Origin of the sequence: Candidatus Ruminimicrobiellum ovillum, assembly GCF_002392975.1 — a bacterium.
GTDB lineage: Bacteria > Elusimicrobiota > Endomicrobiia > Endomicrobiales > Endomicrobiaceae > Ruminimicrobiellum > Ruminimicrobiellum ovillum.
This window is the reverse complement of the sequence record NZ_DGIC01000011.1, coordinates 1-115,343: the sequence shown is the minus strand read 5'-3', so window position 1 is coordinate 115,343 and position 115,343 is coordinate 1. Positions and strand designations below refer to the sequence as shown.

Genomic DNA, 115,343 nt, shown 5'->3' with positions numbered 1-115,343 from the left:
GTTGCACAGATTCTTCTTACAAGATACGATTTTGATGACAGGCAAAGATACATAAATATAAGAAATTCAATAAACGAATTACTTTTAAGAAAAGATGTTATTCCCATAATAAACGAAAACGACAGTATTGCGGTTGATGAAATAAATTTCGGTGATAACGACACGTTAAGCGCGATAGTTGCGGCATCCGTTCAAGCGGATATGCTTTTTATTTTAACCGATGTTGACGGACTTTATGACGGTATACCCAAAAAATCAAAAATAATAGGAACAATAACAAAAATTACCGATGATTTGTTGGAAATAGCAAGTCCGGATTCGAGCAGCGGTAAAGGTACCGGTGGTATGAAAACAAAACTTATTGCCGCAAAAATAGCCGCAAGTTCCGGCACAACAACATTTATTACAAACGGTTCCAAACTTGATTTAATAGAAGATGCCGTTAACGGTAAAGATATAGGAACAAAAATTTTGCCCAACAAAAAACTTCAATCAAGAAAATCCTGGATAGCATTCGGGAAAAAAGCAAAAGGTTTTGTCCTTATAGATGCAAATGCAACCGTTGCAATAAGAAATAAAGAGAAAAGTCTTTTGTCTTCCGGAATAATAACGGTAGGCGGCTCTTTCAACAGAGGCGATACGATAAGTGTTGTGGTGTTAAACCCTATAGAACAAAACAATATAGAAGTCGCAAGAGGACTCTCAAATTATAACTCTATTGACTTGTTAAAAATAGCAGGTAAATCTTCCGCTGAAATAAAAAAAGAGTTTCCTAACATGATATGTGAAGAAGTAATACATAAAGATAATTTGGTTGTAATAAAATAGAAGGTACAAAATGAAATTAAAAGAAAAAGTTTATAAAAAGAATAAAATATATAACGGTAAAGCAATAAACTTTTGTAAAGATGACATTATTTTGCCTAACGGGAACAAAGCAATAAGAGAATATATCGACCATCCCGGAGCAGTGGCAATCGTTCCTTTTATAAACAAAACCGATATTATTATGGTTAAACAATACAGATATCCGGTAGACAAAATAACTTACGAAATTCCCGCGGGAAAACTCGATAAAAAAGAATCGTTACTGAAATGTGCCAAAAGAGAATTGAAAGAAGAGACCGGATATACGGCAAAGAGTATAAAAAAACTTATATCCTTTTATCCTTCAACTGCTTTTTCAAACGAAGAACTTATTATTTATACAGCAAAAGATTTGGTTTCGGGAAAGCAACATCCCGATGATGATGAATTTATAGAAAGAGTAACAGTGCCTTTCAAACAAGCTTTACGAATGATAAAACAAGGTAAAATAAAGGATGCAAAAACGGTAATAGCATTACTTTATGCAGCATCCGAAATATAGTATGGAAACAAAAGAAACATCCGTAGGTGCATTTATATATAAAATAGAAAAAGGTGAGATATTGTTCCTTTTAATTTATTCCGAAAGAAACAAAGAGTGGGGGTTCCCTAAAGGACACGTTGAATCTGATGAAACGGAACTTGAAACCGCCAAAAGAGAAATCAAAGAAGAAACGGGTATAACCGATATAGAATTTATTAATAATTTTCGTTGTATTGATACATACAAAATAAAAGGTACATTAAGCACCACAAAAAATAGGATAATTGATAAAAATGTTATATACTATTTAGCAAGTACAAGAGAAGATTTTAAATGTTCTTGCGATAACGAAATAGGGCAGGGTAAATGGTTAAATTGCAGTAAAGCAATTGAATATTTAAAACACGATAACCAAAAGAAATTATTAAAATCGGCATATATGTTTATTAAGGAGGCAAAAGATGAATCCGGTATTAAATAAGAAAACATTTCAAACCGTATCTTACGGCGATGATGTAATGACAATAAACGGTGTTATAAATAAAAGCTTTATATTGTGGCTGTTCTTGGCTGCAGGTGCTTATTTTGGGTGGACAAATGCAGCATCAATAATGAATATTTATTTTTGGTTGATAACTGCAGGTGCATTAGCTTTATGTGTCATAATATCATTTAATGTAAGAACAGCTCCATATTTTTCTCCGATATATGCTTTCGGTGAGGGGTTGGTATTAGGTGCAATAACATTGTTTGCTGAAAAGGATTATCCCGGTATAGCTGTTAATGCCATATTTTTAACGATATGTGATTTATTTTTGATGTTGGCTGCATTTAAATCGGGAAAAATAAGAGCGACAAAAAAATTTGTAAAAATTGTAGCTTTATCGACAGCTGCAATTTGTTTGGTTTATTTTTTAGATATTATATTGCTTGTGTGTCATACTCCGGGAATTGCTTTTATACATTCTTCCGGCGCTCTCGGAATACTTGTTAGTGTTTTTGTTGTAATAATCGCTTCTTTAAATTTAGTAGTGGATTTTGAATTTATACAGAACGGAGTTGAAGGTCATGCACCGAAATATATGGAATGGTACGGTGCGTTTGCACTTATGGTTACGATAGTATGGTTATACTTAGAGATATTGAGATTATTAAGTAAAGTAAGAGATTAAAAATGGCATTAGATTTATCCAAATCGGTATTTTTTATATCCGAAACAAAACCCGAGCTTTTACCGCAAAGTATATCGGAAGTTGCATTTGTAGGCAGGTCTAATGTGGGTAAAAGTTCTGTAATTAATGCCGTATGCAAAACTAAAAATTTGGCAAGAACTTCAAAAACTCCTGGAAGAACAAGAGCAATAAACATTTTTACACCGGCCAAAGGCAGATGGATAGTGGATTTGCCGGGATACGGTTTTGCAAGAGTTACCGAAGAAGAAAAAAAAGTTTGGCAAAAGATGATAGAAACATATATTACTTCAAGAAAAACGTTGAAAATGATATATATTCTTATAGATTCTTTTGTGGGACCTACCGAACTTGATTTTGTTATGATGGATTGGGTTCGGAAATTAAATATACCGTTCAAAATAGTTTCGAATAAAACCGATAAGGTCAGCAACTTGAATTTGGAAAAATTAAAAGATACAATCTGTGAGATGTGTGAAGTGGAGAGAGAAGATATATATTGTGTAAGTGCAAAAAAACAAACAGGTTTCGGAAAATTAATAAACGATATAGGAAATTTGTTGTTAAAATAAAACAGGAGGAAGTAAAATGAAAAAAGTAGTATTAAGTTTGGTTGCAGTAGTTATGTTGTGTGCAGCAGCTCAAGCAGCACAACCTATCAAGTTATCTTTGTGGGGACCTATTTGTGTTCCTAACGGAGATACAACAACAGGTTTGGAAATTGCTATCGGAACACAAACACAAGAAGTTAAAGGTGTTCAACTTGCATTGATCTATGCACAAGCAGACAAATTCACAGGTGCACAATTGGGTTTTGTAAACAACACAAACGATGGTTTGGGTGTTCAGTATGGTTGTGTTAATTTAGCACAAGAAATGAAAGGTCTTCAATTCGGTTTTGTTAACTGGACAAAAGGTAAAACAACAGGTGCACAATTAGGTTTAGTAAACTATACCGAATCAATGAAAGGTCTTCAACTCGGTTTGGTTAACATAATCAAGAACAATACACAGTTCTTGCCTGTATTTGTATTCTTCAATTTCTGCTTTGCTTAATAATAAGTGAAGAATATTATAGTAACCGTAATAGTAGGTTTTATTACGGGGTTAGTTATATCGGGAATTTTATTTGATGTAATTAAATATGTCGGAAAATCTTTCAACAGAGTGTCCGTTTCTTGGAACATTTCAAAAGCGGAAAAAGCTTACTCTAACGGAAGATTTTCCGACTCTGTTTTAATATACAAAAAAACACTACCCAAAATCGATTTTGACAACAAAACATTAATTGCAAAAACAAAAAATAATTTGGCTTTAAGTTTATACAAAAATTATCTTACAACAAACAACAACGAAGAACTGAACGAAGCATTAACTTTATTTAAAGAAGCCGAAACAATTTATATGGAAATCGGTAACAACGAACTTGCGGAACAAACCGCAAAAAATATCCTCGTTGCAACACCTCAACCATAATTATAAATTGCCGGTATTTTTGTCATTCTGAACTTGATTCAGAATCTATAAGAAATAAACATTCCTTATTTCTTCTATTTTTCCAATCTTCTAATCTTCTAAAATCGCTTTGCGATTTTCTTGACATCCTAAAAAAAATTTGGTAAATTATACTCCGTCAGTTAGAGAGTGTGGGCAGTTAGCTCAGCTAGGGAGAGCATCTCCCTTACAAGGAGGAGGTCGCAGGTTCAATCCCTGCACTGCCCATTTTCTCAATTCCTTCCAAAGAAAAAAATCAAAAAAAACAGAGAGGTTTTATATTTATGAAACACAGGCTATATTTATCAGTTTTAACGATGTCCTTGATAGTTTTTTTCGGTTCCTTTGTTGTTGCTTCGGGCAAAAAAGTAGAAAAACTTCCTGAAAAAAAAGCACCTGAATATTTTGAAATACATACTCCCGGAACAGAAGATGTTGTTGATTATGCAAAATACGGTGAGTTTAAAAATGTAGGTACAAATAAGTATAAATATGTTCCATCCGATTACAAAGGTTTGAAAGAAGCTTCCGGTGAAGGAATTTGGCCCAATCAAGAATCAGTTTTTAAAAGTCCGAGATATAAAGAATTAATGAGAGAAAAGAAACTTGAAGGAGATAAGTGGACTTATGTTAATACAAGAAATACCGAACTGAATTATTATAAATGGGCAACAGCTCAAGAAGATCCCGGTGTAAGACAGTATTATATTGCACTTGCACTTGAAAATGCCGGTAATTACGAAAGGGCAATAAAAGCGTACTATTCCATTGTAGTATTTTTTCCTAAAGCAATCGGTTACACATTTTGGAAAACTCCTTGGTATGTGGCACCCGTAGCAATAGAAAAAATAAAATATCTTACAAGAGAACATCCCGAAATAGGTTTGAAGTTGGTAGATGCTTATGTCGATGTTATAAACAGATTCGATGATGAAAAATCTAACGATGATTTTATAGCGGATCCCGGAAAACTTGTTAGAGCAACAAGTAAAGATTGGATAGTAAAACCTGTGGATTTGAAAAAAGTAGGTATCAAAAAAACCGTAGGTAAAGGTAAAGTTAAACTCGTAGAATATAATAACAAACATTATCAGTTGTTTGTTGATAATAAACCTTTCATAGTAAGGGGAATATGTTATTCTCCCAACCCGGTGGGAACATCTCCCGATAACGGAACATTGAACGCTTCAAGAGATTGGATGTTTGCCGACTATAATGACAATGCAATTATAGACGGACCTTACGAATCTTGGGTAGACGAAAACAGAAACGAAAGAAAAGACGAAAATGAGCAGGTTGTAGGTGATTTTAAACTTATGAAGGATATGGGAATAAATACATTGAGATTGTATCATTATCCCGACTTCAATAAAGAGTTGCTTATGGACGGATACAAAAATTACGGATTTATGTATATGATAGGTAACTTTTTAGGTATGTATTGTACGGATTCCGGTGCCGAATGGTTTGAAGGTACCGATTACACTAACGAAGAACAGTGCCAAAGAATGTTGGCAAGTGTTGAAAAAATGGTTAACGAATATAAAGATGAACCTTACGTTTTAATGTGGGTTTTAGGTAACGAAAACAATTACGGAACTGTAGGTGTTGTGGGTGTTGCTGCCGGTACAGGTTGTAACGTAAGAAAAGATGTTCCCGCATATTACAGATTTATAAACAGATGTGCAAAAAGAATAAAAGAGTTGGATCCGCAACAAAGACCTGTAGCAATATGTAACGGTGATACTTTGTTTATGGACCAATGTGCAAAATATGCACCGGAACTTGATATATACGGCGCAAATGCATACAGAGGTAAAGAAGGTTTTGCCACATTGTGGAAAGATGTAATGAAACTATATGAAAGGCCGGTAGTAGTTACCGAATACGGTTGCCCTGCCTTCAGTAAAATACACAATCAGATAGAAGCCGAAGAACAACAGGCAATTTATCATGAAGGAAGCATAAAAAATATTCAGGAAAATGTTGCCGGTTACGGTGTGGGAAATGCATTGGGCGGAATAATATTCGAATGGACGGATGAATGGTGGAAAGCAGGTCCTCCTCCGGAATATGATTTTAATGCTCACGATGAAACGGCACAATGGGAAGGACCTTTTATTGACGGCGGAGGATACGAAGAGTGGTTCGGGCTTGTGTCTATAGGTGACGGTAAAGATTGTCCTTTCAAAAGACAGTTAAGAAAAGCATATTATTCTATACAAAGTTTATGGAAAAAATATAAAATGTAAAATATATGATATTTAACAAAAAAATATTTACCACTTTAATAGTGTTTATTACATGCCTGTCTTTTACGGTCAATTGTTTTGCTGCCGTTAAAGTTATTAAAAATAAAGTCGGGGTGTGGAAACTTTTGGTTGACCACAAACCGTACTTTGTAAAAGGTATTGCATATTCCTGCGACAGAGTAGGTTCCAGTACTACAAACACAAATGAGTGGATGTGGGCGGATGTAAATAACAACGGAGTAATAGACGGTCCTTACGAATCCTGGGTTGATTTAAACAGAGATAATTACAGAGACAATTATGAAGATAATATCGGTGATTTTGCATTACTTAAAGCAATGGGTTGTAACACTATAAGAATTTATCACAGTGATAATATAAACAAGGAATTGTTAAGAGATTTATATTATAACTACGGCATAATGGTTATTATGGGAAACTTTTTCGGTGCATACACAAAAGGCAGCAGCGCCGCTTGGTCTTCCGGAACAAATTATTTAAATGAAACTCAAAGACAGTCAATGCTTGAAAGTGTTAAAAGAATGGTTGAAGAACATAAAGATGAGCCGTATGTGTTAATGTGGATGTTGGGAAACGAAAATGATGTTTCCGGAAATTCTTCAAACTCTACGGCAACAAATACCAATGCTTGGAAATATCCCGAAGTTTATGCAAAGTTTGTGGAAGAAGCTTGTAAACTAATAAAAAAATTAGATGATAATAAACATCCTGTAGGTGTATGTAATGCAACCACAAGGTTTGTTAAATATTATGCAAAACATACCCCAAGTATAGATGTGTTGGGTTTTAACCAATATTCCGGACCTTACGGTTTCGGTACATTGTGGAACAGAATAAAACAAGAGTTTGACAGACCCGTTCTTATTACCGAGTATGGATGCGATTCTTGGAACGAAAAAAAGAAATCAACTTGTGAAGTTTATCAGGCAAAATATCATTATGGTGCATGGAAAAATATAGAAAACAATAGTTTTTGGGGCGACGGTGTAGGCAATTCTATAGGCGGTGTGGCTTATTCTTGGGTAGACAGATGGTGGCTTGTCGGTTCACCTAAAGTACACGATACGCATTTGGGAGCTTGGTCCGGTTCAACAATAGACGGTGAGTTCAACGATGAGTGGCTTGGAATTTGTTCTCAAGGTAAAGGTAAACACAGCCCTTTCCAAAGAATATTAAAAAATGTTTATTATACTTATCAGGAAGAACTTTGGGATTGGGATCCTGCCACATATTAGTAATAAGCGAAATCATCTCACGATAAAAATTTAAAATTCTAGTTACAATTTCGTATTTTTAAAGTTTATGTACCGCTTCACTTACGTACACTGCACTTTAAAAATACTTCATTTCACTAACGAATTTTAAATTTTTCTCTTGCCTGCTACATTCATAGGTAAACTTAAAATAGAAATGGTTATAATTTAAAATATTGGAAGTCTTAGAAAGTAACCAATGACAAGAAGTCTGTCATCCCGCACTTGATGCGGGATCTCGTATTGAATAAAAATTATGAAGTAATTTTTTATAAAAAGGGGGAAGTAAAATGAAAAAGTTGTTAGTAGTAATATTGTTGGCAGTAGCAATGGTAGTACCTGTATTTGCAGCAGACCAAGGTGCTATGGAATTGGACATTAAAGCAGGTTTTAATCTTATGTCTAAAGTAGAAATTGATGATTATTATGATGATTCTAACGATGTTGATTCTGCATTTACAACAGGGGTAGATTTTTTTTATTATGTAATGCCACAGTTAGCAATCGGTGCAGGTGTAGAGTATGTTTTTAATTCCAAAGTAAAAGATACACCTGTAAAAGCTGGTTGGACAAATCTTTATGCACAGGCAAAATATATGTTCGATTTAGGTGATGATTTGTTTAACAATATTTATCCTTTGATTCAAGTTGGTTATGGTATTATGAGAACAGATCCTGATACCCATGAAGATTCAAACGGATTGTATTGGGCAATCGGTGCAGGAACAACAATAAAAGAAAATTTTGTTTTTGAAATTCTTTATTCAAACAGCAATGCATCTATAAAAGTAAATCCTACTGTTGCACTTGATTTAAAATATTCAACATTACAATTGAAAGTAGGTTATAAATTTTCTTTTTAATAAGCTAACTTTAATATAAAAAACAGAAAAATTTTAGTTGCAACTTCAAATTTCCGAGCCTTATGTACCGTTTCACTTGTGTACACTGCGGCTCGGAAAATTTTTTGTTTCACTTACAAATATTTCTGTTTTTTCTAATGTTCTTAAATTCTAATAATAATCTTAAATAATAAAAAATTAATTCTTCCGAAATTATAAATTGTAAATTATAAATTATAAATTGCCGTTCTGCCGTTTCCATCCCTTCCATACCTCTATCCTTCCGTTTCTCAAATTATTGTTTAAACTTAAATAGTAAAAATGGTATAATAATTAGATATGAAAAATGATAAAGAACAATTTATCAATAAGGTTATTGAACTTGCACAAAAAAATGTTTTGGCGGGTAAAGGCGGGCCGTTTGCCGCAATAGTAGTAAAAGATAACAAAATTATAAGTTACGGATATAATCAGGTAACATCAAAAAAAGATCCTACTTTGCATGCCGAAATTGATGCTATAAGAAAAGCGGCAAAAAAGTTAAAAACTTTTGATTTGTCCGGATGTGAAATCTTTTCATCATGTTATCCTTGCCCTATGTGTTTTTCGGCTATATATTGGGCAAATATAAAAAAAGTTTATTATTCCGCAGCAAAAGAAGTTGCGACAAAATACGGATTTAAAGACGGTAAAATCTATAATGAACTTAAAAATAAAATAAAGTCGGTAAATTTTATGGAAATAAAAACAAAAGGTTCTAATTTGCCTTTTACGGAATGGAAAAATAAAAAAGATAAAATAAAATATTGATATGAAAAAAATATTAAAGATACTTATTGCTCCGTTGGGAATTATCATATTTGTTGTTGCCATAATGTTGTTAAGTAATGAAATGAAAAGTTACAGCTATCAACAAATACTTGAAACCTTAAGAGCAATACCTTCCTTTAAAATAGTCTGTGCTTTAATATTGGCATTATCCTATTATTTGATTTTGGGCGGTTATGATGTTGTTGCTTTTAAGTTTATAAATGTTCCGTTAAAGTTTAAAAATGTGGTATTCACATGTTTTATAAGTAATGCTTTGGGAAACAATACCGGCTATTCAATGCTTTTCGGCGGCTCGATAAGATACAGGCTTTACTCCTTATACAATGTTTCAATGTTGAATGTTACAAAAGTGTTGTTCTTCTCTTCGGCAACAATATGGTTCGGGTTACTTATTATCGGCGGAATAGTTTTTACTTTCTTTCCTGTGGAATTTACCGACAGTAAATTCATTTTTCATTCATCGTTTCCTTTGGGAGTTTTGTTTTTAACATTAGTTACTTCATACACGTTGTTAAGTTTATTTAAATCGAAACCGATAAAAATTTTTAATAAATGGACAATAACTTTTCCTAACATAAAAATTACTTTGTGGCAGATGTTGCTTGCTACAGCCGATTGGGTTATAGCATCTTGTACATTGTTTGTTTTGCTCCCTCCCGGAGAAATTCCTTACATAACATTGTTGCAGATATTTTTGGTTGCACAAATGCTCGGTATATTAAGTCAGGTTCCGGGAGGTATGGGTGTATTTGAAACGGCTATAGTTATGATGTTGCCGGAAGCTACACAGAGTTCTTATGTTATGGGAGCACTTCTTGCATACAGAGCTATATTTTATTTCTTCCCGTTGGGAGTTGCTTTGTTACTTCTCGCAAGCCACGAATTTTTCAGAGCAAAAAGAAGATTCAAAGTTCTTGCAAGATTTTACGGCGGAAGAATGGCATCTCTTGTGCCTCAGGCACTGTCAGTAAGTATTTTTATCGGCGGTGCATTTATATTGTTTTCCGGAGTAACGGATGTATCTTCATCTATAATTCACAGATTGGATAATTATATTTCTCCCGTAATACTCGACTCTCTGCATTTTGCTATAAGTGTTATAGGTATAATGCTTTTATTTATTTCAAGAGGTATTGTGTTAAGAATAAAAAGAGCATACACCATGGCTGTTGTTTTGTTATCTTTATTGGTCCCGTTGGCTTTAATTAACGGATACGGATACGAAAAAATGGTATTTCTGCTTATACTTCTTTCTCTTATAATTCCGGCAAAAAAATATTTTTACAGAAATTTAAGTTTGATAGCGGTTAAAATGAACACATTGTGGTTATCTTTTATATCGGCAGTGTTTATTGCGTCAACATGGTTATGCTTTTTTGTATATAGACCGGACTTTTATTCTTGGAATAAATTTATAACCGTTATATTCGGTGCAAGCGATGCCGGAAGAGCATTGAGAATTTGTATAGGTATGATTGTTACCATTGCCATAATAGTAATATCCGAAATGTGGAAAAGATACAGATATAAACAGTCTAATATAGATTTAAATAATATTAAAAAAATATCCGCTTCTTCGAATTTCGTATATGCAAATTATGCTTTTGAAAACAGAAACCTTTTTGATATGAATACAAGTTCTTTTATGATGTATTCGCAAATAAACAATAATGCAATAGTCTTCGGTGATCCCGTAGGAGATAATAAGTCGGGTAAAGAATTAATTTGGGATTTTAAAGAAATGACCGATTCGAAAAGCATAATTCCTACATTTGTTTATTTAGGTTATAAAAATCTAAAAATTTATGATGATATCGGTCTTGATATTGCATCGTTCGGTGTTGATGCAAATGTTTCTTTAAAATATTTTTCAAAAGATGATAAAAAACTTGAAGATATAAAAAATTATTGTGATAAACTTAATAGTAACGGATATACCTTTGAAATAGCGGACAGAGAACAATTTTTAGAAAATAAAAAATATATAGGTTTTATAGATTATCAGTGGGAAAAAGATTTCGGTAATGTTAAAAACAAAATGTTTGATGTTTCCGTAAATGCGGCAAACAAGTATGTAATTATAAAAAAAGATAAGTTTATTTCGGGTTATGCATACCTTTTACTTTCAAATAACAAATATGAAGCATTTGTTTCCAATGTAAGATACACAACGGATTGTGATGAAAAAATTGTTCAGTATATTTTATTTAATTGCGTAAACTGGGCAAAAGAAAACGAATATAAATGGTTTAATTTAGGATTAACACCGAGTGATGAAGTAATGATAGATGACGAATTTAATTCAAAAGCAAAAATATTTGTTTTTGCGGAACATTTTAAGTATGACATGAATGCTTTGAAAGAATTTAAATCTAAATTTGATCCCGTATGGAAGAAAAAATATGTTGCTTTCTATACGGGTAAACAGATGATAAATTTCTTAAGAGATTTTTTGTATGTTTATTCGTAATTTATATATTAAAATATTTATTAAAAAGTAGTATAATAAAAAACTAATAAAATTCATAAGGAGTTTTGTCATGGCACAAAAATGTAGTGTTTCGGAATTGCATCAGGAAAGATTAAATTTTAAACCTGTTTTACCGTCGGTATTAAAAAAAGGTGTAGCAAATGTAAAACCGGTATTAGGTAAAGCAACAAAATCGGTAGCTGATTTCGCTAAAATAAAAGCTATTTTCGAAAAAACTTACGGTATGCCCGTTGTAAGTTTTCAAGCAGGTAAAAATGCGGTTGTAGCAAAGAAAGCTATAAAAGTAGGAGTAGTTCTTTCGGGCGGACAAGCTCCCGGCGGACATAATGTTATTTATGGTTTATTGGATGGTTTAAAATCCGCAAACAAGAAAAATAAATTGGTGGGATTCTTGGGCGGACCTTCCGGAATATTAGATAACAAAACAATGGAAATAAACGATAAAGTTATCGCAAATTATAAAAATACCGGCGGATTCGATATGATTCAGTCCGGCAGAACAAAAATCGAAACACCGGAACAATTCGCGCAAGCCAAAGCAACAATATTGAAAAATAAAATGGACGCTTTGGTATTTATCGGCGGTGATGATTCAAACACAAATGCGGCACTTCTTGCGGAATATTTGAAAAAAGAAAATGCTAACGTTTGTGTTATAGGTGTTCCGAAAACCATAGACGGCGACTTGAAAAACGAACATATCGAAGCTTCTTTCGGTTTCGATACTGCAACAAAAATTTATGCCGAACTTGTAGGAAATATTGAAAGAGATGTTAACTCGGCAAGAAAATATTGGCACTTTATAAGACTTATGGGCAGAAGTGCTTCTCATATTACTTTGGAAGTCGGTTTTAAAGTTCAACCTAACGTAGTTTTAATAGGTGAAGAAGTGTTAGCCAAGAAAATGACACTTAAACAAATAGTAGACAATTTAGCCGATTTGGTAGTTAAAAGATCCAAACTCGGTAAAAATTACGGAGTAGTTTTGGTTCCGGAAGGATTGATTGAGTTTATTCCTGAAATGAAAGCTCTTATTGCCGAACTTAACGATTTATTGGCGGAAAACGAAGATAAAGTTGCCAAGTTGAATACGGTTGATGAAAAAATAAAATTCATTTCATCAAAATTACCTAAAAACTTATCGGCACTTTTGTTGTCTTTACCGAAAAACATTGCTGCTCAATTGATGTTGGACAGAGATCCTCACGGTAATGTTCAAGTTTCTTTAATCGAAACCGAAAAGTTGCTTATTGAAATGGTTTCAAAAAAATTGAAAGATTTGAAAAAAGCGGGAAAATATAACGGAAAATTCTCTACAATCAACCATTTCTTCGGATATGAAGGAAGATGCGGAGTTCCTTCAAACTTTGATGCAAACTATACATATGCTTTAGGTTACAATGCGGCAGCATTGGTATTGAACAATATGTCAGGTTATTTGTCATCGGTTAAAAACCTTGTTAAAAAATCTTCCGAATGGAAATGCGGAGGAATACCTTTAACAATGATGATGAACATAGAAAGAAGAAAAGGTAAAGAAAAACCCGTTATACAGAAAGCTTTGGTAAAACTTAACGGTGCACCGTTTAAAGCTTTTGCTAAAGTCAGACAAGATTGGGCAATGAACGACAGATATATGTTCCCGGGCCCTATCCAATTCTTCGGTCCTGCTTCGGTAACGGATATTACGACAAAAACATTGCAGTATGAACAGAAGAAAAAATAGTTTTTAAATGCAAAAAAGCAACCATTTCTATCGGTAATTCGGTAGAAATGGTTGTTTATATTTAAAGGGTTAAAAATGATAAAGCAATTTATAAAAAGAATTATTACGCTAAATATAATATTTGCTCTTATAATGACGATTTACAGAATAATATTTACATTTTATTATTCTGATTGGGCTGAATTATCACAATATTTCGGTGATTTAGTCCAAGCATTTGTTTTGGGTGTAAGATACGATTGTGCCGTTCTTGCATATATAAATTCTTTAGTAACATTGTTTTTTATATTGTTTTGGTTTATAGGCAGTCAAAAACTTTTTGTAAAGTTTGTTAAAAGTTTAAAATATTATTACACAATATTTTTCGGTTGTATCGTAACTTTGCTTTGCATAGATTTCGGGTTTTATTCTTATTTTCAAAACCATATGAACATTTTAATGTTCGGTGTTTTTGAAGATGACACAAAAGCTTTATTTTCAACAATAGCGGAAAATTATCCCGTTGTTTGGGTAGGTATAGGTTTTATACTAATTTTTGTGTTTGTGTATGTTTTAACCAAACTTGTACTGGAAAAAAAAGTTATCGGTTATTACATTGAAAAAACAAAGATTCATATAAAAATTATACTTGCACTTGTTTTATTATGTGCCAATTTTATAATAGCAAGGGGTTCGTTCGGTCTTTTCCCGTTAGGTGTAGATAATGCGGAAATATCAACAAATACATTTATAAATAAAGTTGCCATAAACGGCATATACACTTTGCAAGCCGCAATAGAAGCAAGATCTAAACAAAAAGACAGAGATTATATTGCAAAAATGGGTTACTCTAAAGATAATATGGCAAAAACTTTTGCCGATTTTTTAAATGTTGATGTTTCTTCCATAGATAAACAAGAACCTGAAAATTCTTTAAAGAGAACAACAAAGTACAATAAAAATATAGAAGAAATAAAACCTAATGTTGTATTTATAATGATGGAAGCATTGGGTACCGATTTAATGCATTATAACAGTGAAAGTTTTAATGTGTTGGGCGAATTCAAAAAACATTTGGATGAAGATATTGTATTTTATAAGTTTTTACCTGCGAACATGGGAACGATAGGCTCTTTGGAATCTGCAATGACAAACATTGCAAGATTACCGTTATCACAGTTCTTATGCCAATCTAAATATGCATATAACAAATATTTTTATACGGGACCTGTGCCTTATAAAAATAAAGGATACGAAACAATATTTATGTATGGCGGAAATGCAGGTTGGAGAAATTGTACCGCATATATGCCCAATGTAGGTTTTGATAAAGTTATAGGTGAAGGTTCGATGCCGAAGGAATACGAAAGAAATCAGTGGGGTGTTTACGATGAATATTTGTTTGATTATATACTTAAAACATTAGGAGAAAACGATAACAGCAAATTTGTTTATATTATGACAACATCAAACCATCCGCCGTATTCGTTACCGAGCAATTATAAACAACCGTACCCGTTGGAAATAAACGAAGAACTGAAAAAAGATATTACGGGGGACAAAACTCTTTCGAAAATGAGATTTGCAACTTATCAATATTCTTGTCAAAAAGTAGGCGAATTTTTAACAAAATTAAAAAATTCAAAGTTTGCCGATAACACAATTGTTGCAATAACCGGTGACCACAATTTTTGGAATACTTTCAGTTATTCCGTAGAAAGAAAATTAGATGAAATGAGTGTACCTTTTTATCTTTACATACCTAAAAAATTAAGACCTGATAGTAAAGCAGATACCGATAACATTGTAGGCTCGCATACCGATATTTTGCCTACACTTTACAATTTATCGCTGTCAAATACTGACTATTGGGCTACCGGAACGGATTTGTTGTCCGATGAAGCGGAACAAAATATTGCTTCAAATTGTTTAGGTTCCATAATGACAAAGGATAATTTTGTTATTTACGATTTTGCCTCCGGTAAAGAAAAATATTATACATGGAACAAAGAAAAACCGAGAGAAATAGTTCCTGCGGAACAAAACGAGGAACATAAAAATATGGTTAAGCATTACAAATCAAGTGTTGCTATTGCATACTATATGTTGCAAAAACCTGAAAAGGAGACAGAAAAATGAAAATTTTAGTTACCGGCGGTGCGGGATTTATAGGCTCAAACATTGTTGATGCCTTGATAGAAAAAAAACATAAAGTTGTAATTGTGGATAATCTTGCTACGGGAAACATAAAAAACGTGAACAAGAAAGCGAAATTTTATAAAGTTTCCGTATGTGACAAGAAAAAAATAGACGAAATATTTAAAAAAGAAAAAATAGATATTGTTATACATCACGCGGCACAACTCGATGTAAGAAAATCCGTTGCGGATCCTTGTTTTGATGCCGATGTAAACATAAAAGGGACGCTAAATGTTTTGGAAGCATGCAAAAATACAAAAGTTAAAAAAATAATATTTGCGTCTTCGGGCGGAACAATTTACGGTGAATGCGGCTCAAAAGCTCCCGATGAAAAAGCTTTTGCCAACCCTTTATCACCATACGGAGTGGCAAAGCTTTCCGTAGAACATTATATAAAAGCATACAGTACTTTATACGGTTTAAAATATACCGTATTAAGATATGCAAATGTTTACGGACCGAGACAAGATGCTAACGGTGAAGCCGGTGTTGTTGCCATATTTATAGGAAAAATGGAACAGAACAAAGATATATTTATTTTCGGTGACGGTAAACAGTTAAGAGATTATGTTTATGTTAAAGATGTCGTTTCGGCAAATATAAAATCTTTAACGAAAGGTAATAACGAAGTTATAAATATAGGTACAAACAAAACAACATCCGTAACAAAATTGGCTGCCGAGTTGTCTAAAATTATAGGTTATAAGAAAAAACCGGTATTTAAACCTAAAAGAAACGGGGAACTGTTTAAAAGTTTCTTAAATATTTCCAAAGCTAAAAAAGTGTTGGGGTGGCAACCTAAAGTGGGTATTATAGAAGGTTTAAAAAATACGGTAGAATATTTTAAAAATACAAAATAAACAGGAGCAAAATTATGAGAAAAAAAACTGTTTTAACTTTTATAGTTATGTTAGGTTTATCTTTTTATTGTATAAGTAATGTGCAAGCAAGAGATAAATTTTCAAACGAACCTATGGTGGAAGAACAAACATTACAAGAGTTGTGTGAGTTTGCTTCTTTTTCCGAAGTAAAAGATGCAATTATTGCGGGTGAAAATGTAAACGGTCAAGATGCGGACGGAAGAACAGCTTTAATGGCAGCTTGCCAAGGAAATTCCAGTGTTGAAATGATGCAGTTGTTATTATCTTACGGCGCAAAAGTAAATTTGACCGATAATGCGGGAAAAACAGCATTTATGTATGCCGCTCAATATGATACTTACGAAAAAGTTTTCATGGAACTTTTAAAAGCCGGTGCGCTCGTCAATGTTAAAGCGAACGACGGAACTACGGCTTTAATGTTGGCATGTGAAAATAATAAACCGGAAATAGTATCATTAATTATAAGTGCCGGTGCGGATGTAAATGCAAAAGATTATGACGGTTATAAAGCTGTCGATTATGCAAAGAACAATAAACAGTATGCCGAAGAAATAAAAGATATTCTTAATAAGAAAAAGTAATGGATAATGAACAATTATCTGTAATTTCTCTTAATACAATTGCGGATTTAGTTCCTAAAAAGTTTATATCTTTAGCAGATTATTTCGGCGGTGCGAATAATATTATAAATGCCGATATAAAAGAACTTGAATCCTTAGGTTTGTCGAACAAAGTTGCAAAATCAATAAAGAGTTTGGCAAACTTCGAAGTTGCAACCAAAGAGCTTACTTTAGCCGAAAAAAATAATATAAAAGTATTAACATACTTGGATGAAGAGTATCCTTATCAGCTGAAAAATATATGTGATTATCCGCCCGTTATATATGTAAAAGGTAACTTTGATAAAAACGATAACCTTTCCGTTTCGGTAGTAGGTTCAAGAAGACCTACAAATTACGGCTTGATGGTAACGGAAAAATTCTGTAAATATTTCGCACAAAATTCAATAACAACAATATCCGGCTTGGCAGGCGGTATAGATACGCAGGCTCACAGTTCTACCATTAAAAATTCGGGTAGAACCATTGCCGTTTTAGGTAACGGTCTGTTGGAATGTTATCCTTCCGAAAACAGAAAACTTCAAAATGAAATCGGTGAAAAAGGTGTTGTTATAAGCGAATTTCCTTTAACAAGGAAAGCATTGCCTATGAATTTCCCGAGAAGAAACAGAATAGTTGCCGCACTGTCACTTGCAACAATAGTAATAGAGGCAGCGGAAAAAAGCGGTTCCTTAATAACCGCAAACCTTGCTTGTGATTACGGTAAAGATGTTTTTGCCGTTCCAGGCCCTGTATTTTCAAAATATTCGCAGGGACCTAACAGCTTAATAAAGCAAGGTGCATTTGTTGCTTTAAGTCCGGAAGATGTCAGCGAACAGGTTCCTTTATTGAGTGATTGGGTAAGAAAAAATATAAAGAAAAAGAAAAAGGAAATTGTAAAAAATTTGCCTTTAATTTCACAAAGTAGTATAAATATTCTAAAAATGATACAATCTTCTGCCACCGGAATGTCTTTGGATGAAATAAGTTTGAAGGCAAATGTTAATGTTTCGGAAGTTTCTGCGATTTTGTTGGACTTGGAACTTAACGGTTTAATAAAAGCTATGCCGGGACAGATATACATAAGAAACACATAAACGACAATTGATAATGTACAATTTACAATGTCCAATGTCGGTAAAAATTACGGAGTAATTTTTGTTGAACAAATTGTTTTTGCATTGCAAAAACACATTAATTATAAATTGTAAATTATAAATTAAAAAATACGAAGTATTTTTATATGAGGTAAAGATGAAAAGTTTAGTAATAGTGGAATCTCCTGCAAAATCAAAAACAATATCCAAAATGTTGGGTAGCGATTATATAGTAAAAAGTTCGTTCGGACATATCAGAGATTTGCCCGAAAAAGAAATAGGTGTAGATATAGAAAAGAATTTTAAACCTACATATGTCGCAATGCCGAAATCCAAGAAAATAATAGCCGATTTGAAAAAGGCAGTTTCGGAAGTGGGGCATGTTTATCTTGCAACCGATTTGGATAGAGAAGGAGAAGCTATTGCCTGGCATTTAAAAGAATTGTTAAAACTTTCGGATGATACTACAGATAGAATCACGTTCCACGAAATAACGGAATCTGCAATAAAAGAAGCCGTAAAAAATCCCAGAAAGTTGGATATGGCTTTGGTTGACAGTCAACAGGCAAGAAGAATTTTGGACAGACTTGTAGGTTATAAACTTTCACCCATATTATGGAAAAAAGTTAGAAAAGGTTTATCGGCGGGTAGAGTTCAGTCTGTTGCCGTTATGATGATATGCGACAGAGAAGAAGAAATAGAAAAGTTTGTTCCCGTGGAATATTGGTCAATAGAGGCAGAACTTCAAAAAGATAATGATATTTCTTTTACCGCAAACCTTATTTCCAAAGACGGTAAAAAATTCGAAAAGCTTGAAATACAAAATAAAGAACAGGCAGATAATATATTAAAAGAACTTGAAAGTGCACAATACAAAGTTGCTTCGGTGGAAAAGAAGGAAAGAAAAAGAAGTCCGTATCCTCCTTATACAACATCTACAATGCAACAGGATGTTTCAAGAAGAATAGGCTTTTCTTCTTCGAAAACAATGTCTGTTGCACAAAAATTGTATGAAGGTATCGCAATAGGAAATCAAGGGGTTGTCGGTCTTATAACATATATGAGAACTGACTCTTTAAATATTGCTTCAATTGCACAAAAAGAAGCATTAAATTTTATAGAAACAAGTTACGGTAAAGGTTTTGTTCCTTCAAAACCGAGATTTTATAAAACAAAATCTAAAGGTGCTCAGGAAGCTCACGAAGCTATAAGGCCTACATCGGTTAAAAGAACGCCCGAAATGATGAAACCGTATCTTACGGCAGATGAATATAAACTTTATAAAGCAATTTGGAACAGATTCGTTGCAAGCCAAATGGCAGATGCGGTATACGATACCGTTACAATAGATATACAAGCAAACAATTATATGTTCAGAGCAACCGGTTCAACATTAAAGTTTGACGGTTTTATGAAAGTTTATTCCATACAAGATGAAGATACAAAAGAACCTAAGTTGCCGGTATTATCCGAAAACGATATATTAAATTTAATAAAAATCGTTCCGGAACAACATTTTACCGAACCGCCGGCAAGATACAACGAAGCAAGTTTGATTAAAACATTGGAAGAATATGGCATAGGCAGACCTTCTACATATGCACCTACAATAAAAACTATTTTGGACAGAATGTATGTCAGACTTGAAAATAAAAAGTTTTATCCTACGGATTTGGGAATAGTAGTAAATAAATTTTTAAAAGAAAACTTTAAAGATGTTATAAATTATAAGTTTACTGCAGATATAGAAGAAGAGTTTGATGATATAGCAGAAAACAAACTTAAATGGCAGGATGTATTAAAGAAATTTTATACACCTTTCGAAAGTCACTTAACAAAAGCCGAAAGTGCAACAAGACAAAAAATCGCTCCTAAAGCTACAAACGAAGTTTGCCCGAAATGCGGTAAACCTATGGTTATAAGAGAAAGCAGAAGAGGACCGTTTATGGCTTGTTCGGGTTATCCCGAATGTAAAACAACTTTTTCCGTAGATAAAGACGGTAACAAAATTTCCAACGAACCGGAAAAAACGGAAGAAAAGTGTCCTAAATGCGGCGGAATAATGTTAAAGAAAATGGGTTTCAGAGGTCCGTATCTCGCTTGCGAACATTATCCGGAATGTAAAACTACATATTCTTTAGATAAAAACGGTAACAAAGTTATAAAACCGGAACCTGAGAAAACAGATATAAAGTGCGAAAAGTGCGGAAGTCCCATGCTTAAAAGAATAGGTAAAAGAGGGCCTTTCTTAACTTGTTCGGCTTTCCCGAAATGCAGAAACCTGCAATGGGTAAAAACCGATTCCGAAGGTAACATAATAATAGAAAAAAAAGAAAAAGCTGCCGAAAAGAAAACAAAAACCAAAACCAAAAAAACAAAGAAATAGTCAAATAAAGTATATAAAGGCAGAAAGGATTTACTCCTTTCTGTCTTTTTTTTGTATAATTATCCGTATGGAACAAACAGACCAAATAAAAGAAATAGAACAATTCATTCAGTATCTAACGGCAGAACGAAATTATTCGGCAAACACCGCAAAAGCTTATAGTGTAGATATGTATGAGTTTGCCGATTTCGTTAAAAAGAACAAAAATATCGATTTGGTTAAATGTGACAAAAACATAATAAGAGATTATCTTGCCGGTTTATATAATAAAAACTTAAAAAAATCGTCTATTATAAGAAAGCTTGCGGTACTGAAATCTTTTTATAAGTTTTTGGTTATTACATCTGTTATAGAAGTTAATCCCACTGTATCTATGGCAACACCTAAAAAAGATAAAAGAATTCCGGTATTTATTACCGAACAGGAAATATCAAATTTGTTCGATTTGCCCGATATTGATTTAAGAGACAGAGCAATGATAGAATTGTTATATTCTTCCGGTATAAGAATAGAAGAACTTGTAAGCAGAAACTTAAAAGATATAGATTTATTATCGGGAACATTAAAAGTGTTCGGTAAAGGTTCTGCCGAAAGAATTGTTCCCGTAGGTGATAAATGTTTGGTTGCCATAAAAAATTATATTGATCAAAGAAGAGCTGACGGACTGGACTGTTCCATAAATTCGCCTATGTTTTTAAATGTGTACGGTAAAAGGATAACTTCAAGAGGTGCAAGGAAGGTTTTACATAACTGGTTTATTAAAGCGGGAATTGTAAAAAAAGTTTCACCGCACACATTAAGACACACTTTTGCCACACATCTTTTAGATCACGGTTGCGATATAAGAAGTGTTCAACAAATGTTGGGACACAAGAATTTGTCCACTACACAAATTTATACGCATGTAACATTGGAAAGTTTAAGAAAAGTTTACAATAGTGCACATCCGAGGGTAAAATAGAAAATGAATATTACATTGGAAAAAATAAAAGCTTTAATGGATGATACGGGTTGTGAAGAATCGGAAGCAAAAACCGCATTGGAACTTGCCGAAGGAAATTTTTATAAAGCAATTTCTTATGTAGGTGCAATGCTTAAATATATTACCGCATATAAAGCCAAAGTAATTTTAAAGAACGATAATATTTTCGGGCTTATTCACATAATAACAAACAATAAAAATCTCGACTTGTTAAGATTCAGTGTCGTTATGACATTTAATCCTATAGTCTACGAACAAAATGTGGATGTAGATTGGTTTTCTTTTGAAAAACAAATATATTCATATCGTTGGGTGGAAGGTGTTATAGAAAACTATACAAAAACAATAGATAAAAATCTTAAAGAATACGTTAATTCAAATTTAAAAAGTAACAAAATTATAAGTTGTAAAGATATGAAAATGGTACTGGAATCTTATTTTGCCGAAAATAATGTTCAAATAGAAATTGTTGCCGAAGAATTAACTTTAAGAGATTTTAAAAAATTACCGAAATATTTTCCGGACAATATTCCAAAAGAAACAATGCCTTCCGAATACTCATCGGTAATAGAACTTGAAGCGATTATTTTTGAAGATTCTTTAGGTAAAAAAGTGGAAAATTTGGCTTTAGGCGATAAAGTTCTCGCAAAAATAATAGATACAAGAGACATCGCTCATTACATAGGACATCTGATCGGTGCAAAAAAAGAACAGGCAATGATTCCTATACCCGCGGAAGTTCAATCCGTTGAAGAAATCGGTAACGAATATATTGTATGTTTAAAATATTCCGATTTGATTTTCGGAATATCTCATGTTGAAAGAGGCAGAACTTTAAAAGTTTTGGAAACGAAAGATACTACAACTTGGCAAACAAGGTTTTTGCCTTATTTATCGAACGAGATTGAAAAAGATAAAATATAAAATGTGCCGAGGACGAGATTTGAACTCGCACAGTCTTGCGACTACAGGCTTCTGAGACCTGTGTGTCTGCCGTTCCACCACCTCGGCAAGAGGTTAAGAAAAATATATCATTTTGTAGAAATTTTAACAAGGAATTTATAATGAACAAACAAGAACAAGCGAACAAATTTTTTAAGTTGGTAGATATCTTGGAACAGTTAAGAGGGGAACACGGGTGCCCTTGGGACAAAAAACAAACTCATAAAACTTTAATGAAATATTTGTTCGAAGAGTCCAACGAATATAACGAGGCGGTAGAAAAAGAAGATTATAATAACATGAAAGAAGAGTTGGGTGATGTTTTGTTGCAGGTGATTTTTCATGCACAAATAGCAAAAGAAAATAATAAGTTTGATATATACGATGTTTTAGATACAATAAACGAAAAGATGATAAGAAGACACCCGCATGTGTTCGGCAATTCAAAAGCAACAACCGAAGAAGAAATAAGAAAAGAGTGGGAAAAAATCAAAGCCGAAGAGAAGAAACAGAAGGATAGAGGGATAGAAGGATAGAAGGATAGAAAATTCCAAATTTGAAATTATTGACAATAATTGTTCATATAAATATAATAGTTGTATGTGTAAATAATAAAAATTAAGAAAAAAAATTATAAACGGGGGAAGTAAATGAAAAAAATTTTAGTAGCAATGTTTTTGGCAGTAGCCATGGTAGCACCTGCATTTGCAGTAATGGAATTAGATATAAAGGCAGGATACATAATTGAACCTACAGTAACGGAAACAGGACCAAACGAATATAAATGCACTTATTCACAAGATCCGTCATATTCTGTCGGAGCAGATTTGTATTTTTATGTATTGGATAATCTCGGTATAGGTGTAGGCGGAAGTTATATTTTTGATACTGATTTTGATGGAAAAAAATGGAAAGGAATTGTTGAAGATGTAAAATCCGGATCAACAAATATATATGCTGCCGTAAAACCTATATTGGCAGAAAACGGAATGGTAGATAAAGTTTATTTGTTAGGTCAAATAGGTATGGGTATTACAAAATTCAGTTCCGATTATAAAGATTATGATTTTTCAGAAAACGGTTTATATTGGGGAGCAGGACTCGGTATAGAAAAAGCTAATATAATTGTTGAACTTTTGTATTCCGTAAACTATTGGGAACATAACGACGACTCTGCTTGGAATGAAGGTTGGTCTTATACAACAAGAAGAATAGCAGTTAATTTAGGTTACAGATTTGGTTTCTAATAAACAAGTTAGGTTATAAAATTGTAAGGTTATAGGGTTATGAGTTCAATGATAAAGCAACTGGTAACCTTATAACCTGAATTTTTTTTAATTTGGAAGAGGTAAAAATAATGAAAAAAAGTTTGTTTTCAGCATTGCTTACATTTGCACTTGTAGTACCTGTGTTTGCAGCAGAGCAGGGAACGATGGAGGCCGGTGTAAAAGCAGGCATTCCTCTTGCACAACAAACAACATTGGATGGCGATGGTTCTGCTGATTACGATATGAAAACAACAATGTCTGTCGGTGCTGACTTTTTCTATTATGTTGATTACAATATCGCTGTAGGTGTCGGAGCAGAACATATTTTCAACAGTAAACTGAAATATGCACCAGGTGAACCAAAAGATAAAATCGGATATACCAACATTTATTTTCAAGTAAAATATAACTTTGATTTTGATGATGACGGTTATAATAATATTTATCCTATATTCCAATTAGGTTACGGTATATTACATGCCGATTGGGATCTTAGAAATGACCTCCAAGTGCAAGTGTGGAAAATTATAACGGTGTATATTGGGGAATCGGTGTGGGAACGACAATCGCAAGATATTTTATAATGGAATTGATATACAGTTTTAACTACGGAAGTGCGGAATTTTCAGGTTATGAACCTGATTTTGAATATGATGTGTCAACTTACAGATTTAAACTTAATGTAGGTTTCAAATTTGATTTCTATTAAGATTTAACTAAGTTACATTAATACAAAAAAACAGAAATATTTTAGTTACAACTTCAAATTTCCGAGCCTCATGTACCGTTTCACTTACGTACACTACGGCTCGGAAATTTTTTGTTTCACTTACAAATATCTCCGTTTTTTTTCTGTCCTTATATTCTATTGGTAACCATAGTTTGTCTAAATTCAAAATATTTAGTCGGTTTAAAATTTATAGTTTTTAAGTCGTTTTTTCCTGTCCTTACATTCTATTGGTGAAACTGCAAAAGAGGTGTGTCATTCCGGACTTGATGCGGGATCTCACCGTTGCCGTTGTTGACTTTCAAAGGATTAAAGATTTTAAATTATAACGAAGTATTTGGTGAATGAAGTGTACATAAATGGAAGCGATAGCATATGGTACATAAGGGAGACAAATGCGAAATTATAAGCGAAAAATAAAACTCGCTTAGCTGCTTACATTTTTTTTGATTTTATATATAAAAAAATGATATCATAACTGGATAAATTTATACTGTAACAAAGGATAAAAAAATGGCAGAAAATCAAGAACAAAAAAACGAAACTTCACAAGCTACTATAGATACAATAATAGCACAAAGAAAAAATAAAGCAGATACGATGAGAGCTGCAAAAATAGATCCGTATCCCGCAAGAATAAAAATAGACAATAAAATTGCTCAAGTCAGAGAAAAATACGATTCTTTACAAAAAGAAGAAATGTCTAAAGACCAGGTTACCGTTGCGGGCAGAATGATGTCCAGAAGAGATATGGGTAAAGCTTCTTTTATAGATATTGCCGACGGTACCGGAAGAATACAGGTTTATGTCAGAAAAGATCAAATCGGGGAACAGGATTTTAAAATATTTAAAGAAATGTCGGACTTATCCGACTTTGTTTTAATAACAGGTGTTCCTTTCAGAACAAGAACAGGGGAACTCAGTTTAAAAGCAGACAAATTTTCTATAGCAACGAAAGCTTTCAGACCGTTACCGGAAAAGTGGCACGGTTTAAAAGATACCGAAACGAGATACAGACAAAGATATTTGGATTTGATTGCAAACCCCGACGTAAAAGAAGTATTTAAGAAAAGAAGTACTATAATTTCTTCCATAAGAAAAAAACTTGAAGAGTTAGGTTTTATCGAAGTTGAAACTCCTATATTACAAACTCTTGCAGGCGGAGCAAACGCAAAACCTTTTATTACTCACCACAATGCACTCGATATGGATTTGTATATGAGAATCGCTCCCGAACTTTTCTTAAAAAGATTGGTTGTCGGCGGAATAGAAAGAGTATTTGAAATCGGCAGAAATTTCAGAAACGAAGGTATCGACAGAAACCATAATCCCGAATTTACAATGATGGAACTTTATCAGGCTTATGCCGACTATAACGATATGATGGACTTAACCGAAGTGTTAATAAAAAACGCGGCGGCTTCCATAGGTGCAACGGATTTAAATCTTAATTTCAGAAGAGCGAAACTTTTTGATTTAATAAAAGAATATACAAATCTTGATTTGCTCCAATATGTCGGAACAGGCAAAATGTATGAACAGGTAAAACATTTAAATCTTGATGTTGCACCGGATGCAGGAGACCAAAAAGTGTTGGATGCAGTGTTAGACGAAAAAGTTATACCTAACTTGCAACAACCTACATTTGTTATGGATTATCCTGCAATCTATTCACCTTTAACAAAAGTTAATTTCGAGCAACCTGAAATTGCCGAAAGATTCGAACTTTATATAAACGGTATGGAAATATGTAATGCTTACTCCGAAATGAACGATCCGCACTTACAGAAAATAAGATTCCAACAACAAATGGAAGCAAAAGTCAAAGGTGACGAAGAAGCTCAACCTTATGATGCTGATTATATAAATGCTTTGGAACAAGGTCTTCCTCCTACGGGCGGACTTGGTATAGGTATAGACAGACTTGTTATGATTTTAACCAAATCTGAATCTATCAGAGAAGTAATATTTTTCCCTACAATGAGACCGGAATGTTAGGATCAGTCGAACTTTTTATCGCTTACAGATACATTAAAGCGAGAAAAAAAGGTTTCTTTGCTTTTTTAACCACTCTTATTGCCATAGGCGGAACAACGCTCGGTGTATGTGCTTTGGTTATAACTTTATCCGTAATGACGGGATTTCAACAAGATATCAGAACAAAAATTTTGGGAATCCAACCGCACATTTATTTAACAAGAACGGACGGCGTTTTGTTCGATAATTACAGAGAAGTAATGGACCGAATATCAGGTTACGATTATATAAAAGCATCTTCTCCTTACATATTCGGACAGTCCATAATAAAAAAACAAGGATACACTCAGGGAACGGGTGCTTTGGTAAAAGGTATAGATTTTCAGTCCGAAAATAAGTTGATGGATTTAAAATCTAAACTCGGTAAAGATAGTATTTTGTTGGATAACGAAATAAGCGAAGACGGAATTCTTTTAGGTAACGAACTTGCTGATTCTATTCGTGCGAAAGTCGGTGATTATGTTATAGTAATGTTTCCAAGTCAAATGTCTTCCGTTCCTAAAATGAAGAAATTAAAAATAGAAGCAATTTTCCATTCGGGGATGTATGAATACGATACAACTCTTGCTTATGTTGATTTAAAATCCGCGGATGAAATGTTTTCTTTTGACGGCGGTGTAAGCGGTATAGCAATAAAAACTTCAAGTTTTGATAAAGCAACAAAATTTGCAAAAGATTTGCAGGAAAAATTAGCATATCCTTACAGAGCAAGATCTTGGATAGAAATGAACAAAAATCTTTTTTCGGCACTGAAACTCGAAAAGATTATGATGTTTATAATTCTTGCTTTAATTATTATAGTTGCATCGTTTAATATAATTTCTAATATTCTTTTGCTCAGTGTAGAAAAAGCAAAAGAAATAGGGATATTGTCAGCTATGGGGTTTTCAAAGTTCGCAATATCAAAAATATTTTTTTATGAAGGAATTATTGTAGGATCAGTAGGAACCGTGTTAGGGTTGGCTTTGGGAATATTTATAAGTTACGGACTTAAAAATTTTGAAATATTTAAACTTCCGAAAGGTGTATATTATGTTGACAGATTACCTGTTATGATAATACCTGCGGACATTTGTTTGGTTGCGATATGTGCCTTTGCAATAACGATAATCGCGGGGTTGTATCCGGCATATCAGGTATCAAAGTTGGAACCTTTGGAAGCGATAAGATACAACTAAAATGAAACTTGAAACGAAAAATTTAACTAAAAACTATATCGTGCCTAAATCCGGAGAAGTAAATGTTCTCAAAGGAATAGATTTGTTAATCAATTCCGGCGAAAAAGTTGCTTTGACGGGACCGTCCGGTGCCGGTAAAAGTACCCTTATTCATATTTTGGGGCTTATGGATAAACCTACATCCGGAAAAGTTTTAATTGATGATAAAGATATAACATCTTTTACACCGACCAAACTTGCGAAAATGAGAAAAGAAAATATCGGTTTTGTTTTTCAATTTCATTATTTGTTGGCTGATTTTACCGTTATGGAAAATATTTTAATGCCGGTGTGGAACGAAAGGAAAACAAAAAAAGAGTATGCTTTAAATATGCTTGAAACGATGGGTTTAACCGACAGAGCAAACCATATGCCTAACGAGTTGTCCGGCGGGGAACAACAACGAGTGGCCCTTGCAAGGGCATTGATTAATAATCCTAAAATACTTTTTGCCGATGAGCCTACCGGCAATTTAGACAGGAAAACAGGCGAAAAAATAGAAACTTTGATGTTTGAAATGTGTAATAAGTTAAAAACGACTTTGTTGGTTGTTACTCACAGCCGTGAACTTGCAAACTTGGCAGACAGGCAAATAAAAATCATAGATGGAAAAATTTGCTAAAAATTGCAAAGATATTCCAAAAGATATATTATTATATAAATATATATAAATAATAAATATTAATACTAAAACAATAGGAGAGTGGGCAAATGAAGATTTATTTAAACGGAAAATTTGTAAACAAAGAAGATGCTGTAGTATCAGTTTTCGATCACGGTGTTCTTTACGGAGACGGAGTATTTGAAGGTATAAGAGCATATAACGGAAGAGTGTTCAGATGCAAACAACATATCGACAGACTTTATGACAGTGCAAAAGCTATAGCACTTGATATCGGTATGACAAAAAAAGAAATGACAAATGCATTGTTGGATACATTGGCAATAAACAAGTTGGACGATGCTTATATAAGACTTGTTGTTACAAGAGGAGCCGGTGATTTGGGATTAGATCCTGCAAACTGCGGAAAAGCAACAGTATTTATTATCGCAGACAAAATTTCTTTGTATCCTGATTCATTGTATAAAAACGGTCTTGAAGTTATTACGGTATGCACAAGAAGAAATTCACCGGATGCATTAAGCCCGAACATTAAATCGTTGAACTATTTGAACAACATAATGGCAAAAATGGAAGCAAAAAGAGCAGGAGTTTTGGAAGCAATTATGCTTAACAGAGAAGGATATGTCGTTGAATGCAGCGGTGATAACATTTTCATAGTTAAAAACGGAATAGTTTTCACACCGCCGGCATCGGCAGGAGCATTAAAAGGTGTTACAAGAAATACATCAATGGAACTTTTAAAAAACAAATTGAAATTGGATGTAAGAGAAGCAATGATTGCTCCTTACGATTTGTATACGGCAGATGAATGTTTCTTAACCGGAACGGCAGCGGAAGCAATTCCTGTTGTTAAAGTTGACGGCAGAGTAATAGGTGACGGAAAACCGGGTAAAGTATTCCCTAAACTTTTGAAAGAGTTTAAGGCATTAACAAGATCAACCGGTGAGCCCATAAAAAGAAAAAAATAAAATTAAAATTTGAATGTGGAAGACTATAAGATATGTTTTATATTTTACTGTTTTAATTTTAGTATTTTCTGTTACATATAAGTTCAGAGAATATTATTATGTTCCATACATTCAAAAAGCAATTAGCAAAGTAGATTCAAGAATAAAGTTTAGAAACTTCTCTATAAAATTACCGTTTGGTTTAATGCTGCACGATGTAGAGTTCGATAACAAAATTTTTATAGATAATGCGGAATTGAGATTTGAGCCGGACATATTCTTTCAGAATATAAAGTCTCCGCTCAAATCTCTTTCTTCTTTAAAAATAGATAAATTAAGTTATATAAACGAAAAAAAAGAAATAGAACTCCCTTCCGAGCAGGAACAGCCGAAAACCGCATTTGAAAAAATAAAAATCAATCTTTTAACAAAAATAATTTCTTCGTTTAATGTAAATTGCGAAATAAACAAAATTAATATTCTTATAAAAAATAAACTTATTAAAATACAAAAAATGAGTTTTACGTTAAATAAAGAAATGGATATCGGCGGTGAAATATTTTATTCCAAACATAAGATACACACCAGGGGAAATTTAAAGTTGGACGGAAATTTTGTTACGAGTGATTTTTATACGGAAACAGACGGGTTGATAAAATCCAAGTTTGACTTGTTCGGAAATTATAATTTGTATGACGGCTGTTTTGAATATGATATCGATATGAAAGATTTGTTTGTCAACAGACTTGAATTAGGAACATTAACAACGAGCATAAAAAAAGATACAAGCACTTTTACGGTATGTTCCGAGGGTGAAAATGTAAATGCTTATTTTAAATCCGAAAATTTACCTTTTAAAGTTTGGAATTCTACCGGTACGCTGACTATAAGAGATATTAACGACGTAATAAATACAAAATTAAATTATATTGCGGGATATAATAACAAAAAATTAGACTTAAAAATCAATGCAACCGATCTTACCATATTCGGTAATAATTTCGGAAATTTAACTTTTAATGCAAATAACAATGACGATATTTTAAAAGCTCATTGTTATCATACTTCCGGTAACAGTTTTGAATCTGTAATAAAAGATGACGGCAGTTATCATACCGATGTTTATAATAATAAAAAGAAATTCGGTTATATGTCGGGAAATTATAAAAGAGGAGAAATCAGTGTCGATATTAAAAATATACCGATAAAGCAACTTCCTTTTATAGAAAAATTTAAAAATGTGAAAGGAAGTTTATCTCTGTATGGCAATATATACAGTGATAAAGGCACGATATATTTAACGGGTAAACAAATTGCTTCAAAAAAATTAAAGAATTTTGATATATCTGGTAAATTGTATAAGCAAGATTATAAATGGTTTTCCGAAATCAGTACGAAAGACAAAAAAATCGATATGACTGCTTTTTACGAAACGAAAAAAAATAATGAATTGATAATAAATTATAACGGTGTTGATAGTAATAATGTTTTACAAATTTTAGGTTTAAAAGATCCTCAATTATCCGGAAAAGTTACCGGAACAATAAAATATTCCACAAACGACAACGCAACATCCGTCAACATGAACTTAAAAAAAGGCGAACTGTTCGGTAATAAATTCAATATATGGAATATTGCGGGACATTATTCCAACAAACAGGTAAATATTTCAACATTTTCTTTCAACGGTCCTCAAACAAAAATAGATACCAAAGCTTTTATCGATTTTGCGGATAAAACTTCCGATTCGTTTTTTAATACATCAATCAAAAATTTTAAATTTAAAGGTATAAATATAAATTACGATTTAACCATTAACGGTAAACTTGTTGAAGATAACAAAATAATAGGCAGAATATCGGCGGATAAATTTGAAGTAGGTAAAATAAATCTTGCGCATAAAGCTTTTATGGAATTATCCACGGAAAAATTAAATTTGAAACATTTTAATAACGGTAACGGATTATCCGGAAATTTTGAATATGTTTTTTCAACGGGCAATATTTCTTCCGTAATTAAACATACACAATCAAAGTTGTCTAAATATTATTCAAATATAAAGGGAAGATTAACATCCGAAATAAGAACTTCCGGTGATATAAACAACCCAACGGTTCTTGTAAATGCGAATATAGATAACGGTCTTTATAATGATTTATCTTTCGATTTTAATACAAATATTTCTTACAGAAATAATAAAATGAACTTGAACAAATTTACCGTAAATGCGGGGGATAAAGAAAAAGCCAAAATAACAGGTTCGGGTGTTTTGGATGCAATAAACAGCAACTTGCAAATAGAGTTTAAAAATGTGTCGGAAAATATAATAAACAGATATTTCGGTTTTAGAACTCCTTTAAAAGGAACTTTTTACGGTAACGGAACGGTTACGGGAAAAATAAGAAATTTAAAATATGCACTGAATTTATATGCCGACACGATGTTTGTAAAATCGCTGAAATTCAATTCTTTTGTTTCAAAACTTACCGCACAAAACAAAATAATATCCATAGAAGATGCCAAAGTAAAAATATCAGACAGCGAAATGAAAATATTGTCTGCAAATTTTGATGCAAATACAATGAAATATAATTCGGAACTTAAATTTGTTAATACACATTTAGGTCCGTTTGATGTTTTCGGTAATGTAAAAATAGACGGTAAAATGACAAGAAAGAAGCAAAGCTATATGTATAAAGGGAACATAAACTTTATAAATTTGTGGCTTAACGACGAAAGAGTAGATTCTTTACTGTTGAATTATACCGTTTTGGATAGAAACTTTGAATTCAAAACGGACAACGGCAACATTTTAAAAATGTCCGGAAAAGTGTTATTTGATAACTATCCTAAAGTCGCGTTTAAGGATGTTTTATTTAATTACGGGAAACAATACTATAATTTAAACGGTTTTATTTTGTCTGATAATATAGACATAAATATGACGGGTAAAAAACTTGATTTATCCGAACTGACGGATTTGTTTGCTTTGCCTGTAAATTTAACCGGTGCAGTGGATTTTAATTTAAAAACAAAAGGGAAAATTGCAGATCCTACAATAAACTTAACTATAAATTCGTCAAACGGTTCGGTTTACAATGTTCCTTTTGATTTGTGCGATATAGCTATAGATGTTAAAAATAATAATCTTAATATAGACAAATTTAATATAAAAAAGTCAGGGAAATATAATGTGGTTATAGACGGATTTTTCCCTTTTTGGTTAGATTCGAAATTAAAAAAGCAATTAATGAATAAAGAAGTAAATGTTAATTATAAATTAAATGATGACAGCTTATATATACTTAAAAATTTGGCAAACAATACAATTACCGCAAAAAAAGGAAATTTGAAAATAGACGGTAATCTTACCGGAATAAGAAAAAATATTTCCAATGTCGGTAAAATGACTATGACGGGAACAAACATAAAAACGGAATCTTATGTAAGCAAAATAAAAGATTTGGATATTGATATTGTGTGGGATAATAACTTGTTTACCATACAAACGGCAAAAGCTAAAGCCGGTTCCGGAACAGTGGAAGCAAAAGGCTCGGTAAAATTGCAAGGTATAAATCCCGTAGTTTACGATTTAAGTTTGTTTTCCTCAAAGAAAGGTGTTCCTGTTGTTGTTAAACAGTTGCCTATACCTACATCGGGTGTTCTTAAAATGGAATCGAGCGGTTTTGCAAATTATACGAAAGGTGTTCCGATATTTGATTTTAAGTTGAAGGGCACTCCCGCAGACTTAAAACTTACAGGTTGGGCTGAACTTGAAAGCACGAACCTTTGTTTTCCTCCGCCGGTAAAAAGTAATACTGAAATTCCGGATTTTATTGCCGAATTGTTTAAGAACTTGTATATAGATATAGATTTGAAAAACGGTACAGATACAAATTTTGAAAATTCCGTGTTAAATGTAGCCTTGAAAGGTTTGGTAAATTTGAAAGGTCCCATAGATGAAATATCCGCTAACGGTGTTGCAACATCCGATAGAGGTTTGTTTTCTATCATAGGTAACGATTTCGATGTTGTAAGCGCTAAAATAGAAATAATAAATAATGATGTTTTTATTACCGCAGAAGGTGAAGCCGAAGTATATACCGCCGGTGATAGTGCTGCGGAAGTTTTCAAAGTTTATATAGACAGGTCTAACATAAAAGATATAAAAACAAGGTTCGCTTCTAAAAATGATCCTACAATGGATTCTAAAAAAGCACTTTCAAGACTTACTAAAACAGATCCTTCACAAACAACCGCACTTGATACCAGTACGGACTTTTTGGTTAAACAGCAGGCAATAAGATTGTTTAGTTCAAGTGTCGCTACTCCTCTTGCAAATACAGTTCTTAAAAAAACGGGACTTATTGATAATGTTCGACTTGGTTTTATAAATCAAGATACATTGCAAATCGATCCCGATGAACAAGCCACAATGGCGGAACTTCTTTACGGAATGAAATATTCCGTTGAAAAAAACGTTAACAGGTTATTACAAATAGGATATTCGGTAACTTTCGATAAAGTTCAAAGAGAAATTGATTTGAAACAAGCACTTGAAATGTCGTTTAAATTAAACAGAAATTTGTTCTTGAAAGGCAGTTACGGGTTACATTCCGATAATCCTAACTATGAGCCCGAAAAAAAGTTTATGATAGAACAAAGGTTAAGGTTTTAGTTATGTTAGGTCTATATGTTCACATACCGTTTTGTACAAAAAAATGTTTTTATTGTGATTTTGTTTCAGTGCCATACGTTGAAGAATTGGCGGACAATTATTTAAAAGCGTTGGAAATAGAAGCACAAAAATATAAAGATGCAACAATAGATACAATCTACATAGGCGGGGGAACGCCGTCGACTTTATCAATTCCTCAACAAAAAAAATTGGCGGAAATCATAAATGCAAATTTTAATGTTTCGTTTTGTAAAGAATTAACCGTGGAAATGAACCCGGAATCAACAACAAAAGAAAAATTAAAACTTTTATTTGATGCTCGGGTAACAAGATTAAGTTTAGGTTTGCAAAGTATATACGATCAAAGTTTAACGGTTTTGGGGAGATTACATAACTACGAAAAATTTAAACAAGTTTACTGTTCGGCAAGAGAAACGGGTTTCGAAAATATCAATATTGACTTGATGTACGGAATACCGAATCAAACATTGAGTAGTTGGAAAAAGACGTTAAAAGAGGTATTAAAACTTGAATCTCAACATATATCTTTGTATCCCTTGACGGTGGAACCAAATACTCCTTTTTATAAAAAGAAGGTTGAACCGAATACGGAACTGCAAGCGGAAATGTATGATTTTGCATGTTCTTTTTTGAAAGAAAACGGTTTTGAACATTATGAAATTTCAAATTGGGCTAAAGAAAAAAAATATTCATTACACAACAAATTGTATTGGAGAAATAAATCCTATATTGGTCTTGGCACAAGTGCTTCATCTTACTACAAAAGGTACAGATATAAAAATAATACCAATGTAATAAAATATATCGAGAATATTCTAAGCGGTAAAAATATTGTTATAGAAAAAGAATATATAAACGACGAATTATACAAGAAGGAAAAAATAATGTTGGGGCTAAGATTAGCCGAAGGGGTTGATATAAAATATTTTGAAGACAGTAAAGATGTCTTGAATAAGTATGTTGCCGACGGAATGTTGGTAATTGAAAATAACAGAGTTTGTTTTACGCAAAAGGCGTTGTTTGTTTCAAATTCCATCCTTTCGGATTTCATTTGATTATGCATAAATATCTAAAAAGTTTTTTTATTGTTTTAGGTTTAATCATAGTTGTTTACGGATTATTTTTTGCCGATACTTGGATAAAAGGTAATTTCCATGTTGTAACGAAAAACGAAGCATACCGTTCCGGACAACTTGATAAGAATTTGTTGAAATATTATGTAAAAAAATACGGTATAAAATCTGTTATAAATCTTAGGGGAGCAGAACCCGGTAAAGATTGGTATGACGACGAAATTGAAGTATGTTCGAAATATGGTATAAATCATTACGATTTGGATATGGCTATGGATAAAGAACCTACAGACGAACAGATTAAAATTTTGATAGGATTTTTTAAAACAGCACCAAGACCTGTATTTATACATTGTTTGGGCGGTTCGGACAGAACGGGACTTGCTTCGACTTTATGGAAAATAGTTATAGATAAACAAGATAAGAAAACAGCGGCAAAACATATGTTGTTTTATTACGGGCATATACCTTTCGGTAAAGCCGGAGTTTTAGATAAATGGCTTTGGTCAACGGAAATAAGCTTGGACGGTAAAATAATAAAAAAAGAAACAACGGAGTACAAATTGGCAAGTTAAAATTTGACTATAAATTTCACTTTTGGTATAATCTTTAGCTATTAAGGGTGTCTCCGTAGCTCAATTGGATAGAGCAACTGCCTTCTAAGCAGTAGGTTACGTGTTCAACTCACGTCGGAGACGCTTTAATAATTTAAAAATTTATAATTTATAATTTATAATGCAGGTAAAATTTTGCAAAGCAAAATTTTGATTATATTTAGTATAATTTGTGCTTTTTGTCGTAGTTTTGTCGTTAATTATAAATTGTAAATTATACATTATACATTGTCTTAGGTGGTGGATGTAGCTCAGCTGGTTAGAGCGTCGCTCTGTGGAAGCGAAGGTCGCGGGTTCAAATCTCGTCATCCACCCTTTTCCGAGAAGCCTAAACCATTACTGGTATTAATATTCCCAAATTTATTTTTTGCTGAAGCAAACATATTGAAAGGTAGTCTGTAGGTTGGTATTATCTCATTATCTTTTGTTAATGTTGCTTTATGTATCAATGCTTTAACAATTTCACCCTTATCAAAATAATCACCCTTTTCATACCACTTACTTAAGTTCTTCATTATTTGAATAGAGTAATCAAGCTCTTGTTTGACTTGTTTAGAGTCCTTTCCTATTTTTTGTAAATCTTTATTTATCTTTTTTAATTTTTCTTCTAACTCAGATTCTTTTTTTCTATAGAAATCTTTTTTTATATCACTTAAGTTGTCTTCTTCTAATTCTCTTTGATATGTTCTTTCTAATATTTTTTTTGTTTGGCTTAATTCTAATAACAAATTTTCTCTTATATTCTTATCTGATTTTTCTTTCCTTTCAACATAAAGCATAATTCCTTTTTCTAACCAATCGGCTATATTATCAGGTATTATTACATCTGAAACAATTTTCTTAAGTCTTTCACTCATTTCTTGTTCTGAAATGAAAGGGCTTTTATGTTGTTCTTTAGATTGACTGCAATGATAATAAGTATATTTGTTTTTCTTATATTTCCCGCCAGAAATTGTGCACCCACAAACACCACACCTTAAAATTCCATTAAAAGCAAATTTTTGTCCTGTAATATAAGGCTTATCAGACCTTAAAATTTCATTTGCTTTTTCCCAAAGTTCTTTAGAAACTAACGGTTGATGAGTTCCTTTATACAATTCACCTTTCCAATTAAAATAACCATAATAGAAAGGATTGTTTACCGTATTATAAAGAGTGCTTTTACTAACTATACCACCTGTTTTTTTACTCCTTAAACCTTGTGTGGCTAACTCTTTTGTTATTGCTCTCATACTATAATTGCCACTGGCAACCTTTTGAAATAATTCTTGTATATAGTGGGCTCTTTTTTCATCAACCGCTATTGTTTTATCTATCTTATTGTTTAAATATCCTATAGGAGCAGTTCCAGGATAAACTCCAGTTTTAGCTTTTTCTTTCATTGCTGGTGCTGTTTTTTCTGAAATAAAGTCAGAAAAAAACTCATCAAAGTTTTCTTTCATTCTTCCAAACATTTTTTTATCGGAAGTTAGTTTTCCAACTTGTTTGTCGCCTGTTTGACTAAAATGAACGGTTAAACCTCGTATCTCTCTTAAACTTTCAATTGTTGTATAGTCGTGTATATTACGAGTCATTCTATCTTGAGAATAAAATATTATATGATTTATCTCTTTATGTTTGTTTACATATTCGACCATTTCATTAAATATTTTTCTCTCTTTAGCTTTTCCGTCAGATTTTTTCCATGCGGATTCACTACCGCTCCATTGTTTAACTATTTTTAAATTGTTATCTTGTGCATATTTTAATGTTTTTGCTTCTTGGTTTTCCAAAGAATAACCTTCATCTTCTTGTTGTTTTGTAGAAACTCTAAAATATGCTACAGCTAATTCTTCTTTTAAATTTTCCATATTACTTTTTACCTAACAATTTCTTTATTTGATATTCTTGTATTTGGTTCGGTTTAGTTTTTCCATTGAACCATCTGTTGACAGTAGAAAAAGCAACCCCCAACATTTCAGCCAATTTCTCTTGTGGTATTTTATGCTCTAATCTGTAGTTTTGTAATTCTTCTATAATATCCATGTTGCATATTATAGCATTATAAAGCACAAGAAATCAATACTTTTTTTATGTTATAATAGATAAAAGTTTATAATCTTTATAAATCAAATAAAGGTTTATATTCTTTTAATTCTTCTAATAACTTTAATAATATAAATTGAAGCTTGGTATCATTAACTAATACACATTTGTGATTTTCAACAAAATTCTCACCATAATATTTTATTGCTTTTTGAATACCCTCTTTATAACTTCCACAATCCTTTTGGCATTTTAAAATTGCTATTTCTTTAGCAATTTTATTTACTTTATTACCATACATCTCTTTCAATTCTTCTTCTTCGTTTCCTTCAAGTATTATATCGGGCATATTTTCATTTAATTTTCTTAAACAATGATTAAAAACAATTTTCATCATATTTTCGTTAAATATTTCTTTGAATCTAATAGAATGTTTTCCTTTTCTAATGATTTTTGCTAATCTTTCTTTTACTCCATATGTGTTTCTAAATTGAATTTCTGTTCTAAAAATACGGTTTTTCATTGATGAATTTATTTTAGAAAAATTAGGAATTATTCCACCATGTTGTGTCATTTCTTTTAATTTATCATAAAATAAAATAGATAAAGATTTTGAGTGAAATTTTATATATGGATATTTTGAAGTAAATAATTTCATACGACTATACTTTGAAAGTTTTAATACATCAAGAACTTCATCTGTCGTTAAATTTGGTGATAAAATAAAGTTTTTTGAATAATCCACACCTCTTATATCAGCGTATCTTATCGCATCGGCTGATACAGTTATTCCTAATTTATTAAGTTCTGTTACCAATTTGTTTACCACATCTTCAAATTGTGATTCTTTTACTTCTTGTAAATTATTACCAAACAAAAATTTTGGAATAGAAAATCTTACATACAAATAACTAAAAAAATCTGGTTCAAAATATAATAAACTTGGTCTGTATATTCCATCGTTTATTGGTTTCAAATATCCAAATCTATATCCAGTTTTTTCATCTGTCTTGTATACAAACAAATCCTTGTTTCTAATTTCGGGGGCTGTTAACATTAATTTTACAGTATCTATCATGTTAAATCACCTCCTTCATTTCTTTTATACTTCTTGTTTGGCACTCTGCATTCAACATGTTGTTAATAATCTCAATACATTCTCCATCAGTTAAAGTTCTGTTGTAGAATGGACTGAATAATTCTCTTGTTTCTTCCAAATACTTCTCGTCAACATTGTTGATAGTAATAACAACGAATGTTGTCCTTGATACTTCTTCCTTCTGCACTGCATTTACTACCTCTAAATCTTTCCTTTTTCTTTCCATGACCATTTCCTCCCTTTTGGGTTATTTGAATTGCGGTTTGTTTACAGCAAACTCACACTTCCTAACCCTGTTATACCGTCGAGAGCTGGGTGGTTTTTAGTCCGAAAAAAGGAAGGTTTTATATATAAAAAAGGTGGGAAAATAGGTGGTTTTTATCTTTTCCCAAAAAAATATTTTTTTATAAAGATGAATTGATTTATCGTGAATAAAAGCAAAAAAAACGACTAATGTTTTTTCAACATTAATCGTTTTATATGTATTTTTTTAAAAAAGTTTTTTTTAGTGATTAAATTTTTGCTATTTTATGAAGTATAAATCCAGGTTTTGATTGGCTTATTTGGATGGTTCTTTCTTTGTCATCTGTTATTCCAAGTTTTTTTTGAATATCATTTTTACATACTTTGATTTTTTCCATATAGAAATCCAGTTCTTCAAGAATCTTTGCTTCAATTTCTTTAGATGGTCTACCAGCTTTTCTATATCCTTTAAAATCTTTATTTGATTTTGTTATTTCTATTAGTTTTTTAACATGAATAACCTTATTTGGATGTTCTATTAAATAACATAAAACTTTAAACTCGTTTGAAGCTTTATTTAATTTTTTAATAGGATTATCCTTGTATTGAGCAAGTCCTAAATCTTTATCTACTTTTAAATCTCCATATTCTATCCATCTGTAATGTTTTTTTTCTAATGTTTCTATTTCGTTTAATATCGCTTTAGGATTCTTCAAAAAAGTTATTAAAATGTTTAAATTTTCATCTTTATAAAAGAATTTATTAATTTTTATATATCCTTGTTGTTGTAAAGCTAATAAACATTCAATTAATCTAAATTTTTTATCTTTGTTTTTATATTCTTCACAATCTATTGTTAACTTTTTACCACAATCCTCATATTCTTTTTGAAAGAATTCAACTGCTTTTTTCAAATGTGTTTTATAGTTGTATATATTTGTGTTTTCTTTATTTATTAATTTATCTTCTATGAAAAAATCGATATATCTTTTCAAACATTTTTCTAATTCTTCTCTATCTTTAATCGTTATATAAAAACCTTTTGTATTTAATAAAGTGTAAAAATCTAAGCGATAAGTTATATATTTTTCAAGAGCTTCTTCTTTTACAATATCGTTCCTATATCTTTCATAATCAAAAAATCTTGCACCAGCGGTTCTCAAATCAAGATGATACCCTATACCCATACCCATATCGTTACAAAAATCCAAAAAGGAATATTTTTTATCTTTAGATAAAAGCTTGTAATTAAAAAATCTTTTGATATATGAATCTTCTGCTTCTTCAGCTTCGGCATCAAAATCGGATTGTTCGTCTTTTTTTTCTGAAAACGGTATTGTATATTTTATAATAGTTTGTCCCATTTTTTTATTAATATAATCTCCAGTAATTTCATCAATGGTAGTATCTATATCTTCTCTTGGGCAATCTTTATCACAGTTATACAAAACGGACATTATAAGTTCCATCGTTGTTGTTTTTGGTATATACAGTTTTATATTGTCTGCTTTTTTTTCTGTTGTTTCGTCTGTCTTTTTGGTTGGTTTTGTTTCCTTTTCTTTTGTTTTCATTGACTCTCCAAAAATTTAAAGTTTCCTTATTATACCAAATTCGTTCTCGATGTGTGAAGTAATAAATAGGTGGGGTTCTTAGCCCATATTTCCCAAAATGCGAGATTTACGCCTACCCCCTTAAATTTTGTTGGTCAAGGTAATATATTAGGTTTATATACCTTTCTGGCAACAATAAAATTTTTATTAAAAATTTCAATCAAATTAAAAGTGCTCCTACTGAAATACCCTATCCGACAAAACAAAAGATTTTTCATAGAAAACAATCCATTAAAAAAATAATCAGAAAAGGAGGTAATACCTATGACATTTTATTCCTGTAGTCCTTAGTCATTTTTATGTTGGTAGTAAGAAGTAAAAATCTAAGTAAAAGGAGAAAACCAATGGAATTAAAAGAAATTAACGAAAAGGAAGTTTTAACCAAACTGTTAAACTTCACTAAGACAAAAGGTAAGTCAGTAATTGCCGAACTTTTATTAAACAAGTTCGGTAGCTTAAAACAGGTAGTTGATGCACCCAAAGACGATTTATACCCTATCATATCAGAACGGGAAGTATCTTTAATCAGTTTTGTTAAAGAATTTACGGCTATCTATAACCATCTAAAGATTAAAGAAACCGAAAAGATAGATTGTCCGCAGGCAGTAGTAGATTATCTCAAGGCAGAAATGAACGGATTGAAAGTAGAAAAGATTTATGCAATTCTTCTAAACTCAAGAAATCGTCTTATTAAAGTTTTTGAAGTTGACGAAGGAACGGAAAGCCGTTCAGCAGTATATCCAAGAAAGATAGCAAGGTTATGTCTTCAACATTATGCCGTATCTGTGATACTTGTTCACAATCATCCAGGTGGAAGTGTAAAGCCAAGTCAGAATGATATACTTGCTACGGAAGCACTTACAAAGGCATTAAAGACAATAGAAAGTTATTTGTTAGACCATATCATAATAGCAGATAACGACTATTATTCCTTTAAAGATAGTGGATTACTCTAATAAAGCAAAGAAAACAAAGTGGTAAGTTTATAACGACATTCTGTTAATTGAAACAGAGTGTTTTTTTAGTCCAAAAAAAGGGAGAAAACAATAACGATGAACGCTGAACCTCATCATACATTCTCTTTTGCAAGAGTGGCGGACAGCGACTTTCCGCACCTGTTATTGTTTCCTCGATAGTAATATAGGACAAAAAAGAGAAAAAGTCAAGTAAAAGACCGTATTACAAGCATTTAAAATCATAAAATAACAACCATAATCACCGCACCGACACACGAAAAACTTCACAGGTTTCATTCCGTATATTAGTTATTCATTCTCATTACAAGCTCCCAACACACAAACAACTTAGCTTACATTCTCTCGGCTAAAGGGTTTAGTTTATCTTCTCGCTCCCAATACACGAACATCTTTACTTACATTCTCCCGTCTAAAGAGTATAATTCAGTTGGTTAGCTTACATATTATCCCATCCGTCACTCTCTACGGAATTCTCGGGGTTCCTCCGAGAGTGTGTGTTTCTACGGGGTTAAATTGTTTCTTCCTTGCCTTCATTCTCCTGGCTCCTGTTTTTTAGTCCTACGGCTAAAGGGTTAAGGTATTTACTTTAGCTTATATTCAACTGCTCCTGCACACACATCCTTTTGCCGAATTTACAGGCATTATGCCGAACTCAAATCTTTTCCAGTATAAGTTTTTTTCTTCTGGTTATGCTCTATGTTTCCTTATTCCGAACCTAATTTCTTCCCGTAAAATGTTTCATTCCGTCTGTTAAATATTACCTAATGTTTAACTGCCTGCCTTTAATATAATTGTTCGAGTTATTAGTTGCTATTTTTGTTTTTTTGTGTTATACTTCTCTTGCCCTGATAAAAGAGTAATGAGCAGACTTCATTACCGTAAGTTTGGCAAGGAAAACGGTTCTGTCAAATCTTTTTTTGGGGCTTTTTATTTGTTGACATTTTTTGTTTTTTATCCTATATTATCAATGTCAGGTAAGCGAACTTTGATTTAGGTCTAACGACCTTTAAGCTTACCTGATTTTTTTATTTACATTTTTTCATTGATGTTTTTTATACGGTTTTTTTGTGACAACCCGTTGTCCTAAATGTTTAATATAATAATTCATATATGAATTTAATTTTATCACTTAAATAAGCTATTTTTTTCTTTGACTTAGCAATTAAATTTGGTAAAATATCAAGAATAATAGTTTTGTTATTTTTTATAAACATCGTAATCCAATAGTATTTAGAAAGTATTTCTTACAGAAATAATAAAGAGAGTTAGGTGAATTTTAAATCAAATATTTATTTTATCAATTAAAAGTATTAGTTAGGAAAAATATCATAAAGCAGGAAACAAATGTTTAGTATATCAGCACATGAATACATGAATAGAAGTAATATTTTTGAGAATTCCATAGAAGAGGAATATAAAAAAAATAATGGAATTTATTATACTGATATAAATTTATCTAAGTTAATTATAGATTATTTAAATATTGATACATCAAAAACAGTATTAGACCCATGCTGTGGAACAGGAAGTTTCTTATATTCTGCTTTATCTAAAGGATGTAATAATATTTTTGGAATAGATAAAGATTTAAAAACAATAAGATTAGTAAGAGAATTACTCCCAAATATACATGTAAGAAAATATGATTCTATTGCAAATAATGCAACCAATACACTAAAATCTGTTGGATTAGAAGAAAAAGTTGATTATTTAATTGGAAATCCACCTTACTGCAATCTTGAAAAAGATATTATTATTGATACAAAAGACTATCATTTTTTAAGAAAAGTAAAAGACTCTGGTAGTAATTTATTTATTGCTGCTATGTATAGAGCTTTTGAACTAACAAAAGATACTGGAATTATTTCATATATCATACCTAAAAATTTTTTACATATTAGCACATATAGTAAGTTAAGAAAAGATATTTTACATAATAAATCCATAATATCTATTATTGACATTGGAGCATATTTTAATTGTGTTAGAGGAGAACAAATAATTATTACAATAAAAAACAAATATTGTGATAATAATGTAATAGATATAAAAAGACTTGTGAACAATAATTTTGTTGACTGTTGTAAAGTTGAACAAAAATTTTTTAAAGATGAAATTTTGTTATTCAAGAACAATTCTGAATATTCCATTTATTGTAAATTAGAAAATACTTATGAAAAATTTGGAGACTTGTGCACGGGATATGTTGGAAGAGGTAGGTCTATATCTTGTAATGCAATCAATGGAAAAGAAATAAAAAAATTTGGATTTAAAAATCATAAAGTTCCGCAGAAGGGGAATCAATTATTTATTCAAAACATTTATAGTGCAGAGTCAGGAATTATTGCAAGTTTTGCAGGTAAATGTTTTGAAGCTACTCAGACGGTTACTGTTTTTACCGATGGAGATGAAAAAATGTGTAGATATATATTAGGTATTCTTCATTCAAGACTTTGTAACTTTTATCTTTTAAAGTTTTGTTATAATGGTTCAAAATTAACAATGCATACAGATGCTAAATATTTAAAGAAAATACCTTTAGTAAGAGAATATACCGATTTATTTGACCAGGTTGTGAATTTAGTAAAAGCAATAGAAAAATGCGAATATATGTCAAAGATGTGGTTTGAATTATTAGAAGCTTTAAATGAATTAGTTTATAAAATTTATGGAATTTCGGATGAGGAAAAGAATTTTATTGATTCCGAAATGTTTTCATTACAATCCAATAGGTGGAATAATGATAAATGAATGTAAGAAATGTAATGATTTAACAGGAAAAGAATGGTTGCAAAATTCTTTTAGTATATGGAGAAATTTGAATAAAACAAGCGATGAAAAAATATTAAAACATCCTGCTTCATATTCTGTGGCACTATGCGAAAAAATACTACATACTTTTTCTAAAAAAGGAAGAAATGTTTTAGACCCCTTTGATGGAATAGGAACTACAATGGTTGCTACACATAATTTAAAGTCAAAAGGAACAGGTATAGATTTATCTAAAGATTTTTCTCAAATAGCAAGAACCCGTATAAATAATGATAAAAATATAAATATTATTACAGGTGATAGTTTTATAGAATTAGAAAAATTAAAAGAAAATTACTTTGATATTTGTTTAACATCTCCTCCTTATTGGGATATTCTTAATATGAGGAGGACTGCAGATATAAAAAAAAATGTAAACTATTCTGATAATAAAAAAGATTTAGGAAATATATCTAATTACAAAGAGTTTATTACTTTGTTAGGCGAGTTATTTGCAAAAGTTCATAAGTGTTTAAAAAAAGATGCCTATTGTATTGTTAATGTTATGGATATAAGAAAGAAGAGCAATTTTTATCCTTTACATTGTGATATTATAATGGAACTTCAGCAAAAAGGTTATATCCTTGATGATATAGTTATATGGGATAGACAAACAGAATATAATAATATGAAACCTCTTGGATATCCATATAAATTTAGAATTAATAAGGTGCATGAATATATATTAATTTTTATTAAAAAATAAAAATGGAAGTGATAAATATGAATAATGAAATGGCATATTTGCTCGGTATGATTTCTGGGAATGGGGAAATTAAAAGAGATAGCATTAATACAACAATATCAATTGAAATACCTCATAAAGTTATTAAAACCGATGAGTTTCACGATATTCCGCTATATGTAAGGGCAAGTATTTCTAATATTCGTAATATTCTCGAACCTTTAATTGGAAATGGTATTTCTTTTTCGCAAGAAGAAAGAGCTACAATCTTGTTTTTTTCAAAGCCTAATACGGAATATTTAATTAGAGAAATTTTAAGATATACTGGTTCTGCCACTACTCATGCAAACATGAGAATTCATGAAGATATTTTTAATTTTACATATGATGAAAGAAAACAATTTATAAAAGGGTTTTGTGATACTACTGCATATATTAGAAGAAGTAATACTGAAAGAGGAATTGAGTATATGCATAGAGTTTATATTGAAATACCACAAAATTGGTATATGGTTGTTGATATATGTAATTTATTAAAAAGTATTGATGTTCCTGTTCAAAATATTGATTGGGCTCATCCTAATATTAGAGATGGTAATTTAACAAAATATAATCAAGGTTATCATAATTTTTGGAAGAAAGAACACCAAATAAAGATATATGCAAATGAATTTAAAATTATTGGTTTTGGTATAGAACATAAAAATATTGCTCTTGAAAACTATGTAAAAGAAATGGAAACAGCTTTTTTAAGTGAAGGAAAAGATATAAAAGAAAAAACTCATAAATATTTTTGGGATACTCGCATTATAAATAGAAATAAACCTTCACATCCTGGAGAAAATGATAACTTTATTCCTGAGGAAATCAGGGGTAATCATTATAATTCTTGGAAACAAATAGCAAAGGATTTGGGTTATGATAAATAAGAAAAATGTATCAAAAGAAGTTGAATTGTATGAACCAATGTGTATATGGCTTAAACACTATTTGGAAGATAAATATAGAAGTTATAGCATTACAACTATTGATACTCATAACGAAAGGTTGGATAAAGTTTTAGAAAAAATAGGTATAATAAATGACCTTGCAGTTGGTGTAGATATTCAAATTGATGTTCTTGGTATTGCAAAGAAAAATAACAATATAAAATTATTTTTTATTGAAGCAAAAAAAACAAAATTAACTCTTAGAGATTTAGGACAATTATGGGCATATTGTAAATTAATAAATCCTGAAGAGGCTTTTTTAATAACATCTGCTGATATTGGTAGTTTGAATAAACTTTTGAATGTTCATAAAAGAGAAGATTTGCTTGATTTTGGAGATGGTAAAAGAATAAAAAAGATGAAAGTTGGAGTATGGAATCTTTCAACAATGTCTCCTGAACTATCAATGTTTGTTCCAAAATTATAAAAATATATTAATAATTATTTAAAAGTAAAACAATCAAAATTAAAATTTTAAAGTATTTTTTTTTGTTTAATGTATAATTTACTTACGGTTTATGGAATATACTGGATATATGAAAGACTGGGGTGTATCAATGCTATTCCCTGGCATTGATACGGGATATTTGTGATTTTAGTGGATATGGAATTAATGGCTTAGAATAATACAAGAAATATACCTAAAAAAGTGAAAATTTAAAATTTTTTTTTCATCTAAGAATATTATTAGCAGATTCCATTATTAAGTAGGATTTAGGTATAATATCGAAAAAGTTTAGGGGAATTTAGGAAAAAGGACACAGGATTAGCAAATTTTGATTTTATCTTTGTTAAATCTAATGTTATTAATCCCGACAAAGTTCGACATAATTTCCTCATAAATAAATAGGTTTGAGTATTTGTCCAGTAGATGACCCCTTATTATTTGCAGAAATTCTTTTTTGATTAGGGCCATTAACATATTTTTATCCTTATATCGACTTTAATATTTAACTTCGCTTTCCTTAATTAAATTTATAAAAGTTTCTTCCATGTTTTTTGCATTTGCTTTTTCTTTTAATTCTTTAGGAGTACCTATTGCTATTGTTTGACCTCTGTAAAAAAGACTTATTCTGTCACAAAATTCGGCTTCATCCATAAAATGTGTAGTTATAAGAACGGTAACACCTTTTTTTGCAAGTGAAGTTATATGGTTCCAAAAATCTCTTCTTGCAACGACATCAACACCGGATGTGGGTTCATCCAAAAACAAAACGGGGGGATTATGCATAACCGCACAAGCCATGGATAACCTTTGCTTAAAACCTAACGGCAACTCATCGGCTTTTTGTTTTAATACCTTTTCGAAATTAAAAGATTTTATCATTTCGTCTATTCTTTGCTGTTTGTCTTTTTTGTTAAGTCCGTAAACACCTGCAAAAAAATTAAGATTTTGCTCTACCGTTAAATTTCCGTACAAAGAAAACTTTTGTGCCATGTATCCTAAATAACTTCTTGCTTTTGTAGGATTTTCTTTCATATCCGTTCCGAAAATTTTCGTTGTTCCGGAAGTAGGTTTTGAAAGACCGCACATCATTTTAAAAGATGTGGATTTTCCTGCTCCGTTAGGCCCGAGCAATCCGAAAATTTCACCTTTCTTTATTTTAAAAGTGTTGTTTTTAACGGCATAAAAATCTCCGTACTTTTTCACTAAATTATCGGCAAAAACGGTATATTCCATATCTATATCGTGCGGAACATAACTTTTGGCAACTAACGATTCTTCTTTTTTGTATCCGCCCATAAGTTCTATAACTTTTTCTTCAAACTCCTGTGCCGTTTTTGCCAACAAGTGCGGACTGCCATGATAAATTATTTTGCCTTTATCCATTACCACGGCCGTATCAAAACTGTGTGCTTCATCCAAATATGCCGTTGACCACAAAACCGTTGTATCAGGGGAAATTAATTGCCTAACCATTTTCATTAAATCTCTTCTTGAAATAGGATCAACACCAACGGACGGTTCATCTAAAACCAAAAATTCAGGGTTACCGAGCAACGAACAGGCAAGACCTAACTTTTGTTTCATACATCCGGAAAGTTTTCCGGCAAATCTTGTTTGAAATCTTTTTAAGTCTGTAAATTCCAAAAGTTTGTCAAAATCGTGAGAAACATTTTTTAAATCGGCATATAACTTTAAATTTTCTATAACTGTTAAATCTTCATATAAGCCGAACTTTTGCGGCATATAACCTATTTTTGTGTTAAGAATATTTTTTTGTTTTTCCGGATTTAAATCTAATGTTGAAATTTCACCTTTATCCGCAACAAGTAAGCCGATAACCAAACGGAGCAAAGTTGTTTTTCCTGCACCGTCTGCGCCGATAAGGCCTGTAATTTTACCTTTTTCTATCTCCAAAGATAAATTATCTATTGCAGGTTGAGTTTGTCCTTTAAAAGTTTTAGTTAAGTTTTTAATTATTACACTGTTCATTTTTACCCGTTGCTAATTATTATTTAGGTTAATTTTAACGGTTACCGGCATTCCTTGTTTTAAATACTCGTCGGCATCATTGATATATACTCTTATTGCATAAACTAAACTTGTTCTTAAATTTTCCGTTTGAACGGTTTTCGGAGTAAATTCCGCAACCGAAGAAATATAACCGATATATCCGCTGTATTCCTTTTTGGCGTTTGTTTGTTTGTCTATACTATCGGTAACAACTTTCACTTCCATATTATTTTTTATATTTCCCAAATAACTTTCTTCAATGTATGCTTTAACCCAAACAGGTTTTGTTTTGGTGATGGTGTATATTGTTTGTCCTTGTACAATGTTTGCACCCGGTTCTTGAGCTCTTATCGTAATATACCCTTCATCCGGAGTATACAATTTGGTATATTCCAATTTATTTTTTGCTATTTTTTGGTTTACAAGAGCAACATTATAATTTGCTTTTGCCTGTTGATAGTTATTGTAAAGAGTTGTTAATTCCTGTTCCGTAACGGAATCTTTTAATAAAGGTTTATGTCTGTTATATTTAGATTCTGCTTCATTTACCGACACTTTTCCTCTTTCAACTTCAGCGATTGCCATTTCGTAATTTAATTTGTAATCCGTATCATCCAAATATGCTATCAGTTCATCTTTCTTTACTTCATCACCTTCACTTTTCAACATTTCTTTAATTTTTCCGGAAACTTGAAAACTTACATCTACCTGCCTTATTTCAATATTACCGTATAATGTTAAATTGTTTGTATCTTGTTTTTTATTAAATTTAAAATAAAGGAAAATTCCTAAACTAACAATAACTAAAAGTATTATTATTTTCTTTATCATAATTTTCTCCTTTCTTACTATTTAAACATCACGGATATATATTTTTTTAAATTGTTTCTTATTATTTTTATATCTTCTTCCGTAAAAGCTTTTTTATTTGCCATTTTCAAAGAAAATGCGGAAAAGAGTTTAGGCGAATTTATTTGTGAAATGAAAAATATTACGGATAATATTACTTGCCTGTCGTTTTCTTTTTTATTTAAGATACTTGCGAAAAGTTTGTTCATAAAATTTAATGCGGGAACGTTTATTTGTGCTCTTGAATTTTGTTGTTCTCTAAACATAAACAACAATACATCGTTAGAAATTTTGGTATATAGAAAATCTATCATCTTGTTTCCGTAATTATAAAGGAAATCTAATTTTTCTTTTTTTGACAGTTTATTTAAATCCATATCGAAATCAACAAAAGTTTTTACATATTCCGTAAGATTTTTAGTTAAATTATCTATTATAGCTTGATATAATTCCTGCTTTCCGCCGAAATAGTAAGAAATCATACTTATATTTATATTTGCCTGTTTACAAATAGTTCTTGTACTTACACCATCAAAACCGTTTTCTGCAAAAAGTTTTGTTGCTACTTCAAGTATTTTATTTTTTGAATTTTCATTCTGAACAGATTCTTTTGTTTTTTTCATGATATATCTCCTTTTCCTATAGATAGTATATCAAACAAACGTTTGATTGTCAATGTTTTTTTAATAAAAAAAAGCAAGCCTTTAGAACTTGCTTTTTTATACCGTGTAAGATTTTTAAATTAATTATTTTCCGTTAAAACAACTTTAATATCTTTTCTGCCTAATGCGGTTTCAATATCTGCAGGATTTTCTATATGTCCTATTTTTGTGTAACTGTAAGATGTTTTAAAACTTTTATAGAATATTACAAGGCAATTGTTACCGAAAAGCATAATGTCGCCTTTTTTGATGTTTTTTACTGATTTTGAATCAGTAGGAAGGGAAAAATCCAAATAACAATACTTTTCGTTATTGTTTAAGTCCGACATTTCCAATGTTAACGGGAGTTTTTGAGTTAAAGATTTTACCGTTTTATTATCTTCAAGAACAATTTTAAAAATTTTGTTATCAACTTTAATGTTCATATAATTTTGCTGTGTAAAACCTGTGCCCCAAAAAACTCCCGTAAACAATATTGCTAAAATAAAAACTGCTATCTTTTTCATTACTTAACTTATTTCAAATATGTTTTGAAAAACTGTTCTATTTTATCAAAAGGAATTACATCAACGTTATCGTATAAATCTACATGACTTGCACCCGGAATAATCATAATTTCTTTGTTATCTTTATATTTACTGCCTTCACCTTGAACCATATCTATATAAGCATCTTTACTGAAGTAGCAGGAATGTGCTTTTTCACCGTGTATCATTAACACTGCACTTCTTATTTCTTTAGTAAAAGTAAGTTCCGGTGTATTAATAAACGAAAGTGCGGATGTTTTGTTCCAACCAGTATTAGAGTTCAAACTTCTTTTATGGTAACCTCTCGGGGTTTTATAATATGCATAATAATCTTTTACAAATTGCGGTGCATCTGCAGGTAACGGATCAACAACTCCGCCGGCAAGTTCATATTTTCCGCTCTTAAAATCTTTTATTCTTTGTGCATTCAATTCTTGTTTTAAAGCATAAAGTTCATCTTCCGTCATTTGGTCGAAATAACCTTTATGGTTTACTCTGCTCATGTTATACATTGTGGATGCAACAGTTGCTTTTATTCTTGTATCTATACTTGCAACATTTAAAGCAAGTCCGCCCCAACCGCAAATACCGATAATACCGATTTTTTCGGGGTCAACATTATCTTGAACGGATAAAAAATCTACCGCTGCTTGAAAATCTTCCGTATTGATATCAGGTGATGCCACATATCTCGGTTCACCTTTACTTTCACCCGTGTATGAAGGATCAAATGCTAACGTAATAAAACCTCTTTCAGCCATAATTTGTGCATATAAACCGGAACTTTGTTCTTTTACCGCGCCGAACGGACCGGAAACTGCAATTGCTGCCAACTTATCGCCTTTTTTATATGTTTTAGGAGTATATAAATCGCCTACAAGTTCTATACCGAATCTGTTTTTAAAACTTACTTTTTTTACGTCTACTTTTTCACTTTTAGGAAAAACTTTGTCCCAACCTTTTGAATCTTTTTTTGATGCTGCCATAACGCTTCCTCCCGAAATTAACAATACCGCCAACAAACTTGTTACTAATTTTTTAAACATGCTATCCTCCTATTTTATTTCTATTTGTTTTATAACTCTTGCAGGATTTCCAACCGCTATTGAATTCGCGGGAATATTTTTTGTTACAACACTTCCCGCACCTATAACCGCACCGTCACCTATTTCAACTCCGGGCAAAATTGTACAATCGGAACCTATCCAAACATTTTTACCTATTTTTACGGGACTCGGATGCAAATTTGCTCTTTTGTCAGGATTGAAATCGTGGTTCAATGTTGCAATTGTTGTATTATGCCCTATTAAAGAACCGTCACCTATTTCTATGCCGCCCTGATCTTGAAAACGGCAACATGCATTTATAAAAACATTTTTGCCTATTTTAATATTTTTACCGCAATCCGTATAAAAAGGAGGAAAACATCTGAAAGATTTATCTACTTGTGTTCCGGTAAGTTTTGAAAACAATTCAACTATTTGTTCCGGAGTATTGTACTTATTATTTATTTCACTTGTTATTTTAAGTGCCTCTTGAGACAATTTATGAAATATTACAAACATTTCGGATCCGTCGCAAATTTCTTCTTTTGTTGCCATTGTTTTTCTTAGTTTCTCTATATCTTTCATTAATTGTGTATTTATGTTATTCATAATATATTTTCCTTTTTCATAATTATTGCTTATTATTTTAAAAATAGCAAATACTTATATTTTATATTTAGATATGCTTGAAAAGCATAATAGAAAATTGTATTATTTATATATGGATATAAGAGTTTTAAAATATTTTTTAGCCGTGGCAAAAGAAGGATCCATAACAAAAGCCGCTAATGTTTTGCATGTTACACAACCTACACTATCAAGACAACTGCAGGATTTGGAAAAAGAATTACAGCATAAACTTTTTGTCAGAGGACAACATTCCGTTTCACTTACCGAAGAAGGGCACATTTTAAGGCAAAGAGCCGAAGAAATTGTTGATATGGCGGAAAAAACTAAAAACGAGTTTCTTTCAACGAAAGATATTATAAAAGGAACAGTTTATATAGGCAGCGGCGAAAGCCAAACAATAAGTTTAATAACGGATATTGCAAAGCAGGTTCAAACGGAATATAAAGAAATAAAATTTGATTTTTTAAGCGGAAATGCAGACGATTTATGTGAAAAGTTAGATAAAGGGTTACTTGATTTTGCTGTTTTAATAGAGCCGGTAAACATATCCAAATACGATTATATAACCTTACCTAAAAAAGACAGGTGGGGCATAATAATGAAAAAGAATTGTTCTTTGGCAAAGAAAGAAAATATTAAATTTGATGATTTAAAAAGTTTACCGCTTATAGTTTCAAGCCAATTGTTGAAAAAAACTTCCGTGGACGACATATTTTTTAAATGGTTTAAAGGGAATTTAAAAAATTTGGATATTGTTGCAACTTATAATCTTTTTTATAATGCGGGATTAATGGTAAATTCCGATATAGGATATGCACTAACTTTAGATAAACTTGTAAACACTTCTGAAATTTCGAACTTAATATTTAAACCGTTAAGCCCGAAACTTGAATCTAATTTAAATATCGTGTGGAAAAAATCTCAATTGCTTTCTCCTGCCGCAAAAGTTTTTTTTGAAAAGTTAAAGAAAACATTCTAACCATTATTGCATCGTTTGAATGGTTGCGTCAAGGGTGCACTTTGTAATAAACTTAAATAATAAAAAATGTTAAAAATATTGATTTTTGTATAACAAATAATGTAGAACATAAATTAACTTAATAAATAGTCGAAAACATATAAACTTCGTTAATAATTATAAGGAGAACAATATATATGAAGAAAATAATCGGATTGATTTTGGGTGTCATTTGTGTATCAAGTTTTGCTTTTTTTTACTTCTCTCAAAAAAGCGATAAAATAAGTTTGGAAATTTCTCAACCCGAGATAACAAAAATATCTCTGGATAGTGATAATAACAGTGTTTTGTCTAATCCCGATAAGGTATATATATATAATATACCGAATGATGATATTTTTCTTCAAAGAGGGGATAATGTATCGGACTATATAACCGTAAGTCCCGATTTAAGAGGAAAATGGATTTTGGAAAATGATAAACCCGACTTTTTAAAAATAGTTTTTACACCGGAAAAAGATTGGCTCGCAGATAAAAAATATAAAGTTTCAATAAACAAAAAAATATTTAAAAATCCGAAAAAAATAAAAAATTTAAATTTAAGTTTTTCCACAAAGCCCAATAATGTTAATATAGAAGATTTTAGTTTATGGCACAGTGAAAAAGATTTGTCTTTATTCGGCATAAAAGCTGTATTAAAATTTGATTTTCCTGTCGAAGAACTGGAAATTGTGTTAAGTTATAATAAGAAAGAAGTAAAACCGAAAATTACTTTCGATCAATATAAAAGATATTGTTTTATAAATTATGAACCGATACAATTGCTCGACACTAAACAGACTGCCGAATTAAAAGTCTTGGATAAGAAAAAAGAGTTGGTAATTCCTGAAATGAGTGAGTTCTTTAAATTGAACGAAATAACAACGGATATTGTCGGACAAAATGAAAATGCCGCACAGGCAATAATTATGGAATTCAGTGATTTCGTTTCCGCCGAAGAAGTGGAAAAAAATGTTGAAGTATATTTGTTGCCAGGTAACATTAATTGGAACGAAAAAACTTTAAAGTATGCCGAAGACTCTTTAAAGAAGTCGGAAAAACTTGCCGTAAAAGCTATGCCGCAGGATTCTGCGGGAACGATAGTTGCTCTTAAATATAATAAACCTTTGTATAACAGATATTTATATATCAAATTAAAAAATACCGTAAAGAGCAAAAGCAATTACAATTTAAAAGAAACTAAAGCTTATATAGAACCGATAAAAAATTATGAAACAGAATTGAAATTTATCGGTTACGGTAATGTTTTGGCTGCTTCCGGAGATAAAAACTTAACCATATATTCCAGATTGTTGGATAGTGTTGATGTAACGGTTTCAAGAATTTTTCCTGACAGACTAAACTTGTTTGTTTCTCAAAATTTTTACAGAACAAACAGTTTTTACGGCTATTACAATAATGACGATTACGCAAGCGATTACGGCTATTACTATGATCCGGGAATTCAAGATAAAGATATTGCCGAAGTTTTTACCGAAAGAATAAGACTTGTAAGCAGTCCTAATGTGAATTATTCATCAATAGATTTAAGCAAATATATAAACAGCGGAAAACTCGGTTTGTTCAATGTTGAGATAAGTGGCAACGGAATTAAACGCAAAAAATTTATTTTAATTTCCGATATAGGAATAATCTATAAAAAGGATGTCGATAACAGAATAAAAGTTTTTTGTGTTTCCGTTTCATCCGGTTTGCCTTTGGACGGTGCAAGAGTTTGCCTGCTTGCAAGAAACGGAACCGAACTTGTTGTTAAAAATACCGATTCCAACGGTACTTGCGAATTTGAAGATATTTCGGCTTTTATTAACGAAAAAGAACCCGAAGCCATAGTTGTAAGAGGTAATAATGATGTTGCCTTCATTCCTATAGACAGAGGTGACAGAGATATCGTATATTCGAAATACGATACAAGCGGAAGATCTGTAAGAGATATGAGATACAAACAGGCAGATTCTTATATCTTTACCGACAGAGGAATTTATAAACCCGGCGAAAAAGTAAAGTTTTCCGTAATTTTAATGAACGAAAATAAAACTGCTCTTAAAGGCTTTCCGATAAAAATTGAAATTGAAGATTGTGACGGCAGAACGGTATTTAATAAAACCGTTTCTTCATCATCCGACGGATTCAATGAATCCGAATTCCAATCGCAAACTACATCAAAAACAGGAACTTACAGAATAAACGTTTATAATGCCTCTTCGAAAAGAGGTGATTATTACTCGAAATTTCTTTCAAGTTGCGAATTTAAAATAGAAGAATTTAAAGAAGATAAATTAAAGATACAAACCTCTATCGAGGGCGGTTCGCATAAAGGTTGGCAATCTTTTGAAGGCCTTTCAGGTAAAGTAAATCTTCAAAACCTTTACGGCATTCCCGCACAGGGAAACGAAGTAAAAGCATCCGTATCTTTATACCCATACAAATTTCATTTTGAAGAATATAAAGACTTTACATTTTCGGATATTTCTTTAGACAATAAAGTAAAAATAAAACCCGTTCAAGATAACCTTGAAACAAAGAAAACATCTTCGACAGGTGAAGTTTCTTACGATTTATCTTTTTCGAAATATGAAGCGGGAACTTACAGATTATTGTTTAGCGCTGAAGGATTTGAACGTGAAAGCGGTTCAAGTGTAAAATCGGCTTCTCAGCAGTTAATTTCTCCGAATAAATATATTGTAGGATACAAAACATTAAGTGACCTTAACTTTATAGATAAAAATGCAAAAGCGGTTATTAAATTTATTGCCGTTGATAATGATTTGAAAAAGATAAGTTTGAATGAACTTAAATTAAAAACTTACAACCTTCAATATGTATCAGTTCCCGTAAAAGAGTATAACGGCAGATACAAATATCATTCCGTAAAACAGGAAAAAGAAGTTTCAAGCAAAAATTTTGCAATATCCGAAAACTCTACCGATTTCAGTATTGATACATCTGTTTCCGGAAACTATAAAATCGAAATTGTTGATGAAAACGGAACAATTCTTTTAAGTATGGAATATGTTGTTGCAGGTAACTCGAATCTTGGTTCTCAATTGGAAAAAAATTCGGAATTGTTCATTAATTTACGTAATGATATCGTAAAACGAGGCGGGGAATTGGAATTTAATGTTACCGCTCCTTTTACCGGAGTAGGATTAATTACAATTGAAAAAGATAAAGTTTATGCTTATAAATGGTTTAATATGGATACAAACAGCAAACTTTGCAAAATAACCGTTCCGGAAAATATCGATGACGGAGCATACTTAAATGTTTCTGTTTTGAAATCCAAAAATTCAAAAGAAGTATTTTTAAATCCTCACAGTTACGCTTTAAAATATTTTAAAATCGCATCCGATACGAAAAAAGAAGTAAAGCCGAAAATAACAGTTCCGGAACTTGTAAAACCGGGTTCCGAGCTTAAAATAGAATATTCAACATCGGAACCTGCCAGAATTATTCTTTACGGAGTTGATGAAGGAATATTGCAGGTAGCAAAATATAAAACTCCGGATCCTTTATCTTATTTCTTCAGAAAACCGGCACTTGATGTAACTTCGTACCAAACTTTGGATTTGTTCCTGCCTGAATTTTCCGTAATAAAAGAAGTTTACGGTATCGGCGGCGGTACGGGTTTTGATTCCGAAGCAGAAGCTCTTTTAAATGCCGGACTTAATCCCTTTAAAAGACAATCGTTGGCTCCGGTAGTTTTCTGGTCGGGAATAATTGACAGTGATAAAACACCTAAAAAATATACATATAATGTTCCGGATTATTTTAACGGACGTTTAAAAATTATGTGTGTTGCCGTAGGTAAAAAGACTTCTTTCGGCAGCAGCGAGAAATCCGTTATAGTAAGAGCTCCGATAGTTTTGTCGGCGGGAGCACCTGTTGTTGCAGCTCCTTCGGATGTTTTTGATGTTACGTTAAAAATTACAAACAGTAAAGAAGATTCCAAAGCCGGCGATTTTGAAGCTGTAATTTCTGTTTCGGATAACTTGGAAGTGTCGGGAGATAAAACAAAAACTGTTCATGTAGAATACGGTAAAGAAGATACTTTGACCTTTAAAGTTAAAGCGCTTGATAAGTTGGGAAATGCGGAAATTAAGTTTAATGTTACGGATAAACTTTCAGACGGTAAAGCAAAAATAACTTCCGCATTAAGTATTCGTCCCGCAAGCGTTTATGCAACGGATGTTACCGTAGGTGAAAGTAAAACCGAAAATTTCGAAGTTAAAAACTTTACAAATATTGACACTTATAACGAATTTTCCGATAAAAATATTGTTGTATCGAACAGTCCTTTGGTTGTAGCTTTCGGATTGGAAAAATATTTGGAAAAATTTCCTCACGGATGTACGGAACAGATTACAAGCCAAACTTATTCTTCTATAGCTTTATACGGACTTACTGAAGAAAACAGAACAATATTTAAGCGTTACATTGAAAAGTTAGCTCCGAGACAAAGAGTTGACGGCGGTTTTTCTCCGTGGCCGGACTATGAAGGAGTCAGTGATTATGCATCTCTGTATGTGCTGCAATTCCTTACGGATGCACAAAGCTTGGGATATGAAGTTCCCGGTGTAATGTTAAAGAAATTGTTGGATTGGGCAAGGAATTTTATTAAAGAACCTAACGATAAATATGAGGCGGATATGCAGGCCGAAGCGCTTTATCTTTTGGCAAGAAACGCTATAGTTTTAACGGGACAAATATCCAAGTTGGAAGATTATTTTGATAATAATGTTAAAAATTGGGCGGGAACAATATCGGGAGCATACATTGCTTCCACTTACAGATTGTTACAGAACGAAGATAAGGCACAGGATATAATAAAGAAATTTAAAGTTAAAGCCGAGAAAAATGATAATCAGGTTTATTCCGATTATGATTCCGACTTTGTGAGAAATTTAACATATGTTTATCTTGTATCAAAACATTTCCCGGAAATGTTAAATAATCCTGAGATTGCAAAGATAATACAAAATGCCATGGATAACATTGTGAACAAAAATTATAATACTTTAAGTTCCGCAAAGACTGTTCTGGCGGTTGCCGCTTATTCAACAGCTAATAAAGATAAAGATGATAATATAGAAATTTTCATTGACGGACAAAAGACTGAAAGAACACAAAACAAACTCGGATTTATGCAGGCGGCAATTCCGGCCAAAGCAAAGAATATAAGTGTGAAATCAAATACCACAGGTTCACTCGGATTGTTTTATGCGATAACACAACAGGGGTTTTTTAAAGATAAGAAACAAAACATATCAAAAGGTTTGCAAATTGATAAAAAATATTTTGATAAAGACGGAAACGAAACCAACCTTGTTAGAGTAGGGGACGAAATCAAAGTTAAAATTACCATCAAAACAACAGACAAAAAATATGTATCAAATATGGTTGTAACGGACTTGTTACCCGGCGGATTAAGTATTGTCCCCGGAAGTTTAAACGGTACGTTTGACAGTTTTGATGTCAGGGAAGACAGAGTATTAATTTATACATCTGTCGGTTCGGAACCCAAAGAGTTTTCTTATGAAGCAAAAGCTGTTGCTTCGGGAAGTTTTGTTTTGCCTGCGGTTGAAGCTTGTCATTTGTACGATTTAAACAGATATGCCGTTTCAAGCGAATCCGTATTTAAAGTAAATCCGCGCAAGTAGAAAACTGATTGATTTTAAGATTTGCTATGTTAAACTTTTTTAAAAAATATGCCAAAAATATTATTGCTTTTATAATAATATGTTCGGTAATTGTTTTAATAATAAGATTTTTCCCGAGACCGAAAATCTTAAATGATTATACTTTTTCAAAATCATTTTTCTCGCATGACGGGAAACTTTTACGTGTTACCGTTTCTTATGATGACAAATACAGGGTTTTTTATCCGTTAAACGAAATACCCGAACAAATTCAACAAGCGGTTTTGCTGTATGAAGATAAGAATTTTTATTTTCATATCGGTATAAATCCTGTTTCTCTTTTAAGAGCAATAAAGACTACTTTTATATCAAAAAGCGGAAAACAGGGTGCATCTACAATTACAATGCAAACCGTAAGAATCCTGTACAATTTAAATACCAAGACCGTTGCGGGAAAAATCAAACAGATATTTTTAGCTTTATGGCTTGAAATGAGATATTCCAAAAAAGATATTTTGGAAGCATATTTCAACATAGCACCTTACGGTTATAATATTGAAGGTATAGGTGCCGCTTCTTTAATTTATTTTAATAAAAGGTTACAAGATTTGGAGTTGCATGAACAACTTACGCTTGCCGTTATTCCGCAAAATCCGAATATCAGAAGACCGTCCTTAAAAACCGGATTTGAAAAAATGAAAGTTGCAAGAAAGATATTGTACGACAAATGGAAAAAGAAGTATCCCGAGTCAAAAAACAAAGAACATTTTTTTGATATGCCAATGGACATAAAAAGTCCCAAAGAACTTCCGTTTTACGTTCCGCATGTTGTAAATTATTTGAACTCAAAAATAAACAAAAACGAAATTTATACAACTATAGATTTAAAACTTCAAATGTTGTTTGAACAATATATAAAAAAATATATAGACAGAAACAGTTCGTTGGGTATAAAAAATGCTTCCGTATTGCTGGTGAACACAAAAACAATGCAGGCGGAAGTTGCCGTAGGGTCAGCCGATTTTTTTAATAACGATATTTTGGGACAAATCGACGGGGTAAGAGCCAAAAGAATGGCCGGTTCCGTATTAAAAACTTTTATTTACGGTTTGGCTTTGGAGAACGGACTTATTTGTCCGACAACACTGTTAAAAGATACATTTCATTATTTTTCCATTTATGCACCGGAAAACTCGGACAGACAATTTGCGGGACCTGTTTTTGCGCAGGATGCTTTGGTTAACAGCAGAAACATTCCTGCAATAAAACTTTTGCAGGATATCGGTATAGAAACTTTTTTAAATCTTCTTAAAACCGCCGGTATAACAAAACTTAAATCCGCCGAACATTACGGTGTAAGTGCCGCGATAGGAACCATAGATGTTTCAGTTGAAGAAGTTGCAAAGTTATATTCTTCTTTATTGAACGGGGGGAAAACGGAAGAAATAAAATATGTTACGGATGACAGAAAAGAATCCGATACGGAAAGCGATAAAACAATATTTTCAAAAGAAACGGCATTTATTTTGTTTGATATGTTGTCACACAATCCCGCTCCGCAAAATTTTAATATAAAAGATAAATACGGTAATAACATAAAAGTTGCATGGAAAACAGGAACATCTTATTGCTTTAAAGATGCTTGGGCGGCCGGAGCATTCGGTGATTATGTTTTGGTTGTTTGGGTCGGTAATTTCTCGGGGGAAAGTAATTCCAATTTCTGGGGAAGGACTGCAGCCGGAAACCTGTTTTTTGAACTTATAAGAACAGTTGTTCTTAATAAAAAAGATCAAAACTTTTTTTATCCGGATATGAAAGATTTAAATATAAAAAAAATACATGTTTGTTCCGTTAGTGGAGCTATTGCAAACAAATTTTGCCCGAAGAAAACAGACTGCTATTTTATACCGGAAAAATCTCCTATAAACTTATGTGATATTCACAGAAATATTTTAATAGATAACAAAACAGGTTTAAGAACAAATGTTGAAGTTAAAGGAAAAACTCATTATGAAGTGTATGAGTTTTGGCCGTCGGATATTTTAAGTTTGTTTGAAAAGGCGGGTATAAAGAAACAACTTCCGCCGAAATATATGCCGAATATAGAACCGGAAGATATATCGGTATCCGGCAACCCGCCGAAAATATTTTTACCGTTGGAAGATGTTATTTATAAAATAGTACCCGGGGATAAGATCATTCCTTTAAAAGCCGACATTGATGCCGATGCCGATACCGTTTATTGGTTTGTTGACGGCAATTTTGCTGGCAACAGCAAAAAAAACGAAACACTTTTTATAACCGCTTTAAGCGGTACACACAATATTATTGCAACAGATGATTTGAACAGATATGCATATTCTTCGTTTACCGTGGAATATTAAGATTAATCGATAAAAATTTTTATTAATGAAAAAGATAAAAAAGAAGATATCCCTAAATAAAATTACATAGTTTGAAACAAACAAATTATCGCAACGATTGCCAAAATTATTCCGATGATATTTATAATATTTATTTTTTCTTTAAAAACCGCCGTGCCTGTAATTGTGCCGAGCGATATTACACCTAAGTTCATTGCCGCAAAAATCAGTGTGGGGTTATTACTGTATGATTGATGTGCACGGAAATAAAAATAAATGTTACCGAAGTTTAAACATCCCAAAATTATTCCGCCAAATATACTTGCCTTTGTCCACTTTGTTTTTCGTATGATTAAATATGCAAATAATATTATTGCGGACAGAATAAATGTTGCACACAAATTAGTTGCCGTCATTGCTACATTTTTTGATAACTGTTTAAACAATATATCAATTATTCCGTAACCGAACCACACCGCAAGCAACGTCCAAATTGCACCTGTACCGGTTACTTTATTTTTAGGTTTATAAACTAGTGCCGACAGCGAAATTATTGCTAAAATAACCGACAAAATTTTACCCATGGAAAGAATTTCACCGAAAATTAAAAATGATGCCAATATCGGTAAAAATAACGATAATCTTTGTGCCGCATCCGATTTTGCTATACCTGCACGATTAACGCATTCACCCATAATAATAAAAACACTCGGTAACAAAATTCCCAGCGGTAACAGAATTTGCCATTCGGATAATAAAGTATTGAAATTATCACTGAAATTCGGTTTAAATAAAATAAAAGCACTGATTGCAGCTGTTGGATAATTAATAGCTACAGCCTGATCAATTGAAATTTTTTTATTCTTAGATATTTTTAATAATATCGATACGGCTACGCTGCATACGATACTGAATATTAAGTAATACATAGTTTTATATCTCTCTGTTGTAAAATATTAAAACAATTATAAAATATTATTAAATTTAATAAAAGATTGTGCACAAGTTTGTCGCACAAAAAGTATACAAATTTTATATAATATAAAAGATATATAAAATATATTTTTAAAGGACAAAATAATGGCTGAAATTGCATTGGTAACCGGAGCAAGCAGAGGTATAGGCGCTGAAATTGCAAAAACACTTGCAAGAGACGGGTTTGATATTTGGTTAAATTACAGATCTAACAGTCAAAAAGCTAACGAAGTAAAACAGGAAATAGAAAAACTCGGCAGAAAATGTACTCTTTTGGAATTTGATGTTACCGACTTTGAAAAAACAAAACAAGCTTTGGAACCTATGTTATTAAACAACGAAATTCCTTTTGCAATAATTAACAATGCGGGATTCAGAAGAGATAATCTTCTTGCATGGCTTACACAGGAAGAATGGAAATCTGTAATTAATGTTAATCTCGACGGATTTTTTAATGTGGTAAAACAAATTTTACCTTACATGTTAAACAAAAAAAGAGGCAGAATCGTCAGTATCGCTTCCGTTTCGGGACATATCGGTGTTGCAGGTCAAACAGGATACAGTGCGGCAAAAGCAGGTATTATAGGTGCAAGCAAATCTCTTGCCGCGGAAGTTGCAAAGAAAAACGTTTTGGTTAATGTTGTATCTCCCGGTTTTGTAGAAACGGATATGCTTGAAGGATTACCTATAGATGCTATTCTTAAAACAATACCTTTAAGAAGGTTGGGAAAACCTCAGGATATAGCGGAACTCGTTTCGTTCTTATGTTCTCAAAAAGCCAACTATATTACAGGTCAGGCAATACAAGTTAACGGTGGTATATGCTAAAAAAGTACGATACGGTTATAATCGGCTCCGGAATAAGCGGCTTAACTTCAGCAATCCTTTGCGCAAAAAAAGGACTTAAAACTGCCGTTATAGAGCAATCATCAAATATAGCACCGTTATTTTCGGGATTTACAAGAAAAGATGTTCATTTCGAAACGGGATTTCATTATACATACGGGCTTGGCAAAGGCGAAATAGGTGACTATTATTTTAAAGATTTAGGGTTAGACATAAAATCAAAATTATTGAAAAAAGACGGTTACGATAAAATAATTTTTCCTTCCGGTAAAAGTTTTGAAATGGTTTACGGAAGAAACGATTTGGAAAAAAAGTTGATATCCTGTTATCCCGATGAAGAAAAAGCAATAAAAGAATATTTCGATAAAGTTTATGAATGTTATAACAAGTTACCGTTTTTAAATATACATAAAAACAGTTCTTTTGATATTAATGTTTCGGTTGCAACACAGGAAAGTGTTAAAGATATTTTGGATTACTATTTTAAATCGGACGAATTAAAAGTAATACTTGCCGCGGGTTTCTTTTTGCACGGTACTTCGTTAGACAAAATATCGTTCGGTGAACAGGTTTGTGTTTCGGGCGGTCTTTACGACAGCGCATACAGCATTGTCGGCGGGGGAAGAGCGGTAGTTAATGCATACAAAAAAGTTTTACAGGATTTAAAAGTTGATATATTCTTAAACACTAAAGCATTAAAAATAGATTTAAACGATACAAAAAAAACAGTAAGAACAAAAGACGACGATTTTGAGTGCGATGTTTGTATATCTACAATACATCCGAAACAATTTTTAAATATTGCTCCGGAAAAAGTTTACAGAGAAAGTTATAAATCTCATATACGGGAAAAAGAAGAAACTCCCGGCTTTTTTACGGTTTATGCAAGAAATAACGGTAAGAAAGTTGAAAACACAAACATATTTGCTCTTTCGGATTACAATTTAAATTCTTTTTTCGATTACAACAACGAAAACAAAAGCCTGCATTTGAATTTTTCGGATACCGATCCGCAAGCGGTAAATATAACCTGTTTGGTTCCTTCGGACATAAATTATTGGTCGCAGGATAAAACGGAATATAAGAAACAAAAAGAATATTTTGTTGATATAATAAAAAGAAATCTTAACGATAAGTTAAAAGATACAGCGGAAAATTTGGAGTTTTTGGACAGTTCAAGTCCGTTAACAACAAAAAAGTATGTCGGGTACACAGGGTCTTACGCATTGGAACACGATATGCATAAAATGACATTGTTCCCGATGACAAAAATTAAAGGATTATTCCTTTCGGGACAATCCGTAATTACTACCGGATTTTTGGGAGCAATTATTACGGCTTATGTAATAGATAAAATAATGGAGAAACAAAATGGTTGATTATCACAGAGTAGTTATAACCGGAGCCGGAGCAGTTTCACCTTACGGTGCGGGCGTAGATACACTTGTTGAAAACCTTCTCAATAATGTCGGTGCCGTTCAGTTTATACAGGAATTAAAAGATACACCTTTTATAAACAGTTTTGTTGCATGTAAAGTTCCGGAAATAGATTTTACTTTTATACCCAGACAATACAGAAGATACATGACAAAAATGTCTTTGTATGCCGTTATGGCATGTCAGGAAGCATTGAAAAATGCAAGTATCGAAAAACCTTCCGATGATACCGCTTTATATATCGGTTCTACGATGAGCAGTATAAGTTCATGGTTGGAATTTACAAAGAAATATTTTGATAAAGAGTTGAACATGGTTAAAACTATGGCGGTGTTTCAGGTTTTGAATCATTCACCGTTGGCAAATGTTGCTCAGGCGTTGGATATGAAAGGTCCGGGGTATTTCGTAAGTAATGCTTGTGCTTCAAGTCTTACAAATATCGGTCTTGCTTACCAAATGATAAAAGCGGGTTTTATTAAAAGAGCATTGTGCGGCGGAACGGAAGAATATCATCCTATATTTACAGGCTGTTTTTCAATATTAAATGCCGCAAGTACAAACTTTAACGATAATCCTCAAAAAGCATCAAGACCTTTCGATAAAGACAGGTGCGGTATTGTTTGTTCCGAAGGTTGTGCAATGTTGTATATAGAAAGTTTGGAATCGGCACTGGAAAGAAAAGCAAACATCCTTGCCGAAATCAAAGGATTTGCAACAAACACGGAAACCAAAAATATCGCTCACCCTTCAAGAGACAGTATGCAACAATGTATACAAATGGCATTAAACGATGCAAAACTGAAAACAACGGATATCAATTTGGTAAATGCTCATGCAACAAGCACTGTTGCGGGTGATATAGAAGAAGTTTCCGCAATAGGTAACGTGTTCGGAAAAGATATAAAAGTTAACAGTTTAAAAGGTCATATCGGTCATTCGATGGCTGCTTGTGGAAGTATGGAATTAATTAGTATAATGAAAATGATGTTGAAAAATAAGGTTGCGGGAACATTGAATTTAGACAATATTGACGAACAATGTAACGTTGTAAACCATATAAGAAGTACGCAGGAAATAAAAATTAACAATTTTGTAAAAAACAGTTTTGCATTGGGCGGAACAAATGCAAGTATTGTTATAGGGAGATACAATTAAATGAATAAAGAAGAGATTATTCAAAAAGTAAATGCTGCTTTAATGAAAGAATTTGAAATACCTGAAGAAAAATTGGTTCCTACCGCAACATTTGCGGATATGCAGGTAGACAGTCTTGATGTTGTTGATATGGTAATAACTTTCGAACAGACATTTAAAATAGATATAAGAAACAATTATAAGCCCGGCTCATTTACGAATTTGGGCGGACTTTACGATTTCATAGAAAAACTTATAAACGAAAAGAAATAAATGAGTTTTGTTAAAGATATTTTTGTAGCGGTCATCGGGTTTATCGCTTTCGGCATATTCGGACTTTGTTTGATATGTTATTATCCGTTTTGTGTTTTAAAAAAGTTCGAAGAAAATTATGTCAGAAAAGAATTTTATAACCTTTCGAAGTTTGTGATGACCGTTGTAAAATTTATCAGCAAAAGTTTTGTTGTTGAATTTAAAGAAAAAAATACAGACGGTCCGTGCGTGGTGGTGGCAAATCACAGTTCGATATTGGATATAGTCGTATTCAGCAGTGTAAACTTCAAAGATGCCGTTTTTTTAAGTAAAGGTTGGCCTACAAGAATTCCCTTAATGAACAAATATTTAAAAGCCGCAGGAAATGTTATTTTCGATGAAAATACAAGTTTCGAAGAATTGTGTTCGTTGGTAAAAAAAGCATTCGATAAAAATTTAAAAGTTATAGTTTTTCCGGAAGGAACCAGAAGCGAAGACGGAACGGTTAAAAGGTTTCATAAAGGTGCTTTTTTAATAGCACAGAAACTTGGTGTTCCGGTACTTCCTGTTTGTGTTAAAGGGTTGGATAAAACAATAAAGAAAAATTCCGTAATAGTAAGATCTTGTGATGTGAAGATAACGGTTATGAACAAAATTGTTGTACCTAATGAAGAACAAGTGTTGGATATTACAAGAAAAACAAGACAACTCATTGCGGAAGAAATGGCAAAACAAAGCGGAGAAGGAATTAATATAACAAAATTAATGTTGCACAGGCCTCCTATGTTGCTTGTAGACAAAGTACTTGAAGTAGACGGTGACTTTGCAAGAACATCTTTTGAAATAAAGCCCGACAACATATTCTTGGATAAAAATAATGTGTTGAAAAGATCCGCACAAATAGAAATAATGGCACAGGCACTTGCGGCATCAAATGCTTTTGACAGTAAACAAAAAAATAAACCCACACAAAAAGGTTTTTTGGTTATGTTAAAAAATATTACTTTTTTTGCGGATGCAAAATGCGGTGATATATTGGAATGTCACATAAATATAGTGGATTTTATAGCACAAACACACATTGCACAAGGTAAACTGTTTAACCAAACAGGCACTTTGTTGTGTGAAGGTGAAATAAGAATATATTGTTTTGACTGAAAATGAAATACATTTTAATTTGTTTAACAATTTTTTTATTAGCAGTATCTTCTTACTCTTTCCAAACAGACAACTTTTCAAAAGTAGAAAGTATCAGCAGCGATTTTGTTATGGAAAAACAGTTGTCCATTGCACAAAAACCTTTAATAAGTAAAGGTCACTTCTATTTTAAAAATTCCGGTTTTTTGTATTGGTCTTATGACAGTCCTTTTGTTTCCGGATACTTGTTGGAAGATTCAAAAGTATACTCATGGAAATATATCGGTTCGAAGAAAAAAGTTGAAGATATAACAAAACAAACTTATGCGAAAAGAATGGTTGAATTTATCTATATGTTCTTGTCTATGGATATGGAAAAAATTTCGAAAGTTTATAATGTACAAGAGTTGGAAAACAGTTTGGAACTTTATCCTAAAAAAAATGTTAAAGGTAACACATTGGAAAAAATAAAACTTTCTTTCGATTTGGAAAATTCCGTTGTTACCGAAGTGGATATAATAGATAAGTCCGGTGACAATACCATAATAAAATTTAATAATTCGTTAACAAATACGGATATTCCGTCAAACCTCAGAGATATACTTAATGAAAAATAAAATTGTATTAATTTTGTTTATCTTGTTTTTTTGTGTGTCCGCATTCTTGTTTGCCAAAATAAAGTATCAGGAAAACATTTTGGTGATGGTACCGTCATCTTTGACCGACCAAATCGAACTGTTGCAACAAACACCTTTTTCAAACAAACTTTTCGTTGTTGTAAGTGCACCGGATACAGATACATTAAATTCAGCGGTGGAAACAGTAAAAGATAAATTGAAAGATTGTCCGCAAATTTCCGAAAGTCAAAAAACAGATAAAAATTTTATTTTATCGTACTACTACAATCTTCCTTACTTGTGGACACAACAGTTACAGGAACAAGTTGAAAGTTTAATGACAAAAGAAAGTTTGCAGGAAACAAACGAAAACAATGTTATGCTTTTGTTTTCACCGGAAGGAAACTTTTTTAAAGATATTGTTCCTGCTGATCCCGTAGGAATTGTGCCCGTTATACTTGAAAATTTTAAGAAACTTAACTTTGCGGGGCAAAATCTTGATTTTACAAACGGATACTTTACTGACGATAAAAACAATACGGCTTTACTGTTGTACAACACAAACAATAACGAGTTCGACAGATCTCAGGCAGACAAAATAATAAACTGTATAAAAGATATAAATGGTTCGTTACCGCAAGATTGCAGAGTTTTTTCGTTAGGCGCTGCAAGATACACTCAGGAAAATAACAGTATCATAGTTAACGACGTAAAAAAGATTTTAATCATTTCAATACTGCTTATATTTTTGGTTTTTGTTGTGTTGGTTAAAGATAAATATGCAATATTTGTTTATACCGTTCCGCTGCTTGTGTTGATACCGTCTGCGGCATTTACATTTTTAAAGTTCGGATTTTTGTCCGGTATAACGTTGGGGTTCGGTTCCATACTTATGGGACTTGCCGTGGATTACAGTGTATATGTTTATTATTCGTTCAAATCTTCAAACAAAGATATAAAAAAATCGGAAATATTAAAAAAAGTTTCAAAGCCTATAATGTTGAGCGGACTTACATCAATAATGTCGTTTCTTGTCCTGTATTTTTGTGACATTATATTGTTCAAACAGTTGGCATACTTTGCAGTGTTCGGGTTAATATATGCGGTATTAATTGCGATACTCTTGGCACCTATTTTCTATAAATTACAAAACAAACAAACGACAGAAATAAAGTTGCCTGAAAGTATAAACTGTAAATTTTCAATAATTCTTATTATCTTAATTGTTGTTTTAGGATTAATAAGTTTAAAGTTTATAAAAACGGACTTTTCGTTGGAATCGTTAAACAGTGTATCGAAACAATGTTTGCAGGACAGAAAAATGTTTGACGAGTTTGTCGGATATGATACCAATACAAAATCCATGTTGTTTGTGGGCGGGGAAGCAAAAGAAGAAATATTGTCATTAAGCAACAAAATATCGAATTTCGATATACTTAATTTCGTTCCTTCAAAAGAACAAAAGGAACAAAATCTTAACAGGTGGAAACAGTTTTGGAACAGAGAAAGAATTTCGAAACTAAAAAAAGATATAAACTCTTTTTATGAACAGTACGGTATAGATACAAATATCTTTAATCAATTTTATAACTTTCTTGAAACGGCACAAGGCCCGAAAGATGTTAAAGAATTTGATATTACAACAATGTATAATCCGTTTATAAAATTTAAAAATAAAGAGTATATGATACATTTTGTTGAAGAAGGATTCACTTTGCCGCAGGAATTTAAAGATAACAAAAACATTGTTTTACTTTCACAAAAAGAGTTGCAAAATGCATTGTCCGACAAAACAATTAAAACAATATTTTTTGTTACACTGTTTATTTTGTTGTCGGACTTTTTTCTGTTAACGTTCAGTTTCAAAAACGTTAAACTTGCTTTGGTTTCGTTTATTCCGATACTTGTATCTGTAAGCACATTTATAATTTTAAGTTCTGTGTTTTCCGTAAAGTTAAACTTGTTTTCGTTGTTTTGTTTACCGTTAATTATCGGGTTATCGGTAGATTATGTTATTTTTATAGTGCACCAATACACAAAATCCAAAACATTGTACCCTTCTATGGCGGTAGTGGTGGCTGCATTGTCGAGTTTGGCAGGGTTCGGCTCACTTATATTTGCAAACCATACGGTATTGTTCTCAATGGGGTTTGCTTTAAGTGTCGGAATAATAGTTTCCGGTTTTGTAAGTGTATATGTTATGCCTAACATAATAAAAAAAGTAACAAAAATTTTGCCGGTATTTTTAATGGTTTTTCTTATAGGTTGTTCTTCCGTACCGAAAACAAACAGTGTTGATACCAAACAAAATATACAGGCAATAGAAACCCAATATTATCAAGGCGAAATGGATGATAAACTGTTTTTTACTGCGGCAATAAATAAAATAAACGATAAAGAGTACAGGGTAATTACATTAAACGAGCTTGGGACAAAAATGTTGGATACCACATTCACTTGCGATACGATAAACACTCATTACAAAATAAAATTTTTACCGAAAATAACAGCTGATAAGTTATCAAGATTTTATATCACTTTCCTGTTTCATAAAGATTATTTAATCAGTAGTATGCAAGACAACAAAATTTTATATAATAATGAAGATAAAACAATATCTTTTTGGAGTCAAAATGAATTCGGTAATTGAAGATATAGAAAGAATTTATAAGCCTGCAGATAACGGTGCAACATTTACTTTTCCGGAAGACTTTGTTGCTTTTAAAGGGCATTTTCCGCAACAACAGTTGTTGCCGGCAGTTGTACAGGTGGAACTTGCAATATTTGTTTTATCTAAAGCATTAAAAAAAGAAGTTAAACTGAAAACGGTAAAAAAAGCAAAATTCGTATCTCCTATTTTCCCGAAAGAAACCGTAAACTTAACTTATGCTGATAAAGAAACTTTTTACGATATATCTATAAAAAAAGATGAAAAAGTAATATCTAATTTTCAAATAATAGTGGAATAAATTATGCTGACAAAAGAATTTTTTAAAACAAAAGCCGGTGATCCCAAACCGTTAACCTGCGAAGTTAAAAGAAAAGTTCGTTTCGATGAACTTGATCCGTTAAATGTTATGTGGCACGGTAACTATGCAAGTTTTTTTGAAGATGCCAGAGTTGCAATGGGTATAAAATACGGTATCGGTTACACCGAGTTTGCCGACAGCGGTGTTATTATACCGATAAAAAGATTTTTTATCGATTACATTGCACCGTTGGAATTTAATAAAGAGTACACCGTAAAAGCCATACTTCATTGGAACGAAGCACCCAGACTTGATTTCGAGTACGAAATATATTCAAGCGATAACAAGTTGGTCACAAGAGCATACACAATTCAAATGATGACGGATAAGGACAAAAATCTTGTTTTGGTAAAACCGAAATTTTACGAAGAGTTTTGTAAGAAATGGCAACAAGGATTAATAAAATAAATATGTATAAACCCTTGGTAGCAGTTCCCTTATATAACCATTCAAAAACTTTACCGACGGTAATAGACGATGTAAAAAAATATTTTACGGACATTTTAGTTGTTGATGACGGCAGTACCGACAATTCCAAACAAGTTATATCCGAGTTAAATGTAAATTGTATAACTCACGAAAAAAATCAAGGTAAAGGACAAGCCATTTTAACCGCAGCGAAATATGCCAAAGAAAACGGTTTTACACACATTTTAACCATAGATGCCGACAACCAACATTATGCCGAAGACCTTTTTAAGTTAAGCGAAATTGCCGAACAAAACGATAAGTCGATAGTTATAGGTTACAGAAATTTTAATACGGAAAATGTGCCGGGTTCATCAAAGTTCGGCAGAGAATTTTCCGGTTTTTGGGCAAGAGTTCAAACAGGTAAAAAAGTCGGTGATATTCAAAGCGGATTAAGAGTTTATCCGTTAATAATATTCGATTATTTAAAGTTTCACGATAAAAGGTACTCTTTCGAAGTGGAAGTTATTATAAAGTCCATATGGGCGGGTTTTGATGTAAAAGAAGCCGATGTAAAAGTAAAGTACCATAAAGGCAGGGAAAGAGTCAGCCATTTTAAAAAGTTTCAAGATAATTTAAGGTTATCGATTTTGAATACCAAGTTAACCGTAAGAGCAATGATACCGTACCCGCACAAAAAGTATATAGTTAACAAAGATAATCAGGTTGTATCGTTGAATCCGTTTAAAGTTGTAAAAGCGGAACTTAAAAAAAATAAAAGTCCGTACAATCTTGCCGTAAGTACAGTGTGGGCAGTGTTTTGGGGAAGTATTGCTTTACCGGGAATAAGAACAATGATATTGTTATTCGGTATGGGATACTTCAATTTGAACAGAGCAATTTGTTTAAGTTTGGATAAACTTGCTATGCCGCCGTTTATTCCTGCAATAGCAATAGAAGTCGGTTTTTTTATCAGGCACGGGAAATGGTTAACTGAATTTAATTTAACTACTTTGGGATATCAAGCACCTCAACGAATTTGGGAATGGATATTGGGGTCGCTTGTGGTAGCACCTGTATTTGCGGTGTTGGTGGGAATAATAGTTTTTTTTATAGGTAAAATTGTCAGGAGAGGTTTAATTTTAAGTGGCAGATAATTGGACCGGAGCAAGTGTTGCTTCTTCTTTCAAACATAAAATATTTTATTTTTTAATAAAAACAGGCGGCAGGTACTGTGCTTACTTGCTACTGTATTTTGTTGTCGCTTCTTATGCGATAGTTCCGAAATTCAGAAGAAAAGCATATCCCTACATAGAAAAACGGTTCGGAAGACCGAACTTTTTCTCAAAATTTCGGCATTGTTATAAACTGTTTTTATCGTTCGGTAAAACGTTGGTGGATAAAGCGGTGTTCGGTATTTTAGGCAAAATAGAAATTTTGTCATCGCAACAAGACAGAGATTTGTGTACCGACTTATACAACCAAGGTAAAGGTCTTATATTTATAACGGCGCATTGCGGTGCCTGGCAAAGTGCAATGGCGGCATTTGATTTTATAAAAGCAGATAAATATGTTTTATATAAACGTGTTAAAGAAGATGTGGATAAACAAGTTTACGAACATGGTAACAGAAAACAAAACATAAAGTTTATAGATCCTACAGGTCCTTACGGAGGAACTGTGGAAATGTTGTCCGTATTACAAAAAAAATCCATAGTTTGTGTTATGGGTGACAGAACATTCGGTTCACAAAAGAACGAAATATCGGTAAACTTTTTGGGACATACTATAAATGTTCCCGGAACAATATACAGAATCGCTTCAATTACACAAACACCGATAGTTATAGTATTTTTTCCTACAAAAAGTGACGGAAAATTTGATTCAATGATTTTAGATAATTTTGTTGTTGAAGATAAAGGTGCAAAAATAACAAATTATAAAGAGTATGCCGAAAAGTTTGTTACCGCTTTGGAAACGTTCACTAAACAGTACCCGTACCAATTTTTTAATATTTACAACATATGGAATTAATTTCCATTTCCATATAGTTTTGAAACATATTCAGTAAATACTCTATGTAACAAATCTTCTGGAGAACCATTAACAAAAACGATGCTATTACTAGTTGCTTTTAAAGAAGATTTGTATATTGTTAAATTATCTTTTAATGCTAAAACTAAAATTTCTACTTGTACTTTATCTCTCCTGCCGGACCATGCTGTATTTCTATCTTCCCAATGAGATATAATTGGGTACACTAAAATATCAGCACCTTCTTTTTCTGCAATTTCTTTTGTGTCGTTAAGAGACTCTGCTGTATTTCCCGTATAAATTTCATTGGCATGTTTGAAAAATGCAGTATATAAAGCTTTCTGTGTTTTTATACCTGAACCATCATATTTTATTGAACCATAAGTACCATCTTTAGGTAAAGCAATAAAAATAATTTGATCTGGATTTAATGAATTCTCCTTATTTGAGTAGTTATTTACTTGATAACTTGCACAAGAGTTTAAAATAAACATACAAAATATAACTAATAATCCTTTTAATTTCATAATGCCTCCAATGTTTTATTGTGAAATTATATAATATTTTAATTTACAATTGAATAAAACAAATAATATAATAATATATAGTTATTATTAAAGGAGAAATCAATGATTCCAACTTCACTTGAAGATGTAAAAAAAGTATTGAAACAAAACTTAGAATTGGAAGGAATAGATATCGACAGCACTACAGGTGACACTCCTCTTTTTGAAGGGTTAGGATTAGACAGTTTGGATGCCATAGAACTTATTGTGGTTTTAAAAAAGAATTACGATATTTCCATTGAAGATATGAAACAAGGTAAAGAAGTTTTTCAAACATTTGAAACTTTAAGAAAACATATTGAAGAAAACAGAAAAAAATAATGAAAACGATAATAAGTTCAATGTCTTGTGTGTGCAGTTTAGGCACAACATTGGAAGAAATATCCGACAATATTTATAATAAAGTAAGTGTACCGACACATATTACAACCAGATTCGAAAGTTCATATAAAAACGATTATCCCGTTTATCTTGTACCGGAAAAACTTTTATCACAAAAAAAAGAAGACGAATCTTACGGCTTTTTGTTTGTAAGAACTTGCGTGGAACAAGCATTACAACAAGCCAAACTGTCAAAACAGGATTTACAAAAGTACAGAGTAGGTATCATATTGGGAACATCCGTAAATGCCTCTTTCAACTGTTTTGATTTTTATAAACAATACAAAAAAAATGAAGTATCATCATATTGGGATTTAGTGGATTATTTCAGTTATTCACTCACTGAAAGATTACAAAAATATCTTTCTGTTTCAGGTTTACATGCCACAATAACAACGGCATGTGCGTCTTCCACCGATGCAATAGGTATCGCAGGCCAGTGGATACAACAAGACTTGTGCGATATTGTAATTTGCGGAGGTACGGACGAACTTAACATTATTCCGTATACCGGTTTTATAAAGTTGTTAATAGCAGGTAAAAATCCGTGCAGTCCGTTTTCCAAAAACAGGGGCGGAATAAATATCGGTGAAGGGTGCGGAATACTTGTTTTGGAAAAAGAAGAAATTTTTAAACAAAGAAATATAGAAAATGCAGGTTATGTTTTGGGGTACGGTAACTGTTGCGACGGGTACCATCCCACAACACCCGCACCGGACGGTATCGGTTTAAAAAATGCCGTAATGCATGCAATGAAAGATGCCGGTATAAAAAAAGAAAATATAGCATTTATAAATGCGCACGGTACGGGAACACACGATAACGATTTAACCGAATCTAAAGTGTTTAACGAACTGTTGAAAGATGTTCCGGTAATGGCATCCAAAAGTCATACGGGGCACACGTTGGGTGCTGCAGGTGCAATAGAAGCGGTACTGAGTTTAATTGCATTAAACAAAAAAGAAATACCGAAAGCGGCAAACTTTAAAGAGTTTGATGAAGAAATAAATTTTGTGCCGGTACTTGAAAACACAAAAACGGAAAAACATGTTGCATTATCCGACTCGCTTGCTTTCGGCGGTGTTAACAGTGTTATTATTTTAGGTGACAAAAATGCTTAAAAATGTATCTGTAATTTCAACATATAATACGGACAACATTGCAGGCTTGGAAAAAGATTTCGAACTGAAAAAAATCAGAAGAATGGACTTCTTTTCCAAACTTGCACTCAAATCCGCAGCCAACTGTTTAAAAATTGCAGATATAAGTTTGGAAGAAAATAAAAATATAGGACTGATTGTTGCCACGGGGTACGGGCCCGTAAAAAAGACTTGCGACTTTATGGACTCCATTATAGATTTCGGTGACGAATGTGCAAGTCCGAACGCTTTTTCATCTTCCGTTCATAACAGTGCATTAACAACAATATCCATTTTGTTAAACATAAAAGGTCCGTCACTTACTGTCAGCAATTTAGATTCTTCTTTTCAAAGTGCGTTGGCGATAGCGCAAACTTGGTTGTCGTGCGGTATGGCAGAAAAAGTTCTTGTGGGTGCGGTAGACGAAATCCATACAGTTGCACAAAATATAATTGAAAATAATGTTGAAGTGTTTAAAGATTTTAGCAACAAAAATGTCGGGTTCGGAAGTGCATTTTTCTTGTTGGAAAAATCTCAAAATAATATAGATGTTAATTTGGAAAATAAAACAGACAGCAAATTTTATCCGTCTTGCTTGGCAATGAAACTGTCCAAAAAGTATTCGCTTATTTTAGATAAACAGGATATAGAAACTATCAGTTGCGATTTCATTAAAACGGAACTGTCAAAAAAGTACAAAAATGTTTTAAACGTTTTTGAAAATGACGGTATTTCAAACATCTTTACCGATGTTGATGATACAACACAACAAGAGATATTAAAAACTTTATCATCGATATTTTCCAAAGAAACGGTAACCGTAAACAAAAATTTTATTGTAGACGAAATATTTAACTTATTCAAAAATAACAAATTTATAAACTTTTTAACTTCCGGTTCTACGGGAATATCAAAACAATGTAAACATTCACAGGATAACATAAAAGAAGAAGTAAGTGCTGTGTTACCGTTATTTAAAGATATTAAAAGAATAGTTTGTTTGGTACCGTCGTTCCATTCTTACGGGTTTATTTTCGGGTTACAACTTTCAAAAAGGTTGAATGTTGAGCTTATAAAAATGCCGCCTATACCCACAACGGACTGGAACAATGTTTTGCAGGATAACGATTTGTTTGTAACGTTCCCTATGTTTTTAAATCAGTTGGTAAAGTTGGAGTATAAGTTCACTAAAAAAGTAACTGTACTTACATCTACGGCACCATGCCCTAAAGAAACTATGGACGGCCTTTACGATAACGGTGTTAACACGTTAATAGAAATTTACGGAGCATCCGAAGCCGGTGCCATCGGGTACAGAAACAAATCTACGGAAGGATTTAAACTTTTATCTTGTTGGGAACCGAAACTTAATAACAATACAATAGTTTCCATTAAAAGAAAAAACAGTGATATGGAAATAGAGTTGCCGGACAACGTTGAACTGTTCGAAGATAACAGGTTCAAACCGGTAAGCAGAAAAGATAATGCCGTTCAGGTTGCGGGAATAAATGTGTATCCCAACAAAGTTAAAGAAATATTAAAAGAATTTGATAATGTTAAAGATGTTGCAGTAAGACTTGCAAGACAAGATGAAGGGAACTTCTTGAAAGCATTTATTGTTTTAAAAGATAACAGTGTTGATAACGAACAGTTTATAAAGAATTTAAAGTTGTATATGAAACAAAATTTAACGGCACACGAAATACCGAAAAAAATAACGTTGGGAACAGAACTTCCGAAAACACTGTTCGGAAAAATGAAAGATTGGCAGGAGTGATATATGGATAAAAAAATGAAAATGGTTGAAGCAAAATCGTTGGCACAAAAAATAGCGTTTGCTCCGTTCAGTTTTCAGGCAATAAAATCTATGGTTGATTTAGGTATATTAAAATTGATAGATGAAAGTTTGCCTGACGGAATATCCGTTGAAGATATAGAAAAAAAGTTGAATTTGAACCATTATACCGTATCCACATTACTTGAAGTCGGAACATTTTCGGATGTCGTTGAACTTAAAGATAACAAGTATAACATAACAAAAATCGGTCAATGTTTCTTGTATGATACCATGACAAAAGTTAACTTTAATTTTGTTAACGATGTATGTTATCAAGGTATGTTTTATTTGAAAGATTCGTTTGTAAATTCCAAACCGGAAGGATTAAAATGTTTCGGCAATTGGAAAACAATATACGAAGGTCTTTCTTCTTTACCGGAAGATGTTAAAAAAAGTTGGTTCGATTTTGATCACTTCTATTCGGACAACTCTTTCGAACAGGTTATAAAAATAATTTTGGAATCCAACCCGAAAAGAGTTTTTGATATAGGTTGCAATACGGGAAAATTCGAAACGGCAATGTTTAAAAACGGGTATACCGGCACGATGGTAATGATAGATTTACAAAAACAGTTGAACATGGCCAAGCAGAACATGGAAAAAATTAATAAATTGGAAAATTGCGAATTTTTCCCTACAAATATTTTGGATGCTTCTTTAGGGTTACCGAACAATCCCGATGCTGTACTTATGAGCCAATTTTTGGATTGTTTCTCTTTGGAAGAAATTGTGTCTATACTTAAAAAAGTAAAAAATGTTATGCTCGGCGGAACAAAAGTTTTTATATTGGAACCGTTCTGGGATAAACAAAAATTTGAAGCGGCAAAGTTATCGTTAACACATATATCTTTATATTTTACGGCATTGGCAAACGGTAACAGCAAAATGTATTCTTGTAACGAAATGTTGGACTGCATAAATAAGTCGGGGTTGAGACTATTGAAGATACATGAAAATATCGGACCTTTCGAATATACTTTGTTGGAGTGTTCAAAATAATATGGCAATAACATTAACGGTTGTAGCGTTTATTCTTATTATAGTCGGGTTGGTCGGAACATTTATTCCTATGTTTCCGGGCTTGCCTGTAGGGTGGCTCGGTTTGTTTATTGCATTTCTGTCTCCGAATTGTACTTTAAGTATTTGGACAATAGTTATAACACTTTTGCTTATGTTGATTATTTCTGTTTTAGATTATGTTATTCCCGCAAAAATGGTTAAAAAAAGCGGAGGAACAAAAAGCGGTGAACGCGGTGCACTTATCGGCAGTATGTCCGGAATAGTTTTGGTTAATCCTTTAATTTTAATTTTCGGTTCGTTTATAGGTGCGTTAATTGGTGAAATTATAAATGATTCCAAAGATATAAAAAAGGCGTTGAAATCGGCATTCAGTTCGTTTATCGGATTTCTTTTGGGTACCGGTATTAAGGCGTTTCTTACTTTATCGTTTCTTTTGATTTTGATTTTGAATTTGGTTTTTAATTTGTTTTGATAAATCAAAATCAAAACTGGCGAAACGGATTTATCTTTTAAGCTATAACTTTGTATTTTCCTTCTTCGAGTACCAGCCACTTAGTTTTTCCTTTAGTACACTTCAGGCGGAAAATACTTCGTTATAGCTTAAAATTTGTAAATCCTTTGAATGCCAAGAATAAAGTAACAAAATCTTAAAGTCTTAAACGGCAATTACACTTCAATCGCCAAATACTTCGGTATAATTTAAAATCTTCCAATCTTCCGCTTTCCCTGCCGTTTCCATGCCTCCATGCATCTATACCTCTATACATCTGTCGTTCATCATAACCTAAAATCTTAAGGTCTTAAACGGCAACGACAAACCGCACTTTTTTTGGTATAATCTTACATTATTTTGTAGAGAACAATTATGAAAAGAGCGGTAAGAATAGGTTTTATTGATGCAATAATATCTTCTGTAAGTTACGGTTTGTATCCTATGTTTGCCATACTGTTATATAACACGGGATCATCCGTATCCAATTCATTGTTTTACAGATATCTGTTTGCATTTCTGATTTATTTGTATATATTAAAAGTTCATAAGAAAATTAATCTGTCCGTTACGGTTAAAGAGTTTATTATACTGTTTTTCGTGGGTATCACTTTTGCCGTATCTTCCATCGCATTGTTTGCCGCTTTAAAATATATAGATTCCGGAATTGCTTGTACAATAGTGTTTGTTTACCCTGTAATAGTTGCTTTAATTATGACGTTGTTTTTTCATGAAAAGCTTACAAAAACAACTGTTGTTTCCATTGCCTGCGCCTTTTTGGGAGTTGCACTTTTGAACTATGCCGGAGGTATGAGTACCGGCGGAAAATTCTTGGGGTTTTTGTTTTCTGTGTGCGGTGCGATAATGTATGCAATGTATATGATATTTGTAAAAACCGTAAAAACCATAAAACATATGCAACCGGAAAAAGTGACATTTTATGTTATGCTTTCAGGAACCGTTTTTTATTTTATATGTTTAAGGTTCGGGTTGGATTTTCAGTTGCTTACAAAACCGGATCAATGGATATATGTGCTTTGTTTGGCGGTAATACCTACGATAGTTGCCATAGAAACGGTTAATGTTGCAATAAAACTTATCGGTGCAACAAAAACTTCGATAATCGGTGCACTCGAACCGCTTACTGCGATAATTGTGGGGGTGTTGGTGTTCGGGGAACAGGTGTCGTTGTTCAACACAATTGGTTTTCTACTTGTTATTACGGGCATTTTTCTTGTTGTGAAAAAATAGATTTTTTTACATGAGCGAAACGAGTTTTATTTTTTACTTATAATTTCGCATTTACCTCCCTTATGTACCGTTTCACTTTTGTACACCGCAGTCGGCAAATGCTTCATTCTAAGCAAAAACTTGAAAACTCTTCGGGAGTCAAGGAAGTCGGAACTTATATTTTAGTTGCTTCATTCTAACCGAAAATCTTAAGGTCTTTAACGACCAACGGCACTTCAGGCGGAAAATACTTCGTTATAGCTTAAAATCTGTAAATCCTTTGAAAGTAACAAATAAGGTAACCTAAAATCTTAAGGTCTTTAACGACAACGACAAAAACAAAAGCCTTAAATCTCAAACTATTTGTTCTCTAACGGCAAACGATCAATGACAAGCAATGGAAATAAACTATAAACTGTTTTTTTATGGTAAATACTAATAGAATTTGATAAAATTATGAAAACTTTAGATAAAAAATTTTTTATTTAAAAAGTATAAAAAATCTTAGGGTATTCTTAGAGGTTTTATGGAAAACTTTAAGCCACGAGCAAGAATATTAAAATTGTTAGGTGAAGAGCTTATTGGTTCTCAGCATTTAGCTTTATTTGAACTTATAAAAAATGCATATGATGCTGATGCTGATAATGTTTGCATTAATATAAATAATGTTGAAAATGTAGAAAAAACAACTATCGTTGTCAAAGATAATGGTTGTGGAATGACATTAGATACAATAAAAAATTCTTGGTTGGAACCAGGAACTGATAATAAAGAAAAATTAATAGAGAACAAAATTCGTACTAATAAGTATGGCAGGTTCCCTTTAGGTTCAAAAGGTGTTGGTCGTTTTGCTGCTTACAAGTTAGGGAATGTTGTTACTTTATACACTAAAACTGTTAAAGATGGAGAATTAAAACTTTCTATTGATTTAAATGAAGTTTTAGAAAAAAAATATCTAGATGAATTTTTAGTTAATATAGAAAAAGTTTCAAGTAGTGATTCCCATATAGAAACAGAAACAGGAACAGAGATTATTATTTCAAATATTACAAGTCAAATAAGTTTTGGAACTATATCAAATTTAAATAGTCAAATTTTATCAATACAATCTCCTTTTGAATCGTATGGGGAAAAAAAGAAAAAAATAAAAAATCCAATAAAAATAGAATTGATTTGTCCTGAATATCAATATAAATTGAAAACATTTTCTATAAAGGATATTATAGAAGAAGCTATGTATAGTTTCAATTTTAAGTTTGAAAATGGAAAATTAGATTATGAATATAATTTTACTCCTAACAAAACTCTTCAAAAAGCTACCAATATTAATCCTAGAAGAAAAGAAGAGATAATAGATAATATTATTACAATAGATAAGAGCAATCCTGTAAAAGATTCTCAGTATTACAAATCTTTGAACAAAATAGAAGGAACCTTTTATGTATATGATTTGGATGGTAAAATTCTAAACTATTACCAAAAAAAGTCAGCAATAAAAAAATATACTTTAGAAAATTGTGGTGTTCGTGTATATAGAGAAGGAATGAGAGTTTATAATTATGGTGAAAAAGGGAATGATTGGTTAGAGTTAGATCAAGGAAGAATTGACGATCCAGCAAAAAATTTAAGTAATCGTTTAATAATTGGAGGAATAGAATTAGATCCAAAAACAATTACTGTTTTAAGAGAAAAAACTAATAGAGAAGGGTTTATTGAAGATGAAGAATATGAAAAATTTAAAATGGTTGTAAAATCGATACTATATATCTTTAATCGAGAACGTATTATAGATAAAAATATTTTAAAAATTATTGCAGATGATAAGTATAAGGAAAGTATCACTAATATACAAGAACCAATTTTAAAATTAAAAGCACTTGCGAGACAATATAATGCTTATAAAGAAATGAATAAGCAAATAGATGAAATAGAAAAAGCATATAATCAAATGCGTGATATTATGCTTAATTCTGGATTAAAAGGATTAAATACAGCAATTGCTGTGCATGAAATTGAAAAAACTTTATTTCGTTTAAAAAGAGCTATTGAAAATAAAGATAGCAATTTAATTAAAGCAGAAATATCTATGGTTTTGCGTTTAATTGAGGGTATAAGTGATTTATTAAAAAAAGATTCTATTCGCAAATACAAAACTTCAGTAATTATAAAAGATGTGTTAAATTTATTAGAAGATAGATTTAAGAGACATAATATAGAAATAATTAGTCCTATTTTAGAAAACAAAAAAATAGATCATCTTGAAATAAATGTCCCTAAAAGAATGGTTCTAAGTTCATTAATGAATTTAATGGATAATGCTATTTATTGGCTATCTGTTCGTTGGTATAAAGAAAAAGATACTGATAAAAAGAAAATTTATATAAATGCTGAGTATGTCAATGATAATCCTGCAATAGTTATTATTGATAATGGTACAGGATTCCCTAAAGGAGATAGAGAAGAACTTTTTAAACCCTTTGTTACAACAAAACCAATGGGTATGGGATTAGGACTTTATTATGTTAAAACAGCAATGGATGCTATTGCTGGAGATGTTTTATTTTTAGATTCAGAAACAATAAAAAATGCAATTGATGACGATGGTGCAGGAGTTGCCTTAGTTTTTAAGGAGTAATAAATGGATTATTTATCCGATATCTTAATTATTGATGATAATCTAGAAGAAGCATATGATTTAGCTGGGGGGTTTGCGAAAAACAAATGTGTTTCTATAATATTAAAACCAGAGGATGTTAATGACGAATTGAATTTTATCCCTAAAATTATATGTTGTGATATAAAACTTACTACTAGTGGAGATGATGTTGCTAATTATAAGCTAATTTTAAATTTATTAAAAAAAATTTTTTCTAAAAATAAAGGAACTTATTTATTTGTTGCATGGACACGTAATAAAAATGAATTTGATGCTTTAAAAAAATATATTGAAGCTGATAAAGAAGTAAATCAACCAGTTTCTTTTTTATCATTAGATAAAGATGAATTTAAAGACCAACCAAGTAAATTAAAAATAAAATTAAATAAAAATTTAGATTCTAAAAAAGGTTTAAAGGCATTATTAATATGGAATGAAATAATAAAAGAAGCAAATAACAAAACTTTGAATAAACTTTTTGTTTTATCAAAAGAAACAGAAACAGATTTATTGTCTTTGTTATATTATTTAGCAAAAGCAAATTTAGGGAAAAAAATAAATGATAATGAAATTGTTGCATTGATAAAGCCGATAAATTATATTTTGAGAGATAATATAGATAAAGAGTTGATTCAGGAAGAAACAAAAAAGTTTTTTAGAAATATATTTAAAGATATTAAAGCAGAGGGGAGATTATTAGAAACAATTGAAGTAAAAACAAATTCAATTTTACATATAAATACAAATATAAAACATAAAAATGTAATTCCAGGAGATGTTGTTGAATATTCCGCAAAAAAGTTAAAAAGATTGTTTGCTTTTTCTAAGAAAGATGAAAATATAAAAAATGAAAATCCAGTAGTATCTTTAATAAAAAAAAGCGCAATTTGTGGATTATTGGAAGTTACAGCTGACTGTGATTTTAGTAATGAAAAAACTAATGATATAAGTAAGTTTGTTCCAGTTTATTTAATACCAAAGGATAAATGTTCCAATAATTTAAGAAACAAGGATTATTTTAGAAATACAAATTTAGAAATAGAATATAATAATCAGTTTTATGTGTTTCTTGTTGATTGTAGATATATATTTAGTATGAAATCTAATAGCTTGTATAAAAACAAACTTTTTTCTATAAGGGAAAATCTTTTTACTTCATATAGGCAACAAGTGTATTCTTACAATTCTCGTATAGGAACTATATCTTTTTAAAAATTTTGAAAACTATCTCTGCTAATTGTTTAGCCAAAAGAGGGGGAACTGCATTTCCTATTTGATGATACTGCTCTGTTCTATTTCCTTCAAATTTAAAATTGTCAGGAAAAGTTTGTAATCTAGCTGCTTCGCGAGGGGTCAAACTCCTTGCTTGATATGGGTCATAGTGAATAAAATAATGTCCGTCTTTAGATATATGGGCAATTACAGTTGAGGATGGTTCATTTTTTAATTGAACTTTAAATCTATCATTGAATATAGAGTTACTTGATATTGAACTTTGAACATTTTTGTGCTTTGGAAGTAAATTTTTGGGAAAATCTTTTAAAGTTGGAGATATTTTATTTTGTTGCGCAAATATTGATGCAAAGAAATATCTTTTGATGTCATTTGAAATATGTGTTCTAGATACATGATCTGATATGCCATCTAAATTTTTGTCATAGTACCAATTTTTTAAGCTATCAATTATAGAGTCTTTTTGTCTAATCATATATTGTTGACCTAATTCTAAATTGCTATTTTCTATTTTTTTAAAAAATCTTTTAGGAGCATATTTTTGACATTTGAGAAGAATTTTAATCCATTTTTCTAGAGAATCCTTTCCTTTAGATATTCCACTTCTTATTTTGGGAAGATCTGATAGTACATTTTCTGTAGTTGTTTTTTTCGTACAAGGTTTCAATTTTTGAGGTATGACTTTTATGTCAGATCTAATACCTAATATGATAACTCTATGTCTTTTTTGAGGAATGCCATAGTTCTCTGCTTCTATTACAAAATCTTTGGCTTCTTTCCCTTTAGAAACAAAAGAATATAAATTATAATTGCTTTTGCCATAATTGTTTTTAAGGCATAAATCATCTATAATCTTTGGAAAAATTAAATTTCCATTTAATTTTGACGATAAAATTCCAACTACATTTTCCATTACAAAAACAGCAGGTTTATGTATTGAAATTATTCTTAAATATTCTTTATATAGAAGATGTCTAGGGTCTTTTTCAAATTTTTCCTTTTTTATTTTTTTTATGACAGTTCTTCCTACTAGTGAATATGCTTGACATGGAGGTCCACCAATCAATAACCAATTTTTATTATCTCCAATTTTTGATTTTATAATTTTATCTAGTTTTTTATTGGATGTTTTCCCTAAAGTTACCTCATATATTTCACTTTTAGCTTTTTCATATTCTTTTGGATATAATGAGTATAATTTTTCTTTTGAAATTAATCCTTTCAAATAATTATAGTATTCTATAGGTTTTTTATTTATCGGAAAGCATCTGAAAAATTTTCTTAATAATAAAGTTTCACATGCAGTATGATTATTTTCTATTGATAAAGATATATCAAAAACAGAAGAATTCTTTCTTTTTACAGAAGAAAACCCTTCTCCTAATCCTCCAGGACCAGCAAATAAATCTATAACCGGAATTTTTTGTTTGTTATTTAAAATCATTTTGTTAAATTAATAAATTATATATATCAACACTTATTGTAGCATTTATTTAAAGAATAGTATAAATTTAAGAAATATTAAATATATTATGTGTATAGTAAATGATAGTTGAATTTTGTAAAATATATCTATAGAAATTCAAAATAAATAAAAAACTGAAAATACATATAATATATAAAAATTTGACAAAAAATACATTTGTATATTATAATTCAAATTATGAAAAAACAAAATTGTTCAGATAATAATTTATTAAAACCTTTCGTAAAGTGGGCTGGTGGTAAAAACCAGTTATTGCCAAACATTCAAACAAAATATCCTTTAGGTTTAGGAAAAAATATTAACAAATATTGTGAACCTTTTGTTGGTGGGGGGGCAGTATTGTTTGATATTTTATCTAATTATAATGTTAAAGAAATTTTAATAAATGATATAAACAAAGAATTGATAAACACATATAAACAAATCAAAACAAATGTTTCTAAATTAATTAAAAACTTATCTTCTATTCAAAATGAGTATTGGAATTTAAATACAGAAGAACAAAAACAGTTTTATAATAAAAAGAGAGAAAGATTTAATTACCTTAAAGTAAATGGAAATAAAAATGTAAACATAGAAAAAGCAACTCTTTTTATTTTTTTAAATAAAACTTGTTTTAATGGGTTATTTAGAGTTAATTCAAAAGGTTTATTTAATGTTCCTAAAGGTTCATACAAAAGACCTTTAATCTGTGATGAAAACAATTTAAAAGAAATATCAAAAAAAATGAAACAAGTAACAATAACTTGCGGTGATTATGAACAATGTTTATCTTTTATAGATAAAAATACTTTTGTCTACATAGATCCACCATATAGACCTTTATCCGAAACAGCAAATTTTACTTCATATTCTGAAAAAAGCTTTGATGATAATGAGCAATATAGATTAGGCAGATTTATAGACAAACTAAACAAAATTAAAGCAAAAGTTATATTAAGCAATTCGGATCCAACAAATACAAATAAAAATGATAAATTCTTTGATGATATGTATAAAAATTACAATATAGAAAGAATATTAGCAAAAAGATTTATAAATTGTGATGCGACAAAAAGAAGCGATGTTAGAGAATTATTAATAACAAATTATAAATAGGATATTTTATGAAAAGAAACTTTGAAGAATGGTTATCTAAATTTTGTTCAAGTATTTCAGATTACAAATATTATATTGATTTCAATAAAGTTTATGAAAATGTTAATAATTTAAAAATAGAATTAAATATTTTAAATTCCTTAATAGGTTCTAAAAACATAGAACAGGATTTTAAAAACATAGTAATAAAATATCCAAATGTTTTGAAATGTGTTCCTATTCTTTTAGCTGTAAGAAGTTGTGAAATTGAAGTGTTAGATAATGGAAATTTATACAAATATAAATTTGATACTATGAATTATAACATAGAACAATATGCTACTTTTATGAAAGAAACTGGATTGTTTGATTTATTAGCTAATCATTTAATAAACAATTTAGTAGATTATGTTTATGGTGTCGAAACAGGGTTAGATTCAAATGGAAGAAAAAATCGTGGTGGTCATTTGATGGAAAATTTTGTCGAGGAATATTTAAAACAAACTAATTTAACATATTACAAAGAAATGTACTTGAACGAAATAGAAACTAAATGGAATATAAATTTATCTAATTTATCCAATAATGGAAAAGCAGATAAACGATTTGATTTTGTTGTTAAAACTGACAATTGTATTTATGGAATAGAAACTAATTTTTACTCTTCAAGTGGTTCAAAATTAAATGAAACTGCAAGAAGTTACAAAATGTTAGCGACAGAAGCAAAGAATATAAAAAACTTTTACTTTGTTTGGTTTACAGATGGATTAGGTTGGAAATCAGCAAAAAATAATTTAGAAGAAACTTTTGATGTAATGGAACATATTTATAATATTAATGATATAAAAAATGGAATAATGAATAGGTTGTTTAAATGATAACAGTAAAAAGAATAAGAAAAATAATAGCAAATTCAAAAAGTGAAATAAGAGAAAAAATTATTAAGCATTTTTTAAAAGAAAATAGTGGAACAAGTTCTGAATCTTCAAAGTATGAATATAAAGTTGAAAAATATAAAAATTATGAAATTGTTTTAAAACGACCAGGATTTAAAAAGTGTTTTGATTTTTCAGTAAATACAAAAGGTGTTTTTTATAAAAAAAATAAAAATAAATCCGAAAAACCAAAAATCGAAGATATAGTAAAAGCTTTAGATTATTCAAAAGAGCATTTTTCAACTGAATATAAATCAATTAAACAAATCATAAATCAAATTTTTAATGTTGAAACATATGATTTATCGTCTGTTCAAAATATAAAATTTATTGATGCAGAAGGAAAAGAGCATCCAATAGCAGTGATATTACTTGCTTTAAAATGGTTGTTTGTTGCTGAAGATGTTTTTTATTGGAATTGGTCTGGACGAAATGCTACCATGAACAAATTAAGAGAAAAAAATTTAGTTTAATTCCAAAGAGGAAAATAAAATTTCAATTTCTGTATTTTATCGTTCAAATAATAGAGATTTTACTCTTGCAAAAGGAAATTGTGTTGAAGTTTTGAGTCAATTTGAATTTCAATTTGATATGATATTTGCAGACCCACCTTACTTTCTTTCAAACAATGGCATTTCAGTTCAAAATGGAAAACAAGTTTCTGTAAATAAAGGTAATTGGGATCGTTCTAATGGTTTTGAACAAGATAACAATTTCAATTATGAATGGATAAAAGCTTGTCGTAGTAAATTAAAAGATAACGGCACTATATGGATTTCTGGGACATATCATAATATTTTTTCAGTAGCACAAATGCTTAAAGAACTAAATTTCAGAATTTTGAATTGTGTTACTTGGGCAAAAACAAATCCTCCACCAAACTTATCTTGTAAATTTTTTACACATTCCACAGAATTTATTTTATGGGCAAGAAAAAGTCAAAAGGTTTCTCATTATTTCAATTATGATCTTATGAAAGAAATTAATGGTGGTAGCCAAATGAGAGATTTATGGGTTTTGCCTGCTATTGCAAAATGGGAAAAAACTTGTGGAAAACACCCAACACAAAAAACTTTACCATTATTGAGTAGAATTATAATGGCATCTACAAAAGAGCATGCTTGGATTTTAGATCCTTTTGCTGGCTCTTCAACAACCGGTATAGCAGCAAGTTTATTAAATAGAAGATTCTTAGGAATTGAGCAAGAAATAAATTTCCTTAAACTATCAAAACAAAGAAGAGAAGAAATAGAAAACAATAAAATCAGAAATGACTATTTAAATAAAATTTGTAAATATTCCGATAAACCTATATCAAACATTCTTGAATTAAACTTCAATTCACCGAAATCATATTATGGAAAAGACTTACCATTTTAAAAATCTTACTTTTTTTTATTGTCGTTTTTGGCCCTCAAAGATTTTTCAAAATTTGCCGTTTGTTGTTTGTCGTTGTCGTTAAAAGAACGAATAGTTTGAGACGAACTGAAGTATTTTAAAGTTGCGGTGTACATTTCGCGAAAGCGGTACATAAGATTTTAAAATACAAAAGTGTAGTCCAAAATATTCGTTCGCTATAAAGAAAAATTTTATTTAAATATACTCGATTGAGTTAGTTGCAAAATTATAACCAAAATATTAAGGTCGCTATAAAAACGGATTTAATTGTACATGTAATTATTATTACACTCCCTTGATTACTGCCAAAGTGGAAAGTTTTACTAAAAATAGTACTTTATAAAAAACACGACAACATCTTGTCGTAAATTTGCTGCAAAAAAGGATGATAAATCTTTCTTTCCTAAAAGTAGTATAATATTGCATTATGTTATTGAAGATTACAAAACTTTCCAAGTTGGGAATTATCATAGAAGCAATATTAGTGGGGATTTTGTCCGGAATAATAGTAATATTGTTTAATTGGTGCATTTCTAATTTGTTTTCTTTTAACCAAAGTTTTTTATCACAAATTCCGTTAATAGCAAAAATATTTGTATTTCCGATTATAACTTGTTTGGCAGGTTTAATTGTTGGAATACTTGTGTTTAAGGTTGCACCCGAAACAAAAGGGAGCGGTATTCCTTTTGTAAAGTTGGCATTGATGCGGTTGGGTAAAAGAATAAGAATCAGAAGTATGTTTATAAAATTTGCAGCGGGTGTTATAGGTATAGGCAGCGGCTTTTCTTTAGGAAGGGAAGGGCCGAGTGTTCAGCTTGGTGCCGGTTGCGGTGCCGTGATTTCAAGATTATTTAAAAAGAACGGGACAAAGCAACACAATTTAATAACTGCAGGTGCAGCTTCGGCAATAGGAGCAACTTTTAATGCCCCTGTTGCGGGAACAATTTTTGCCGTTGAAGAACTTACAAGAAAGTTTTCCGTTTCAACATTGTTTACCGTTCTTATAGCAACAGTTTCCGCGGTAACCGTATCAAGACATTTTGTGGGGGAAAATCCCTCTTTTTTTATACCGGAACTGCAAAATCTTCCTAAAATTTCATTGGAAAGTCTTGTTGTTTTTATAGTGTTGGGAATAATTGTAGGCGTTTTCGGTGTGTTGTTTGCCAAAACAATTTTCTTAAACCAAAAAGTGTTCGATAAAATAAAAGTTCCAAACTATATAAAGCCTGCAATAGCAGGTTTTGTTATAGGTATTGTGGGTGTGTTCTTACCTTATGTTTTAGGTTCCGGCAACATTTTTATTTCACAATTGTTTCAATACAAATTTACTCTTTCGTTAATAGCAATAATATTTGCAGTAAAATTTTTAGTTACTCCGTTATGTTTTTCTTCGGGTGCTGCAGGGGGAATATTTTTCCCTGTTTTAATGTTGGGCTCGTTTTTGGGTTATATTGTAGGTTCAATATCAAATGTTATCGGAATAGAAATAAATTTGGTTACGATATCCATTGTCGGTATGGGAGCATTTTTGGCAGCGGTTGCAAGAACACCGATAACCGCCATAGTTATGGTTTTTGAATTGACCGGCGATTATCATCATATTTTGCCGGTAATGTTAAGTATTGCCGTTGCGGATTTGGTTGCACAATTGTTCGGACATGAACCGATATATTCAACTTTAATTTTGAAACAATCCCAAAATACGAAAGAGAAAGAAACTTTATGTGAACTGAAAGTTGTTGATGCTATGGATAAAAATGTTGTTAATGTAACATTAAAAACAAAAATTTCCGAAATACCGAATTTAATGAAACAAACAAAATATAATGTTTTACCGATATTAAACGATAACAATGTTGTTGCAGGCAGTATTTCAAAAGCAGAAATTGATGACTACATTTTCAGTAACAAAAATACTGATGACAGTATAGAAAATATAATGAATCCGGAACCTGTAACCGTTAACCAAAAAGAAAATTTATATAAAGCCCTTTTTGTTTTACATACCAACGAAATTTTGGATGTTATAGTTGTGGATGATACAAACAAACTTGCCGGAATATTGTGCAGGAAACAAATTGTTTTTGAAGACCGCTTTTCGGATATTATTGTGTAGATCTGTTTTTAGATATATTATTATTTAAAAGATAAATCCGTTTCGCTACTTTTTTTCAATATTGAACTGCAAAAAACTGCCAATCAAATTCTCATTCCAAACCTTAATATCTTTCGGAACATCCAATATACACGGTGTAAAATTCCAAATGTTTTTTATACCTGCACCTGCAAGATAGTTTGCGGTTGTTTTAGCATTTTCTCTGGGTACGGTAAGTATGGCAAAATCCACTTTCATTTTTGTTGCAAGTGTTGCCACTTTAGTTACATTGAAAACTTCTTTACCGTTAATAAAAGTTCCTATTTTTTTTGTGTCCGTATCGAACATTGCAACAATATTTAATCCGTAATCTTTGAAACTGTTATACTTGGCAAGTGCAGAACCCAAATTTCCGGCACCTATAATAAAAGCATTTCGTTGTTGCTTGAAACCCAACTTTTCTTCTATCGTCTTTTTTAACTTTTTGGCATCGTAACCAACACGGCATTTACCTAAATCGGAACTGCCGAGATATTTTAAATCTTTTCTTACCTGGGAATTATCTATATTTAACAGTTCGGCAATTTTTTTGCTTGAAATATATTGTTCATTTTCTCTTAAATCGTCAAGTATAAAATGGTATAAAGATAAACGGTTCAAAACTTTATCGGGTATATTCATAAAAATGTCCTCTTATAAGGGCAGACATTTGTTGCCTGCCCTTATGAATGTTTTTATTTTTTACACAATACCGTTATAAGCATTTAAAAATATTTGTTTAATTTCCGACATTAACGGATAAACAGGGTTTGCTCCGGTGCATTGATCATCGAATGCTCTTTCCACAAGAGTATCGAGATTTTTCATGAACTCGTCTTCTTTTACACCGAACTCTTTTATGGATTTAGGTAAATTGATTTGTGTCATTAAATCGTCAACGGCTTTTATTAACCTTTCTGTTTTTTCGTCATCGTTTTTACCGCCCAAATCAAGTTCGTCTGCAATTTGTGCATATTTCATTTTTGCGTTGGGATACTTGTATTGCGGGAACGTGGCTTGTTTTCTGGGTCTGTCGTTGGAATTGAATTTTATAATTTGTCTTATTAAAAGTGCATTTGCCACGCCGTGCGGAATGTTGTACATTGCGCCGAGCTTATGTGCCATAGAATGACATAATCCCAAGAAAGCATTTGCAAAAGCCATACCTGCTATTGTTGCGGCATAATGCATTTTTTCTCTTGCTTTAGGATCTTTTTTACCGTCTTTGTATGAACGGGGAAGATACTTGAACACAAGTTTTGTTGCTTCCAAAGCGTTGGAGTTTGTAAAGTTTGTTGCCATGCAGGAAACGTATGCTTCCAACGAATGTACCAACGCATCTATACCGGAAGCGGCGGTAAGTCCCTGCGGCATACTGTCAACAAAGTTAGGATCAACAATTGCCATGTTAGGTGTTAAAGCATAATCTGCAATGGCATATTTGTAATGTGTTTTTTCATCGGTAATAATCGAGAACGGTGTAACTTCAGAACCTGTACCCGATGTTGTCGGAATACATACCATAGTAGCTTTTTTGCCTAAATCAGGTATTTGGCAAATTCTTTTTCTTATATCCATAAACCTCATGGAAATATCTTCAAAGTTTACGTCCGGTTGTTCATACAACAACCAAAGAATTTTACCGGCATCCATAGGTGAACCGCCGCCTAAAGCAATAATTACGTCCGGTTCGTAAGTTCTTATCATTGTAAGAGCTTCATCTATTGTTGCAAGTGTCGGGTCCGGTTTAACATCGAAAAACATTTGATGATCTATTTCCATTTCATCCAAAACATCGGTAATATTTTCAACAGCACCGGAATTGAACAAGAAACGGTCTGTAACAATAAATGCTCTTTTTTTACCTTTAAGTTCTTTAAGGGCAAGGTCCAAGCATCCTCTCTTAAAATATATTTTTTGCGGAACTTTAAACCATAACATATTTTCTCTCCTTTCGGCTACAGTCTTGTAATTTAACAAATGTTCTACTCCGATATTTCCCGATATCGAGTTGCCGCCCCACGAACCGCATCCGAGCGATAACGAAGGTTCAAGTTTAAAGTTGTAAATATCTCCTATACCGCCCTGCGATGACGGTGTATTAATTAATACACGGCAGGAAGGCATTTTTTCCGCAAAAACGTTTATTCTTTCTTTTACTCTTGCATCCGTGTACAAAACGGAAGTGTGTCCGGGTCCGCCCTTGGATACAAGTTCGTAAGCCATTTCCGTTGCCTGTTCAAAGTTCTTTGCTTTGTACATTGTTAATATAGGTGAAAGTTTTTCTCTTGAAAAAGGATCGTTCCAATCCACTTTCGGTCTTTCGCATAACAACAATTTGGAATCCTGCGGAATTTTAAATCCGGAAAGTTCCGCGATTTTTTGCGGTGTTTGCCCTACTATTAAAGGATGCGCGGTTCCTCTTTTTGCATCTATGAAAGGAAGTGCAACCATCTTTTTCTCGTCGCTTTTACTTACAAGGTATGCACCTCTGTAAATAAACTCTTTTTTGATTTTTTCGTAAACGGATTCAACAACAACAACCGCTTGTTCGGAAGCACATATCATACCGTTATCAAATGTTTTAGACATTATAATCGAAGATACGGATGCTCTGATATCGGCAGTTTCATCTATAACGGCACAAGCATTTCCCGGACCTACACCGAGTGCGGGTTTCCCCGAAGAGTATGCCGCTTTAACCATTCCCGGACCGCCGGTTGCCAAAATACAGGCAATATCCGGATGATGTAACAATGCATCCGAAAGTTCCATTGAAGGAGTATCTATCCAACCGATAATATCTTTCGGAGCTCCCGCTTCAACGGCAGCATTAAGAACAACTTTTGCCGCTTCTATTGTACTTTTTGTTGCTCTGGGGTGAGGGGAAAATATAATTGCATTTCTTGTTTTTAATACTATAAGTGATTTAAATATTGCTGTTGATGTGGGGTTTGTTGTAGGTATGATACCTGCAATAATTCCCAAAGGTTCGGCAACTATTTTTATACCGTTTTCTTTGTCTTCGCTTATTATTCCGCAGGTTTTTGCATATTTATGTTTGTTATAAATGTATTCGGAAGCATAATGATTTTTTATTATCTTATCTTCCAAAACACCCATACCTGTATCTTCCACCGCCATTCTTGCAAGCGGAATTCTTACTTTGTTTGCTGCGGTTGCCGCCGCTTTAAAAATTTTGTCTACCTGTTCCTGGGAATAGTTTGCATATTCCGTTTGAGCTTTTTTTACTCTGGCAATTAAAGCATTTAATTTTTCTACCGTATCAACAATGTTTGGTGCGGTATCTTTTTCGGTTTCTGTTATCTTTGCTTTAGTAACAGTTCCTTTAGGTTGTTTTTTCTTAGGCATATCTCATCACTCCTTTTATTGTGATTTATTTCACGATTAATTATAAAATATAAAAATATGTTTGTCAATAAATATTTTGTAAATTTGTTGATTTTATAGGTGTTTTTGATTTTTGCCGGATTTGGTTAATAGGGAATTTTGTCCTTATTTTAAACGACAAGGACGACAGATGCATAGAGGTATAGATGTATGGAAGTATGGAAGCGACATGAACGGCAGAAGATTGGAAGATTAGAAGATTGGATGATTGGAAGCAAAGTTGTGTCCTTCGGACATATGTTTTATAGATTCTGAATCAAGTTCAGAATGACAAGGCAAAACGGCAATGTGTAATGTCGGTAAAAAATGCAAAACAATTTTTGACAAAATATAAGTTGATTTTTTATAATAAACAGGTAGTAAAAATTCTTTGTAAAAAGGAGAAAGTAAATGAAAAAAAGTTTGTTAACATTGTTGTTGGCAGTAGCACTTGCAGCACCTGTGTTTGCAACCGATAAAGGGGATATGGAAATAGTAGGAAAATTAGGATTAAATTTAACACCGAAAGTTGATGCAAGCGGTAGTTTGGTTGATAAAGGAGGCTTTATTCCAGACCCTCACATCAGTTTCGGTGGTGGAGGAAAGTCCGATGTAAATATGTCTGTCTTAATAGGTGCAGAATTTTTTTATTATCTCAACAAAAATATTGCTTTGGGTTTTGGTATAAACAATAACTTTAATGCCGATTTAAAAGATACAAAATATGATGAAAGATACAATAATAAAGGAGAAGTAGGTTTTACAAATTTTTATTTTGCCGTAAAGCCGAAAATAGAGGTGGAATCCGAAATATTTAACAGTGTATATCTTTTAGGGCAAATAGGTTACGGATTATTTAGATTTGATGGTCATGTAAACGGAGAAGCAGATGGCAACGGACTTTATTGGGGAATCGGTGCAGGAACAGAAATTTATAAAAATTTTATAGTAGAATTGTTATATTCAGCTAATTACGGTTCAATAAAAGATAAGTTTGGATATGGTGATACAGCAGATTTAACATATACAACAATTACATTGAATGTAGGTTATAAATTTACATTTTAATAAACTAACATTGATATAAAAAACAAAAATATTTTAGTTACAACTTTAAATTCCCGAACCTTATGTGCCGTTTACACTTTTGTACACTGCGGTTCGGGAATTTTTCGTCTCACTGACAAATATTCTTGTTTTTTTACTGTCCTTACATTTTTATGGCCAAATTTCATTTGTTTCTGTCATCCTGTACTTGATACGGGATCTGTAAAATATTAAAAAACGGGAAGAATTTTCTTCCCGTTTTTTTGTTTTAATTTCTAATTGTTTTTAACACTTTTTCCACCGTTTCGAATTTCGGTTGTTTTTTTGTATTGAGTTCAAAGTAGCAGGTATGTTCCGGTGAATCTACAAGAATTAAGTTTGTTTTTTTATTTGTAACAAATATCGGTGCAAGTTTTGTTTCGCTGTGGCCTACCAACTGGTTACTAAAATACGAATCTTTCATTAAAGAAAACGGTCTTATCCATGTGGGAGTTTGTGTAACTTCGTCTCCGCTCGGACTTAACTTTCCGGTCCAATCGAAATAATGAAAGTTTTTTTTCAATAACATTTTGTTGCACCAATCAATAATATTTTCTTTATCGGGATTAAATCCTTTTTCTTTTTGGTTGTTTACCCAAGTGTTTGAAAAACCGGCATGGGATATTACCCAACCGTCATATTCCACGGCAATTTTAAAATATTCAATATTATTCAAAAATGCTTGTGCGATTTCTTTGTCGTGTTCATGTTGGTGACCGCTTACGAGTTTCGATTTGGGATTTTTTGATAAATAAGATAAACAGTGGTTACCTAAAAGTAAATCAATTTTGTCGGGATAATTTTGTTTGTAAGATACAACTTTGTTTATTGTGTTTATTGGATTATGTTCAGGAATGTGCCACCATATTTTTTCCAACCAGTTATCGACATAATCGCCCAAAAAAACAAGTTTATCCAAGCGGTCGATATTGTTTTCAACCATTTTGATAAAGTGTGTTGTTTGGTGAACATCAGGTATTATTCCTATAAGCATGTATGCTATTATACATTATTCTTTTATTTTGTTAATACTTTTTTTACAAAATAATCCATGCATCCGTACATCCATACCTCTATTCTTCAAAATCACAGAGTGATTTTTAGTTTGACAAACTAAGTTTGTAAAGGTATAATTTTCAGTATTAAATGCATTGATGCGGAGCAGTAAATATTAATTTGTCTAAAGAGAAGTGTCGGTTGGTGCAAGACATTGGCAAAACATATTGAAGTCACCGCGGAGCAGCTGTAAGAAATCGTTATAAGCGAAAGTAGAAACAGCCGGATTCTCACCGTAAAAGAGAAAAAGTGCATCCTGAGTCAGGATGAAAAAGAGTGGTACCGCGGAAGTTTTTTATACTTTAACAATTTTAGTGCTTTCGTCTCTTTAAGTTATTTCGTATAACAACGGAGATGAAAGTTTTTTTGTTGTTGGTGGAGGTAAGACTATTATGGCAAAACATAAAATGCCGGGTTCAAGAATTGTTATTGAAACACTTATAGAGCAAGGTGTAACCGATGTGTTCGGATATCCCGGCGGGCAAGTGTTGAATATATATGATGAATTATATAAAGCAAGTGACAGAATTAACCATTATCTTACTGCACATGAACAGGGTGCTGCTCATGCTGCCGACGGTTATGCAAGAGCTACCGGTAAAGTAGGAGTTGTTATTGCAACTTCGGGCCCGGGAGCAACAAATTTGGTTACAGGAATTGCAACGGCAATGCTTGATTCCATACCTATGGTGGCAATTACCGGAAATGTCCCTACATCTTTAATAGGTAAAGACAGTTTCCAGGAAATAAATATTACGGGTGTTACATTACCTATAACAAAACACAACTATTTTGTAAGTAATGTTAAAGATTTGGCAGACACTATAAGAGAAGCTTTTCAAATTGCAAAGTCCGGAAGACCGGGTCCCGTATTAATAGATATACCCAAAGATGTTCAAATTGCGGAGTACGATTTTGAATGTGAAGGTGTTATTGAACCTTATCCGCAGAAAAAAGCGAATGATAAAGAAATAGATGCCGCGGTTGATTTAATAAATAAAGCACAAAAACCGTATATTTATATCGGCGGCGGTGTAATAACCGCAGGGTTAAGTAAAAAAATAAAAGAACTTGCCGAAAAAATAGACGGATATATCGGTTGTACTTTGATGGGACTTTCCGCGATAGAAAATTCTTATGAAAGATTTTTAGGCATGCAGGGCATGCACGGACAATACGAATCTTCCATGGCAAACAAAGAAGCGGATCTTGTAATAGGTATAGGTGTAAGGTTCAGCGACAGAGCTACCGGAAACGTAAAAAAATATTCCAAAAATGCAAAAGTTATACAACTTGATACAGACCTTTCCGAAATAAATAAAAATATTAAAGCGGATGTAGGTATTGTAGGAAAAATTTCTTGTGCTCTTTCAAAAATAATTGAAAAATGCGATAAACAAAAACATGCCGAATGGAAAAAAACAATAGATGAGTTAAAAACTAAAAGCAAAGAAATTTCCAAAAAAGTTAATGTTGTTAAAAGTGATAAAATCAGTCCAAAGCAGGTTTTTGATGTAATAAATAAGATTAAAGATAATGATACTGTCGTTGCTACCGATGTAGGACAACATCAAATGTGGGCTGCACAGTTTACAAGTTTTGAAAAACCGAGAACATTTGTTTCAAGCGGCGGTCTTGGAACCATGGGATACGGGTTGGGTGCTGCAATAGGTGCAGCGGTAGGAAGTAAAAAAAGAGCAATTTTAGTTACCGGTGACGGAAGTTTCGGTATGAACTTGAACGAACTTGCAACCGCGGTTACTTATAATATTCCGGTTGTAATAGTTATTATAAACAACGGCGTTTTGGGTATGGTAAGACAATGGCAAACACTGTTTTACGGTAAAAGATATTCAAATACCGTTTTGGGCAGAAAAACGGATTTTGTAAAACTTGCGGATGCTTTCGGACTTAAAGGTGAAAGAGTAACAACCGTACAGGAATTTGAAAAAGCATTTAGTAAAGCATATAAAGCAAATGCACCTTACATTATAGATACAGTAATTGATATGGATGAGTTTGTTCTTCCTATGCTTCCTCCGGGAGGATCGATAGAAGACATAATTACGGAGAAGCAAAAGATTTGATGTATAGAAAAGACAGTTGAATAGGTGAACACAAATTGTAAACAATTTGTTGGTGAAAGGGTGAAGGGCTTAAACGACAAAATACTAAAAGACAGGTGATGTAGTGAAAGGATAAAAACATCCGTACATCAAAATTTGCAGAGCAAATTTTCGGGGGTAAAATGAAAAGATTTGTAATTGCCGCTTTGGTGGAAAACAAGTATGGAGTATTAACAAGAGTTGCGGGCCTTTTTATGAGAAAAGGTTTTAATATAGATTCTTTAACCGTAGGTGAAACGGAAGATTCTTCTTTTTCAAGAATAACAATTACCCTCAGGGGTGACGATAACGATAAAGATCAACTTATCAGCCAGTTAAGAAAACTTCATAATGTTACATATGTTAAACATATAGATGAAAAGAACAGTGTGGAAAGAGAATTGATACTTATAAAAGTTAAAAATACCGTTCAAAACCGCAGTGAAATTATGGCTATAACGGAAATTTACAGAGCAAAAATTGTTGATTATAATCCGAAAACGATATGTGTTGTTATGACGGGAAAACCGTCAAAAATAAATGCTTTTATTGAAATTTTAAGACCGTTGGGAATAGTTGAACTTTGCAGAACAGGTGTTGTTGCCATTGAAAGAAATAAAGCAATTTACAATGTATAATGTACAATGAACGACAAAATAAAACAATAAACTAATATAAGAGAGGAGAAAAAAATGCAAAACATTTATTATCAAAAAGATTGTAACTTGGCAAAACTTAAAGGTAAAACCGTTGCAATTATCGGTTACGGTTCACAAGGTCATGCACATGCATTGAACTTGAAAGAGTCCGGTGTTGATGTTATAGTAGGACTTTATAAAGGTTCCAAAAGTTGGGAAAAAGCGGAAAAACAGGGATTGAAAGTTTATACAGCTGCCGAAGCTGCTGCAAAAGCAGATGTTATAATGATACTTATCAACGATGAAAAACAGGCAAAATTGTATAAAGAAAGTATCGAACCTAACCTTAAAGAAGGTAAAACAATAGCATTTGCACACGGTTTCAACATTCATTTCGGATGCATAAAACCTCCTAAAAATGTTAACGTTATAATGATTGCTCCTAAAGGTCCGGGACATACGGTAAGAAGCGAATATTTGGCAGGTAAAGGTGTTCCTTGCTTGGTTGCAGTTGAACAAAATGCTACAGGTGATGCACTTGAAATCGCACTTGCTTATGCTTTGGGTATCGGCGGAGCAAGAGCAGGTGTTATCGAAACAACTTTCCGTATCGAAACAGAAACGGATTTGTTCGGAGAACAAGCGGTTTTGTGCGGTGGAGTTTGTGCTTTGATGCAGGCAGGTTTTGAAACTTTGGTTGAAGCTGGATACGATCCGAGAAACGCATATTTTGAATGTATTCACGAAATGAAATTGATTGTAGATTTAATATATCAAAGCGGATTTGAAGGTATGAGATATTCTATTTCAAATACTGCAGAATACGGTGATTATACAACAGGTCCCAAGATAATTACCGAAGAAACCAAAAAGACAATGAAAAAGATTCTTAAAGATATTCAAGACGGAACATTCGCAAAAGCATTTTTACTTGATATGTCTGAAGCAGGCGGACAGGTTCATTTCAATGCTATGAGAAAACTTGCAGCAGAACATCCTTCGGAAAAAGTAGGTAAAGAAATAAGAAAACTTTACAGCTGGAGCGATGAAGATAAACTTATAAACAATTAAAATGAAATTTTAATTGTTGTTGAATGGTTGAATGGGTGAAAGGGTGAAGGGATGAAAAATTGCCGAAGGCAATTTGGAAGAATAGAAGATTGGAAGCAAAGCGGAAAAAGCGGGGAGAATTTTCTTCCCGCTTTTTTATTTTGTATAATTAAAGAAATATAAACTATATAAAAGAGGATATCAAAAAATGAAAAAGATTATCCTAACAGTAATATTGTCAGCATTGTTTATAGCACCTGTATTTGCAAGTGAAGCCGGTGATATGGAAATATTGGGAAAAATCGGTTACACATTAGATAGCAATGTTAAACTTTTCTATGATGGCGGAGATTCCGGTTCAACCAAAAAAAATTTTACTTTGGGAACGGACTTTTATTTCTATGTTAATTCTCAAGTAGCAATGGGTTTTGGTGTAAACCATATCTTTGATTCAACTGCCGAATATGGTTATGATGATAAATATGGCTTTACAAATGTTTATCTTTCTGTCAGACCGAAAATGGATTTAGATTCGGATATACTTGAAAGTATTTATTTTATAGCACAAGCCGGTTACGGCTTTTTTAGATTTGATAACGATGATTCGCAAGAAGATTTACCTGCACCGTCAACAAATAACGGACTTTATTGGGGAATAGGTGTAGGTGTGGAAATTGTATATGATTTTTTTCTTGAGTTTACACACTCGTTTAACTACGGTTCCGTTATATCCGAAGGTAATACATATGATGTAACATTTTCCGCCTTTTCATTAAATGTAGGTTACAAATTCAGATTCAAACCTTAATATATATTACATGCACAAACTAAAAATCTAAAATCATTTCGGAGAAAAAATATGATAAAAGAAAAAATTGTAGATGGTTCGCATAATGCACCGCACAGAAGTTTATATCATGCTTTGGGAATAACAAAAGAAGAACAATCAAAACCTTTCATAGGAATAGTAAGTTCTCATAACGAAATTGTTCCCGGTCACATGAACATAGATAAAATTGTTGAAGCCGTTAAAATCGGCGTTGCAATGGCAGGCGGAACACCGATAGTGTTTCCCGCGATTGCCGTTTGTGACGGTATTGCCATGGGACATAACGGAATGAAATATTCTCTTATTACAAGAGATATGATTGCGGATTCCACCGAAGCCATGGTAAGAGCTCACGGGTTTGACGGGCTTGTTATGGTACCGAACTGTGACAAAAATGTTCCCGGTCTTTTAATGGCCGCGGCAAGAGTAAATATTCCTACGATATTTGTCAGCGGCGGACCTATGCTTGCGGGCAGAGTTAACGGTAAAAAGACAAGTCTTTCTGGAATGTTTGAAGCGGTAGGTGCTTTTAAAGCAGGGAAAATTAACGAAGAAGAACTTACAAAATATGAAGAAAAAACCTGTCCTACATGCGGTTCGTGTTCGGGAATGTACACGGCAAATTCCATGAACTGTTTAACCGAAGTTTTAGGTATGGGACTTAAAGGTAACGGAACAATACCTGCAGTATATTCGGCAAGAATAGAACTTGCAAAACATGCAGGTATGCAGATAATGGAACTTGTAAAGAAAAATATTTGTCCCCGTGATATTATGACAAAACAATCAATAAAAAATGCTTTAACTGCGGATATGGCTTTAGGTTGTTCAACCAACAGTATGTTACATCTTCCGGCAATTGCCAACGAGTGCGGAGTGGAATTTAATTTGGATATGGCAAACGAAATAAGCGAAAAAACTCCTAACCTTTGCCATTTGGCTCCGGCAGGTCACACATATATGGAAGATTTAAATGAGGCAGGCGGAGTATATGCTGTTTTAAAAGAATTAACAAAACTTAATTTAATAGATACATCGGTTATGACTTGTACCGGTAAAACGTTAGGTGAAAACATTGAATCTGCAGTAAATTTAGATAATGAAACTATAAGAAATATAGATAATCCTTACAGCAAGACAGGCGGAATAGCAGTATTAAAAGGTAACATTGCACCGGACGGTTGTGTAGTTAAAAGAAGTGCCGTTGCACCCGAGATGTTAAAACATGAAGGTCCCGCGAAAGTTTATGACAGCGAAGAAGAAGCTATTGCGGCAATATATGCTGGTAAAATAGTTAAAGGTGATGTTGTTGTTATAAGATACGAAGGTCCGGCAGGCGGTCCCGGAATGAGAGAAATGTTAAGCCCGACATCTGCAATTGCAGGTATGGGATTAGACAAAGATGTTGCACTTATTACGGACGGCAGATTTTCGGGAGCTACAAGAGGTGCATCTTTGGGACACGTTTCACCGGAAGCAGCTTCCGGCGGCTTAATAGCTTATGTTAAAGACGGTGACATTATTTCGATAAATATTCCGGAATATAAAATAGAATTAAAAGTTTCCGATGAAGAAATAGCGAAAAGAAAACAAACAATGCAGATAAAAAAGAAAACGGATATCGGCGGTTGTTTGGCAAGATATGCGGCACAGGTATCGTCTGCCGACAAGGGAGCGATAATTAACAAATTTTTAAAATAAAAAACAGAAATATTTTGGCTACAATTTTGAAACGCAAGGTCTTGAGTATTATAAGACATACACATCGCCCTTGCGTTTCTTCATTTCGCACAAAATCTTTTCTGTTTTTTCCCTGTCCTTACATTTTCATTTAAAAACAAAATCTTTTCTGTTTTTTTCCTGCCCTTATATTCTTATATAAAAGCAAAATCTTAAAAGTCTTTGAGAGTCAAGAACAAAGTACAAAATTTTTTCTGTTGTTTTACCTTTACATTATTTAGTAAAATATCTGCGATAAATGAAAAATTGGAAGTGTTTTCTTTATAAAAAGGAGGAAGTAAATGAAAAAAGGATTGTTGGCATTGTTGTTGGCAGTGACACTTGCAGCACCTGTGTTTGCGGTAGAAAAAGGCAGTATGGAAATTGTTCCAAAAGTTGGTTATGTTATTGAACCTTTACTTATGGAAGATTATTATGGTGACTATTGTGGTTATAAACAAGAATCCACATTTTCGTTGGGAGCAGATTTTTATTATTATGTAATGAACAATTTAGGTGCAGGTGTTGGGGTAAATTATGTTTTTGATAGTAAATTTAAGGAGGATTGGGATAAACAAGATTCTTTGGGAGCAACAAATATATATGTTGCCGTAAAACCGGTATTTGAATTACAAGAAAATAAGTTTATAGATAAAATATATTTCTTAGGACAACTAGGTTACTGTATGACAAGATATGAAAATAAGGAGTATTTCTTCTCTTCTAAAAAATATAATGAAAATGGGTTGTATTGGGCAATAGGAGCCGGTGTAGAAAAATGTAATATTGTTGTAGAACTTGTATATTCCGTAAATTATTTTGAGATAGAAGATTGGAATGAATCTTTTACAAACAGAAGAACTGCAATAAATGCCGGCTACAAATTTAGTATTTAATTAGGCTACATTCAATACAAAAAAACAGAAATATTTTAGTTACAACTTCAAATTCCCGAACCTTATGTACCGTTTCACTTGCGTATACTACGGTTCGGGAATTTTTTGTCTCACTTACAAATATTTTAGTTTTTTTTCTGTCCTTATATTCTATTGATAATCTTAAATAATAATAATCGGCAAATGCTTTATTTTAAGCAAAAACTTGAAAAGTCTTTGAGAGTCAAGAACAAAGTACAAAATTTTTTCTGTTGTTTTACCCTTACATTATTTAGTAAAATATCTGCGATAAATGAAAAATTGGAAGTATTTTCTTTATAAAAAGGAGGAAGTAAATGAAAAAAGGATTGTTGGCAGTGTTGTTGGCAGTAGCACTTGTAGCACCTGCTTTTGCAGTAGAAAAAGGCAGTATGGAAATTGTTCCAAAAGTTGGTTATGTTATTGAACCTTTACTTATGGAAACGGAAGATAATGCAGACAGTTATGCTTACAATGCAGAATCTACATTTTCGTTGGGAGCAGATTTCTATTATTATGTGATAAACAATATTGGCATAGGTGCAGGTATAAACCACATATTTACAAGCAATTTGAATGATAGTTGGGGTGATAAATCAAAAGTAGGAGCGACAAATATATATGTTGCCGTAAAACCGGTATTTGAATTACAAGAAAATAAGTTTATAGATAGAATATATTTCTTAGGTCAGTTAGGTTATGGAATTATGAATAGTGATAAAATAAGCTATAATAAACCATCAGAAAAACTTGATAACGGAATGTATTGGGGAGTCGGTGCCGGTGTAGAAAAATGTAATATTATTGTTGAACTTATGTATTCGGTAAATTATTCTTACTTTGATTATTGGGGTGGAGAAATTTGGACATACAGAAACATTGCAATAAATGTAGGTTACAAATTTAGCTTATAAGTTGATAAGTTGGGAAGTTTAAGAAGAAAATAATATTTGTAATTTTCTCATTTTCTCAGCTAAGGAAAACGAAGTTTTTCGTTCTCAGTTAATCAGCTAAAATTTATTAAATAAAAATTTTAAATAAAGGAGAAAAAATAATGAAAAAAAGTTTGTTAACTTTAATATTAGCAATAGCATTTGCAGCACCTGTTTTTGCAGTAGAAAAAGGCAGTATGGAAATTGTTCCAAAAGTTGGTTATGTTATTGAACCTGTGATGGTGGCCTATAAGGATGCTGGAGAGAAATATGGTTATAAACAAGAAGCCACATTTTCGTTGGGAGCAGATTTTTATTATTATGTAATGAACAATTTAGGTGCAGGTGTTGGGGTAAATTATGTTTTTGACAGTAAATTTAATGATGGTTGGAATAAAAGGGATTCTATGGGAGCGACAAATATATATGTTGCCGTACAACCGGTATTTGAATTACAAGAAAATAAGTTTATAGATAAAATATATTTCTTAGGTCAGTTAGGTTACGGTATGACAAGATATGATAATTCTGGGTATTACGGTTCTAAAAAATATAATGAAAACGGTTTATATTGGGCAATAGGAGCCGGTGTAGAAAAAAGTAATATTATTGTAGAACTTGTATATTCCGTAAATTATTTTAAGATAGGAGATTGGAACGGATCTTATACAAATAGAAGAACTGCAATAAATGCCGGTTACAAATTTAGTATTTAATTAGGCTACATTCAATACAAAAAAACAGAAATATTTTAGTTACAACTTCAAATTCCCGAACCTTATGTACCGTTTCACTTGCGTACACTACGGTTCGGGAATTTTTTGTCTCACTTACAAATATTTTAGTTTTTTTACTGTCCTTACATTTCTATGTTTATATTTTTTTTATTTTGTATAATATTTTTATTAAAGTTGAAAGGATAAAAAATGAATGAAGAATTAAAACAAAAATTAGCTTGTGAACTTTTGGCATTAAGTGTATTCAGGAATATACTTAATACTGAAACCATGCAATCATTTATTTCTTTTTTAACCGAAAAAGATAATATAAAAAAAATAAACTTTTTCGGTGAGTTTGTTTATTCGTTGGCGGAATTTAATTATTCTTTTTCAAACTTTTTATCCAATGCTGTTTTAACAGACGAAAACAAATATATTTTGTCCATAGCACAAAAAAAAGAAGTATCTAAAACTCTTTTGGAAAATACAACAAAAGAACTGAAAATATTTTCGGAACTTTCAAAAATTACAACAGATGACCTTTTCGATAAAGTTGATTTTAAATATATACCCGAATTCGAAAATACCAAAACCGATTTTGTAAAACTTTACGAAAAACAAATAAAAAATATTTCCAAACTCGGATACGGCATTTTTGCTACGGCAAAAATGTTTAAAGTGTTGGATGAAAAAGTTATACCTATAAAATCCGCAGATGAAATTTCCGTTGACAGTTTTATAGGGTATAAAGATCAAAGAAAACAAATTTTTGATAATACTAAAGCATTATGCGAAGGTAAACCTGCCGCAAACATATTGTTATACGGTGATGCCGGTACAGGCAAATCTTCTACGGTTAAAGCGTGTGCCAACTATTTCTATAATGAAGGTGTAAGACTTATAGAAATAAGAAAAGATCAGTTGTTAAGTCTTTCTTATATTATGGGTAAAATTACAGGTAATCCGTTAAAGTTCATAATATTTATTGATGATCTTTCTTTTAATAAAAATGATGATAATTTCAGTATGTTAAAAGCGGCACTTGAAGGTTCTGCTTCGGCAAAAGCAAACAATGCCGTAATTTATGCTACAAGTAACAGAAGACATATAATAAAAGAAAGTTTTGCAGACAGACGAAACGAAGATGATATTCATATTAACGATACAATCCAGGAATTAACTTCTCTTTCGGACAGGTTCGGTTTAACCGTATATTTTGAAAAGCCGAACAAGAATCTTTATCTTGAAATAGTGTTTGCACTTGCCAAAAGAAACAACATTAAAATTGATAAAGAAGAACTGGCTCTTAAAGCGGAAACTTTTGCTTTAAACAGAGGTAACCGTTCACCGAGAGTAGCGGAACAATTCATTAACAGTTTAATCTTGTAATTAAATGATTTTAAAATTTAACAACTTTAGGTTCTTGTGTGAATGAATAGAAAGTTGCCGTTGCATCTTTTAAGTATAAAACCTGAGTGTTGTTATCATCGGCTTTATACATTTTTTGTAAGCTTGGATAATTATCCAACATATGTTGTTTAGCTTCTATCCTGTCATCGTTTACCGCAACAGCTTCTATTCTTATCCAAGTGTTACCGTCAAAAGCACATATTTCTATTTTAGGATTTTGTGCCATTTGTTTAGACACATTTTTTATTTTACCGGTTTGTATATATAACTTATTTTCAAACAAATCTATTGTTCCGAAAGGTCTTACTCTGGGTTGATCGTTTTCCACCGTTGCAAGATAATAAGTTTGGCATTTTTTTAAGAAATCATAAACTGATTGCATATCAAAATTCTCCTTGTTTGTAGTTTCTGTAACAGCTATTTCTTCTTTGTTTGTTGTATTTGAATTATTTTTGTTGAAACTTTTATCAATATTAAAAAACATAAATACGAAAAGAATAGTACCGGCTAAGAATGAAATTTTTGCCGTTTTTGTTGATACTATTTTAAAATCTACTTCTATTCCACAGAATTTATAATACAAAAAATTAAAATAGCAGAAAATTTCTAAAAATTTTTTTGTAAAAAAGAACCCCAATAAAGATATAAACAAAAAAATTACAATAACTAATTTAAAAAATATCATATTGAATATTTATAACCTATGTTAAGATGTATGGTGTACATAGAACCGTGACCGGCATAATCATTATCCGGAATTAACCAGTTATAATAAGTATATAAAGCTTCTATTATTAACCATTTAGCTTCTATACCTACACCTGCACCCATATATAAACCGGAAAGTCCGCTTGCATCTATCAATTTTATGTCGGCATTACTGTAGCCTAACTGACCTATAATATATACACTGTCTATTTCTTTGTTTTCTAAAACCAATTTAGGTTTTCCGGCAAGATAAAAGTTTGTCGCGGATATTTTTTGTGCTGTGTTTTCTATATCTGTTTTAAACAAATGAAAAACACCGATGCCCACACCGATATTTTTCCAAGGATAAGCAAACACTTCTCCGCCTAAAGTATACCCCAAATCAACATCCAAAATTCTGCTGTTTATAATTGTTCTTTCTTGTTCTTCTCCGTTGACCATGCCTGTATCTGTAAATACTACATTTCTATCCAAATCAATGTAAGGAGAAGCTAAAAGCCCGCCCTTTACAATAAAATCCATATTCATTTTTGCACTTACCGGTAATACGCATACAGTAAGCAATAAAATTGAAAAAATAATTTTTTTCATTATAATACTCCAAAAAAATATTTCCTATATTATACTACAAAATTATTTTAATTTACAATTTATAAAATTTTGATTTGCAAAATTTGGTGAATGAGTAAAAAAGTTTGTCGTTAATTATACATTGTACATTATAAATTGTACATTGTCGTTTTTATCCTCTCGGATGATACTTTTTATGTTGTTCTTTTAATCTTTCTTGGCTGATATGAGTATATATTTGTGTTGTGGAAATCGAGCTGTGCCCTAACATCTCTTGAACAAACCTGATATCCGCACCGCCCGTAAGTAAATGAGTCGCAAAAGAGTGTCTTAAAGTGTGGGGGGTAATATTTTTCATAATACCCGCTTTTACGGCTATTTGCTTTAACTGTCTCCAAAATTCTATTCTTGATATAGGTTTGTTTAATCTTGTTAAGAATATAAATTCCGATTTTGTATTTTTCCTTACTCTAAGATATCTTTTTAAATAGAGTTGAGCTTTTTGTCCGAAAGGAACTAACCTTTCTTTGTTGCCTTTACCGAAAATTTTTACAAAACATTCTTCAATATCTATATTAGAAAATTTTAAATTTATTAGTTCGGATACTCTTAAACCCGTAGCATATAAAAGTTCAAGCATCGCTCTGTTTCTTATTGAAAGATTATCGCTTCCTGAAACCGAATTTAACAATCTTGTTACCTCTTCGCCGGTTAACATATCCGGCAAAATCATTGGAACTTTAGGTGCGGTAAGATATATCGTTGGATCTGTTTTTATAAGATTTTCGGCAATAAGAAACTTATAAAATTGACGAATGGATTCTATCATCCTATAAATACTTCTCGGCTTAAAATTCGATGTTTTAAGATGCCACAAAAAATCCGTTATTTCCAAATGTGTTATGTTTTCGTAATTTATTTTTTTTTCTTCTAAAAATTTCAGATATGTGTTAAGGTCTGTTCTGTAAGCAAGAGCAGTATTTTTTGAAAGCCCTTTTTCTATTAAGATATAGTTAATAAAATCGTCAACTCTTTGCATATTATTGGTTTAAGTAAGGATTATTTTTTAATTCTTGTTTTAGTGTCGTAAAAGGACCATGCCCGGGACAAATAATTGTGTCGGGCGGGAACTTTTTAATTTTTTGTAAAGATTGTATAATCTCATCATAATCGCCGCCATATAAATCCGTTCTGCCGATAGAATTTTTAAATATAGTATCGCCGGCAAACAAAATATTATCTATCAGAATGCAGACAGAACCTTTACTGTGCCCGGGTGTGTGAATGACATAATATTTACAAAAAGAAGTCTCTTTTGTTTCTTCTTTATCAAAAAAAATGTCTGCTTTTTTTATTATTGTCGGGCTGCCTATTATCGTTGAAAAATTTTTGTTTGCGTCGGAAAGCATTTCCGTATCATCTTTGTGAATTGCTAACGGAATATTATATTTTTGCCTTATTATATCGTTAGAAAGAGTGTGGTCAAAGTGTCCGTGAGTATTTATTAAAATTTCGGGTTTCAGGTTGAGTTTTTCGATTTTATCTATTACTTTTTTTCCGTCTTGACCGGGATCTATAATAATTGCTTTTTTAGAAGTTTCATCATAAACTATATAACAATTTACTTGAAACTCTCCTGATACTATAAATTCTGTTTTCAGCATTTTATTTTTGATCTAAAAAAATATTTTTGTGAGTAACTAAATAACTTATTCCGGAATATAAAGTGAATATTGTTGCAATTAACATTAACCAATAAGGAGCATGGATTAATATTAAACCTATAAAATGTTGCCATCCGGCGGCTTCCATAAGCTCATACGGCGTGATAAAAAAGAATTTTGTAAGGGTTGCATTTACTACTAAAATAACAAGTATTGTAATAATTGCAATCATTTGAGATGTCGTTTTTACTTTACCTGCCATACTTGCAGGTATTATTATGTTTCTTGAAGCCGCAATAGATCTAAGTCCGGTAATAATGAATTCTCTGGAAATAATACAAATTACCATCCATGCCGGAATATTTAAAGTATAAATTCCGACAAAAGAAACAAATGCGGAAGTTACCAAAAGTTTATCTGCCAACGGATCAAGAAATATTCCGAATGTTGTTATTATGTTGTTCTTTCTTGCTATAACACCGTCGTAGTAGTCTGTTATTGAAGCGGCAATAAAAACAAGCAAAGCGAAAATATTAGCCCAAAACGAATCTATTATCATTAAGACAATAAATACCGGAACGAGAAAAACTCTAATCATTGTTAATTTGTTTGCCAGATTCATAAATAAATCCTTACTTTTAATTAAAAACTAATTATACATTATTTTGCAATTAAATCGTAGTCTTTATAATCTTTTATTGTTATTTCGGTAAATTTATTTAATGTTATATTTTTGTTTTTGTTAACGATAATTGTGTTATCAATTTCAGGTGCTTGAAAGTATGCTCTGCAATAAATTTTGTCTTTTGAAATTGTTTCAGGTAACACTTCAAAAGTTTTACCTATCTTTTCTTTATTGTTTTTTATAACATTTTCAAATTGTGCATTTGCAAGAAGTTGTACTCTTTTTTCTGTAATCTGTTGAGAAATTTTATTTTTCAGTTTATAAGATTTGGCAAGTTTTTGATCCGAGTAACCGAATATTCCCACATGTTCAAAGTAGTTTTGTTTTACAAACGATAAAAGTTCTTTGAAGTCTGCTTCCGTTTCGTTGGGAAAACCCGTTATTAAAGATGTCCTTAGTGTTATTTCAGGAAAATCTTTTTTTATTTTTTCTATAATTTTTCTTGTGTTTTCCGGTCTTTTCATATCATTTAAAACTTTCTTGCTTATATGTTGTATCGGTATATCAATATAGTTACAAATATTTTCCGTTTCGTATATTGTTTCCAATAATTCTTTTGTTATTGTTGACGGATAAGCATATAACAATCTTATCCATTTAAGTTGTTTTATTTTTGATATTTCTTTTAACAGTTTTGCAAGCGAAAGTTTTCCGTATATATCTATTCCGTAAGAGGTGGTATCCTGAGCTATTACATTAAGTTCCCGTATGCCGGAATCTGCAAGAGCTTTGGCTTCATCCGTTACGGATTTTATTGTTCTGCTTATAAATTTTCCTCGCAGATTAGGTATTATACAGTAACTGCACCTGTGGTTACAACCTTCCGCTATTTTTATGTAAGTAGAAGGAGAATTTGTTGACAATACTCTTGTTTTAAAAGTGTTTATTCCGCCTGCACAGTTTGTGTTTGCAAAGAATTTATGCTTTTTTATTAATTTTACTATTTGATCAAAATTACCTGTTCCCACATATCCGTCTATAAAAGGATAATCTTTTTGCATTTTATCTTGCAATAATTGAGCCAAACAACCGGAAACAAATATTTTCAAATCTTTGTTCTGCTGTTTTAGAAGTCCCGCCTGCTGTATTTGATAGTGAGATTCCGCTTGAGCATCTTGTATGAAAGAACATGTATGAATAACAATTATATTTGCCTGCGATAAATTGCCGGTTATTTCATAACCTTCCTTCAAAAATAAACCTATTACTGCTTCGGATTCGACAGTATTTTTGGAACAACCTAAAGTGATTACGGATACTTTATTATTTTTCAAAATCAGTCTCTTTTTAATGTTATTGTATTAACTTTGCTGTTGGAAGCACCTTTGGATATATCAACAAGCTTATCGTTAAAATAAACTTCTATTCCATCAATATTTCCTATTTTTATATTAAATTCTTTTTTTGTTGTTGCTTCAAAAGTTTTATCTTTTGATAAAATGCTCTCAAAAAGTTTTTTGTTGTCACCGGAAATTTTTATCCAAGTATCTTCCAATGCTTTTATATAAAGTTTTTGTTCTGTTTGTTGAGAATTTGTCGCCGCACTTTCTTGCTCTTTTTTCGATATTGTCTGTACGCTTGTTTCTTCGGGAAGAACAGCTTTTTTTGTAGGAATAAGCATAATGATTATGCAGATAATAAGAACGGCTGCAACAGCATATCCTGCATAAATGAGTGTTTGTTTGTTTTTTTTATAAAATTCAATGAATTTATTTTCCGCATTATTGTTGCTTTGCTTAAATAAATCTTCCTGTTGGTCCAATTTCGATTGTTCGTACATGTTTATCATTTCGTTGGGATCCAATGATAAAAACAAAGCATAAGTTTTTAAAAAGTTTTTGTAATACAGTTCAGCAGGAAAAGCGGATACATTATCGTTTTCAAGCCCTTCAATATATTCTCTTTTTATTTTGGTGGTTTTGTGAACCCTGTCTATAGAAAATCTTTTTTTCTTTCTTGCCTGTTGTAAAACTTTTCCGGGACCGCTCATAATAAACCTCTATAATTCTATAACATCAACATTTTTCGGTGCCGTAAATTTAAATATATCATTTGAAAAATTGTTGTTTAATTTATAATTTGTTAATTTTACATCTACCGTAAAGTTGCCGTTATCAAAAGATGTTTTTGTTATTAAAGAAGAACTTTTACTTACGGTGATTGTCATGTTCCATTTTTCTTTTTGGTTCAGCGGCTTTATTAAAAAAGAATAATCTACTTTTGTTTCTTCTTTAAGTTCTATAATATAATCTTTCTTTAAAGTTTTCCAATTTTGAATAAACTTGAATACAGATGTTAACAACATATCGCTGTTTATAACATCTTTCCATTTTTCAACAATAGCTTGTCTGTTATCGGGAACATAAGTTGTAATATGTTTGCCGTCGATATATGAATATTGCTTTGTAGGCTTTATTTGCCCCAAATAAATAAAATTTTGTTTCTTATGTTTAAATACACCTTCCGAACTAAATTGTTCGTTTGTGGAAAGATAAGTTAATGTTTGAGTATAATCTGCCTGTAAATCTTTTACGGAAGAATCTTGCTTTTCCAATTTTGATAAAATTGCATCAATATCTTGCTTTTGAGATTGGGCACAAAAAGCGACGGAGATACTTATAAGTAACAAACAAATAACGGATGATAATTTAAATAAAATTTTAGTTATCATTTATTCTTAAATAATCCTCCACTAAATTATAGTTTATTTCCCAACGATTTGTTCCTTCCGGCTTATGAATAAAGCCTCTAACCTCTAAAACACTTAATATATTTGTTGCTCTTGCAGAACCGCCAAACTGTGCTTTTAACAAATCCTGTGATATCCTTCTTCTTTCAAGAATAAGTTTTAATGCAGGGATAAGATCTTTTTCCGCTTTATCCGCCGCCGTTGCCGCGGCCGCTTGGCTTACTTCGTGAGTAGGCGGTTCATAAAATTTAGGAAAATCCTGGTCCGCTATAAATTTTACCACTTGTTCTATTTCTTTTGAAGAAACAAAAGCACCCTGAAGTCTTACAGGTCTCGGTTCGGAAGGAGGTAAGAACAACATATCTCCTTTACCTATCAAACTTTCCGCACCGATGGTATCAAGTATAACTTTAGAATCCACAGCAGATACTGTTTGGAACGATTGTCTTGCAGGGAAATTGGCTTTAATTGTTCCGGTTATAACATTTACGGTAGGTCTTTGAGTTGCAAGTATTAAATGTATTCCGACAGCTCTTGCCATTTGTGCAAGTCTTTGAATGGAATCTTCGATTTCTTTTGAAGCAACCATCATCAAATCAGCCAACTCATCTATAATAACAATTATATAGTAATCTTTATCTCCGCCTTCGGCAACCATTTTTGCATTATAGTCTTCAATATTTCTAACCATATTGGATGCATATTTTTCGTATCTTTCTTCCATGACTTTAACCAATTTTTTTAATGCATCGGAAGCTTCGTTAGGTCTTGTAATAACATCCGCATCATCTGCTATACAACAAGGATTATATAAGTGAGGAATCTGCTTATATGCAGTCATTTCCACTCTTTTGGGATCTATTAACATAAACTTAACTTCGTCAGGTCTTGCCTTATACAATATAGATAAAATAATATTGTGCACACCGACACTTTTTCCCGAACCCGTAGCTCCGGCAATAAGTAAGTGAGGCATTTTGGCTAAGTTGGAAATATATCCGCTTCCGTCCGTTTTTGTTCCTACGGCCAATGTTAATAAAGATTTTGAATCTTTGAATTCTTTCGTGTCTATAATATCTCTTAAACTTACCATTGATGGTTTCGGGTTAGGTATTTCTATGCCGACTGCAGATTTTTCAGGTACGGGCTCAATTCTTATCGCTGCGGTTTTCATTGCAAGAGAAATATCGTCCATTATATTCATTACCGACTGCATTTTTGTTCCGGGGGCAAGAACTATATCATATCTTGTAATAACAGGTCCCGGGATAATATCTTGAACAACTGCATCAATTCTGAAAGATTTTAATGCTTCTCTTAATGCTTCGGCTCTTTCCTGAAGTTCCGATTCGTTTATTTGCGTGTTTAAAGAACCTTCTCTTAAAAGAGTTACCGGAGGCAAGGTATAACTGAATGTTTTTGTATCTATTTTTTCTTGTTTAACTATAGGTTTCGGCTCTGCTATAGGTTCTTGTTTCGGTTCTTGTTCAATTTCTTTTTCTTCCTGCGGTTGCTGTACTTGTATTTTCTTTTGTTCTTCCGTTCTTGCGGCTTTCATTTGTTCTTGAACAAAATCTTCTTTATCGTCTTTTTTGTTCTGTCTGCTGTCAATTATTCTCGGCTTTTCCGTTTGTTCGAAAGGAGTTTCTTCTTCTTGTTCCTTTTTAGATCTGTTTTGAACAATGTTCGGCTTTTCCTGTTTTTTTGCTTTTCTGTATTCGTACCATTGCTTGATATCTTCAATTGTTGATTTTACTATATATTTAGCAAGTTTAAATAATGATATTCTAAAAAAGGCCGCAATAAAAAATATAAAACATATACCTACTATTGCTATTGAGCCCCAATTACCGAAAAACTTTAAAAAGAAAGGGGATAATGTGTTGCCCAACCAACCGCCGTCTTGGAATTTTAGGTTAAATATACTCTTTATTAATGAAAATAAAATTGATGATAGTGTTACGGAAACTACTGCCAAAACCAAATCGATTCTTGTTCTTAATATTGTTGAGGTTATGAAATACAGTATACCGAACCAAAATAAAATGATAGGAATTATATATGATGAAGCTCCGAAAGAACTGAACATTATACTGGATAATGCTTCACCTACTATGCCTGTATCGCTTGCCGATATTAAAGCATATAATAAGAAAAAAGATATTGCGCAACAAATACAACCCAATAACAATCTTTTGCTTTTCTTATATTCTTCCAATTGCTTTTTTGTTTGTTTAGCCATAAATTTTACCCGTAGTTTAAGTTAACGAATATTATAACAAAATATTATAACAAAAAAAACAGTGTTTTTATAATACATGCGTCTGTGTATTTTTAAGATTTCACAAAAAATTCACAATGTTTTTTAGAAAAGTTT

99 protein-coding genes, 4 tRNA genes and 1 other annotated feature (1 of these 104 running past the window's edge) are annotated in these 115,343 nt (G+C 31.9%); of the genes, 76 read left to right on the top strand and 27 right to left on the bottom strand.

The features are described 5' to 3' along the window. The 21 genes from proB to B2Y85_RS06660 form a co-directional block, all read left to right on the top strand. A protein-coding gene (proB, locus tag B2Y85_RS06760) for a glutamate 5-kinase (RefSeq protein ID WP_372519717.1) crosses the window boundary here: on the top strand, positions 1-828 show its 3' portion. 282 nt of this gene lie to the left of the window's left edge; 828 of the gene's 1,110 nt are visible here — the last part of the coding sequence; the start codon falls outside the window, past its left edge; its stop codon occupies positions 826-828. A gap of 10 nt (positions 829-838) precedes the next feature. Further along, the gene (locus B2Y85_RS06755; protein WP_372519716.1) at positions 839-1,369 is read left to right on the top strand and encodes an NUDIX hydrolase; all 531 of its coding nucleotides are present in this window, start codon (positions 839-841) and stop codon (positions 1,367-1,369) included. Between the two features lies 1 nt (position 1,370). After that, positions 1,371-1,832: a bis(5'-nucleosyl)-tetraphosphatase gene (locus B2Y85_RS06750; RefSeq protein WP_372519715.1), complete on the top strand. Its 462-nt coding sequence runs from the start codon at positions 1,371-1,373 to the stop codon at positions 1,830-1,832. Continuing rightward, positions 1,813-2,523: a Bax inhibitor-1/YccA family protein gene (locus B2Y85_RS06745; protein ID WP_372519714.1), complete on the top strand. Its 711-nt coding sequence runs from the start codon at positions 1,813-1,815 to the stop codon at positions 2,521-2,523. Before B2Y85_RS06750 ends, B2Y85_RS06745 begins: the two co-directional genes overlap by 20 nt. 2 nt (positions 2,524-2,525) lie before the next feature. Next, positions 2,526-3,113: a ribosome biogenesis GTP-binding protein YihA/YsxC gene (yihA, locus tag B2Y85_RS06740; protein ID WP_372519713.1), complete on the top strand. Its 588-nt coding sequence runs from the start codon at positions 2,526-2,528 to the stop codon at positions 3,111-3,113. A 16-nt stretch (positions 3,114-3,129) separates the two neighbouring features. Beyond that, entirely contained in the window at positions 3,130-3,597 is a 468-nt protein-coding gene (locus B2Y85_RS06735) for an LA_2272 family surface repeat-containing protein (RefSeq protein WP_372519712.1), read from the top strand. A gap of 6 nt (positions 3,598-3,603) precedes the next feature. After that, positions 3,604-4,017: a hypothetical protein gene (locus B2Y85_RS06730; protein WP_372519711.1), complete on the top strand. Its 414-nt coding sequence runs from the start codon at positions 3,604-3,606 to the stop codon at positions 4,015-4,017. A gap of 172 nt (positions 4,018-4,189) precedes the next feature. Then, positions 4,190-4,263 (top strand) — tRNA-Val (locus tag B2Y85_RS06725). A gap of 56 nt (positions 4,264-4,319) precedes the next feature. Next, positions 4,320-6,287 (top strand): glycoside hydrolase family 2 TIM barrel-domain containing protein, encoded by a 1,968-nt coding sequence (locus B2Y85_RS06720; protein WP_372519710.1) that lies wholly within the window; start codon positions 4,320-4,322, stop codon positions 6,285-6,287. 5 nt (positions 6,288-6,292) lie between these two features. Then, positions 6,293-7,543, top strand: coding sequence for a glycoside hydrolase family 2 TIM barrel-domain containing protein (locus B2Y85_RS06715; RefSeq protein WP_372519709.1), 1,251 nt, complete (start codon positions 6,293-6,295; stop codon positions 7,541-7,543). Between the two features lie 308 nt (positions 7,544-7,851). Further along, positions 7,852-8,424 carry an outer membrane beta-barrel protein gene (locus tag B2Y85_RS06710; RefSeq protein ID WP_372519708.1) on the top strand — a complete coding sequence of 191 codons (573 nt, stop codon included), beginning with the start codon at positions 7,852-7,854 and terminating at the stop codon, positions 8,422-8,424. 318 nt (positions 8,425-8,742) lie between these two features. Continuing rightward, positions 8,743-9,213, top strand: a complete 471-nt coding sequence (locus tag B2Y85_RS06705) for a nucleoside deaminase (RefSeq protein ID WP_372519707.1) — start codon at positions 8,743-8,745, stop codon at positions 9,211-9,213. A 1-nt stretch (position 9,214) separates the two neighbouring features. Beyond that, complete coding sequence (locus B2Y85_RS06700) at positions 9,215-11,704, top strand: phosphatidylglycerol lysyltransferase domain-containing protein (RefSeq protein ID WP_372519706.1); 2,490 nt, start codon at positions 9,215-9,217, stop codon at positions 11,702-11,704. 70 nt (positions 11,705-11,774) lie between these two features. After that, a complete protein-coding gene (locus B2Y85_RS06695; RefSeq protein WP_372519705.1) occupies positions 11,775-13,451 on the top strand; it encodes a diphosphate--fructose-6-phosphate 1-phosphotransferase in 1,677 nt (558 codons plus the stop codon). Between the two features lie 75 nt (positions 13,452-13,526). After that, the gene (locus tag B2Y85_RS06690; RefSeq protein ID WP_372519704.1) at positions 13,527-15,569 is read left to right on the top strand and encodes an LTA synthase family protein; all 2,043 of its coding nucleotides are present in this window, start codon (positions 13,527-13,529) and stop codon (positions 15,567-15,569) included. Continuing rightward, the gene (locus tag B2Y85_RS06685) at positions 15,566-16,489 is read left to right on the top strand and encodes an SDR family NAD(P)-dependent oxidoreductase (RefSeq protein WP_372519703.1); all 924 of its coding nucleotides are present in this window, start codon (positions 15,566-15,568) and stop codon (positions 16,487-16,489) included. Before B2Y85_RS06690 ends, B2Y85_RS06685 begins: the two co-directional genes overlap by 4 nt. Before the next feature lie 14 nt (positions 16,490-16,503). Continuing rightward, positions 16,504-17,091, top strand: coding sequence for an ankyrin repeat domain-containing protein (locus B2Y85_RS06680; protein ID WP_372519702.1), 588 nt, complete (start codon positions 16,504-16,506; stop codon positions 17,089-17,091). Continuing rightward, a complete protein-coding gene (dprA, locus tag B2Y85_RS06675) occupies positions 17,091-18,206 on the top strand; it encodes a DNA-processing protein DprA (RefSeq protein ID WP_372519701.1) in 1,116 nt (371 codons plus the stop codon). The genes B2Y85_RS06680 and dprA overlap by 1 nt, the downstream gene beginning before the upstream one ends. Before the next feature lie 157 nt (positions 18,207-18,363). Continuing rightward, complete coding sequence (topA, locus tag B2Y85_RS06670; RefSeq protein ID WP_372519700.1) at positions 18,364-20,592, top strand: type I DNA topoisomerase; 2,229 nt, start codon at positions 18,364-18,366, stop codon at positions 20,590-20,592. Positions 20,593-20,659: 67 nt separating this feature from the next. Beyond that, the gene (gene xerA, locus B2Y85_RS06665; protein WP_372519698.1) at positions 20,660-21,553 is read left to right on the top strand and encodes a site-specific tyrosine recombinase/integron integrase; all 894 of its coding nucleotides are present in this window, start codon (positions 20,660-20,662) and stop codon (positions 21,551-21,553) included. A gap of 3 nt (positions 21,554-21,556) precedes the next feature. Next, positions 21,557-22,498, top strand: coding sequence for a hypothetical protein (locus B2Y85_RS06660; protein WP_372519697.1), 942 nt, complete (start codon positions 21,557-21,559; stop codon positions 22,496-22,498). A 4-nt stretch (positions 22,499-22,502) separates the two neighbouring features. On the opposite strand, the gene B2Y85_RS06655 is transcribed toward B2Y85_RS06660, so the two are convergent. Further along, positions 22,503-22,585, bottom strand: a tRNA-Leu gene (locus B2Y85_RS06655). 53 nt (positions 22,586-22,638) lie between these two features. On the opposite strand from B2Y85_RS06655, the gene B2Y85_RS06650 reads away from it, so the two are divergent. The 13 genes from B2Y85_RS06650 (at position 22,639) to B2Y85_RS06590 (ending at position 36,037) form a co-directional block, all read left to right on the top strand. Then, positions 22,639-23,052, top strand: coding sequence for a MazG family protein (locus B2Y85_RS06650; RefSeq protein WP_372519696.1), 414 nt, complete (start codon positions 22,639-22,641; stop codon positions 23,050-23,052). Between the two features lie 114 nt (positions 23,053-23,166). Further along, entirely contained in the window at positions 23,167-23,763 is a 597-nt protein-coding gene (locus tag B2Y85_RS06645) for an outer membrane beta-barrel protein (protein WP_372519695.1), read from the top strand. Between the two features lie 110 nt (positions 23,764-23,873). Beyond that, entirely contained in the window at positions 23,874-24,368 is a 495-nt protein-coding gene (locus B2Y85_RS06640) for a hypothetical protein (RefSeq protein WP_372519694.1), read from the top strand. Beyond that, on the top strand, positions 24,368-24,493 hold the full coding sequence (locus tag B2Y85_RS06635; RefSeq protein ID WP_372519693.1) for a hypothetical protein: 126 nt from the start codon (positions 24,368-24,370) through the stop codon (positions 24,491-24,493). Before B2Y85_RS06640 ends, B2Y85_RS06635 begins: the two co-directional genes overlap by 1 nt. 531 nt (positions 24,494-25,024) lie before the next feature. Then, on the top strand, positions 25,025-26,509 hold the full coding sequence (gene lysS, locus B2Y85_RS06630; protein ID WP_372519692.1) for a lysine--tRNA ligase: 1,485 nt from the start codon (positions 25,025-25,027) through the stop codon (positions 26,507-26,509). Continuing rightward, positions 26,503-27,726, top strand: coding sequence for an FtsX-like permease family protein (locus B2Y85_RS06625; RefSeq protein WP_372519691.1), 1,224 nt, complete (start codon positions 26,503-26,505; stop codon positions 27,724-27,726). The genes lysS and B2Y85_RS06625 overlap by 7 nt, the downstream gene beginning before the upstream one ends. A 1-nt stretch (position 27,727) precedes the next feature. After that, complete coding sequence (locus B2Y85_RS06620) at positions 27,728-28,387, top strand: ABC transporter ATP-binding protein (RefSeq protein ID WP_372519690.1); 660 nt, start codon at positions 27,728-27,730, stop codon at positions 28,385-28,387. An 89-nt stretch (positions 28,388-28,476) separates the two neighbouring features. Further along, positions 28,477-29,358 (top strand): branched-chain-amino-acid transaminase, encoded by an 882-nt coding sequence (gene ilvE, locus B2Y85_RS06615; RefSeq protein WP_372519689.1) that lies wholly within the window; start codon positions 28,477-28,479, stop codon positions 29,356-29,358. Positions 29,359-29,371: 13 nt separating this feature from the next. Continuing rightward, positions 29,372-34,015, top strand: a complete 4,644-nt coding sequence (locus B2Y85_RS06610) for a translocation/assembly module TamB domain-containing protein (RefSeq protein WP_372519688.1) — start codon at positions 29,372-29,374, stop codon at positions 34,013-34,015. Between the two features lie 2 nt (positions 34,016-34,017). Continuing rightward, positions 34,018-35,091, top strand: a complete 1,074-nt coding sequence (hemW, locus tag B2Y85_RS06605) for a radical SAM family heme chaperone HemW (RefSeq protein ID WP_372519687.1) — start codon at positions 34,018-34,020, stop codon at positions 35,089-35,091. A 2-nt stretch (positions 35,092-35,093) separates the two neighbouring features. After that, positions 35,094-35,684 carry a dual specificity protein phosphatase family protein gene (locus tag B2Y85_RS06600; RefSeq protein ID WP_372519686.1) on the top strand — a complete coding sequence of 197 codons (591 nt, stop codon included), beginning with the start codon at positions 35,094-35,096 and terminating at the stop codon, positions 35,682-35,684. A 49-nt stretch (positions 35,685-35,733) separates the two neighbouring features. Continuing rightward, positions 35,734-35,807 (top strand) — tRNA-Arg (locus B2Y85_RS06595). 156 nt (positions 35,808-35,963) lie between these two features. Beyond that, a tRNA-His gene (locus B2Y85_RS06590) sits at positions 35,964-36,037 on the top strand. On the opposite strand, the gene B2Y85_RS06585 is transcribed toward B2Y85_RS06590, so the two are convergent. From B2Y85_RS06585 to B2Y85_RS06565, 5 genes are all read right to left on the bottom strand, one after another. After that, the gene (locus B2Y85_RS06585; RefSeq protein ID WP_372519685.1) at positions 36,029-37,573 is read right to left on the bottom strand and encodes a recombinase family protein; all 1,545 of its coding nucleotides are present in this window, start codon (positions 37,571-37,573) and stop codon (positions 36,029-36,031) included. The genes B2Y85_RS06590 and B2Y85_RS06585 overlap by 9 nt on opposite strands. Before the next feature lies 1 nt (position 37,574). Beyond that, positions 37,575-37,775, bottom strand: a complete 201-nt coding sequence (locus tag B2Y85_RS06580) for a helix-turn-helix domain-containing protein (protein WP_372519684.1) — start codon at positions 37,773-37,775, stop codon at positions 37,575-37,577. Between the two features lie 49 nt (positions 37,776-37,824). Continuing rightward, positions 37,825-38,826, bottom strand: coding sequence for a hypothetical protein (locus B2Y85_RS06575; RefSeq protein WP_372519683.1), 1,002 nt, complete (start codon positions 38,824-38,826; stop codon positions 37,825-37,827). Position 38,827: 1 nt separating this feature from the next. Next, positions 38,828-39,073, bottom strand: coding sequence for a hypothetical protein (locus B2Y85_RS06570; protein ID WP_372519682.1), 246 nt, complete (start codon positions 39,071-39,073; stop codon positions 38,828-38,830). Between the two features lie 286 nt (positions 39,074-39,359). Beyond that, complete coding sequence (locus B2Y85_RS06565; protein ID WP_372519681.1) at positions 39,360-40,661, bottom strand: hypothetical protein; 1,302 nt, start codon at positions 40,659-40,661, stop codon at positions 39,360-39,362. Positions 40,662-41,044: 383 nt separating this feature from the next. On the opposite strand from B2Y85_RS06565, the gene B2Y85_RS06560 reads away from it, so the two are divergent. The 5 genes from B2Y85_RS06560 to B2Y85_RS06540 all read left to right on the top strand — a co-directional run bounded on the left by B2Y85_RS06560 (position 41,045) and on the right by B2Y85_RS06540 (position 46,589). Next, complete coding sequence (locus B2Y85_RS06560; protein ID WP_372519680.1) at positions 41,045-41,656, top strand: JAB domain-containing protein; 612 nt, start codon at positions 41,045-41,047, stop codon at positions 41,654-41,656. A 1,365-nt stretch (positions 41,657-43,021) separates the two neighbouring features. Further along, a complete protein-coding gene (locus tag B2Y85_RS06555) occupies positions 43,022-44,428 on the top strand; it encodes an HsdM family class I SAM-dependent methyltransferase (protein WP_372519679.1) in 1,407 nt (468 codons plus the stop codon). After that, complete coding sequence (locus tag B2Y85_RS06550) at positions 44,418-45,194, top strand: DNA methyltransferase (protein WP_372519678.1); 777 nt, start codon at positions 44,418-44,420, stop codon at positions 45,192-45,194. The genes B2Y85_RS06555 and B2Y85_RS06550 overlap by 11 nt, the downstream gene beginning before the upstream one ends. A 17-nt stretch (positions 45,195-45,211) precedes the next feature. Beyond that, positions 45,212-46,102: a hypothetical protein gene (locus B2Y85_RS06545; protein ID WP_372519677.1), complete on the top strand. Its 891-nt coding sequence runs from the start codon at positions 45,212-45,214 to the stop codon at positions 46,100-46,102. Beyond that, positions 46,092-46,589 (top strand): hypothetical protein, encoded by a 498-nt coding sequence (locus B2Y85_RS06540; RefSeq protein WP_372519676.1) that lies wholly within the window; start codon positions 46,092-46,094, stop codon positions 46,587-46,589. Before B2Y85_RS06545 ends, B2Y85_RS06540 begins: the two co-directional genes overlap by 11 nt. Positions 46,590-47,105: 516 nt before the next feature. On the opposite strand, the gene B2Y85_RS06535 is transcribed toward B2Y85_RS06540, so the two are convergent. The 6 genes from B2Y85_RS06535 to B2Y85_RS06510 form a co-directional block, all read right to left on the bottom strand. Continuing rightward, on the bottom strand, positions 47,106-48,599 hold the full coding sequence (locus B2Y85_RS06535) for an ATP-binding cassette domain-containing protein (RefSeq protein WP_372519675.1): 1,494 nt from the start codon (positions 48,597-48,599) through the stop codon (positions 47,106-47,108). Between the two features lie 12 nt (positions 48,600-48,611). Beyond that, a complete protein-coding gene (locus B2Y85_RS06530) occupies positions 48,612-49,451 on the bottom strand; it encodes an efflux RND transporter periplasmic adaptor subunit (RefSeq protein ID WP_372519674.1) in 840 nt (279 codons plus the stop codon). A gap of 17 nt (positions 49,452-49,468) precedes the next feature. Next, a complete protein-coding gene (locus B2Y85_RS06525; protein WP_372519673.1) occupies positions 49,469-50,092 on the bottom strand; it encodes a TetR/AcrR family transcriptional regulator in 624 nt (207 codons plus the stop codon). A 119-nt stretch (positions 50,093-50,211) separates the two neighbouring features. Then, positions 50,212-50,637, bottom strand: coding sequence for a cyclophilin-like fold protein (locus tag B2Y85_RS06520; RefSeq protein ID WP_372519672.1), 426 nt, complete (start codon positions 50,635-50,637; stop codon positions 50,212-50,214). Between the two features lie 8 nt (positions 50,638-50,645). Next, positions 50,646-51,644 carry an alpha/beta hydrolase gene (locus tag B2Y85_RS06515; RefSeq protein ID WP_372519735.1) on the bottom strand — a complete coding sequence of 333 codons (999 nt, stop codon included), beginning with the start codon at positions 51,642-51,644 and terminating at the stop codon, positions 50,646-50,648. A 69-nt stretch (positions 51,645-51,713) separates the two neighbouring features. After that, a complete protein-coding gene (locus B2Y85_RS06510) occupies positions 51,714-52,259 on the bottom strand; it encodes a DapH/DapD/GlmU-related protein (RefSeq protein WP_372519734.1) in 546 nt (181 codons plus the stop codon). 166 nt (positions 52,260-52,425) lie between these two features. Here B2Y85_RS06510 and B2Y85_RS06505 point away from each other — a divergent pair, with 166 nt between their 5' ends. From B2Y85_RS06505 to pbpC, 3 genes are all read left to right on the top strand, one after another. After that, complete coding sequence (locus B2Y85_RS06505) at positions 52,426-53,313, top strand: LysR family transcriptional regulator (protein ID WP_372519671.1); 888 nt, start codon at positions 52,426-52,428, stop codon at positions 53,311-53,313. Positions 53,314-53,489: 176 nt separating this feature from the next. Then, positions 53,490-59,009 (top strand): alpha-2-macroglobulin family protein, encoded by a 5,520-nt coding sequence (locus B2Y85_RS06500; RefSeq protein WP_372519670.1) that lies wholly within the window; start codon positions 53,490-53,492, stop codon positions 59,007-59,009. Positions 59,010-59,035: 26 nt separating this feature from the next. After that, positions 59,036-61,372 (top strand): penicillin-binding protein 1C, encoded by a 2,337-nt coding sequence (gene pbpC / locus B2Y85_RS06495; RefSeq protein ID WP_372519669.1) that lies wholly within the window; start codon positions 59,036-59,038, stop codon positions 61,370-61,372. Between the two features lie 62 nt (positions 61,373-61,434). On the opposite strand, the gene B2Y85_RS06490 is transcribed toward pbpC, so the two are convergent. After that, positions 61,435-62,280 (bottom strand): EamA family transporter, encoded by an 846-nt coding sequence (locus B2Y85_RS06490; protein ID WP_372519668.1) that lies wholly within the window; start codon positions 62,278-62,280, stop codon positions 61,435-61,437. A gap of 151 nt (positions 62,281-62,431) precedes the next feature. On the opposite strand from B2Y85_RS06490, the gene fabG reads away from it, so the two are divergent. Genes fabG through B2Y85_RS06435 form a run of 11 tightly spaced genes read left to right on the top strand, consistent with a single transcriptional unit; the run spans position 62,432 to position 73,220 of the window. Further along, positions 62,432-63,154, top strand: coding sequence for a 3-oxoacyl-ACP reductase FabG (gene fabG, locus B2Y85_RS06485; RefSeq protein WP_372519667.1), 723 nt, complete (start codon positions 62,432-62,434; stop codon positions 63,152-63,154). Then, positions 63,148-64,551: a phytoene desaturase family protein gene (locus tag B2Y85_RS06480; protein ID WP_372519666.1), complete on the top strand. Its 1,404-nt coding sequence runs from the start codon at positions 63,148-63,150 to the stop codon at positions 64,549-64,551. The genes fabG and B2Y85_RS06480 overlap by 7 nt, the downstream gene beginning before the upstream one ends. Then, entirely contained in the window at positions 64,544-65,764 is a 1,221-nt protein-coding gene (locus B2Y85_RS06475; RefSeq protein ID WP_372519665.1) for a beta-ketoacyl-[acyl-carrier-protein] synthase family protein, read from the top strand. The genes B2Y85_RS06480 and B2Y85_RS06475 overlap by 8 nt, the downstream gene beginning before the upstream one ends. Beyond that, positions 65,765-66,016 (top strand): acyl carrier protein, encoded by a 252-nt coding sequence (locus B2Y85_RS06470; protein ID WP_372519664.1) that lies wholly within the window; start codon positions 65,765-65,767, stop codon positions 66,014-66,016. Then, the gene (locus tag B2Y85_RS06465; protein ID WP_372519663.1) at positions 66,017-67,153 is read left to right on the top strand and encodes a 1-acyl-sn-glycerol-3-phosphate acyltransferase; all 1,137 of its coding nucleotides are present in this window, start codon (positions 66,017-66,019) and stop codon (positions 67,151-67,153) included. Positions 67,154-67,155: 2 nt separating this feature from the next. Continuing rightward, the gene (locus B2Y85_RS06460) at positions 67,156-67,749 is read left to right on the top strand and encodes a LolA family protein (protein ID WP_372519662.1); all 594 of its coding nucleotides are present in this window, start codon (positions 67,156-67,158) and stop codon (positions 67,747-67,749) included. Next, complete coding sequence (locus B2Y85_RS06455; RefSeq protein ID WP_372519661.1) at positions 67,739-70,399, top strand: MMPL family transporter; 2,661 nt, start codon at positions 67,739-67,741, stop codon at positions 70,397-70,399. The genes B2Y85_RS06460 and B2Y85_RS06455 overlap by 11 nt, the downstream gene beginning before the upstream one ends. Next, positions 70,383-70,718 (top strand): hypothetical protein, encoded by a 336-nt coding sequence (locus B2Y85_RS06450; protein ID WP_372519660.1) that lies wholly within the window; start codon positions 70,383-70,385, stop codon positions 70,716-70,718. Before B2Y85_RS06455 ends, B2Y85_RS06450 begins: the two co-directional genes overlap by 17 nt. A gap of 3 nt (positions 70,719-70,721) precedes the next feature. Then, the gene (locus B2Y85_RS06445) at positions 70,722-71,186 is read left to right on the top strand and encodes an acyl-CoA thioesterase (RefSeq protein ID WP_372519659.1); all 465 of its coding nucleotides are present in this window, start codon (positions 70,722-70,724) and stop codon (positions 71,184-71,186) included. Next, positions 71,162-72,343 (top strand): glycosyltransferase family 2 protein, encoded by a 1,182-nt coding sequence (locus B2Y85_RS06440; RefSeq protein WP_372519658.1) that lies wholly within the window; start codon positions 71,162-71,164, stop codon positions 72,341-72,343. Before B2Y85_RS06445 ends, B2Y85_RS06440 begins: the two co-directional genes overlap by 25 nt. Further along, positions 72,333-73,220 carry a lysophospholipid acyltransferase family protein gene (locus B2Y85_RS06435; RefSeq protein WP_372519657.1) on the top strand — a complete coding sequence of 296 codons (888 nt, stop codon included), beginning with the start codon at positions 72,333-72,335 and terminating at the stop codon, positions 73,218-73,220. The genes B2Y85_RS06440 and B2Y85_RS06435 overlap by 11 nt, the downstream gene beginning before the upstream one ends. Here the strand turns inward: B2Y85_RS06435 and B2Y85_RS06430 are convergent. Next, the gene (locus tag B2Y85_RS06430) at positions 73,217-73,747 is read right to left on the bottom strand and encodes a DUF4823 domain-containing protein (RefSeq protein ID WP_372519656.1); all 531 of its coding nucleotides are present in this window, start codon (positions 73,745-73,747) and stop codon (positions 73,217-73,219) included. The two genes, B2Y85_RS06435 and B2Y85_RS06430, sit on opposite strands and share 4 nt — an antisense overlap. A 102-nt stretch (positions 73,748-73,849) precedes the next feature. Here B2Y85_RS06430 and B2Y85_RS06425 point away from each other — a divergent pair, with 102 nt between their 5' ends. The 8 genes from B2Y85_RS06425 (at position 73,850) to B2Y85_RS06390 (ending at position 83,751) form a co-directional block, all read left to right on the top strand. Further along, positions 73,850-74,107 (top strand): phosphopantetheine-binding protein, encoded by a 258-nt coding sequence (locus B2Y85_RS06425; RefSeq protein WP_372519655.1) that lies wholly within the window; start codon positions 73,850-73,852, stop codon positions 74,105-74,107. Beyond that, positions 74,107-75,288, top strand: coding sequence for a beta-ketoacyl-[acyl-carrier-protein] synthase family protein (locus B2Y85_RS06420; RefSeq protein ID WP_372519654.1), 1,182 nt, complete (start codon positions 74,107-74,109; stop codon positions 75,286-75,288). Before B2Y85_RS06425 ends, B2Y85_RS06420 begins: the two co-directional genes overlap by 1 nt. Next, positions 75,281-77,083, top strand: a complete 1,803-nt coding sequence (locus B2Y85_RS06415) for a beta-ketoacyl synthase N-terminal-like domain-containing protein (RefSeq protein ID WP_372519653.1) — start codon at positions 75,281-75,283, stop codon at positions 77,081-77,083. Before B2Y85_RS06420 ends, B2Y85_RS06415 begins: the two co-directional genes overlap by 8 nt. Positions 77,084-77,086: 3 nt before the next feature. Then, complete coding sequence (locus B2Y85_RS06410; protein ID WP_372519652.1) at positions 77,087-78,142, top strand: class I SAM-dependent methyltransferase; 1,056 nt, start codon at positions 77,087-77,089, stop codon at positions 78,140-78,142. A gap of 1 nt (position 78,143) precedes the next feature. Next, positions 78,144-78,635, top strand: a complete 492-nt coding sequence (locus B2Y85_RS06405) for a DUF456 domain-containing protein (RefSeq protein ID WP_372519651.1) — start codon at positions 78,144-78,146, stop codon at positions 78,633-78,635. A gap of 393 nt (positions 78,636-79,028) precedes the next feature. Continuing rightward, positions 79,029-79,904 (top strand): DMT family transporter, encoded by an 876-nt coding sequence (locus B2Y85_RS06400; protein WP_372519650.1) that lies wholly within the window; start codon positions 79,029-79,031, stop codon positions 79,902-79,904. Between the two features lie 505 nt (positions 79,905-80,409). Next, entirely contained in the window at positions 80,410-82,518 is a 2,109-nt protein-coding gene (locus tag B2Y85_RS06395; protein ID WP_372519649.1) for an ATP-binding protein, read from the top strand. A 3-nt stretch (positions 82,519-82,521) separates the two neighbouring features. After that, on the top strand, positions 82,522-83,751 hold the full coding sequence (locus B2Y85_RS06390; protein WP_372519648.1) for a hypothetical protein: 1,230 nt from the start codon (positions 82,522-82,524) through the stop codon (positions 83,749-83,751). Here the strand turns inward: B2Y85_RS06390 and B2Y85_RS06385 are convergent. Continuing rightward, entirely contained in the window at positions 83,738-85,216 is a 1,479-nt protein-coding gene (locus B2Y85_RS06385; protein WP_372519647.1) for a DNA cytosine methyltransferase, read from the bottom strand. The genes B2Y85_RS06390 and B2Y85_RS06385 overlap by 14 nt on opposite strands. A 219-nt stretch (positions 85,217-85,435) precedes the next feature. On the opposite strand from B2Y85_RS06385, the gene B2Y85_RS06380 reads away from it, so the two are divergent. The 5 genes from B2Y85_RS06380 to B2Y85_RS06360 all read left to right on the top strand — a co-directional run bounded on the left by B2Y85_RS06380 (position 85,436) and on the right by B2Y85_RS06360 (position 90,784). Continuing rightward, on the top strand, positions 85,436-86,356 hold the full coding sequence (locus tag B2Y85_RS06380; RefSeq protein WP_372519646.1) for a DNA adenine methylase: 921 nt from the start codon (positions 85,436-85,438) through the stop codon (positions 86,354-86,356). 8 nt (positions 86,357-86,364) lie between these two features. Continuing rightward, positions 86,365-87,213 (top strand): type II restriction endonuclease, encoded by an 849-nt coding sequence (locus tag B2Y85_RS06375; protein WP_372519645.1) that lies wholly within the window; start codon positions 86,365-86,367, stop codon positions 87,211-87,213. Beyond that, positions 87,210-87,743, top strand: a complete 534-nt coding sequence (locus tag B2Y85_RS06370) for a hypothetical protein (protein ID WP_372519644.1) — start codon at positions 87,210-87,212, stop codon at positions 87,741-87,743. Before B2Y85_RS06375 ends, B2Y85_RS06370 begins: the two co-directional genes overlap by 4 nt. 25 nt (positions 87,744-87,768) lie before the next feature. After that, on the top strand, positions 87,769-88,650 hold the full coding sequence (locus B2Y85_RS06365; RefSeq protein ID WP_372519733.1) for a DNA-methyltransferase: 882 nt from the start codon (positions 87,769-87,771) through the stop codon (positions 88,648-88,650). Positions 88,651-89,095: 445 nt separating this feature from the next. Then, positions 89,096-90,784: a chloride channel protein gene (locus B2Y85_RS06360; protein ID WP_372519643.1), complete on the top strand. Its 1,689-nt coding sequence runs from the start codon at positions 89,096-89,098 to the stop codon at positions 90,782-90,784. Between the two features lie 45 nt (positions 90,785-90,829). Here B2Y85_RS06360 and B2Y85_RS06355 read toward each other — a convergent pair whose 3' ends face one another. Both B2Y85_RS06355 and adhE read right to left on the bottom strand, forming a co-directional pair. Continuing rightward, positions 90,830-91,444, bottom strand: coding sequence for a redox-sensing transcriptional repressor Rex (locus B2Y85_RS06355; protein ID WP_372519642.1), 615 nt, complete (start codon positions 91,442-91,444; stop codon positions 90,830-90,832). A gap of 60 nt (positions 91,445-91,504) precedes the next feature. Further along, complete coding sequence (gene adhE / locus B2Y85_RS06350; RefSeq protein WP_372519641.1) at positions 91,505-94,174, bottom strand: bifunctional acetaldehyde-CoA/alcohol dehydrogenase; 2,670 nt, start codon at positions 94,172-94,174, stop codon at positions 91,505-91,507. A 429-nt stretch (positions 94,175-94,603) separates the two neighbouring features. Between adhE and B2Y85_RS06345 the strand changes: the two genes are divergently transcribed. After that, entirely contained in the window at positions 94,604-95,260 is a 657-nt protein-coding gene (locus B2Y85_RS06345) for an outer membrane beta-barrel protein (RefSeq protein ID WP_372519640.1), read from the top strand. A 247-nt stretch (positions 95,261-95,507) separates the two neighbouring features. On the opposite strand, the gene B2Y85_RS06340 is transcribed toward B2Y85_RS06345, so the two are convergent. Further along, positions 95,508-96,272, bottom strand: coding sequence for a hypothetical protein (locus B2Y85_RS06340; protein WP_372519639.1), 765 nt, complete (start codon positions 96,270-96,272; stop codon positions 95,508-95,510). A gap of 148 nt (positions 96,273-96,420) precedes the next feature. Then, positions 96,421-96,665 (top strand) — a binding site (T-box leader). 61 nt (positions 96,666-96,726) lie between these two features. On the opposite strand from B2Y85_RS06340, the gene ilvB reads away from it, so the two are divergent. The 9 genes from ilvB to B2Y85_RS06295 all read left to right on the top strand — a co-directional run bounded on the left by ilvB (position 96,727) and on the right by B2Y85_RS06295 (position 106,629). Further along, on the top strand, positions 96,727-98,421 hold the full coding sequence (gene ilvB / locus B2Y85_RS06335; protein WP_372519638.1) for a biosynthetic-type acetolactate synthase large subunit: 1,695 nt from the start codon (positions 96,727-96,729) through the stop codon (positions 98,419-98,421). A 161-nt stretch (positions 98,422-98,582) separates the two neighbouring features. Further along, positions 98,583-99,077 carry an acetolactate synthase small subunit gene (gene ilvN, locus B2Y85_RS06330; protein WP_372519637.1) on the top strand — a complete coding sequence of 165 codons (495 nt, stop codon included), beginning with the start codon at positions 98,583-98,585 and terminating at the stop codon, positions 99,075-99,077. A 54-nt stretch (positions 99,078-99,131) separates the two neighbouring features. Then, entirely contained in the window at positions 99,132-100,148 is a 1,017-nt protein-coding gene (gene ilvC / locus B2Y85_RS06325; protein WP_372519636.1) for a ketol-acid reductoisomerase, read from the top strand. A 187-nt stretch (positions 100,149-100,335) separates the two neighbouring features. Beyond that, the gene (locus B2Y85_RS06320; protein ID WP_372519635.1) at positions 100,336-100,935 is read left to right on the top strand and encodes an outer membrane beta-barrel protein; all 600 of its coding nucleotides are present in this window, start codon (positions 100,336-100,338) and stop codon (positions 100,933-100,935) included. 51 nt (positions 100,936-100,986) lie between these two features. Continuing rightward, positions 100,987-102,657 (top strand): dihydroxy-acid dehydratase, encoded by a 1,671-nt coding sequence (gene ilvD, locus B2Y85_RS06315; RefSeq protein WP_372519634.1) that lies wholly within the window; start codon positions 100,987-100,989, stop codon positions 102,655-102,657. Between the two features lie 320 nt (positions 102,658-102,977). Then, positions 102,978-103,571, top strand: a complete 594-nt coding sequence (locus tag B2Y85_RS06310; protein ID WP_372519633.1) for an outer membrane beta-barrel protein — start codon at positions 102,978-102,980, stop codon at positions 103,569-103,571. 335 nt (positions 103,572-103,906) lie between these two features. Continuing rightward, positions 103,907-104,503 (top strand): outer membrane beta-barrel protein, encoded by a 597-nt coding sequence (locus B2Y85_RS06305; protein WP_372519632.1) that lies wholly within the window; start codon positions 103,907-103,909, stop codon positions 104,501-104,503. A 140-nt stretch (positions 104,504-104,643) separates the two neighbouring features. Then, the gene (locus B2Y85_RS06300; protein WP_372519631.1) at positions 104,644-105,237 is read left to right on the top strand and encodes an outer membrane beta-barrel protein; all 594 of its coding nucleotides are present in this window, start codon (positions 104,644-104,646) and stop codon (positions 105,235-105,237) included. Between the two features lie 210 nt (positions 105,238-105,447). Continuing rightward, positions 105,448-106,629: an ATP-binding protein gene (locus tag B2Y85_RS06295; protein ID WP_372519630.1), complete on the top strand. Its 1,182-nt coding sequence runs from the start codon at positions 105,448-105,450 to the stop codon at positions 106,627-106,629. 10 nt (positions 106,630-106,639) lie between these two features. Here B2Y85_RS06295 and B2Y85_RS06290 read toward each other — a convergent pair whose 3' ends face one another. The 9 genes from B2Y85_RS06290 to B2Y85_RS06250 form a co-directional block, all read right to left on the bottom strand. Then, complete coding sequence (locus B2Y85_RS06290; protein WP_372519629.1) at positions 106,640-107,032, bottom strand: pyridoxamine 5'-phosphate oxidase family protein; 393 nt, start codon at positions 107,030-107,032, stop codon at positions 106,640-106,642. 299 nt (positions 107,033-107,331) lie between these two features. Beyond that, on the bottom strand, positions 107,332-107,949 hold the full coding sequence (locus B2Y85_RS06285; protein WP_372519628.1) for a hypothetical protein: 618 nt from the start codon (positions 107,947-107,949) through the stop codon (positions 107,332-107,334). Between the two features lie 151 nt (positions 107,950-108,100). Next, positions 108,101-108,967 carry a site-specific tyrosine recombinase XerD gene (xerD, locus tag B2Y85_RS06280; RefSeq protein ID WP_372519627.1) on the bottom strand — a complete coding sequence of 289 codons (867 nt, stop codon included), beginning with the start codon at positions 108,965-108,967 and terminating at the stop codon, positions 108,101-108,103. 1 nt (position 108,968) lies between these two features. Beyond that, positions 108,969-109,592: an MBL fold metallo-hydrolase gene (locus B2Y85_RS06275; protein ID WP_372519626.1), complete on the bottom strand. Its 624-nt coding sequence runs from the start codon at positions 109,590-109,592 to the stop codon at positions 108,969-108,971. Position 109,593: 1 nt separating this feature from the next. Beyond that, positions 109,594-110,214, bottom strand: coding sequence for a CDP-diacylglycerol--glycerol-3-phosphate 3-phosphatidyltransferase (gene pgsA, locus B2Y85_RS06270; RefSeq protein ID WP_372519625.1), 621 nt, complete (start codon positions 110,212-110,214; stop codon positions 109,594-109,596). A gap of 38 nt (positions 110,215-110,252) precedes the next feature. Then, positions 110,253-111,551: a 30S ribosomal protein S12 methylthiotransferase RimO gene (rimO, locus tag B2Y85_RS06265; protein WP_372519624.1), complete on the bottom strand. Its 1,299-nt coding sequence runs from the start codon at positions 111,549-111,551 to the stop codon at positions 110,253-110,255. Positions 111,552-111,553: 2 nt separating this feature from the next. After that, positions 111,554-112,267, bottom strand: a complete 714-nt coding sequence (locus tag B2Y85_RS06260; RefSeq protein WP_372519623.1) for a helix-turn-helix domain-containing protein — start codon at positions 112,265-112,267, stop codon at positions 111,554-111,556. Between the two features lie 9 nt (positions 112,268-112,276). Then, on the bottom strand, positions 112,277-112,948 hold the full coding sequence (locus tag B2Y85_RS06255; protein WP_372519622.1) for a LolA family protein: 672 nt from the start codon (positions 112,946-112,948) through the stop codon (positions 112,277-112,279). Further along, positions 112,938-115,208, bottom strand: a complete 2,271-nt coding sequence (locus B2Y85_RS06250; RefSeq protein WP_372519621.1) for an FtsK/SpoIIIE family DNA translocase — start codon at positions 115,206-115,208, stop codon at positions 112,938-112,940. Before B2Y85_RS06250 ends, B2Y85_RS06255 begins: the two co-directional genes overlap by 11 nt. Positions 115,209-115,343 lie beyond the last annotated feature (135 nt).

Excerpts from the sequence above, each read along its gene's own strand:
- dprA (WP_372519701.1), top strand. The coding sequence starts at position 17,091 with ATGGATAATGAACAATTATCTGTAATTTCTCTTAATACAATTGCGGAT.
- B2Y85_RS06410 (WP_372519652.1), top strand. The coding sequence starts at position 77,087 with ATGGATAAAAAAATGAAAATGGTTGAAGCAAAATCGTTGGCACAAAAA.
- yihA (WP_372519713.1), top strand. The coding sequence starts at position 2,526 with ATGGCATTAGATTTATCCAAATCGGTATTTTTTATATCCGAAACAAAA.
- B2Y85_RS06380 (WP_372519646.1), top strand. The coding sequence starts at position 85,436 with ATGAAAAAACAAAATTGTTCAGATAATAATTTATTAAAACCTTTCGTA.
- B2Y85_RS06570 (WP_372519682.1), bottom strand. The coding sequence starts at position 39,073 with ATGGAAAGAAAAAGGAAAGATTTAGAGGTAGTAAATGCAGTGCAGAAG.
- B2Y85_RS06345 (WP_372519640.1), top strand. The coding sequence starts at position 94,604 with ATGAAAAAAAGTTTGTTAACATTGTTGTTGGCAGTAGCACTTGCAGCA.
- B2Y85_RS06660 (WP_372519697.1), top strand. The coding sequence starts at position 21,557 with ATGAATATTACATTGGAAAAAATAAAAGCTTTAATGGATGATACGGGT.
- B2Y85_RS06735 (WP_372519712.1), top strand. The coding sequence starts at position 3,130 with ATGAAAAAAGTAGTATTAAGTTTGGTTGCAGTAGTTATGTTGTGTGCA.
- B2Y85_RS06285 (WP_372519628.1), bottom strand. The coding sequence starts at position 107,949 with ATGAAAAAAATTATTTTTTCAATTTTATTGCTTACTGTATGCGTATTA.
- B2Y85_RS06530 (WP_372519674.1), bottom strand. The coding sequence starts at position 49,451 with ATGATAAAGAAAATAATAATACTTTTAGTTATTGTTAGTTTAGGAATT.
- B2Y85_RS06445 (WP_372519659.1), top strand. The coding sequence starts at position 70,722 with ATGCTGACAAAAGAATTTTTTAAAACAAAAGCCGGTGATCCCAAACCG.
- B2Y85_RS06585 (WP_372519685.1), bottom strand. The coding sequence starts at position 37,573 with ATGGAAAATTTAAAAGAAGAATTAGCTGTAGCATATTTTAGAGTTTCT.
- B2Y85_RS06490 (WP_372519668.1), bottom strand. The coding sequence starts at position 62,280 with ATGTATTACTTAATATTCAGTATCGTATGCAGCGTAGCCGTATCGATA.
- B2Y85_RS06545 (WP_372519677.1), top strand. The coding sequence starts at position 45,212 with ATGAATAATGAAATGGCATATTTGCTCGGTATGATTTCTGGGAATGGG.
- B2Y85_RS06535 (WP_372519675.1), bottom strand. The coding sequence starts at position 48,599 with ATGAACAGTGTAATAATTAAAAACTTAACTAAAACTTTTAAAGGACAA.
- B2Y85_RS06540 (WP_372519676.1), top strand. The coding sequence starts at position 46,092 with ATGATAAATAAGAAAAATGTATCAAAAGAAGTTGAATTGTATGAACCA.
- B2Y85_RS06700 (WP_372519706.1), top strand. The coding sequence starts at position 9,215 with ATGAAAAAAATATTAAAGATACTTATTGCTCCGTTGGGAATTATCATA.
- B2Y85_RS06430 (WP_372519656.1), bottom strand. The coding sequence starts at position 73,747 with ATGAAATTAAAAGGATTATTAGTTATATTTTGTATGTTTATTTTAAAC.
- hemW (WP_372519687.1), top strand. The coding sequence starts at position 34,018 with ATGTTAGGTCTATATGTTCACATACCGTTTTGTACAAAAAAATGTTTT.
- B2Y85_RS06525 (WP_372519673.1), bottom strand. The coding sequence starts at position 50,092 with ATGAAAAAAACAAAAGAATCTGTTCAGAATGAAAATTCAAAAAATAAA.
- B2Y85_RS06470 (WP_372519664.1), top strand. The coding sequence starts at position 65,765 with ATGAATAAAGAAGAGATTATTCAAAAAGTAAATGCTGCTTTAATGAAA.
- B2Y85_RS06575 (WP_372519683.1), bottom strand. The coding sequence starts at position 38,826 with ATGATAGATACTGTAAAATTAATGTTAACAGCCCCCGAAATTAGAAAC.
- B2Y85_RS06395 (WP_372519649.1), top strand. The coding sequence starts at position 80,410 with ATGGAAAACTTTAAGCCACGAGCAAGAATATTAAAATTGTTAGGTGAA.
- B2Y85_RS06320 (WP_372519635.1), top strand. The coding sequence starts at position 100,336 with ATGAAAAAGATTATCCTAACAGTAATATTGTCAGCATTGTTTATAGCA.
- B2Y85_RS06275 (WP_372519626.1), bottom strand. The coding sequence starts at position 109,592 with ATGCTGAAAACAGAATTTATAGTATCAGGAGAGTTTCAAGTAAATTGT.
- B2Y85_RS06635 (WP_372519693.1), top strand. The coding sequence starts at position 24,368 with ATGGAATTGATATACAGTTTTAACTACGGAAGTGCGGAATTTTCAGGT.
- B2Y85_RS06745 (WP_372519714.1), top strand. The coding sequence starts at position 1,813 with ATGAATCCGGTATTAAATAAGAAAACATTTCAAACCGTATCTTACGGC.
- B2Y85_RS06450 (WP_372519660.1), top strand. The coding sequence starts at position 70,383 with ATGAATTCGGTAATTGAAGATATAGAAAGAATTTATAAGCCTGCAGAT.
- ilvC (WP_372519636.1), top strand. The coding sequence starts at position 99,132 with ATGCAAAACATTTATTATCAAAAAGATTGTAACTTGGCAAAACTTAAA.
- B2Y85_RS06390 (WP_372519648.1), top strand. The coding sequence starts at position 82,522 with ATGGATTATTTATCCGATATCTTAATTATTGATGATAATCTAGAAGAA.
- B2Y85_RS06625 (WP_372519691.1), top strand. The coding sequence starts at position 26,503 with ATGTTAGGATCAGTCGAACTTTTTATCGCTTACAGATACATTAAAGCG.
- lysS (WP_372519692.1), top strand. The coding sequence starts at position 25,025 with ATGGCAGAAAATCAAGAACAAAAAAACGAAACTTCACAAGCTACTATA.
- B2Y85_RS06385 (WP_372519647.1), bottom strand. The coding sequence starts at position 85,216 with ATGATTTTAAATAACAAACAAAAAATTCCGGTTATAGATTTATTTGCT.
- B2Y85_RS06405 (WP_372519651.1), top strand. The coding sequence starts at position 78,144 with ATGGCAATAACATTAACGGTTGTAGCGTTTATTCTTATTATAGTCGGG.
- B2Y85_RS06500 (WP_372519670.1), top strand. The coding sequence starts at position 53,490 with ATGAAGAAAATAATCGGATTGATTTTGGGTGTCATTTGTGTATCAAGT.
- fabG (WP_372519667.1), top strand. The coding sequence starts at position 62,432 with ATGGCTGAAATTGCATTGGTAACCGGAGCAAGCAGAGGTATAGGCGCT.
- B2Y85_RS06505 (WP_372519671.1), top strand. The coding sequence starts at position 52,426 with ATGGATATAAGAGTTTTAAAATATTTTTTAGCCGTGGCAAAAGAAGGA.
- B2Y85_RS06420 (WP_372519654.1), top strand. The coding sequence starts at position 74,107 with ATGAAAACGATAATAAGTTCAATGTCTTGTGTGTGCAGTTTAGGCACA.
- ilvE (WP_372519689.1), top strand. The coding sequence starts at position 28,477 with ATGAAGATTTATTTAAACGGAAAATTTGTAAACAAAGAAGATGCTGTA.
- B2Y85_RS06560 (WP_372519680.1), top strand. The coding sequence starts at position 41,045 with ATGGAATTAAAAGAAATTAACGAAAAGGAAGTTTTAACCAAACTGTTA.
- B2Y85_RS06610 (WP_372519688.1), top strand. The coding sequence starts at position 29,372 with ATGTGGAAGACTATAAGATATGTTTTATATTTTACTGTTTTAATTTTA.
- pbpC (WP_372519669.1), top strand. The coding sequence starts at position 59,036 with ATGTTAAACTTTTTTAAAAAATATGCCAAAAATATTATTGCTTTTATA.
- B2Y85_RS06425 (WP_372519655.1), top strand. The coding sequence starts at position 73,850 with ATGATTCCAACTTCACTTGAAGATGTAAAAAAAGTATTGAAACAAAAC.
- B2Y85_RS06310 (WP_372519633.1), top strand. The coding sequence starts at position 102,978 with ATGAAAAAAGGATTGTTGGCATTGTTGTTGGCAGTGACACTTGCAGCA.
- B2Y85_RS06305 (WP_372519632.1), top strand. The coding sequence starts at position 103,907 with ATGAAAAAAGGATTGTTGGCAGTGTTGTTGGCAGTAGCACTTGTAGCA.
- B2Y85_RS06755 (WP_372519716.1), top strand. The coding sequence starts at position 839 with ATGAAATTAAAAGAAAAAGTTTATAAAAAGAATAAAATATATAACGGT.
- B2Y85_RS06685 (WP_372519703.1), top strand. The coding sequence starts at position 15,566 with ATGAAAATTTTAGTTACCGGCGGTGCGGGATTTATAGGCTCAAACATT.
- B2Y85_RS06355 (WP_372519642.1), bottom strand. The coding sequence starts at position 91,444 with ATGAATATACCCGATAAAGTTTTGAACCGTTTATCTTTATACCATTTT.
- ilvN (WP_372519637.1), top strand. The coding sequence starts at position 98,583 with ATGAAAAGATTTGTAATTGCCGCTTTGGTGGAAAACAAGTATGGAGTA.
- B2Y85_RS06465 (WP_372519663.1), top strand. The coding sequence starts at position 66,017 with ATGAGTTTTGTTAAAGATATTTTTGTAGCGGTCATCGGGTTTATCGCT.
- B2Y85_RS06550 (WP_372519678.1), top strand. The coding sequence starts at position 44,418 with ATGATAAATGAATGTAAGAAATGTAATGATTTAACAGGAAAAGAATGG.
- xerA (WP_372519698.1), top strand. The coding sequence starts at position 20,660 with ATGGAACAAACAGACCAAATAAAAGAAATAGAACAATTCATTCAGTAT.
- B2Y85_RS06440 (WP_372519658.1), top strand. The coding sequence starts at position 71,162 with ATGGCAACAAGGATTAATAAAATAAATATGTATAAACCCTTGGTAGCA.
- ilvB (WP_372519638.1), top strand. The coding sequence starts at position 96,727 with ATGGCAAAACATAAAATGCCGGGTTCAAGAATTGTTATTGAAACACTT.
- B2Y85_RS06400 (WP_372519650.1), top strand. The coding sequence starts at position 79,029 with ATGAAAAGAGCGGTAAGAATAGGTTTTATTGATGCAATAATATCTTCT.
- B2Y85_RS06255 (WP_372519622.1), bottom strand. The coding sequence starts at position 112,948 with ATGATAACTAAAATTTTATTTAAATTATCATCCGTTATTTGTTTGTTA.
- B2Y85_RS06715 (WP_372519709.1), top strand. The coding sequence starts at position 6,293 with ATGATATTTAACAAAAAAATATTTACCACTTTAATAGTGTTTATTACA.
- B2Y85_RS06480 (WP_372519666.1), top strand. The coding sequence starts at position 63,148 with ATGCTAAAAAAGTACGATACGGTTATAATCGGCTCCGGAATAAGCGGC.
- B2Y85_RS06680 (WP_372519702.1), top strand. The coding sequence starts at position 16,504 with ATGAGAAAAAAAACTGTTTTAACTTTTATAGTTATGTTAGGTTTATCT.
- B2Y85_RS06360 (WP_372519643.1), top strand. The coding sequence starts at position 89,096 with ATGTTATTGAAGATTACAAAACTTTCCAAGTTGGGAATTATCATAGAA.
- B2Y85_RS06290 (WP_372519629.1), bottom strand. The coding sequence starts at position 107,032 with ATGCAATCAGTTTATGATTTCTTAAAAAAATGCCAAACTTATTATCTT.
- B2Y85_RS06375 (WP_372519645.1), top strand. The coding sequence starts at position 86,365 with ATGAAAAGAAACTTTGAAGAATGGTTATCTAAATTTTGTTCAAGTATT.
- B2Y85_RS06705 (WP_372519707.1), top strand. The coding sequence starts at position 8,743 with ATGAAAAATGATAAAGAACAATTTATCAATAAGGTTATTGAACTTGCA.
- B2Y85_RS06600 (WP_372519686.1), top strand. The coding sequence starts at position 35,094 with ATGCATAAATATCTAAAAAGTTTTTTTATTGTTTTAGGTTTAATCATA.
- B2Y85_RS06695 (WP_372519705.1), top strand. The coding sequence starts at position 11,775 with ATGGCACAAAAATGTAGTGTTTCGGAATTGCATCAGGAAAGATTAAAT.
- xerD (WP_372519627.1), bottom strand. The coding sequence starts at position 108,967 with ATGCAAAGAGTTGACGATTTTATTAACTATATCTTAATAGAAAAAGGG.
- B2Y85_RS06455 (WP_372519661.1), top strand. The coding sequence starts at position 67,739 with ATGAAAAATAAAATTGTATTAATTTTGTTTATCTTGTTTTTTTGTGTG.
- B2Y85_RS06260 (WP_372519623.1), bottom strand. The coding sequence starts at position 112,267 with ATGAGCGGTCCCGGAAAAGTTTTACAACAGGCAAGAAAGAAAAAAAGA.
- B2Y85_RS06295 (WP_372519630.1), top strand. The coding sequence starts at position 105,448 with ATGAATGAAGAATTAAAACAAAAATTAGCTTGTGAACTTTTGGCATTA.
- B2Y85_RS06415 (WP_372519653.1), top strand. The coding sequence starts at position 75,281 with ATGCTTAAAAATGTATCTGTAATTTCAACATATAATACGGACAACATT.
- B2Y85_RS06515 (WP_372519735.1), bottom strand. The coding sequence starts at position 51,644 with ATGGCAGCATCAAAAAAAGATTCAAAAGGTTGGGACAAAGTTTTTCCT.
- B2Y85_RS06510 (WP_372519734.1), bottom strand. The coding sequence starts at position 52,259 with ATGGCAACAAAAGAAGAAATTTGCGACGGATCCGAAATGTTTGTAATA.
- B2Y85_RS06475 (WP_372519665.1), top strand. The coding sequence starts at position 64,544 with ATGGTTGATTATCACAGAGTAGTTATAACCGGAGCCGGAGCAGTTTCA.
- ilvD (WP_372519634.1), top strand. The coding sequence starts at position 100,987 with ATGATAAAAGAAAAAATTGTAGATGGTTCGCATAATGCACCGCACAGA.
- topA (WP_372519700.1), top strand. The coding sequence starts at position 18,364 with ATGAAAAGTTTAGTAATAGTGGAATCTCCTGCAAAATCAAAAACAATA.
- B2Y85_RS06340 (WP_372519639.1), bottom strand. The coding sequence starts at position 96,272 with ATGCTTATAGGAATAATACCTGATGTTCACCAAACAACACACTTTATC.
- B2Y85_RS06620 (WP_372519690.1), top strand. The coding sequence starts at position 27,728 with ATGAAACTTGAAACGAAAAATTTAACTAAAAACTATATCGTGCCTAAA.
- B2Y85_RS06645 (WP_372519695.1), top strand. The coding sequence starts at position 23,167 with ATGAAAAAAATTTTAGTAGCAATGTTTTTGGCAGTAGCCATGGTAGCA.
- B2Y85_RS06460 (WP_372519662.1), top strand. The coding sequence starts at position 67,156 with ATGAAATACATTTTAATTTGTTTAACAATTTTTTTATTAGCAGTATCT.
- B2Y85_RS06750 (WP_372519715.1), top strand. The coding sequence starts at position 1,371 with ATGGAAACAAAAGAAACATCCGTAGGTGCATTTATATATAAAATAGAA.
- pgsA (WP_372519625.1), bottom strand. The coding sequence starts at position 110,214 with ATGAATCTGGCAAACAAATTAACAATGATTAGAGTTTTTCTCGTTCCG.
- B2Y85_RS06640 (WP_372519694.1), top strand. The coding sequence starts at position 23,874 with ATGAAAAAAAGTTTGTTTTCAGCATTGCTTACATTTGCACTTGTAGTA.
- B2Y85_RS06565 (WP_372519681.1), bottom strand. The coding sequence starts at position 40,661 with ATGAAAACAAAAGAAAAGGAAACAAAACCAACCAAAAAGACAGACGAA.
- B2Y85_RS06710 (WP_372519708.1), top strand. The coding sequence starts at position 7,852 with ATGAAAAAGTTGTTAGTAGTAATATTGTTGGCAGTAGCAATGGTAGTA.
- B2Y85_RS06300 (WP_372519631.1), top strand. The coding sequence starts at position 104,644 with ATGAAAAAAAGTTTGTTAACTTTAATATTAGCAATAGCATTTGCAGCA.
- B2Y85_RS06555 (WP_372519679.1), top strand. The coding sequence starts at position 43,022 with ATGTTTAGTATATCAGCACATGAATACATGAATAGAAGTAATATTTTT.
- B2Y85_RS06690 (WP_372519704.1), top strand. The coding sequence starts at position 13,527 with ATGATAAAGCAATTTATAAAAAGAATTATTACGCTAAATATAATATTT.
- B2Y85_RS06250 (WP_372519621.1), bottom strand. The coding sequence starts at position 115,208 with ATGGCTAAACAAACAAAAAAGCAATTGGAAGAATATAAGAAAAGCAAA.
- B2Y85_RS06520 (WP_372519672.1), bottom strand. The coding sequence starts at position 50,637 with ATGAAAAAGATAGCAGTTTTTATTTTAGCAATATTGTTTACGGGAGTT.
- B2Y85_RS06370 (WP_372519644.1), top strand. The coding sequence starts at position 87,210 with ATGATAACAGTAAAAAGAATAAGAAAAATAATAGCAAATTCAAAAAGT.
- B2Y85_RS06720 (WP_372519710.1), top strand. The coding sequence starts at position 4,320 with ATGAAACACAGGCTATATTTATCAGTTTTAACGATGTCCTTGATAGTT.
- adhE (WP_372519641.1), bottom strand. The coding sequence starts at position 94,174 with ATGCCTAAGAAAAAACAACCTAAAGGAACTGTTACTAAAGCAAAGATA.
- B2Y85_RS06650 (WP_372519696.1), top strand. The coding sequence starts at position 22,639 with ATGAACAAACAAGAACAAGCGAACAAATTTTTTAAGTTGGTAGATATC.